The 115,343-nt window shown below is 37.7% G+C and carries 115 protein-coding genes, 6 tRNA genes, 3 rRNA genes and 4 pseudogenes (2 of these 128 cut by a window edge); 14 read left to right on the top strand and 114 right to left on the bottom strand.

Annotated elements, in window-relative coordinates:
* Nucleotides 1-3, top strand: the 3' portion of a protein-coding gene (locus HXV90_RS21875) for a YitT family protein (protein WP_036079667.1). The gene continues 837 nt to the left of window position 1, outside the view; 3 of the gene's 840 nt are visible here — the last part of the coding sequence; its start codon lies off the left edge, out of view; its stop codon occupies nt 1-3.
* A 263-nt stretch (nt 4-266) separates the two neighbouring features.
* Here HXV90_RS21875 and HXV90_RS21880 read toward each other — a convergent pair whose 3' ends face one another.
* From HXV90_RS21880 to HXV90_RS21895, 4 genes are all read right to left on the bottom strand, one after another.
* Nucleotides 267-1,175 carry a D-alanine--D-alanine ligase gene (locus HXV90_RS21880; protein WP_048393986.1) on the bottom strand — a complete coding sequence of 303 codons (909 nt, stop codon included), beginning with the start codon at nt 1,173-1,175 and terminating at the stop codon, nt 267-269.
* Nucleotides 1,176-1,187: 12 nt separating this feature from the next.
* Nucleotides 1,188-2,627: a MocR-like pyridoxine biosynthesis transcription factor PdxR gene (pdxR, locus tag HXV90_RS21885; protein WP_269898002.1), complete on the bottom strand. Its 1,440-nt coding sequence runs from the start codon at nt 2,625-2,627 to the stop codon at nt 1,188-1,190.
* 176 nt (nt 2,628-2,803) lie between these two features.
* Complete coding sequence (locus HXV90_RS21890) at nt 2,804-4,258, bottom strand: sodium/proline symporter (protein WP_054549704.1); 1,455 nt, start codon at nt 4,256-4,258, stop codon at nt 2,804-2,806.
* Between the two features lie 86 nt (nt 4,259-4,344).
* Complete coding sequence (locus tag HXV90_RS21895) at nt 4,345-5,226, bottom strand: LysR family transcriptional regulator (RefSeq protein WP_048393981.1); 882 nt, start codon at nt 5,224-5,226, stop codon at nt 4,345-4,347.
* Nucleotides 5,227-5,363: 137 nt separating this feature from the next.
* Between HXV90_RS21895 and HXV90_RS21900 the strand changes: the two genes are divergently transcribed.
* Both HXV90_RS21900 and HXV90_RS21905 read left to right on the top strand, forming a co-directional pair.
* Nucleotides 5,364-6,059: an L-2-amino-thiazoline-4-carboxylic acid hydrolase gene (locus HXV90_RS21900; protein WP_103118971.1), complete on the top strand. Its 696-nt coding sequence runs from the start codon at nt 5,364-5,366 to the stop codon at nt 6,057-6,059.
* A 4-nt stretch (nt 6,060-6,063) separates the two neighbouring features.
* Nucleotides 6,064-7,275 (top strand): Zn-dependent hydrolase, encoded by a 1,212-nt coding sequence (locus tag HXV90_RS21905; protein ID WP_048393977.1) that lies wholly within the window; start codon nt 6,064-6,066, stop codon nt 7,273-7,275.
* Between the two features lie 49 nt (nt 7,276-7,324).
* Here HXV90_RS21905 and HXV90_RS21910 read toward each other — a convergent pair whose 3' ends face one another.
* Nucleotides 7,325-7,474: a hypothetical protein gene (locus HXV90_RS21910; RefSeq protein WP_181574616.1), complete on the bottom strand. Its 150-nt coding sequence runs from the start codon at nt 7,472-7,474 to the stop codon at nt 7,325-7,327.
* A 220-nt stretch (nt 7,475-7,694) separates the two neighbouring features.
* Here HXV90_RS21910 and HXV90_RS21915 point away from each other — a divergent pair, with 220 nt between their 5' ends.
* Both HXV90_RS21915 and HXV90_RS21920 read left to right on the top strand, forming a co-directional pair.
* Nucleotides 7,695-8,477 carry an ABC transporter ATP-binding protein gene (locus HXV90_RS21915; protein ID WP_066037934.1) on the top strand — a complete coding sequence of 261 codons (783 nt, stop codon included), beginning with the start codon at nt 7,695-7,697 and terminating at the stop codon, nt 8,475-8,477.
* Nucleotides 8,474-10,096, top strand: coding sequence for a hypothetical protein (locus HXV90_RS21920; RefSeq protein ID WP_269898003.1), 1,623 nt, complete (start codon nt 8,474-8,476; stop codon nt 10,094-10,096). The genes HXV90_RS21915 and HXV90_RS21920 overlap by 4 nt, the downstream gene beginning before the upstream one ends.
* Nucleotides 10,097-10,158: 62 nt before the next feature.
* Here HXV90_RS21920 and HXV90_RS21925 read toward each other — a convergent pair whose 3' ends face one another.
* The 27 genes from HXV90_RS21925 to HXV90_RS22055 all read right to left on the bottom strand — a co-directional run bounded on the left by HXV90_RS21925 (nt 10,159) and on the right by HXV90_RS22055 (nt 39,907).
* Nucleotides 10,159-11,439: a histidine--tRNA ligase gene (locus tag HXV90_RS21925; RefSeq protein WP_269899055.1), complete on the bottom strand. Its 1,281-nt coding sequence runs from the start codon at nt 11,437-11,439 to the stop codon at nt 10,159-10,161.
* A 254-nt stretch (nt 11,440-11,693) separates the two neighbouring features.
* Nucleotides 11,694-12,125: a MarR family winged helix-turn-helix transcriptional regulator gene (locus HXV90_RS21930; RefSeq protein ID WP_112116850.1), complete on the bottom strand. Its 432-nt coding sequence runs from the start codon at nt 12,123-12,125 to the stop codon at nt 11,694-11,696.
* The gene (locus HXV90_RS21935) at nt 12,115-12,396 is read right to left on the bottom strand and encodes a transporter suffix domain-containing protein (RefSeq protein WP_103118974.1); all 282 of its coding nucleotides are present in this window, start codon (nt 12,394-12,396) and stop codon (nt 12,115-12,117) included. The genes HXV90_RS21930 and HXV90_RS21935 overlap by 11 nt, the downstream gene beginning before the upstream one ends.
* Nucleotides 12,397-12,543: 147 nt before the next feature.
* Nucleotides 12,544-14,187 carry a DUF4179 domain-containing protein gene (locus tag HXV90_RS21940; RefSeq protein WP_269898004.1) on the bottom strand — a complete coding sequence of 548 codons (1,644 nt, stop codon included), beginning with the start codon at nt 14,185-14,187 and terminating at the stop codon, nt 12,544-12,546.
* Nucleotides 14,174-14,707 (bottom strand): RNA polymerase sigma factor, encoded by a 534-nt coding sequence (locus tag HXV90_RS21945; RefSeq protein ID WP_066037930.1) that lies wholly within the window; start codon nt 14,705-14,707, stop codon nt 14,174-14,176. Before HXV90_RS21945 ends, HXV90_RS21940 begins: the two co-directional genes overlap by 14 nt.
* 251 nt (nt 14,708-14,958) lie before the next feature.
* Nucleotides 14,959-15,195 (bottom strand): small acid-soluble spore protein Tlp, encoded by a 237-nt coding sequence (locus tag HXV90_RS21950; RefSeq protein WP_066037929.1) that lies wholly within the window; start codon nt 15,193-15,195, stop codon nt 14,959-14,961.
* Between the two features lie 153 nt (nt 15,196-15,348).
* Nucleotides 15,349-16,560 (bottom strand): MFS transporter, encoded by a 1,212-nt coding sequence (locus HXV90_RS21955; RefSeq protein ID WP_103118976.1) that lies wholly within the window; start codon nt 16,558-16,560, stop codon nt 15,349-15,351.
* Nucleotides 16,561-16,702: 142 nt separating this feature from the next.
* Nucleotides 16,703-17,701: a LacI family DNA-binding transcriptional regulator gene (locus HXV90_RS21960; protein ID WP_103118977.1), complete on the bottom strand. Its 999-nt coding sequence runs from the start codon at nt 17,699-17,701 to the stop codon at nt 16,703-16,705.
* A gap of 74 nt (nt 17,702-17,775) precedes the next feature.
* Entirely contained in the window at nt 17,776-18,774 is a 999-nt protein-coding gene (gene allD / locus HXV90_RS21965; protein ID WP_269898005.1) for an ureidoglycolate dehydrogenase, read from the bottom strand.
* 15 nt (nt 18,775-18,789) lie between these two features.
* The gene (locus HXV90_RS21970) at nt 18,790-19,797 is read right to left on the bottom strand and encodes a zinc-binding alcohol dehydrogenase family protein (RefSeq protein WP_066037926.1); all 1,008 of its coding nucleotides are present in this window, start codon (nt 19,795-19,797) and stop codon (nt 18,790-18,792) included.
* Entirely contained in the window at nt 19,785-21,050 is a 1,266-nt protein-coding gene (locus tag HXV90_RS21975) for a mannitol dehydrogenase family protein (protein WP_269898006.1), read from the bottom strand. Before HXV90_RS21975 ends, HXV90_RS21970 begins: the two co-directional genes overlap by 13 nt.
* A 12-nt stretch (nt 21,051-21,062) precedes the next feature.
* Entirely contained in the window at nt 21,063-22,562 is a 1,500-nt protein-coding gene (locus HXV90_RS21980) for a UxaA family hydrolase (RefSeq protein ID WP_054549719.1), read from the bottom strand.
* A 21-nt stretch (nt 22,563-22,583) separates the two neighbouring features.
* The gene (locus HXV90_RS21985) at nt 22,584-23,849 is read right to left on the bottom strand and encodes an MFS transporter (RefSeq protein WP_048393958.1); all 1,266 of its coding nucleotides are present in this window, start codon (nt 23,847-23,849) and stop codon (nt 22,584-22,586) included.
* 36 nt (nt 23,850-23,885) lie between these two features.
* Nucleotides 23,886-24,719, bottom strand: a complete 834-nt coding sequence (locus HXV90_RS21990) for an SDR family oxidoreductase (RefSeq protein ID WP_269898007.1) — start codon at nt 24,717-24,719, stop codon at nt 23,886-23,888.
* Complete coding sequence (locus tag HXV90_RS21995; RefSeq protein ID WP_048393955.1) at nt 24,712-25,734, bottom strand: zinc-binding alcohol dehydrogenase family protein; 1,023 nt, start codon at nt 25,732-25,734, stop codon at nt 24,712-24,714. The genes HXV90_RS21990 and HXV90_RS21995 overlap by 8 nt, the downstream gene beginning before the upstream one ends.
* A gap of 9 nt (nt 25,735-25,743) precedes the next feature.
* A complete protein-coding gene (uxuA, locus tag HXV90_RS22000; RefSeq protein WP_103118982.1) occupies nt 25,744-26,808 on the bottom strand; it encodes a mannonate dehydratase in 1,065 nt (354 codons plus the stop codon).
* A 13-nt stretch (nt 26,809-26,821) separates the two neighbouring features.
* Nucleotides 26,822-27,442 (bottom strand): bifunctional 2-keto-4-hydroxyglutarate aldolase/2-keto-3-deoxy-6-phosphogluconate aldolase, encoded by a 621-nt coding sequence (locus HXV90_RS22005; protein WP_269898008.1) that lies wholly within the window; start codon nt 27,440-27,442, stop codon nt 26,822-26,824.
* 12 nt (nt 27,443-27,454) lie between these two features.
* Nucleotides 27,455-28,408: a sugar kinase gene (locus tag HXV90_RS22010; RefSeq protein WP_269898009.1), complete on the bottom strand. Its 954-nt coding sequence runs from the start codon at nt 28,406-28,408 to the stop codon at nt 27,455-27,457.
* 183 nt (nt 28,409-28,591) lie between these two features.
* Nucleotides 28,592-29,950 (bottom strand): TraB/GumN family protein, encoded by a 1,359-nt coding sequence (locus HXV90_RS22015; protein ID WP_269899056.1) that lies wholly within the window; start codon nt 29,948-29,950, stop codon nt 28,592-28,594.
* Nucleotides 29,951-30,163: 213 nt separating this feature from the next.
* On the bottom strand, nt 30,164-30,856 hold the full coding sequence (locus tag HXV90_RS22020) for a stalk domain-containing protein (protein WP_257961835.1): 693 nt from the start codon (nt 30,854-30,856) through the stop codon (nt 30,164-30,166).
* Nucleotides 30,857-31,021: 165 nt separating this feature from the next.
* The gene (locus tag HXV90_RS22025; protein ID WP_269898010.1) at nt 31,022-32,692 is read right to left on the bottom strand and encodes a helix-turn-helix domain-containing protein; all 1,671 of its coding nucleotides are present in this window, start codon (nt 32,690-32,692) and stop codon (nt 31,022-31,024) included.
* A 135-nt stretch (nt 32,693-32,827) separates the two neighbouring features.
* Nucleotides 32,828-33,823: an ABC transporter substrate-binding protein gene (locus tag HXV90_RS22030; RefSeq protein WP_269898011.1), complete on the bottom strand. Its 996-nt coding sequence runs from the start codon at nt 33,821-33,823 to the stop codon at nt 32,828-32,830.
* Between the two features lie 324 nt (nt 33,824-34,147).
* Nucleotides 34,148-34,636: a VOC family protein gene (locus HXV90_RS22035; RefSeq protein ID WP_269898012.1), complete on the bottom strand. Its 489-nt coding sequence runs from the start codon at nt 34,634-34,636 to the stop codon at nt 34,148-34,150.
* Nucleotides 34,637-34,908: 272 nt separating this feature from the next.
* Entirely contained in the window at nt 34,909-36,201 is a 1,293-nt protein-coding gene (locus HXV90_RS22040) for a CitMHS family transporter (protein WP_054549726.1), read from the bottom strand.
* A 328-nt stretch (nt 36,202-36,529) separates the two neighbouring features.
* The gene (locus HXV90_RS22045) at nt 36,530-37,489 is read right to left on the bottom strand and encodes a tripartite tricarboxylate transporter substrate binding protein (RefSeq protein WP_066037916.1); all 960 of its coding nucleotides are present in this window, start codon (nt 37,487-37,489) and stop codon (nt 36,530-36,532) included.
* Nucleotides 37,490-37,528: 39 nt separating this feature from the next.
* Entirely contained in the window at nt 37,529-38,206 is a 678-nt protein-coding gene (locus HXV90_RS22050; protein WP_054549728.1) for a response regulator, read from the bottom strand.
* Nucleotides 38,207-38,317: 111 nt separating this feature from the next.
* Nucleotides 38,318-39,907, bottom strand: a complete 1,590-nt coding sequence (locus HXV90_RS22055) for an ATP-binding protein (RefSeq protein ID WP_269899057.1) — start codon at nt 39,905-39,907, stop codon at nt 38,318-38,320.
* Nucleotides 39,908-40,538: 631 nt separating this feature from the next.
* Here HXV90_RS22055 and HXV90_RS22060 point away from each other — a divergent pair.
* The gene (locus tag HXV90_RS22060) at nt 40,539-40,793 is read left to right on the top strand and encodes a GlsB/YeaQ/YmgE family stress response membrane protein (RefSeq protein WP_048393940.1); all 255 of its coding nucleotides are present in this window, start codon (nt 40,539-40,541) and stop codon (nt 40,791-40,793) included.
* 248 nt (nt 40,794-41,041) lie between these two features.
* Here HXV90_RS22060 and HXV90_RS22065 read toward each other — a convergent pair whose 3' ends face one another.
* From HXV90_RS22065 to HXV90_RS22110, 11 genes and pseudogenes are all read right to left on the bottom strand, one after another.
* The gene (locus HXV90_RS22065; protein ID WP_269898013.1) at nt 41,042-41,806 is read right to left on the bottom strand and encodes an SDR family oxidoreductase; all 765 of its coding nucleotides are present in this window, start codon (nt 41,804-41,806) and stop codon (nt 41,042-41,044) included.
* Nucleotides 41,807-42,197: 391 nt separating this feature from the next.
* On the bottom strand, nt 42,198-43,277 hold the full coding sequence (locus HXV90_RS22070; protein WP_269898014.1) for a TnsD family Tn7-like transposition protein: 1,080 nt from the start codon (nt 43,275-43,277) through the stop codon (nt 42,198-42,200).
* A 3-nt stretch (nt 43,278-43,280) separates the two neighbouring features.
* Nucleotides 43,281-43,406 (bottom strand): annotated as a pseudogene (locus tag HXV90_RS23565) (hypothetical protein); the annotation flags it as partial.
* Nucleotides 43,403-43,684 carry a hypothetical protein gene (locus HXV90_RS22075; RefSeq protein WP_269898015.1) on the bottom strand — a complete coding sequence of 94 codons (282 nt, stop codon included), beginning with the start codon at nt 43,682-43,684 and terminating at the stop codon, nt 43,403-43,405. The pseudogene HXV90_RS23565 and the gene HXV90_RS22075, both read right to left, overlap by 4 nt.
* Before the next feature lie 9 nt (nt 43,685-43,693).
* Nucleotides 43,694-45,424 (bottom strand): TnsD family Tn7-like transposition protein, encoded by a 1,731-nt coding sequence (locus HXV90_RS22080; protein WP_269898016.1) that lies wholly within the window; start codon nt 45,422-45,424, stop codon nt 43,694-43,696.
* A gap of 2 nt (nt 45,425-45,426) precedes the next feature.
* A complete protein-coding gene (locus tag HXV90_RS22085; RefSeq protein ID WP_269898017.1) occupies nt 45,427-47,070 on the bottom strand; it encodes an ATP-binding protein in 1,644 nt (547 codons plus the stop codon).
* A gap of 3 nt (nt 47,071-47,073) precedes the next feature.
* Complete coding sequence (locus HXV90_RS22090) at nt 47,074-49,200, bottom strand: Mu transposase C-terminal domain-containing protein (protein WP_269898018.1); 2,127 nt, start codon at nt 49,198-49,200, stop codon at nt 47,074-47,076.
* Nucleotides 49,172-49,510 carry a TnsA endonuclease C-terminal domain-containing protein gene (locus tag HXV90_RS22095; RefSeq protein ID WP_269898019.1) on the bottom strand — a complete coding sequence of 113 codons (339 nt, stop codon included), beginning with the start codon at nt 49,508-49,510 and terminating at the stop codon, nt 49,172-49,174. The genes HXV90_RS22090 and HXV90_RS22095 overlap by 29 nt, the downstream gene beginning before the upstream one ends.
* 60 nt (nt 49,511-49,570) lie before the next feature.
* Nucleotides 49,571-49,642 (bottom strand): annotated as a pseudogene (locus HXV90_RS23450) (hypothetical protein); the annotation flags it as partial.
* A complete protein-coding gene (locus tag HXV90_RS22100) occupies nt 49,630-50,019 on the bottom strand; it encodes a TnsA endonuclease N-terminal domain-containing protein (RefSeq protein WP_269898020.1) in 390 nt (129 codons plus the stop codon). The gene HXV90_RS22100 and the pseudogene HXV90_RS23450, both read right to left, overlap by 13 nt.
* 794 nt (nt 50,020-50,813) lie before the next feature.
* Nucleotides 50,814-51,173 (bottom strand): winged helix-turn-helix transcriptional regulator, encoded by a 360-nt coding sequence (locus tag HXV90_RS22110; RefSeq protein WP_269898021.1) that lies wholly within the window; start codon nt 51,171-51,173, stop codon nt 50,814-50,816.
* A 147-nt stretch (nt 51,174-51,320) separates the two neighbouring features.
* Between HXV90_RS22110 and HXV90_RS22115 the strand changes: the two genes are divergently transcribed.
* Together HXV90_RS22115 and HXV90_RS22120 are read left to right on the top strand one after the other, a co-directional pair.
* Nucleotides 51,321-51,704, top strand: coding sequence for a putative quinol monooxygenase (locus tag HXV90_RS22115; RefSeq protein WP_269898022.1), 384 nt, complete (start codon nt 51,321-51,323; stop codon nt 51,702-51,704).
* Between the two features lie 53 nt (nt 51,705-51,757).
* A complete protein-coding gene (locus tag HXV90_RS22120; RefSeq protein WP_269898023.1) occupies nt 51,758-52,504 on the top strand; it encodes an SDR family NAD(P)-dependent oxidoreductase in 747 nt (248 codons plus the stop codon).
* Nucleotides 52,505-53,072: 568 nt separating this feature from the next.
* Here the strand turns inward: HXV90_RS22120 and HXV90_RS22125 are convergent.
* Both HXV90_RS22125 and HXV90_RS22130 read right to left on the bottom strand, forming a co-directional pair.
* Nucleotides 53,073-53,804 carry an SDR family oxidoreductase gene (locus HXV90_RS22125; RefSeq protein ID WP_269899058.1) on the bottom strand — a complete coding sequence of 244 codons (732 nt, stop codon included), beginning with the start codon at nt 53,802-53,804 and terminating at the stop codon, nt 53,073-53,075.
* On the bottom strand, nt 53,804-54,079 hold the full coding sequence (locus HXV90_RS22130; RefSeq protein WP_269898024.1) for an Atu4866 domain-containing protein: 276 nt from the start codon (nt 54,077-54,079) through the stop codon (nt 53,804-53,806). The genes HXV90_RS22125 and HXV90_RS22130 overlap by 1 nt, the downstream gene beginning before the upstream one ends.
* 267 nt (nt 54,080-54,346) lie before the next feature.
* On the opposite strand from HXV90_RS22130, the gene HXV90_RS22135 reads away from it, so the two are divergent.
* Nucleotides 54,347-55,228: an AraC family transcriptional regulator gene (locus HXV90_RS22135; protein WP_269898025.1), complete on the top strand. Its 882-nt coding sequence runs from the start codon at nt 54,347-54,349 to the stop codon at nt 55,226-55,228.
* Between the two features lie 938 nt (nt 55,229-56,166).
* On the opposite strand, the gene HXV90_RS22140 is transcribed toward HXV90_RS22135, so the two are convergent.
* Entirely contained in the window at nt 56,167-57,345 is a 1,179-nt protein-coding gene (locus tag HXV90_RS22140) for an MFS transporter (RefSeq protein WP_333474113.1), read from the bottom strand.
* Between the two features lie 136 nt (nt 57,346-57,481).
* Entirely contained in the window at nt 57,482-58,240 is a 759-nt protein-coding gene (locus HXV90_RS22145; protein ID WP_269898026.1) for an MBL fold metallo-hydrolase, read from the bottom strand.
* A gap of 119 nt (nt 58,241-58,359) precedes the next feature.
* Between HXV90_RS22145 and HXV90_RS22150 the strand changes: the two genes are divergently transcribed.
* A complete protein-coding gene (locus HXV90_RS22150) occupies nt 58,360-58,770 on the top strand; it encodes an Lrp/AsnC family transcriptional regulator (RefSeq protein WP_269898027.1) in 411 nt (136 codons plus the stop codon).
* Here the strand turns inward: HXV90_RS22150 and HXV90_RS23570 are convergent.
* The 15 genes from HXV90_RS23570 to HXV90_RS22225 form a co-directional block, all read right to left on the bottom strand.
* Nucleotides 58,760-58,849 (bottom strand): hypothetical protein, encoded by a 90-nt coding sequence (locus tag HXV90_RS23570; RefSeq protein WP_442916327.1) that lies wholly within the window; start codon nt 58,847-58,849, stop codon nt 58,760-58,762. The two genes, HXV90_RS22150 and HXV90_RS23570, sit on opposite strands and share 11 nt — an antisense overlap.
* 616 nt (nt 58,850-59,465) lie before the next feature.
* Nucleotides 59,466-61,268 (bottom strand): glutamine--fructose-6-phosphate transaminase (isomerizing), encoded by a 1,803-nt coding sequence (glmS, locus tag HXV90_RS22160; protein ID WP_054549731.1) that lies wholly within the window; start codon nt 61,266-61,268, stop codon nt 59,466-59,468.
* Between the two features lie 595 nt (nt 61,269-61,863).
* Entirely contained in the window at nt 61,864-62,379 is a 516-nt protein-coding gene (locus HXV90_RS22165; protein WP_054549732.1) for a type 1 glutamine amidotransferase domain-containing protein, read from the bottom strand.
* 127 nt (nt 62,380-62,506) lie between these two features.
* Nucleotides 62,507-63,859, bottom strand: a complete 1,353-nt coding sequence (glmM, locus tag HXV90_RS22170; protein ID WP_269898028.1) for a phosphoglucosamine mutase — start codon at nt 63,857-63,859, stop codon at nt 62,507-62,509.
* A 214-nt stretch (nt 63,860-64,073) separates the two neighbouring features.
* Nucleotides 64,074-65,150 (bottom strand): CdaR family protein, encoded by a 1,077-nt coding sequence (locus HXV90_RS22175; protein WP_048393928.1) that lies wholly within the window; start codon nt 65,148-65,150, stop codon nt 64,074-64,076.
* Nucleotides 65,143-65,979, bottom strand: coding sequence for a diadenylate cyclase CdaA (gene cdaA, locus HXV90_RS22180; RefSeq protein WP_009370548.1), 837 nt, complete (start codon nt 65,977-65,979; stop codon nt 65,143-65,145). The genes HXV90_RS22175 and cdaA overlap by 8 nt, the downstream gene beginning before the upstream one ends.
* Nucleotides 65,980-66,128: 149 nt before the next feature.
* A complete protein-coding gene (locus HXV90_RS22185) occupies nt 66,129-66,755 on the bottom strand; it encodes an anti-sigma factor family protein (protein ID WP_009370547.1) in 627 nt (208 codons plus the stop codon).
* A 13-nt stretch (nt 66,756-66,768) separates the two neighbouring features.
* Entirely contained in the window at nt 66,769-67,332 is a 564-nt protein-coding gene (sigW, locus tag HXV90_RS22190) for an RNA polymerase sigma factor SigW (protein ID WP_004225410.1), read from the bottom strand.
* A gap of 133 nt (nt 67,333-67,465) precedes the next feature.
* The gene (rocF, locus tag HXV90_RS22195; RefSeq protein ID WP_004225412.1) at nt 67,466-68,371 is read right to left on the bottom strand and encodes an arginase; all 906 of its coding nucleotides are present in this window, start codon (nt 68,369-68,371) and stop codon (nt 67,466-67,468) included.
* Nucleotides 68,372-68,556: 185 nt separating this feature from the next.
* Nucleotides 68,557-68,629: transfer RNA gene (locus tag HXV90_RS22200), tRNA-Lys, on the bottom strand.
* A 13-nt stretch (nt 68,630-68,642) separates the two neighbouring features.
* Nucleotides 68,643-68,717, bottom strand: a tRNA-Gln gene (locus HXV90_RS22205).
* 14 nt (nt 68,718-68,731) lie between these two features.
* Nucleotides 68,732-68,815, bottom strand: a tRNA-Tyr gene (locus HXV90_RS22210).
* Nucleotides 68,816-68,833: 18 nt separating this feature from the next.
* Nucleotides 68,834-68,909, bottom strand: a tRNA-Val gene (locus HXV90_RS22215).
* Between the two features lie 55 nt (nt 68,910-68,964).
* Nucleotides 68,965-69,039 (bottom strand) — tRNA-Glu (locus HXV90_RS22220).
* 113 nt (nt 69,040-69,152) lie between these two features.
* A tRNA-Asn gene (locus HXV90_RS22225) sits at nt 69,153-69,229 on the bottom strand.
* Nucleotides 69,230-69,498: 269 nt separating this feature from the next.
* Between HXV90_RS22225 and mbcS the strand changes: the two genes are divergently transcribed.
* Nucleotides 69,499-71,085 (top strand): acyl-CoA synthetase MbcS, encoded by a 1,587-nt coding sequence (gene mbcS, locus HXV90_RS22230; RefSeq protein ID WP_269898029.1) that lies wholly within the window; start codon nt 69,499-69,501, stop codon nt 71,083-71,085.
* 114 nt (nt 71,086-71,199) lie between these two features.
* Here mbcS and rrf read toward each other — a convergent pair.
* The 3 genes from rrf to HXV90_RS22245 all read right to left on the bottom strand — a co-directional run bounded on the left by rrf (nt 71,200) and on the right by HXV90_RS22245 (nt 76,047).
* A 5S ribosomal RNA gene (gene rrf, locus HXV90_RS22235) occupies nt 71,200-71,315 on the bottom strand.
* A gap of 70 nt (nt 71,316-71,385) precedes the next feature.
* A 23S ribosomal RNA gene (locus tag HXV90_RS22240) occupies nt 71,386-74,313 on the bottom strand.
* A gap of 182 nt (nt 74,314-74,495) precedes the next feature.
* A 16S ribosomal RNA gene (locus HXV90_RS22245) occupies nt 74,496-76,047 on the bottom strand.
* Together the 16S, 23S and 5S rRNA genes form the textbook arrangement of a ribosomal RNA operon.
* 270 nt (nt 76,048-76,317) lie before the next feature.
* On the opposite strand from HXV90_RS22245, the gene HXV90_RS22250 reads away from it, so the two are divergent.
* Nucleotides 76,318-76,974 carry a hypothetical protein gene (locus HXV90_RS22250; protein ID WP_066038303.1) on the top strand — a complete coding sequence of 219 codons (657 nt, stop codon included), beginning with the start codon at nt 76,318-76,320 and terminating at the stop codon, nt 76,972-76,974.
* 36 nt (nt 76,975-77,010) lie between these two features.
* Here HXV90_RS22250 and HXV90_RS22255 read toward each other — a convergent pair whose 3' ends face one another.
* Nucleotides 77,011-77,685 (bottom strand): KinB-signaling pathway activation protein, encoded by a 675-nt coding sequence (locus HXV90_RS22255; RefSeq protein WP_269898030.1) that lies wholly within the window; start codon nt 77,683-77,685, stop codon nt 77,011-77,013.
* 151 nt (nt 77,686-77,836) lie between these two features.
* On the opposite strand from HXV90_RS22255, the gene gerD reads away from it, so the two are divergent.
* The gene (gene gerD, locus HXV90_RS22260) at nt 77,837-78,445 is read left to right on the top strand and encodes a spore germination lipoprotein GerD (protein WP_269898031.1); all 609 of its coding nucleotides are present in this window, start codon (nt 77,837-77,839) and stop codon (nt 78,443-78,445) included.
* Nucleotides 78,446-78,500: 55 nt separating this feature from the next.
* On the opposite strand, the gene HXV90_RS22265 is transcribed toward gerD, so the two are convergent.
* From HXV90_RS22265 to HXV90_RS22275, 3 genes and pseudogenes are all read right to left on the bottom strand, one after another.
* Nucleotides 78,501-79,556, bottom strand: coding sequence for a P-loop NTPase (locus tag HXV90_RS22265; protein WP_004233758.1), 1,056 nt, complete (start codon nt 79,554-79,556; stop codon nt 78,501-78,503).
* Between the two features lie 72 nt (nt 79,557-79,628).
* Nucleotides 79,629-80,342 (bottom strand): N-acetylmuramoyl-L-alanine amidase, encoded by a 714-nt coding sequence (locus tag HXV90_RS22270; RefSeq protein ID WP_004233756.1) that lies wholly within the window; start codon nt 80,340-80,342, stop codon nt 79,629-79,631.
* Nucleotides 80,343-80,469: 127 nt separating this feature from the next.
* Nucleotides 80,470-81,297: pseudogene (locus HXV90_RS22275) on the bottom strand (DUF4822 domain-containing protein); the annotation flags it as partial.
* Between the two features lie 585 nt (nt 81,298-81,882).
* Between HXV90_RS22275 and HXV90_RS22280 the strand changes: the two are divergent.
* Nucleotides 81,883-82,488, top strand: a complete 606-nt coding sequence (locus tag HXV90_RS22280; RefSeq protein ID WP_269898033.1) for an ankyrin repeat domain-containing protein — start codon at nt 81,883-81,885, stop codon at nt 82,486-82,488.
* 258 nt (nt 82,489-82,746) lie between these two features.
* Here the strand turns inward: HXV90_RS22280 and HXV90_RS22285 are convergent, their stop codons facing one another.
* The 45 genes and pseudogenes from HXV90_RS22285 to rpsG all read right to left on the bottom strand — a co-directional run.
* The gene (locus HXV90_RS22285) at nt 82,747-85,803 is read right to left on the bottom strand and encodes a sensor histidine kinase (RefSeq protein ID WP_269898034.1); all 3,057 of its coding nucleotides are present in this window, start codon (nt 85,801-85,803) and stop codon (nt 82,747-82,749) included.
* 237 nt (nt 85,804-86,040) lie between these two features.
* Nucleotides 86,041-86,433: a 30S ribosomal protein S9 gene (gene rpsI, locus HXV90_RS22290; protein WP_004233744.1), complete on the bottom strand. Its 393-nt coding sequence runs from the start codon at nt 86,431-86,433 to the stop codon at nt 86,041-86,043.
* Between the two features lie 25 nt (nt 86,434-86,458).
* On the bottom strand, nt 86,459-86,896 hold the full coding sequence (rplM, locus tag HXV90_RS22295; RefSeq protein WP_004233742.1) for a 50S ribosomal protein L13: 438 nt from the start codon (nt 86,894-86,896) through the stop codon (nt 86,459-86,461).
* 178 nt (nt 86,897-87,074) lie between these two features.
* Complete coding sequence (truA, locus tag HXV90_RS22300; RefSeq protein ID WP_066038306.1) at nt 87,075-87,815, bottom strand: tRNA pseudouridine(38-40) synthase TruA; 741 nt, start codon at nt 87,813-87,815, stop codon at nt 87,075-87,077.
* A gap of 13 nt (nt 87,816-87,828) precedes the next feature.
* Entirely contained in the window at nt 87,829-88,626 is a 798-nt protein-coding gene (locus HXV90_RS22305) for an energy-coupling factor transporter transmembrane component T family protein (protein ID WP_004233739.1), read from the bottom strand.
* Nucleotides 88,623-89,495 (bottom strand): energy-coupling factor ABC transporter ATP-binding protein, encoded by an 873-nt coding sequence (locus HXV90_RS22310; RefSeq protein WP_269898035.1) that lies wholly within the window; start codon nt 89,493-89,495, stop codon nt 88,623-88,625. The genes HXV90_RS22305 and HXV90_RS22310 overlap by 4 nt, the downstream gene beginning before the upstream one ends.
* Nucleotides 89,471-90,316 (bottom strand): energy-coupling factor ABC transporter ATP-binding protein, encoded by an 846-nt coding sequence (locus HXV90_RS22315; protein WP_115673256.1) that lies wholly within the window; start codon nt 90,314-90,316, stop codon nt 89,471-89,473. Before HXV90_RS22315 ends, HXV90_RS22310 begins: the two co-directional genes overlap by 25 nt.
* A 426-nt stretch (nt 90,317-90,742) precedes the next feature.
* Nucleotides 90,743-91,123, bottom strand: a complete 381-nt coding sequence (rplQ, locus tag HXV90_RS22320) for a 50S ribosomal protein L17 (RefSeq protein ID WP_008181938.1) — start codon at nt 91,121-91,123, stop codon at nt 90,743-90,745.
* Between the two features lie 57 nt (nt 91,124-91,180).
* Nucleotides 91,181-92,125, bottom strand: coding sequence for a DNA-directed RNA polymerase subunit alpha (locus HXV90_RS22325; RefSeq protein ID WP_004233733.1), 945 nt, complete (start codon nt 92,123-92,125; stop codon nt 91,181-91,183).
* A 139-nt stretch (nt 92,126-92,264) separates the two neighbouring features.
* The gene (rpsK, locus tag HXV90_RS22330; protein ID WP_004233731.1) at nt 92,265-92,654 is read right to left on the bottom strand and encodes a 30S ribosomal protein S11; all 390 of its coding nucleotides are present in this window, start codon (nt 92,652-92,654) and stop codon (nt 92,265-92,267) included.
* 25 nt (nt 92,655-92,679) lie between these two features.
* Entirely contained in the window at nt 92,680-93,045 is a 366-nt protein-coding gene (rpsM, locus tag HXV90_RS22335) for a 30S ribosomal protein S13 (protein ID WP_004233729.1), read from the bottom strand.
* A 24-nt stretch (nt 93,046-93,069) separates the two neighbouring features.
* Complete coding sequence (rpmJ, locus tag HXV90_RS22340) at nt 93,070-93,183, bottom strand: 50S ribosomal protein L36 (RefSeq protein ID WP_000868344.1); 114 nt, start codon at nt 93,181-93,183, stop codon at nt 93,070-93,072.
* A gap of 37 nt (nt 93,184-93,220) precedes the next feature.
* The gene (gene infA / locus HXV90_RS22345) at nt 93,221-93,439 is read right to left on the bottom strand and encodes a translation initiation factor IF-1 (protein WP_004233690.1); all 219 of its coding nucleotides are present in this window, start codon (nt 93,437-93,439) and stop codon (nt 93,221-93,223) included.
* An 86-nt stretch (nt 93,440-93,525) separates the two neighbouring features.
* Nucleotides 93,526-93,603 (bottom strand): annotated as a pseudogene (locus HXV90_RS22350) (type I methionyl aminopeptidase); the annotation flags it as partial.
* A gap of 249 nt (nt 93,604-93,852) precedes the next feature.
* Nucleotides 93,853-94,506: an adenylate kinase gene (locus HXV90_RS22355; protein WP_004233689.1), complete on the bottom strand. Its 654-nt coding sequence runs from the start codon at nt 94,504-94,506 to the stop codon at nt 93,853-93,855.
* Between the two features lie 70 nt (nt 94,507-94,576).
* On the bottom strand, nt 94,577-95,872 hold the full coding sequence (secY, locus tag HXV90_RS22360) for a preprotein translocase subunit SecY (protein ID WP_004233672.1): 1,296 nt from the start codon (nt 95,870-95,872) through the stop codon (nt 94,577-94,579).
* The gene (rplO, locus tag HXV90_RS22365) at nt 95,872-96,312 is read right to left on the bottom strand and encodes a 50S ribosomal protein L15 (RefSeq protein WP_004233670.1); all 441 of its coding nucleotides are present in this window, start codon (nt 96,310-96,312) and stop codon (nt 95,872-95,874) included. Before rplO ends, secY begins: the two co-directional genes overlap by 1 nt.
* 34 nt (nt 96,313-96,346) lie before the next feature.
* Nucleotides 96,347-96,529 (bottom strand): 50S ribosomal protein L30, encoded by a 183-nt coding sequence (rpmD, locus tag HXV90_RS22370; RefSeq protein ID WP_004233668.1) that lies wholly within the window; start codon nt 96,527-96,529, stop codon nt 96,347-96,349.
* Between the two features lie 13 nt (nt 96,530-96,542).
* Nucleotides 96,543-97,046 (bottom strand): 30S ribosomal protein S5, encoded by a 504-nt coding sequence (gene rpsE / locus HXV90_RS22375; RefSeq protein ID WP_004233664.1) that lies wholly within the window; start codon nt 97,044-97,046, stop codon nt 96,543-96,545.
* 21 nt (nt 97,047-97,067) lie between these two features.
* Entirely contained in the window at nt 97,068-97,427 is a 360-nt protein-coding gene (gene rplR / locus HXV90_RS22380; protein WP_004233662.1) for a 50S ribosomal protein L18, read from the bottom strand.
* A 32-nt stretch (nt 97,428-97,459) separates the two neighbouring features.
* Nucleotides 97,460-97,999: a 50S ribosomal protein L6 gene (rplF, locus tag HXV90_RS22385; protein ID WP_048395570.1), complete on the bottom strand. Its 540-nt coding sequence runs from the start codon at nt 97,997-97,999 to the stop codon at nt 97,460-97,462.
* Between the two features lie 30 nt (nt 98,000-98,029).
* Entirely contained in the window at nt 98,030-98,428 is a 399-nt protein-coding gene (gene rpsH, locus HXV90_RS22390) for a 30S ribosomal protein S8 (RefSeq protein ID WP_008181717.1), read from the bottom strand.
* Nucleotides 98,429-98,457: 29 nt separating this feature from the next.
* A complete protein-coding gene (locus HXV90_RS22395; protein WP_004233656.1) occupies nt 98,458-98,643 on the bottom strand; it encodes a type Z 30S ribosomal protein S14 in 186 nt (61 codons plus the stop codon).
* Between the two features lie 21 nt (nt 98,644-98,664).
* Nucleotides 98,665-99,204 (bottom strand): 50S ribosomal protein L5, encoded by a 540-nt coding sequence (gene rplE, locus HXV90_RS22400; RefSeq protein ID WP_004233654.1) that lies wholly within the window; start codon nt 99,202-99,204, stop codon nt 98,665-98,667.
* 28 nt (nt 99,205-99,232) lie between these two features.
* Nucleotides 99,233-99,541, bottom strand: a complete 309-nt coding sequence (gene rplX / locus HXV90_RS22405) for a 50S ribosomal protein L24 (protein WP_004233652.1) — start codon at nt 99,539-99,541, stop codon at nt 99,233-99,235.
* Between the two features lie 35 nt (nt 99,542-99,576).
* On the bottom strand, nt 99,577-99,945 hold the full coding sequence (gene rplN / locus HXV90_RS22410) for a 50S ribosomal protein L14 (RefSeq protein ID WP_004233650.1): 369 nt from the start codon (nt 99,943-99,945) through the stop codon (nt 99,577-99,579).
* Nucleotides 99,946-99,988: 43 nt separating this feature from the next.
* Entirely contained in the window at nt 99,989-100,252 is a 264-nt protein-coding gene (gene rpsQ / locus HXV90_RS22415; protein ID WP_004233648.1) for a 30S ribosomal protein S17, read from the bottom strand.
* An 18-nt stretch (nt 100,253-100,270) separates the two neighbouring features.
* Nucleotides 100,271-100,471, bottom strand: a complete 201-nt coding sequence (rpmC, locus tag HXV90_RS22420; protein ID WP_004233646.1) for a 50S ribosomal protein L29 — start codon at nt 100,469-100,471, stop codon at nt 100,271-100,273.
* Complete coding sequence (rplP, locus tag HXV90_RS22425) at nt 100,461-100,895, bottom strand: 50S ribosomal protein L16 (protein WP_004233644.1); 435 nt, start codon at nt 100,893-100,895, stop codon at nt 100,461-100,463. Before rplP ends, rpmC begins: the two co-directional genes overlap by 11 nt.
* A 1-nt stretch (nt 100,896) precedes the next feature.
* Entirely contained in the window at nt 100,897-101,550 is a 654-nt protein-coding gene (rpsC, locus tag HXV90_RS22430) for a 30S ribosomal protein S3 (protein ID WP_004233642.1), read from the bottom strand.
* Between the two features lie 3 nt (nt 101,551-101,553).
* On the bottom strand, nt 101,554-101,898 hold the full coding sequence (rplV, locus tag HXV90_RS22435) for a 50S ribosomal protein L22 (protein WP_004233639.1): 345 nt from the start codon (nt 101,896-101,898) through the stop codon (nt 101,554-101,556).
* A 22-nt stretch (nt 101,899-101,920) separates the two neighbouring features.
* Nucleotides 101,921-102,199, bottom strand: coding sequence for a 30S ribosomal protein S19 (gene rpsS, locus HXV90_RS22440; RefSeq protein ID WP_004233637.1), 279 nt, complete (start codon nt 102,197-102,199; stop codon nt 101,921-101,923).
* A gap of 60 nt (nt 102,200-102,259) precedes the next feature.
* On the bottom strand, nt 102,260-103,090 hold the full coding sequence (rplB, locus tag HXV90_RS22445; RefSeq protein ID WP_009373990.1) for a 50S ribosomal protein L2: 831 nt from the start codon (nt 103,088-103,090) through the stop codon (nt 102,260-102,262).
* A 47-nt stretch (nt 103,091-103,137) separates the two neighbouring features.
* Nucleotides 103,138-103,422 (bottom strand): 50S ribosomal protein L23, encoded by a 285-nt coding sequence (rplW, locus tag HXV90_RS22450; RefSeq protein ID WP_004233628.1) that lies wholly within the window; start codon nt 103,420-103,422, stop codon nt 103,138-103,140.
* Nucleotides 103,422-104,045: a 50S ribosomal protein L4 gene (gene rplD / locus HXV90_RS22455; protein ID WP_004233626.1), complete on the bottom strand. Its 624-nt coding sequence runs from the start codon at nt 104,043-104,045 to the stop codon at nt 103,422-103,424. Before rplD ends, rplW begins: the two co-directional genes overlap by 1 nt.
* A gap of 26 nt (nt 104,046-104,071) precedes the next feature.
* The gene (rplC, locus tag HXV90_RS22460; protein WP_004233625.1) at nt 104,072-104,701 is read right to left on the bottom strand and encodes a 50S ribosomal protein L3; all 630 of its coding nucleotides are present in this window, start codon (nt 104,699-104,701) and stop codon (nt 104,072-104,074) included.
* A 45-nt stretch (nt 104,702-104,746) separates the two neighbouring features.
* Nucleotides 104,747-105,055 carry a 30S ribosomal protein S10 gene (rpsJ, locus tag HXV90_RS22465; protein ID WP_004233624.1) on the bottom strand — a complete coding sequence of 103 codons (309 nt, stop codon included), beginning with the start codon at nt 105,053-105,055 and terminating at the stop codon, nt 104,747-104,749.
* Nucleotides 105,056-105,412: 357 nt separating this feature from the next.
* Nucleotides 105,413-106,723 carry a Na+/H+ antiporter family protein gene (locus tag HXV90_RS22470; protein ID WP_269898036.1) on the bottom strand — a complete coding sequence of 437 codons (1,311 nt, stop codon included), beginning with the start codon at nt 106,721-106,723 and terminating at the stop codon, nt 105,413-105,415.
* Between the two features lie 159 nt (nt 106,724-106,882).
* Nucleotides 106,883-108,862: an FtsX-like permease family protein gene (locus tag HXV90_RS22475; RefSeq protein ID WP_066038309.1), complete on the bottom strand. Its 1,980-nt coding sequence runs from the start codon at nt 108,860-108,862 to the stop codon at nt 106,883-106,885.
* On the bottom strand, nt 108,852-109,613 hold the full coding sequence (locus tag HXV90_RS22480; protein ID WP_048395566.1) for an ABC transporter ATP-binding protein: 762 nt from the start codon (nt 109,611-109,613) through the stop codon (nt 108,852-108,854). The genes HXV90_RS22475 and HXV90_RS22480 overlap by 11 nt, the downstream gene beginning before the upstream one ends.
* A gap of 96 nt (nt 109,614-109,709) precedes the next feature.
* Nucleotides 109,710-110,726, bottom strand: coding sequence for a sensor histidine kinase (locus tag HXV90_RS22485; protein WP_112116888.1), 1,017 nt, complete (start codon nt 110,724-110,726; stop codon nt 109,710-109,712).
* A 15-nt stretch (nt 110,727-110,741) separates the two neighbouring features.
* Nucleotides 110,742-111,422, bottom strand: a complete 681-nt coding sequence (locus HXV90_RS22490; protein ID WP_082148187.1) for a response regulator transcription factor — start codon at nt 111,420-111,422, stop codon at nt 110,742-110,744.
* 158 nt (nt 111,423-111,580) lie between these two features.
* On the bottom strand, nt 111,581-112,768 hold the full coding sequence (gene tuf, locus HXV90_RS22495; RefSeq protein ID WP_004233614.1) for an elongation factor Tu: 1,188 nt from the start codon (nt 112,766-112,768) through the stop codon (nt 111,581-111,583).
* A 136-nt stretch (nt 112,769-112,904) separates the two neighbouring features.
* A complete protein-coding gene (fusA, locus tag HXV90_RS22500) occupies nt 112,905-114,983 on the bottom strand; it encodes an elongation factor G (RefSeq protein ID WP_048395562.1) in 2,079 nt (692 codons plus the stop codon).
* A 42-nt stretch (nt 114,984-115,025) separates the two neighbouring features.
* Nucleotides 115,026-115,343, bottom strand: the 3' portion of a protein-coding gene (gene rpsG / locus HXV90_RS22505) for a 30S ribosomal protein S7 (RefSeq protein ID WP_004233610.1). It continues 153 nt past the right edge of the window; the window shows 318 of its 471 coding nt (coding positions 154-471); the start codon falls outside the window, past its right edge — the gene reads right to left on this strand; its stop codon occupies nt 115,026-115,028.

A 115,343-nucleotide genomic window follows, 5' to 3' on the forward strand; every position in this document is an offset into this window, starting at 1 on the left:
TAAAACAATCAAAACACCTTTTGTAGGTAACAACAAAAGGTGTTTTATGTTGTTGAAAATGATTTCACTAGCAGAAAAAGAACTTTTGGCAAAGCGAAGGGTTGATTTCCGTTCCGCCAGCGTCACTCAAATCACCATGTGCAAAAGTGTCTTTTCCTTATCTTTCATCCTAACAGTAAAGATCGAATAACCAATTAGAAGTAGCTTGGAACGGATGTTCATTTTCTCCTTTCACAAAAATTCTATTGGTGGTTTTGTTTTTCGATTTACCTATTTCTATCAATCTGTAAAGAGCTTTGGATAATGCTGTCTAATAGTGCTGAATAGCTGATCCCCGCAGCAAGGGCACTTTTTGGTAGTAGGCTATTTTGCGTCATGCCAGGCAACGTATTAACCTCCAACACATAAGGAACGCCATCCTTCATTAACATATCTACTCTTGCGTAGACACTGCATCTTAAAGCCTTGTAACTGATCATCGCAGCCTTTGCCACTCGGTCATGAATTGCAAGTGGTAGTTCCACAGGCTCCTCCACGGTAGAAGCATCGTCATATTTTGCCTGGTAGTCAAAAAATACTGCTGTATGTTTGATTGACAGGACTGGCAATAGCTGTTCATTGAGTATTGGGCATGTAATTTCGTCACCAATCAAATACTGCTCAATAATGATTTCGTTATCCCACTTAAATACTTCTGCAACCGCAGCCAATAAGGCACTCCGATCATGGACAATTTGAACACCCACACTAGAGCCGCCAGCATTTGGTTTAACTACAAGTGGATAACCCATAAGCTCTATATCCTGCAAGGGCAACTCCTCTTCCTTTATGAGATGCACCCAATCTGGAGTTGCGACACCTTCATATCGAAGGATTTTTTTTGCCATATTTTTATCCATGCACAAACTACTTGCTAGAAGACCGCTTCCTGTATAAGGAATACCCAACGTTTCTAGTACCCCCTGAATCGTACCATCTTCCCCGAACTTACCGTGAAGTGCTAATAAAGCCACATCAATATCACCTACCTTGTCAATTACCTCTTTGTTGTTATCTAATGTGATAGCCACAACTTCGTATTTTTGCTTATCTAATTGAGTGACCATTTCCTTACCTGTCATGATGGAAACCTGCTTTTCAGAGGAAGTACCACCCATAATTACGCCAACCTTCATTTTTTCAACTCCTCATAACGTTTTCAATGTATCACCAATAATTTGAATACCTCGAACAATATCGTCATCTGCTAAACGAGAAAAACCTAAACGAAATGTATTACTACCTCTTCCATTTGTATAAAATACATCACCTGGATAAAATACAACGCCCTTGTCATAGCATTTCTCAAGCAACAATCGTGCATCTACGTCCTCTTTTAGTTCTATAAAAAGGTGAAGCCCCCCATCCCCTGTTATCCTGCTATAGGGAATGTATTGCATACAAGCTTGACGGGCAAGCTCATATTTTTTCTTGTAAACAAATCTTGCTTTCTTTAAATATTTTTCAAAGTAACCATCCTGTAAATATTGATATAATACTGCCTGATCCAGTGTTGATGTATGAATTGTTCGAGCTCTTTTCATACTTTCCAAGCTATCAATTAACTCCCTATCTGCTAAAATCCAGCCAACACGTAAGCCAGGGAAAAGAATTTTAGAAAAGCTACCAATATAGACAATGTTATTACCTATACCGCTAAAAGCGATTAGTGGTGCCAAATGCGAGCTTGAATACCTTAATTCCTCATTAAAACCATCTTCTATAATGGGTATTTGATATTTGGAAAAAAGCTGAAAAATAGCACTCCTTTTCTCGGAGGAAGTGACAATTCCTGTTGGATTATGATAGGACGGGATAAGATAGGCAAAATCAAAGTCCTTATCTGCTAATGTTTTTTCCACCTGTTCCATGTCAATCCCGTCATCTTGCATATCGATGCCATGTACGTCTAACCCATGCAAACGGAAAAGCTTCAATGCTGCATGATGTGTAGGATTTTCACATAGTACACGCCCTGATTTTTTAGCTAAAGAGGACAATAAAATATCTAGACCTTCTGTAAAACCATTTGTAATTAAAATATCTTTATTAGAAATGTCCACACCTTTCATCTCCATATAGCTAAGAAGGTGGTCAATTAAGGGCTTATAGCCCTTGGCATAGCCATAGTTTAAGACAATATCTCCTTCAATGGACATCCTTGTGATAAATGCCCTTTTGAAATTTTCAACATCAAAAAGCTTTTCTTCTGGAGCTATACTAGTAAATGAAATCATGCCTTTTTTCCAGTGTATATCTTGTCGTATTAAATCAATTTCATCAGCTAATAAAGTTGTTTCATTCAGCCTTTGTTTCCAATCTATTTCAATAGAAGAAGTTTCCAATGTAGTAACCTTTCCGATAAAATGCCCTTTTCCTTTCACTGCATAGATGATGCCATCTAGCTCTAATTCGGCATATGCGTTCAGCACCGTGTTTCTACTGACCGCTAATAACTTACTAAGTTCACGGGTAGATGGAAGCTTTTGATGTTCCAACAGATGCCCCTTGACAATCATGTCTTGAACATAATCCTTCAATTGTACATAAACTGGTCGTTCATCCATAAGCTTAAAATCACTAAACACTTCCTAACCCCCTTGCTTCATTTTTGCATAAACCCTGATAACCAAAAAGGTCCACACATTATGTAATTTCCTGTTAGAGTGGTTGCTCTTCTTTCTATCTTATTTCAATATGGTCATAAGCATAAAAAGAAAACTCCTCTTTTGAGAAATATATCAGCAAAAAAGGAGTTTTATTATTATTTTAAAATATCATCCAGACCGTTTTCCTTTTTATCAGGACATACTAAAGACACCACAACTCCAACAATTAAGCAAATAAAGAATGTCGCTGCCTTGGCTGACACTACAGCCTCCATAGGTGACAGGGACCATACAATCGCACTAATAAAACCGACAATAATTGTAGCAATAACCCCAATGCCTGAAACACGTTTCCAGAAAAAGATTAAAAGAATCACAACCGAAAATGTATTGCCAATCCCTGCCCATGCAAAGGATACTAAGCTATAAATTACAGAACCTGATTTGAGTGAAATGATAATACCCACAATCCCACTAATAACAGCCACTAGACGCGAAAGGTGAACTAATTTTTTGCTAGAAATATTCCAACGTAATGTTTTATGAATTATATCCTCACTTATCGATGTTGTGATGACTAACAATTGAGACGAAGCCGTTGACATAATAGCTGCTAAAATACCAGCCACAATAATTCCTGCAACCCAAGGTGGTAAAATTTCAAATACCATATGCGGCAATATCATTTCAGGATCTTCAATAGAACCTTGCTTATACAAAGTGGACGCGAAAATCGCAGATAAAAAGGCACCCACATAGACAATTAATGTCCAAATAATCGCCATATTACGGCCAGTAATTCGCTCTTTTTCAGTCGTAATAGCCATAAAGCGAGAGCTCAATTGAGGTTGCCCCCCAAGCCAGCCAAAGAACCAGGATAGATTTGTAAATAACATCGCCCCTAAGGCAAGTCCATTTAAGCCTCCGACCCAACTATCCGCACCATTGCCCATTTGAGCTAGCTCTGTTGAAATGCTTAAACCTTGATGTTGAATTTCCATATAAGCTGCAATTGGAACAATAACAAACGAGATCAGCATTAAAAAACTTTGGATTGTATCTGTCCAAACAACGGACATAAATCCTCCCATACATGAATAGGCAATTATTATTGCTCCAATAATAATTGTTCCCCAAGTGATGTTGAGTCCTGAGAATGAATAAATCGTTTTACCCATCCCGGAAAATTGAGCTGCTAAATAGCAAACAAAGAATAACACCATTACTGCAGAAGCTAACCAACGAATTATATCTGCGTGCTTTGGAAATTTAACAGCAATATAATCTGTTAGGCTATTCACCTTATATTTTTGTTGCTCTGTCATAAAGCGCTTTGATAAAAATAGCCATGATGCAACAACCCCTAAAAGCATGCCAGATAAAATCCAAATGCCTGACAGCCCAGCCACATAAATAAAGCCAATTGCCCCTAAAAACATATAGGCGGATTCACCCGTTGCACGTTCAGAAAAGGCTAACGCCCAGCCCGGTAGTTTATTTCCCCCTAGAAAGTAATCATTATGTGATAAATCTTTTTTACTGAAGTATATCCCTACTCCTAGCATAGCGAGTAAATAGATAAATATTTCAACATAAACAATTGTATGCATATACCCAAAGTCCTCCATCTGATTAATCTAAACAATCCCAATTGGTTTTATCAGATAATAGTTCGGGTTTTTTTAATTGTCAATAACTAATTTTGTAAAAAGGAGGCAAAGTATTTCGATATTTCTACAAACTTTAAAGCTCCTGGAGAAAGATGAATACTGTGTTTGTGTGCAATTCCAACCTGTCTAATATATGCTTGATAAAATTTTTTTCTAATCAGGTTACTTGGTGCATGTAGTAAAAGCGAATTCGGCACAACAGAAATGCCTAAATTTTCATTGACCATTGTCAAAATGACTTGGTCAACTGATAATTCATAGACTACATTGGGATGGATTTTATGTTTAGCTAAGATCCTTGATACATCTCGATCAATCGTACGTTTAGGCATAATCCAGCGTTCATCCTGCAATTGCTCTAGAGAGAGCCTCTCTTCCTTCGCCAATGGATGCTCCTGTGCCATAATGCAAACAAGCTCATCATTAAAAATCGCATCGAATACAAGATGTTTAGAATTTGGTTGCACTAAAAAACCGATATCGACAACGCCATTATGAAGCCATTCTTCGATTTGATCATAATCTCCCTCCATCAAACGTATTTGTAGGTCTGGATGATGCTGTTCGAAATACGCTAAAACCTTTGGTAATAAGACCAGAGAAACACTTGGTAGAATACCAACCGATAACGTCCCCCCAATGAGATTTTTTAAATTTGCTACAGAGGTTTCAAGCTGCTGTTGTTGCTGCAATATTTTTGAGATGTGTTCGTAAACAATTTTCCCCTCACTCGTTAAAACAATATTATTGCGGTTTCGAATAATTAGAGAAAGCCCTAATTCTGCCTCTAAATTACTAATCGTATGACTGATTGAAGACTGTGTGAGATTGAGCTTTAAGCCTGTTTCTGTAAAATTTCCTGTATCGATAAGTGTATGGAAAGCAATATATTGTGCTAATGTAGCCATGCTATTCTGCTCCTTTTATGATTTTTTTTCATAGTTGATTGTGTAAATATTCATTTGATTTAAATTACTAGCCACCTCTATAATAAAAATAAAATCCAAGTAAATCAATATGATTTGTTAATGAGGGGGCTCATAAAATGGCAGAGGAAAAATTAATGATGAAGGCTTTATCTATGGACATAATTACCGCAAAAATGTTTACAGAATTACATCTCTCCATTACAGAGCAGTATGGAGAGCATGGTCGGAGATTAGTACAAAAAGGCTTAGAGGCGTTTGGTTTAAAGGATGCTGAAGCCATGGCGAAAAAAGCAACAGCAGAAGGGGAAAATCATACTTTCTTTGAATACTTACCCCAAATCGTTGTAGGTGAAGAGAAATTTGCTGATTTAACACCGTTTGCTCGATTTTCTAAAATGTTTGCACAGATTGCCAAGCCAGTTGTAGATGAATATGGGGAAGCTGGTGAACAAGTGATTATGCGGGCAGTAGAACGTTTTGGTCATAAGCGTGGCCAAGGTATTGCTCAACGTGCTCGCACAAACGGTCTAGAAAATTCCGTGGAGCATTATTTAACTAACTATGATATGGGTCGCAGTGATTTGTTTGAAATCGATACAGTTTATAAGGAAAATGAGGTTGAACAAACGTTTACTCACTGCCCATTAGGTCAACAATGGGCAGATGATGATATGGGTAAATATGGAATTTTGTATTGTAAAGTCATCGACCCCTCTATTGCTAAAGGGTACAATAAAAGCCTAGAGGTGGTACATGATCAATTTGTTTTACGTGAAGGACAGTGCCACTTCCAATTCCAAATGAAAGAGTGATGTCATGATTAACGGAGTTAGGCTCGTACAGCATCTTCAAGACTTAAGTCAAATTGGTCGTAATGAAAAGACAGGTGGCATTAACCGCTTCTCGTTCACACCAGAAGAAAAGCAGGCAATTGAGTTAGTCACAACTTATATGGAACAAGCAGGTATGAATGTCACAATCGATGCAGTTGGAAACCTTATTGGTACATATGGTGAAGGAAATGAAACCATTATGCTAGGTTCTCACATCGATACAGTACCAGAGGGTGGCAAATATGATGGAGCATTAGGGGTGCTAGCAGCTATTGAAGTGGTACATACTATGCATGAGCAACAGTTGATACCCTCTAAAAAAATTCAAGTTGTCGCTTTTAAGGATGAGGAAGGAACGAGATTTGGCTTTGGGCTCCTTGGCAGTAGTGCAATGGCTGGTCTTTTAACAGAGGAGCAATTACAGCATACAGATGAAGCTGGCATTTCCATCGAAGAAGCCATGAAAGATTTCCATTTATCACCTTATCCTTTAACACAAGTGCATCGTAATGACATAAAAGCTTATTTAGAAATGCATATCGAGCAAGGAAAAGTGTTAGAAAATGAAGACCTACCAGTCGGTGTTGTCACAGGTATTGCAGCCCCATTATGGTTAGAGGTAACCGTAACGGGTGTCAGTGAACATGCTGGTGCAACACCTATGCCGATTCGTCAGGATGCTCTAACTGCAGCAAGTGAAATGATTTTAGCTATTGAGCAACTATTAACCAATACAACAGATTCCGTTGCAACGGTTGGTAAGCTAACGGTCTCTCCAAATGGGACAAACGTTATACCAGGTAAAGTTACGTTCTCGATTGATCTTCGTGATATTGACGAAAATAAAGTAAGTGCATTAGAGCAACAAATTATGCAACAGCTTCAACAAATTGCTGAACGAAGACATGTCTCATTGGCTTCCAAAGTATTACAGCGCATTAAGCCTGCAAAAACCGATGCCTTACTACAACAGCAACTTACTACAAGTATTGAAAAGCAAGGTATACGTCCTTATTCTCTCATAAGTGGTGCTGGGCATGATGCAATGAATATAGCTGAAATTGCCCCGATTGGGATGCTATTCGTCCGTTCAAAGGATGGTATTAGTCACAATCCCTTAGAATACAGTTCAGATGAGGATATTATTGTAGCAACTAATATTTTTTATGATACAGTTGTTGAACTTGCTAAATAGACTACTATTTAGAAGAAAGCCATTCTCTAATTTTTTTAGAATGGCTTTTTTAATTTTTTTCATAGCCTTCATTTTTAGCTTGAGTAATCACCTTTTGAATAAAAGGCTCTTTTTTCAGGGTATATGTTGGGCGAATCATATTGAAAATGATAACCCAATTTGGATTATAGTCAGACAATACCACTTCAATTTTTTTCATGTGTCATTCACCTCACTTTTTTGAAATAAGCCAACTATAAATAAAGGGTATTTACCTTAAAATAATAAATCTATTTCGTTTTTAAATTTCCCTTTATATAAGAAGATCTCTCTATTTTTGATTGAACTGGTTTCATTTTAGCATAAGGAATATTATCTCTTTTAATATGATATAGTGTAATTATGGTTAATTTTCCAAAATAATTTAAAGGGGCTATAAAATGGAAGAGATTTTAACAATTACGAATTTAACGAAGAGTTATGGAAACAAGGAAATTTTGAAAGGGATTGACCTTCACGCAGCTAGAGGTGAAATCATCGGTTATATTGGCCCCAATGGTGCGGGTAAAAGTACAACTGTAAAACTTATTCTAGGGCTAGAAGGTGATTATGGCGGTGAAATTAAGCTTTTTGGGAAAAGCATAGGGCAAGACCAAATTGATTATAAACGGCGAATTGGTTATGTCCCTGAAATCGCTGATGTTTATGATAACTTAACAGGCTATGAATATTTAACCTTTATCGGCCAGCTATATGGATTAGAGCTAGAGGAGGCGGCTGACAAATCCAAATCACTAATGGAGCTGTTTGGAGTTGGTGAAGCGTACCATTCTAGAATTTCTTCTTATTCTAAAGGTATGCGTCAAAAACTACTAATTATTGCAAGCCTAATACATAATCCAGACCTGCTATTTTTAGATGAGCCGATCAATGGCCTAGACGCAAACAGTGTAATGATTTTTAAAGAAATCTTAACGCAATTAGCTGCCAACGGAAAGACTATATTTTACTCATCTCACATTATGGATGTCGTTGAAAAAATCAGTAGCCGTATCATTCTGCTGTATGATGGAAAAATTGCAGCGGACGGAACATTTGCCCAATTACAAGCAGATAATACTGAAGGAACATTAGAAAGAATTTTTAACCAGTTAACAGGATTTCATGAACATCAGGAAATCGGAGAAAAATTTGTGTCCGTCGTTCGTGGGGGACAATTATGACAGATTTCAAAACGCTACGATTGCTTGATAAGTTCCGATGGCTTTTTATAAAAATGGGCATTGATTATGACATGATGAGAAAAATCCTCCATATAAAATTAACAATGGATGAACGGAAAGTACCTACCCTATTTAATCAAAACAAAAAGAAAGACAATCAAAAGTACGGCTACATTAAGTCTCTATGGATTTATATGTTATTCGGGCTTATACTCATCCCGCTTATGGGATTTGGTCAAAATTTTCTATTTCAGATGAGTATCGCCTTTGCAATGATCATCTTTTTGATTATGACTTCATTGATTTCTGACTTTTCTTCTGTGCTTTTAGATGTACGAGATAAAAGCATACTTTCAACTAAGCCTATTTCAGCTAAAACCATTAATGCAGCAAAATTTATGCATATTTTTATTTATTTATCCTATTTAACATTGGCCCTAACAGCCATCCCTCTAATAGTCAGCCTTTTTACTCAAGGTATTGTGTTTTTTATTTTAACAGGTCTTGAGATTCTATTAATGAATTTATTTATAGTTGCCATCACAGCCATTTTATATATTGCCATTTTACGCTTCTTCGATGGTGAAAAGCTGAAGGATATGATTAATTATGTACAAATCGCTTTATCTCTAATGCTGATGATTGGCTACCAAGTTCTTATTCGATCCTTTGAATTCGTCAATTTAGATATGGTAGTATCGTTTCATTGGTGGAACCTCTTCTTAATACCGATGTGGTTCGCTGCCCCTTATGAACTCATACTGCATGGTGACACATCTTTATTGACAGTCATTTATACCATCTTAGCAGTGATTGTACCTATTATTTCGATTTGGATCTATATTAAACTCATACCAACCTTTGAACGCAATCTCCAAAAACTGCTAAGTACAAGTAAGTCTAAAAAGGAAAAGAACAATCGACTAAAGTCGTTTTTATTAACCATTGTGTGTAGAACACACCAGGAACGAGCTTTCTATCGCTTCGCAGCTCTGATGATGAAGCAAGAGCGAGAGTTTAAGCTAAAGGTCTACCCATCTTTAGGCTTTTCATTTATTATTCCCTTTATTTTCATGTTTACTTTTAGCAGAGGGGAAGAAGTCGATTATGCTAGTAGTATGAGCTATTTAAATATCTATTTTAGTATGATGATTATACCATCCGCTGTCCTTATGCTTGGTCACTCTGCTAAATATAAGGCTGCATGGATTTATAAAACGCTACCGCTTAAAGATTATACAGATTTACAAAAAGGTAGCTTAAAGGCATTTTTAATTAAATTGTATACTCCGTTATTTTTAGTACTAAGTATAGTCTTTAGCTATATTTATGGTATTCGAATTATCCCTGATTTACTAGCTGTTTTGGTAACAAGTTGGTTATATACCATCCTTTGTTTCGTCATGATGACAAACAAATTACCTTTTACCAAACCCTATGATGAAGTTAATGATGCGCAAGGCTGGAAGATTCTTTTGTTATTGCTCCCTTTAGGTGTACTTGTAGGGCTGCACTATATAATAGCTAGTCAGATAACATACGGCTCTACTATATATTTCATTGTGCTTTTCTTCATCAATATCTTGATATGGAAACTGGTTTTTAAATCGAAAAAATAACCAAAAAACGGCTCAAATCCTATAGTAGAGTGGGATCAGCCGTTTTTTCCATGCTATGGTGTTTAAAAGATAAATGCAACGATTTCTTCCTCACCGCTTTTCATATCTTTTATTTTATACATATTTTGATTGACCTCGTTATCTCCTAATACAATAACCTTTGGCGTGTTTTCACGATTGGCTTTTTCCATCGCCTTTTTCACTTTTTTCCCACTTAGCTCAACTTCTATTTTATATTTTTCTCGCCGTAATGCAGTTGCTAGCTTTAGTGCCTCTTTTTCTGTTCCGAGAGGAATAATATAAATATCCACACTAGGAGCGTTTTGATCTATTTTTCCCGAAAGCTCTAATGCTGTATAGATGACATCTAAACCAAATGAAATTCCAACAGTAGCATAGGTTTGATTTGTCTCTAAAAGGCCACCAATTGCATTGTCATAGCGTCCCCCACTACCAATACTTGAGCGGATTGTTCCATCTGCTAAAAAAATTTCATAAATTGTTCCAGTGTAAATTTCAAGTCCCCTCGCTAAAAATGGATTGAAAATACATTGCTCGCTTATTCCAAGTGCCTTTAAATAAGAAGTTAGTTCCATTAATTCCTGTAAACCTTGTTGTAAATAGACATTCTCGGACGCGAAACCTTCAAAATACGCCATACTTATTTGAGGACGTTCATCTAAAAAATGCTTTATTTTATGAATACTATTATCTGATAACCCCAATAACTTCAATTCTGCTAGCATTGTTTTCTCGTCTATTTTTTCAATCTTATCTAATGTTAAAATAACTCGATTCATTTGTTCCTGTTCAACCTCAAATAATTGCAGTAAACCAACTAAAAGCTTGCGATTATTATATTGGAGATTAATTTTAAGTTTAAGCTGATCAAAGGCATCTATCGCCATCATCATTAGCTCCGCCTCAGCAGCCTGTGATTCTACCCCTACAATATCTACATCACATTGTGTAAATTCCCGAAAACGACCAGCCTTGATGGGGCCATCTCGAAACACTTTGCCAATCTCATATCGTTTAAATGGCATAGCAATCGCTGGATTCATCGCTACAACTTTTGCAAATGGAATTGTTAAATCATAGCGTAACGCTAAATCTCGCTCACCTAGATCTGTTAATGTATACATCTCCTCTAAAATCTCAGCACCACCAGCATATTTAGAAGCCATCAACTCTGTATAGTTAAGAATAGGTGTTTCTAACGGCTTGCAGCCATAGGCTATAAATGTATCTTCTAACGTACGTCGTATCACACGACGAGTAGCCTCTTGCTCTGGTAAATAATCTTGTGTTCCTCGAACATTCTGATAGTCCATTTTTTTCATCATAATCTCCTCCTCATTTTTTGAGCAATAAAAAAACCGTATAGCGATAAAGCTTCAAATCAGCTTTATTTATACGATTACATGAGAAATAGTCTTCCTATTCAATATTAATAAGTTAATAAGGATAGCAAGACTAGTGATGATGATGATGATGTTTTATTGTGAATGATTGGACAAGAGTAATGACCATGTTTATTCCCCCTTTTATATTAAGGGTTACTATAAGACACACCCAATAGAATGTCAAATTTTTTCTAAAATTCACACAGTATTTTTTTCATTTTTTCTAGAGTAGCTAACATTTCAGCTAACTCTTCAGTTGTTAAGTGAGCATGGTACTTTTCTGTAATCTGTTGATTAAAGGCTTCGACTTCCTGTTTATATAATAGACCCTTCTCACCTAATTCGACAGAAAAGGCACGCTTATCCTCCTCATGCTGCCTTTTCATTATATAGCCATCCTGTTCAAGCTTGGTTAATTGCTGACTCACTGCACTTTTTGTAATAGCCATTTTATCTGCTAGTTCTGAGGGTGAGCAGGATGGATGACGCATCACTAATGTTAAAAGAACATATTGCTGATTATTTAAGGCGAAATTAGTATAAGCCCTTTCCATTTTCTCAAGCATGATCCAAATATCTTCAATGGTTTGATTTATTTGCTCTGCTACCTGGTTATTCTTCATTTTTTTGAGTGTCACCTTTTTCTCGCCATTTTTTAGGATTTAGATAGCTTTTAAATTTGTTGGCTACTTCTTTTCCAACAAGTAAAGCACCAAGCCAAAATAAGATTTCAGCCAAAATAATACTTCCTGGTATTATCCCTGCCTTTACTTTTGTAGGTATCGGTGTGAAAGGTGTAATAATTGGGATTAACCATAAAGAAAGTGAAAAGATAATAATTCCTAATCCAAGCTTATAAGCAAAAGATTTTTGTGTTTTTTCGTTAGAGGTCATGTATCTTCTCCTGTACAATAATTAATTTATTTAAGTTAACTAAACTATATGATACATTTCTTTTTATGTAAAGCTTTTTAATCTTTATAACAAAAATCCCCATCTATTTGAATAGTGAGAATCAAATAGATGGGGCTGCTAATACTGTTATTTTCCAAATGTAAGTGGTATACGAAGCTCTGCATCTGGATAATTCGTAGTATATTTCCAAATATAAATATCAAGATCTTTATCTTTAAAATTCTTATACTCATCCATCTGCTTATTATTTTCATCACCAAGTATGCGAGTCATCATAGGCATTCCATAATTTCGCTCTTTATGATCTAGATAATAAGTCTGAGAGACACCACCAAATGTAGGTTCAGTGCTAAAGGATTCCACATAGAGATTGCTATCTTTCTTATAGTAAGTCCATGTAATTGAATACTCTCCAATCGTAGATGTCTTACTTTGAGGTGTATCTGATATATCAGTCAAATGAATCGGTTGCTCGTCACCGTCTTTTATATCAACACGATGTTTAGCTACCAATGCCACAGATTGATTCGCTAACGAGGTCACATCCACTCCAGTCAATTCAAAACGAAGTTCGGTTTTATAAGGCTCATTTTCTATATCCCATCTACCTCCATCCAAAAGTACGCCACCAATATCCAGCTGATAGTCCATGTAAGGAATATGTGCATATTTTTCCTTATGGGTCAGTATTAAACGTACCTGTGTTGGAGTAACTTTCATTTCATGAATTACTATTCCATTAGATGCATTTTCTAAAGGAATATTGACGACTTTTTTAAATGATCCCTTGTTTAATTGTTCTTTGGATAAATTCATCTCTATATTCCAATTATCCTTTGCAATATTTAATGTATGTTCATAAGTTAGTTGGAACTTTGTATCCTTCGCTCGTAAGCTGTCTGAAGTGAAAATTTGCTGACTAAAGTATTCACCAGTTGCACCAGGAGTTCCAAAAACAGGTGTTTCCGCTTCTTTAATAGTCTGATTTTTATCATCTAGCGCCTTAATTCGTACCCATTTGTTCTTCATTTCAGAATCTGTAAATTGAACCGCTGATTGAAGCATTACTTTCCCGTCTGATTGTTCAAAGGTTTGTAGAATTACATTGTCAATTCCATCCTTTTGAATGGTGAAATTCTGCGTATGAGAGTCATTAGGGTTGTAATTAATAGGCAGTTCTTTATCACCAATAGAATGAATATTCTTCATTAAAAATTTAATGTCTGACTTCTGATTATCTGCCACCCAATCTGTCTCAAAATACCCTTGGAAAAGACCAAGATCTTCATTCCAGCGATGTGAGTAATTCCCTTGAATAAAATCACCATTAGAATCTTGAAGTCCGATTTGATCAAAACTCACATTCATTCCATCCCAAGTGGCATCAGGTTTCAAACTATATAAAAGAAAGGTTCTGTTATCATCGATAAACGCCGTATGTACGGTCAACGTAAACCCATCCTTCGTAACAGATTTCTCAATTGTCTGCCCTAAGCCCTGATCTAATGCCGACTGAATACCAGCTCTATAAGATAGAATAGTTGACCAATCATAGTTCAGTGCTGCATAGACAGGTGTAGCCATTAGAGCAACAGCTAATCCTGCGACCAAAACAAATCTCTTCCTTTTTCGAGGTAGAAGTTCGATCGGTTCATTTACCATTTTTAGTTCATCCTGCTGGATACCATTCCACATTTGTTCAAAGTCAGGATACTTCATGTTATGGTCTGCGTTCATCTCTTTTTTCAATTTCTTTTCAATGCGTTCCAAATTGATTCTCTCCCTTCAACCATAAATTTTGATTTTTTTCTAGTTTTTTGCGCATGATTTTCAATGCCTTATGGAGTCTCGATTTCACTGTTCCCACTGGAATCTTTAGGGTTTCCGCAATTTCCACTAATGATAGCTCACCAATGTAGCGGAGGGTGACAACAGCCATTAACTTTTCTGGTAACTGTCTGAGTAGTGCCTCCCACTCCTCCTCAGCTGCCTTCTCCAGTACAATGGTGTCTACAGATTTAACTGATGCCGTAGTTTGCTCCTGTAGCAACTGTACCTGACTCACTTTTTTTAACTGAGCCTGCTTTCTTTTAAGCAAATTTAAACATTGATTCATCGCAATCCGTAAAATCCAAGCACGTGTATGCTCTACACTTCTCCAATCCTGACGAAAGACGGTGACAAATACATCATGGCAGAGATCTTCCGCATCTTGGGCATTCCGTAGCATATAATAACAGGTACGGTAAACATCTTTGTTGTATGAATCGAATAATTCACGTTCTGTCAATCCAAGGCACTCCTTTCTGATGGTTCTACGTTATAAACAAATGACTACTTGAAAAGGTTCATTTTTTTAAGAAATTCATATACGTACTTTTTTAATTTAGTGTTTATGTAAAAAGATCCAGTTAATGTACAAAAAAACAGATGGCAATAGAGGTCCGTTATGGAACATCTAATCCATCTGTTTTTGGCTATTGGGAAATGGTGAGCGAAGGCAATATCATGAATCACATTTGATTCTTCTAGAAACTAATTTTAAACTTCACCTTTTTTTCGTGCTGTCATTTCATCTTTCATTTCATCTTTTAAAGCTTCAATTGACTGTTTACGTCGCTTATTTTTTTCCTTTAGCCTGTTACTTTCTAGAGGATCTGCAAATTCCATACTAATTTCTGCTTCCTGCACTTTCTCCTCAGTATTTTTAACAATATCACGAATGCGTTCAACATTATTGGAGCGATCATCTGGTTTTCGATGTCTTGAATTAGCCATGTTAACCTCCTCAAATTATGACATAAGGTTATTTTGGAATGATTTTATCATTATATGAGTGCTAACTTTTACTAAAATAACATCCTTTAAACGCTATCTATCCAATAATTCTACCTTCATTAAAAGCAATTAAGTTTCCACCTGACAGGATTTTTATACAATCTCTTCCTTCAAACCTTCATAGGCAGATTTTGAATGCATAAATACATATAAAACTAGGGAGAGGAAAATAGCTACAATTCCAAAGACAATGCAGACCATTTGTAGGGAGAGCCATTCCGATAGCAACCCTAAGGCTAACGTAAAGACAATCTGTAGCACATTAATGACCATCGTTGAAACACTACCAAAACGGCCCATAATTGATGTCGGTACACTTATTTGATAAAAGGTGCTGTAGCCCGCATTACAAAATGACATACATACTCCTAATGCTATAAAGCTAATAATCGCCATTGCCACATTCGGTGAAGAGTAAAACAATGTATAGCAAAGTGTGGTCAAAAGCAGACCATAGACAATATATTGTCTTGTTGAAAATCTTTTAGCATAGCGAGCAGCCATTGCTCCACCAATAATAGCTCCAATTCCAGCGATACTAACGATGACACCATATAGACTATCTGAAGCTTGAAGGTTTTGTTTAATAAATGTAGCTTCCTGTGAATCTAATGCAAAGGCAATCATCAATGCACCTTGAAAATAAAGAAATACTTTGGCAAAGACTTGCTCTTTTTTTATATAGGCGTAGACAATACCATAATCCTCTTTTAGCATCCTCCAAGTAATGGGTTTTCGGTGCATGTCCTGATGATCTTCTACTGCGGGAAGCTTAAAAATGGAGAGTGCACAGATAAAGAACGTCAAAGCATTAAACCAAAACGCTATAGAAATATTGGAAATGGCAATGATAAACCCAGCCAATGCTGGCCCAATTAAAAATGAGCCTGAGCTAAACATTCCTAATATTGCATTAAAGGATTGTTTATCTTCATCTGGTATATATTTCGAAATATAATAGGTACTACTTGGCCCAAAAAAGCTACTTGCTATATTAGATAAAAATAAAACACAATAGATGAGCCAAATAGAGGACGTAAAAGGTAACAATAAAATCAATATGCCACGAATAATATCACTATAGATCATTAATTTTTGTTTATTCGATCGATCAATGATGGAGCCTGCAAAAAAGCTTGTTAAAATTCGAGCAATCGGTCCTACAATAAATATACTCGCCATAGCAGTAGGCGATTCTGTTAAATGCCAAACTAATAAATTGAGCGCAACTAGATTCACCCAATTTCCTAAATACGAGAAACCAAAGCCAAATAGAATGAGCCAATACTTCCTAGCAATGCTCATAAGTCCCCTTTCTATCACCAAAATGAATGATTGGTCTTTTTTGACATAAAAGTATTCCTTTAGATAATCATATCTATCGATGAATAGCTGTGCAACTAAAAATAGCAACCCTTAGCTAAGTTCATAGCTTTGGGTTGCCTTTTTAGTTAGTTGAATCTCGATCGATTAATATCGGTTTGAAGCGATATAGTTTGTGGTCATCAGCTAGATGTTCTTTTTTAATTTTTGCTAAGAGCAATGATGCCGCTTTCTGTGCCATTGGTAAAATGGGCTGTTGCAATGTTGTAATGGAAGGTGTTAAAAAATTGGCATATGGTACATCATCCACAGCAATTACTTGTACATCATTAGGCACATGTAAGTTTCTTTTTTTAATATAAAGCATTAATTCTTGGAAAATACGATCATTTGCCGCAATGATTCCTCTTGGTGGTTGCTCCAACGTAAATAATTGATTAAAAATCTCTGTCATCTGAGCTGGCTCACCATTTTTTATATAGCGCTCATCGATCAACAGATTCCTATTTCTGAGCGCTTGACGAAATCCTTCTAAACGTTCGACACGAGGAGTAATCGGTAAGGCTAAAGAAGTAGTGATAATGGCTATTGGTTGCTTTCGAAATGTCTCCACTGCCGTATCCATGGCAGAAAAATTATCAAGCAATACAGCAGGAATATCTACTCCCTCAATAAAACGGTCAATAAAAACGATTGGCATTGCTTGTTGATGAAGTCTTATGTAGAGATTTTTGTTTTCTCCTGTTGGAAAAACGATTAAGCCATCCACCTGTTTTTCTAGTAAAGTTTCGATATGTTTTTTCTCTTTTTTAGGGTTATCCGCTGAGTTACACACAATCATATGAAAGCCTTCTTTATCGAACTCTGCTTCCAATGCATTTATTATTTTTGTTGAAAAGTCATGGATAATATTCGCCACAATAATACCAATTGTAAAGGTAGATTTCTGTTTTAAGCTACGAGCCATTAAATTTGGACGATATTGCAATGCTTCAATAGCCTCTTCAATTTTCTTACGAGTCTCTGTACTCATATATTCATATCGCTTATTCAAATATTGCGATACTGTACTATTCGAAACATTTGCATATTGTGCAACATCGGCAATTGTTGTTTTTTTCACTAAAATCAATCTCCTACCTATAATATGAAAACTCTCCTTGGTATTATGTAGCATAGCATACTTTACTGGTTAAATTAACTAGTCAAATAGTTATATACTTGTTCAGGTAAGTCAATGCCCTTATCCATTGTTTCCAAACTACGTATCTGTTCAATTTCACCAGGCACTAGTACCTGATCAAAATTTGGTGCTGTTGGCGCATCATGTAATTCATTTATCATTTTCGAGATATTTGCTTTGAATTGATTTACATCTCCAAAAATATTTGGATCTAATACATATAAATATTGTCCTAGATTACGTTTCTGTTCGTAATCACCATACATTTTTGAAATGTGAGGACCAAAAGCTGCACTTGCTAAAATTCCAGAAAGAACATCTACTACAAGTGCCATACCATATCCTTTTGGCCCTGCAAACGGTGTTAAAGATTTTACTTGGTGTGGGTCTGTAGTTGGTGCTCCTTGTGCATCAACTCCCCATGTATTTGGAATTGTCTCCCCTTTTTCACGTGCATATAGAATTTTCCCTAGCGCTACATTGCTTGTTGCCATGTCCAAAATAATCGGTTTATCGTTGGTTGGAAAACCATAAGCAATTGGATTCGTACCAAAGTAAGGCTCTTTTCCGCCAAAAGGAACAACTGCGGAGTCCGTTTGAGAGCACATAATAGCAATTAAATTTTCACTCGTGGCTTGTTCAAGAAAATAGCCGAGTGCCCCACAATGGCTACTCTCTTGAATAATCGTTGTACATGAGCCATGTTCCTTAGCCACTTTAATGGTTTCATCCATAGCTTCCTTACAAATGACATGCCCAAAGCCATTATCCCCCTTAAAAAGAAGGTGATTTGTGCCTCTTTTTTCTACTGAAAAATGAGGGTTTTTCGTTATTCCACCTGCCTGTAAACGTGTTATATAATGCTCCACGCGCATAACACCGTGAGAACTGACACCACGTAAATCGGCATAAATCAAAACATCTGCTACTTGCGCTGCTGTTTCAGCTTCAACACCTTCAGTTGTGAATTTTTGAACTACTATTTTTTTTAATGCTGGTACAGAAATATTCATTGAAAATCCTCCCCATTATTTAAAATAGATTTGTGCTTTATTTGTGTTGTATTGTTTTGCCTCAAAGTAAGAAATAGCTTCATCGAATGCAATATGCTTCGTAACATAGCCTTTCTTTATAGCTCCTGACTGCATGTAGTTCATAACCGTCTCAAAATCTTCTAACGTAGCATTACGGCTGCTCTTCAATGTTAATTCCTTTGAATGAAATTCAGGATCATTAAATGTAATGGTTTTCTTCATTAAACCAATAAACACTAATGTGCCACTATTTTCTACGTATTGAAATGAGGATTCCATTGATTGTTGATTGCCTGTTGCATCAAAGACAACTGTAGGAAGTTCACCATTAAATTTTTCATGTAACTGCGCCATTATGTCATGGCTACCAACAATCACACCATCCGCTTCCGACCATGCCTGTCCTTCTTTTAAACGTTCTTCGTTCAAATCCATTAATACTGTTTTTGCACCGCGTAACTTAGCAAAACGTGCTGCTCCTAATCCAATTGGCCCTGCACCGATAACAAGTACTGTATCATTTTCTGTTAGTTCCGAACGACGTACTGCATGGGCACCAATAGCTAATGGTTCCACAATGGCTAATTGGTCACCTGACACAGCATTATCAGTAATTACAATACTGTCATCAACTACGATATATTCGCCCATACCACCATCCATATGTACACCCAATACTTTCAAAAATTTACAGCAGTTTGTTTGACCTCGACGACATGCAACACACTCTCCACAATGGATGTATGGAATAACTGTTGCACGATCTCCTACTTGGATGTCCTTAACTGCTTCACCGACTTCTTCCACGATAGCAGCTAGTTCGTGGCCTAACACTCGTGGATAACTAAAGAATGGTTGTTCACCTGCAAAAGCATGTGTGTCTGTTCCACATACACCAATATGCGTGATTTTTAATAAAACATCATGACTTCCTTCAATACTAGGCTTGTCTACTTCACGTTCCACCATTTGAAACGGTTCATTAATGATTAATTGTCGCATGCTATTGCCTCCAATAAACTAGTAATTGTAGATAATTGCTGAATAACCTCTGCTGCATCACACTGTAAATATTGTTCGATAAATTGTTGCATTGGCTCTGACTGACCTTGTTCAAAATAGTTATGGATTTCAGTCAGTTTTTCAATAATTTGATCAGATTCACGCACGGAAAAGCGTGTTGGATTCATTGCATATATCCCTATTGCTAAAGCTTGATAGTATATTTCTGTTTCAGCGTAAGGGGCAATACGTGTTTGCCACTTGGATAACTCATTTAATTGAATATCATATAGCTGATGCTCAATAAATGGGTTTAAAAAACGTTCAAAGACATCTTGCTGATAGTGCTCATCCACTTGGAAGCGTTGGGTAAAATCGTTTGTTACTTTTTCAATAAAGGCTCGAACACCTGCATGTGAAAATGCCTCTCTGACAGTTTTATAGTTAAAAATCTTGCCGAATGCTGAAAGCAAAATATGACTACCATTTAAAATGGCAACTTTGCGTTTTCGATACATGTCTAAATCATCAAAGACAAAAGGGAAATCATGACTTGTTGGCCAATGTTTAAATGGCTCTTTTTGGTCAATTATAAATAAGAAATACGGTTCACAAACTGTGTAAAGGGCATCCTCCCCCTGATAACCCTGTGGATAACCTGTTACAATACGGTCTACAAGTGTATTACAAAAAGTTAACGTAGCAAGCCAATCATTAAATGCTGTAGGCAACTTCCAGTCTTTAGCATGCTGTAGACAAATTGTTTTTAATGTAGAGCCATTCTGTTCTATTAATTCCAAAGGCACAATTGCCACTTGTTTTTCACCTTGAAAATGTTTGTAATATTGTTCTAGAAAGACGGTTAACTTTGCTGCATAGCTTGTTGGACAAGCCGTAGGATAAGGAATATTTTCATAATAAATCCCTGCCTCTGTTGTATTAGACACAATCATTTCTAATGTCTCAGACTGTGCGTATTGTAAAAATGTAGGCCAGTTCTCATATGGAAGAATAGTATCTTGAATAATCTTAACAGTGGTTTCTTCTTCTACGACCTCACCGTTTTTTAGCCCACGTTCCATCACAGTGAATTGCAGCTGTTGTTCTTCTAGCAGTTTAACTGTTTTTCCTCTTGCTGTTGCTGCGACAGAAACAATACTGCAAGGGACTTGTAGTTTTTCAACTGCTAGGTCAAAAAAGCCTCTGATAAAATTCCCATCACCTATTTGCATAATTTTAATAGGATGTTTCATGTCATTTATCTCCTACATCGTCACGCCATCTTTAAAAATGGCGATTTCTTTGAATCCATATTTCTCATTATTCGTTTGCACTTCACCTGAAGCTAGCGCTACTATATAATCCATAAATTCATCGACTAATACATCCATTGGCTTCCCATCCACTAACTGCCCTGCGTTAAAGTCAATCCAATTTTTTTTTCGTTCATAAAGTGGTGTGTTTGTTGAAATTTTGACTGTTGGTGTAGGTCCTCCAAAGGGTGTTCCCCTACCAGTTGAGAAAAGGACGATTTGGCAGCCTGTTGAGGCCAGTGCTGTTGTTGAAACAAGATCATTTCCTGGACCGTTTAGTAAATGTAGCCCCTTTGTTGTCATACGTTCGCCATAATCAAGCACTTCTTTTACCTCTTGAAAGCCCCCTTTTTGTATACAGCCAAGTGATTTTTCTTCCAATGTTGTTATTCCACCCGCTTTATTTCCTGGAGAGGGATTTTCATAGACAGGTTGATTATATTTCATAAAATACTGTTTAAAGTCATTTACTAAATGCACAATATCCTCAAAAACAGAGGCATCTTTTGCACGTTCCATTAAAATCTGTTCAGCACCAAACATCTCTGGAACTTCCGTTAACACCGTTGCACCTCCAGCTGAGATCAACTGGTCAGAAAATACACCAATCATCGGATTAGCGGTAATGCCAGAGAAACCATCACTACCACCACATTTCAAACCAATTTTCAGTTCTGAAATAGGTAATGTTTGTCTGTCAAATGTCGTCACATAGTCAAAGGCTTTTTCAAGCAGTTGTTGACCCTCTTCCATTTCATCTGCTGATTCTTGAACATTTAAAAAGGAAACGCGTTGTTCATCATAATGACCAATTGTTTTCTTAAAGAGCTCAATATAATTGTTCTCACATCCTAGCCCTAATACAATGACTGCCCCTGCATTAGGGTGATGAATTAAATTAGCTAAGATTTTTTGTGTATACGTTAAATCATCACCAAGTTGTGAGCAACCATATGGATGAGCGAAATGCTGTACACCATCAAAATTGTCAGCCTTCAATAATTGGTTGCCTAACTTCGCCAAGTTTTCAGCTACTTTGTTAATACATCCAACCGTATTAATAATCCAAATTTCATTTCGTACACCAGCCTGACCATCTTTTCTACGATACCCCTTGAACGTGCGCTGTGCATGACGAGACTCGGCTACGGGATGTGTTTTTGGATTAAATTCATAGCTTAATTCACCCGATAAATTGGTTTTCATGTTATGGGAATGAACCCAGCTACCTGCTAGGATTTCTTCTGTCGCATGACCAATTGAAAAACCATATTTCGTGATGTGTGCATCTTTAGAAAGAGTCTTGATGGCGATCTTATGCCCACGTAGTACTTGTTGCTGTAACGTTATTTCCTTTCCATCCAATGGAAGTAAAAAGCCTTGAGGAAGATCACTCAAGGCTATGGCAACATTGTCCATCGGATGAATTTTAATAACTGATTGATTGTTCATTTGAATCCATCCTTTCTATTTTTAAGCTAATTCTTTATGAACAATTGGTGTAACAAATTTAATAACTGCTAATGAAGCGATGACCGCTAAGCCACCTGCAAGTAGGAAAGCTGCGGAGAATGTTCCTGTTCTGTCTACTAGGAAACCTGTTAAAGTTGGCCCAATAATACCAGCTGTGTTTGCAAGGAAGTGCATAAAGCCGCCAACAGATCCAACATACTTAGATTCCACCACATCATTAATGATTGCCCAGTAAATAGCCCCTGTTAAATATAAGAAGAAAACAGAGGTAGCAACAAGCGCAACAGCACTAACTGTTGTTGTTACAATACCTGCACAGCCAATCGATACAGCTGCTAAGAATAAACATGTCACTAGAACGACTTTACGAGAGAATAAAACTCCCTTACGCATAAAGCGTTTGTAAATGAAATCTGAGACAATTCCACTCAATGCTAAACCTAGGAATCCTAAAATCCACGGAATAACCGTTACTATACTCATATCTTTTACAGCCATTCCACGAGCTTCTACTAGATAGCTTGGGAACCAAGTTAAGAAAAAGAATAGGATATAGTTATAGGCAAAGAACGAAAAAGCAGTAAATAATACTGTAGGTTGTTTTAAATAATAAGATAGACCACGACTATGATTGATATCTTCTGCTGCAATCTCTAAGTTTGCCATTGATTCTACACTGTCTTCTTTGTTTGGCTTTTCTTTCACCACTTTAAACCATACGATTGCCCAAATAAATCCAAGGATCATGATCGCAATAAATGAATATTTCCATCCATATGCTAATGCAATATAACCAACGATTGGACCTGCGATTGCACCACCAAGTGGCGTACCACTATTGGCTAGCCCTACTACAGAGGCACGTTTATCCGCAGGAAACCAGTTATTCACCATCTTATTTATGGTTGATGACAATGGCCCTTCCGCCATACCAAATACAATACGAACAATAATCAACGATGCGAACCCAACGACTAAAACCATTGCTCCACTAAATAAAGACCATACAATCATCGCTACAAATAGCGTTAACTTGGCACCAAATTTATCGGAAGCCATTCCACCTAAGAAGTTAAAAATGGCATACCCAACAGAGAAGCTACTAAAGATAATCCCTAATTGGGTTGACGTTAGATGAATATCTTCTTGAATAAATGGTGCTGCAATTGATAGTGCTGAACGATCTAAATAGTTAATGACACCCGCTAAAAATAGCATGACAATTACAACCGTTTTGCCGTCTCCAAAAATACCTTGTTGTTTCATATCATTCACCCCTAAATTTGAAATAAATCCCCTTTGTTAAACGCCTGAATAAGCCATAAATCCACCATCAACAGGAATTGTTACGCCAGTGACAAATGCTGAGTATGTATCATCAGCTAAAAATAATAAAGTTCCTAATAAATCTTGTGGTTTTCCAAAACGCTTTTGTGGTGTAGCTGTAATGATTTTTTCTGAACGTGCAGTTAATGAACCATCTTCTGTTAGCAATAAATTACGGTTTTGTTCGGTAATAAAAAATCCAGGTGCAATGGCATTAACACGTAAACCTGCTTCTGCAAAATGCACCGCCATCCATTGCGTAAAGTTATTAATCGCTGCCTTTGCCGCGCTATATGCAGGCACTTTTGTCATAGGGGCATAGGAGCTCATGGATGAAATATTAATAATCGTCCCCTTCGTTCTCAGCAATGCTTCACCAAAAATTTGGGCAGCCAAAAATGTTCCTGTAAAATTATTCGAGAATACGCTTTCAAAACCACTTGGTGTTAATTCAAAGAAATTTGGTGTAGTCGATTGTTCTTTATATACTTCATCAGCAGTAATGGCATCTGGATGATTGCCGCCCGCTCCATTAATCAGTACATCAATTTGACCATATTGCTGTAAAATTGCTTGTCTCGCTGCTATTAACGACTCTTTGTTTAAAACATCCACAGAAAAATTAATTGCTTCTCCGCCATTTTCTGTAATCGATTGGACGACTGCTTCTCCTTTTTGCGCTGTACGATTTAAAATAGCAACTCGCATACCTTGCCTAGCCAATTCCATTGCCATCTCTGAGCAAAGAACACCACTACCACCCGTTACAACAGCCACTTTATTTTGCAATGCTTCATGCACCTTACTCACCTACTTTTAAAATAACTTTACGTACTTCATTTTGGTTTTTTTCTATATATTCAAATGCTTCTTTTGCTTCATGTAATGAGAAAGTATGTGTAATTAAACCTTGATGCTGTAGCTTTCCAGCATCAACAAGCTTCACTACATTTTCAAATTGGAATGTTTGTAAACGTGAGCCTTTTATCGATAATTCCTTTTTCGTAATTGGTAGTGGGGCAAGCTCAATGGCTTCCTCTCCAAAGCTAAGGACTACTACTCTCCCAGCAACTGAAACAGCATCGATAGATTGCTTAAATGTTAGTGGAATACAAACTGCATCAATAGATACATTGACACCTACTCCATCTGTCCATTGGTTAACAGCCTCTAATAAATCTTGCTCGTTTACATTAACAACTACATCTGCACCAAGTTCTTTTGCAAATGAGAGCTTTGCTGGATCCAGATCAGAAATCATCACGCGTGCATCTATTAATTTAGCCATCTTTAAAATACAAATGCCAATCGGTCCGGCCCCTTGAATCAATAGTGTCTCACCAGCCTGTAATTCACCACGATATACTGCCTGCGCGCCAATTGTATAAGGTTCAATTAAGACTGCCTCTTCTAAAGAAGTGTGGTCTGCTACTTTATGCAATTGCTTTTCAGCTACAACAAAACGCTCACGCATGCCTCCATCTTCATGAACACCAAAAACAGAAAGTTGTTCGCAGACATTTGGTTGTCCTTTACGGCAAGCATAGCACTCACCACAATAACGAATTGGTTCGACTACAACCTTGTCACCAGCTTTTAAACCTTGTACGTCTTGACCAACCTCTAACACTCGGCCAGCAACTTCATGCCCAGGTACACGAGGCAATGTCGCTAATGGATTCGAGCCATGATAAATATGCATGTCTGAGCCACAAATACCAACATATTCTGTTTGAACAAGGACATCTGTTGACTTTGTTATTACTGGTTCTGCTACGTCAATTAAAGCCATTTCAAAAGGTTTGATTACTTGTAGTGCTTTCATACACGTCACCTATTTCTTCAGATTTTCATAAGCATCCCAAAGTCCATTTAAATACATAATGCCAAGTGCTCGATCATATAAGCCGTAGCCTGGACGACATTGTTCTCCCCAAATATGACGACCATGATCTGGACGTACATAACCTTCATAGTTTTGGTCATTTAATGTACGTACAATATTTTTAATATCGATTGAACCATCCGATGTAAAATGTGATGTTTCAAAGAAACTACCATTTTCCATAATCTTGACATTGCGGATATGAGCAAACGGAGCACGATATGCATATTTTTCAGCGATGGCTACCATATCATTTTGTGGGTCTGCTCCCATTGAACCTGAGCAGAACGTAAAGCCATTTGCCATGGAATCAGAGATTTTAATTAATTTTTCATAGCTTTCTGCTCCTGTAATAATGCGAGGTAAGCCAAAGATTGAATACGGTGGATCATCTGGATGAATCGCCATTTGAATACCTACCTCTTCCGCAACTGGTAAAATAGCTTGTAAGAAGTAAGTTAAGTTATCCCAAAGTTTAACTTCATCTACTTCTTTGTACTGCTCAAATAATTCTGAAAGTCGAGCTAATCGTTCTGGTTCCCATCCTGGAAGGGTTAAATCCGAAGATGCGCTTACTTCATTCACCAGTTCTTGTGGATCTAAGTTCATGACCTTTTCCTTATCAAAATAGAGAGCCGTTGAGCCATCTTCTAATGGATGGAATAAATCTGTACGTGTCCAATCAAATACGGGCATGAAGTTATAGCAAATAACTTTGACACCCACTTCACCAAGGTTGCGAATAGATTGTTTATAGTTTTCTATATATTGATCACGTGTTGACAATCCTAATTTAATATCTTCATGGACATTGACACTTTCCACGACATCTGTATGGAATCCGAACGATTGAATATAGTCAACTTCATCTTGAATAGCCTCTTTAGTCCATACCTCTCCTGCTGGTAGGTGATGGAGTGCCCAAACAATACCTTTTACATTTGGTATTTGCTTCACATCTTCTAATTTCACTGTATCATTGCCACGACCATACCATCTAAATGTCATATTCATACGTCATTACCTCCTAGTTTGATAGATTTTCGATATATGCTTTGGCACGTTCCACTACACCTGCATAGCCATCTTTTACAAATGCTTTATTTAAATCACTTCCAATCCCAATTGCAACTGCGCCTGCTTCTAACCATTCATTCATATTAGCCAAACCAACACCACCTGTAGGCATAATTGTGATATGTGGTAGAGGCCCTTTAATGGCTTTAATAAAGTTTGGTTCAAATTGATTTCCCGGGAATAGTTTAATAATGTCACTTCCACCTTCAAGTGCTGTCACCATTTCTGTAATGGTCATACAGCCTGGTAAATATGGAATGCTATAGCGATTGCAAAGCCTTGCAATTGCAGCGTTATAGCTTGGACTAACAACAAATTTGGCACCGTTTAAAATCGCATGGCGTGCAGTTTCAACATCCAAAACTGTGCCAGCTCCAATTATTGCATCGCTATTGCGTAATGCTTTAAAAGTTTCTTCAACAAAAGGCGTTGTATACGTTATTTCGATTGCTCGAATGCCACCTGAGATAGCACCTTTTGAAATTTCCGTTGCTTCTTCAGGTGAATCCCCACGAATAACAGCTACAATTTTTGCATCTGACAACGCTTTCAAAATTTCGATTTTTTGCATTCCTGACAACTCCTAACGCTCAATTAGTTTTTCATCACCAATAAATTGCCTTAATTCTTGCAGGGATGGAAGCCCTTCATTATCTCCTTTAATTGTTGCTACCAATGCACCTGCACCATTAGCTAAACGGAGGCGTTCTACGATATCATCACCATTTAAATAGCTATAGACATAGGCAGCATCAAATGCATCCCCTGCTCCAACTGTATCAATGGCACGAACAGAAAATGCTTCTCGATCGTACTGTTCAGTGGCTGTATAAACCGTGGCCCCTTGTTCACCTTTTTTCACAATAATTTCATCTATTTTATAACTCTCTTGAACGTCTTTCACTGTACGCCCTTCAAATAAAAGCTCAAATTCATCCTGTCCTGTTAACAGAAGATTGATAGATGGATACACTTTTTCGTATACCGCTCGGGCATCTTCTATAGTCCATAGTTTTAAACGTAAATTTGGATCAAAAGATATTGGAATATTTTTCGCCTGTGCTAAAGCAATTAATTTCAATGCAACTTCAATGTTATGTTCACATACTGCTAAATACACGCCGCTAATATGTAATAGGTCCACATCATCCAGTACTGACTCATCTATACGATCTTCTGTCAGCTCAAGTAAAGGTGATGGGTTGCGGTAGTAAAACGATTTACCTGCACCGTCTTCCCGAATCTCCTTAAAGTAGATAGACGTTGGAATATGTGGTGTTCGTAAGACATGTGATACATCAATCCCTTCACCACGCGCAAAGTTATAAATTAATTTGCCAAATTCATCGTCTCCAATACAACTAATCCATTTTGCTTCCATATCTAAACGCGTAACACCTATCGCAAAATTTAATTCTGCACCACCCACAGCTCGCTCAAAGGAAGGAACGAAACGTAGAGGACCTGTCTTAGATGGATTAAAAACGACCATTGCATCCCCAATCGTTGCAATTCGTTTATTTCTCAATATGTTCATCCCCTTCACAAGTAAAACGTTTTAGTAAAACGTTTTACTAATACTAACACGATTTTTTTTACGTTGCAACAATAATCCGATTATTTAGATTGTTAGGGTCACATGACCATTATTGTCTTACATGCATAAAAAAACCTCGTAAAAGACAGAAAATAATCTATCCTTTTACGAGGAGAATCTATTTTATTGATAAAATGGCTTTACCTTGTAGCCGTTTTTCTCTAAATGATAGCGAATATTTTTATCGATTAGGAAGTGACCTGAACCAACAACAACAAAGTACTTACCTTCTTTTTCTTCCAGTACATTCATGATTTTCTTGGCCATTTGTTCATCACGTAGACCAAATAGCATTTCATTAAATTCAGATGATGTACCTTCCATTGCTTGGAAGCTTTTTGCAAACTCTTCAACATTTCCTTGCTTCCAGCTTGTAAACCACTCTTGAAGTACTTCAGATTGATTTTCTTCCGCTGGATGAATGATACTATCCAGTACAGCGACTAATGACTGCTCCTGTGCCTCTGGTGATAATCCTTCAAACATATCAACCTGTGCTCTTGTACCTTCTAATTCAATTACTGGCTTTTGCTGCAACTGTGCATTTAATAAAAAGTAGACATCGATACCGTGCATAGCCATCTCTTGAGGTGTCATACCAAAGGAATCGTCCATAGCTAGCATCGATAATGCACTCGAAAGCATCCACGGCTTTTGAACTGTAAGCTGGTCCATTGGCAGACCATAAAGCTTTGCCACTTGTTCAAGCTTCGCATATGTTTCTGGTGCAACAGCATCTTTCAATGTTGAGCCATCTGTATACATTGCTTTCTCTGAATAGTATTCAAGTGCTTCCGTATCCAAGATATTCGCCTCTACTAGCAGTGCATCAGATTCATCAAATGCCGTTACTAATTTTTTATCGAATGGATATAAGTCTGGTGTTCCTAAATGAATAGAGCCTAATAAGTAGATAAGCGTATCCTCGTCCTCTACTACCCAGGCCACCCCTTTAGAGCCTTGCTCTGCAAGTGCATATGTACTCTGAATGAAACGAACAGCTAGCAAAACAGCCTGTTGAGTGGTTGCCTTTTTCTCTAACTGAAGTCCATTGGGAGAGCCTTGTAATATATTTTGCTCTTTCATAAATTGAACAGCATCTGTACCAACAGGTAAATCATACCGTGCTACAATATTATACAAGCGATTGACAATATCACCACGTGTATTATCGTTTTTCACACTTACTGGTTTGTATTGTTTATTTTCAGCTAAGCCTAGAGAGGCAACCTTCTTTTCTGTTAAAGCTAGTAGTTCATTTACTTTGTCCACTGGAATTTCCTGAAGAAAACCATCGAAGTACCATTCAGTTGAGTAAATCCCGTATTTTTCGCCCTCATTTAATGTTTCTATTGCCCATTCGCTTATCGACGGTACTAGGGGTGTTGTTTGCTCTTCAGCATGAATCACAGGGACAACTGTCGTCAGCATTAATGAGGCACCAAGCAACGCTGCACTCGTTCGTTTCATCATCTTTTTCATCAAATTCTTTTCTCTCCCTTTTCCTATTTTATGTATAAGTATCGTATGAAATTATACCATATACTATCCAACTATTTTATAAGTAAAAGTGTAAATATTGACAAATATGTATTGACATTTCTCTATTTTGAAATAGTTATGAAGAGGTCAAATTTAATAAGACGATGACAAATTATTATGTCATCGTCTTTTTCGTTTATTAGTAGAGAAGGTTTATTGAATAAATTTAGGATCTAATATACCTAAACCACTGCCTTCAAGTTCAAACTTCACTTTTGAAACTCCATCTAAATTAACATGAACCTTTACCTTATCTTTGATTGCTCCACTATCATAAACTAATTTCCCATCTGCGTAAATTTTCATGAAACCTATTCCGAAGGAATTAGCTGCTAATTTTTTAATTGGTGCCAAATAGGTTTCGAATCCCTTGTAATTTCCATTGGCTAAGTATTCCACTGTATGGTCTTGAACTGCGCCTCCCCCATGATAACCACCAAGCTGATAGGATCGCTCAAATTTTTCACCTGTACTAATAATGACAGAGCTTGGATTGTGGAAGAAGTGGTCTTCATCACTTCCAATAGGTTTTACATCTTTTAAAGCGATGAATTTTGGAACATCACCAATATAAACGGATTTTGTTTTCCCATCCCATGTTACTTTTTCACCTAAAGATTCAGCAATAAATCGCATTGGGACATATATCGTGCCTTGATAATTAAATCCAGATTGACCTTCTGGCGGTACTTTCTCAACCTTATCTACATAATAATTAATTGGATCCTGAAACACGCTAATCTTTTTCATGTCACTTGCTGCTTCCGTTGTTGAAAAATAGGTAAAAGTCAAACCTCCTACTATAAAAAACCCTAAGTAACTAGTTATTATAAATAGCTTTTTCATAAAATCACTCCTTAAAATAAACATAGATATATGTAATTATACCAGAAATTTCATACAGCCTTTAAAGATTTTTATATCAGGATATTTTTTAAATTTATTTGTGAGCAATTATACGATTAATGGCAAAAACTCAATCCAATTAATGGATCGAGTTTTACTTTTTAATTATCGAATAACTTTCTTCTTAAAAATAGACGGTAGAACCTCTAACAACCGTTCACGTGTAATGGGATCACAATGATTCCATATAAAATCTATGAAATGAGTCTTACCAGGAGCTAGCTCGATTAACGTGGCGATTTGTGGGCAGTGAGTAATCGTTAGTAATTCTTTGGGGGAAGCCAAAATAAAATTACGCTCTCCAGCATAGTGATTTATTTGATGCTGCTGAATTTCTATCCATGCTTGCCCTTGCTCGATTAGCTGCATTACCTGAGGAGTAGGACGAAAGCCAAGAGATTCATACAAGCTTGCAGCCAATCCAGTCTGACACATAACATAATATTTAGTATCTAACTTGAGATAAACAGTAGCCGTCTCCCCAGCAACATAAACCTCTGCTAATTGCCTACGTACCAATCTTACTTTGTTCTCATATGTAGAAATCCACTTCTCTGCCGCTTTACTCCGTTCAAATAGTTTAGCGATATATCGTAACCGCTCAAATAGACTAAACTTGCTATTCAGTATAATAGTAGGAGCAATCGCATCTAGTTTCTGCAAATCATGTTCAGGATGAAAATAGCTAAGCAATAATAACTCTGGCTGCAGCTGTGCGATTTTATCCGGATCTACCCAATGCCCAATACTATGAATGTTCCTTAATTTATTGTGATAAACCACGTTATCTTTCATGATCGAGATGGCCGCCCCTATAGGAGGTATGCCTAGAACAAGTAATTCCCCAAGTGTAAATTTGCCATCAGTCACAATACGTGTTGCATCTTTAGGAACATGAATCTTTCTACCAAATGAATCGATAACTGTTCTTTCTGGAGTATGAAGTTGAATGTTTGCATATTCACGTGGGGTGTTTCCGGTTAATTTATGAAAGCATCGACTAAAATAATATTCATCCTTAAACCCAATTTGTCGAGCTATTTTTCTCAATGGCTCAGTTGAATTACTTAGAATTTTTTTTGCCTGGTTTATACGTACATGAGTCAAATAATCCGTCGGCTTTTTACCGGTCAATATTTTAAACTTTTGACTATATTGCCATCTTACCATTCCAGCCATGTTAGCTAATTGTTCAACTGTCAAGTCCTCATCATAGTGCTGTTCTATGTACTGTACAGTTTGTTGAACCAATTTTGTCTTTTCTTCGTGCTGTAACTGGTTAGCTTGTTCATCTAACTGAACCATCATAGCTAGTATTTGCTGAAGTCTACCTTGCAACATGGCCATTTCTAATGTGGATAGAGAGGAACAAAATTGATTATTGTTCGATGCTTCATTTCCTAATACCTGCTTGACTTGAGAAAACAACAGATGATAGGGATAACCATGAAGCAGGGGTGGATGAGCAATTCGGTTCAAAGTCATTCCTTCTACTTCAAAGGTTTCAAAGGTAAAGCGAGCAAGCTGTGCCTCTTTGTTACTTGACTCTACCGTGTAGCTTTGTATAGGCAAAATGAGCGTACAGCTTCCTTGTCGTAGATCGATTGCCATTTTGTCTACATACAGTCGTATGGCAGGACTGAGTGCTATCAATAATGTGCATAAATTTGTTTCATGATTATTTATTCCCTCATTATGGCTAGTAGCTGACATTAATCGATCAACTTGAAATCGATCATAGTGTTGTAGTCTAATATATAAGGATGTCAGATTCATAAGCAACTCTCCAAACATTGAAAATGATTCTCATTATCGTCATTGTAACATATAATGACCCACTATCAACGATTGTTCGAGTATGTGCTATTTAGAATACTAGCGGTTTAAAAATTGATTGGACGGATACAATTTTTACTGTTTGCGCATCCACTCTGGTAGCTTTTGGAACAATTGCTTCAAAGCTAATAAATTATCTGTATTCCATTCATTAGGAACAACATAAACTTTTCCCTTTTTGACAGCAGGCAAAGTTCCCCATATCGGGCTTTGTAGCAGCCGATCAGCTTCTGCTTCACTTTCACTATCCTCTTGTACAATTACAAACAAATGATCACCAGCAAACTCAGGAAGCACCTCTTCGGAAACCTCTAGGAAAGATACCCCTTCTACATCAAGAATATTCTTTTGTACTGCTGGTGGGACAGCAAAGCCATTTTTCCCATAAATAATAGCACCTAGGCTACGATCACCCATAACATAAAGCGTCTTTCCTAGCTGATAGAAAACTGTTGCGGTTTCCCCTTCTGTTAATTGAAACTTGTCAAACATTTCTTTAGACTCTGTTTCAAACTTAGCAAGCAATTGAGCTACTTCTTCCTGCTTATCTAGGATATCCCCCATCTCTTTTACTCGTTCTGTATAAGGAAGAGCAGGATTAAAGGGAATCGTAGTAGCGATTTTTGACAATTCTTCATTAAGATTTGGATCCGCCTTGTAATAGCCATTAATAATCAAATCAGGTTTTAAAGTCAAAATCGTCTCTAAGTCAGCAGGATTACCAATATCAACTATCCCTTCAAGTTTGCCTTCATAGTAACTAGGAGAATCTTTAGGAAGATTATTACCAACAACGGGAATATCCATCGCCAAGAAATCACCAATTGTCTGACCAATATAAACGACTCGTTTTGGATTTGCAGGTATTTCAACCTGTTCACCTGTAATCGTTGTATATTGAACAGTTGACTCACTTTCCTCTGCTGCTTTCACATCAGATTGAGTTATTTTCTCGTTTTCCTTTTTCTGCGCATCAGATGTGTTGCCATTAGAACTACATGCCGCTAATATCATTAGCAACAGGAGGAAACTCCCCCATAGTATAATTCTCTTTCCTATATATTGCTTCATATTTGTTGCCCCTTTCAGATTTACCTTTAATTGAAAATGATTATCATTTACAGAGTTATTATAGATTTTATGAAAGGGCGAAACAATGAAAAAAACGCAATAATTTATTTGGATAAATGTCAATAATCAGGATTATGAATGCCTTTTGGTTTTTTTAGTGAAGAATTATTCATTTTAGGGTTTATTCTACTTCGACTATATGATCAATTTAGAATCTCAAGAGAGAAAATGGTGAAATGTAAGCATAAGTATTAGCTCCCTATAGAAAAAAAAGAAACCATTTCAGTGGTTTCTTTTCATATTAACAAGCTGTTGATTACTATTCTATTTGATTTCTTCAGCGAGCTCTAAAATAATTCCTTCTGGCCCACGAACGTAGCATAGTTTATAGGCGTTTTCATAACTATAAATGTCACTAATAAGTTCTGCGCCCTTCTTTGTTAATTTGTTAACGAGGGCTTCAATATCTTCAACATTGAAGGCAATATGCTGGATACCCAAAGTATTTGCTAAAGGATGCTGGATACCTATTTCATTTGATGGCGCGTTAAATTTTACTAGTTCAATATTCGTCTCACCGTCTGGCGTTCGCAGCATTACTATTTCTATATTTGCGTCACTATCTGACGTTCGCAATTTTGCAACGTCCTCTTTTATATCTTGAAGCCCTATTACCCGCTCCATCCTCTTCACCCATTCACCCTCCACTTTTCCTTCCCCTAACACCTCAAGGCCAAAGTCAAGAAAAAATGCTTTCGCTGCAGGAAGATCATTGACGATTATCCCCACATGGTCAATCTTACGGATTTTCATATTTCAAACCACCTTTCTCCTATTTGAATAATTTCTTTTTAATTGCAGAATCCTAAGTCTTAATTATTTTTATCGTATATGATGATTGTCCTTTTTACGAATAAAAACGCTTTAAAACCCCTATCTGAAACATCCTTCTAAACAATTTTTAATTTATGGCGGGTACTCGAATAAGAATAGAAAAAAAGAAGCCCATTAAAATAGGCTTCTCTTACACTTATAAATAAAGAATTTTTACTAGGTAATCTTTTTCACCCCATGAACCGTAGCTTTTAAAGGGGGAAAATCCCCAACACTACACAGACAATAATCATGACAATTGTAGAACCGAATGCCCACTTTAAGAAGATACGTTGTAGTGTTCCGAAATCCTCTCCAACCATTCCTACTAATAAATACGTAGAGGGAACAAGCGGACTTAGAAGGTGTACTGGCATGCCTAAAAGAGAAGCTCTACCGATTAGGGCTGGATCAATGCCATATACTGCTCCTGCCTTTGCAAGTAACGGCAGTACTCCATAGTAAAAGGCATCATTAGACATAAAAAATGTAAAAGGTGCGCTGAGAATGGCTGTAACAACAGCAAAATGAGAACCCATTGCATCTGGAATATAATGAATCACTGAGTTTGCCATTGCATCTACCATTGATGTACCTGAAAGAATGCCTGTAAATATCCCAGCTGCAAAAACCATAGAAACAACAGATAATGCATTGTCAGCATAATTCGCAACACGTTCCTTCTGATCTTTCAATTTTGGATAGTTTACAGTAATCGCAATCGCAAAACCAAGCATGAATAATGCAACAGGTGGTAATAACTCCATAATTAACGCTACTAAAAGAACAATTGTCAAAGTATAGTTAAAGATAATTAGTTTTGGACGTTTCAAATAGTCATCTTCGACTGTAGCAGCAGACTGAGCTGCCGCTTCATAATCATATTCTATAATACCAATCCGCTTTCTTTCCTGTCTTCCGAACGTAAATGCCATGAACAGAACAAAGATAGCCCCGCCAATCATCGCTGGAATCACTGGTGTAAAAACCTCAGACATTTCCAGATTCAAGGCTGTCATAACCCTTGCTGTTGGTCCTCCCCAAGGTAGAAGGTTCATCACACCCGAAGCTGAAACGGCAATACCAGCTAATACAATTGGTCGCATGCCAATTCTTTTATAAAGCGGTAGAAAGGCAGAAATAGTAATCATGTATGTTGTCGTACCATCACCATCTAAAGAAATAAAAAGGGCTAATACGGCTGTTCCGATAGCAATTTTTACAGGATCCCCTTTTACTAGCCTAAGAATCGTTTTAATGATTGGATCAAATACGCCAGCATCGATCAAAATACCAAAGAAAAGAATTGCAAATAAAATCATAATCCCTGTTGGAGCGACACTTTTAATCCCATCCAACATCATAGGTCCCATTTCACTTCCGAATCCACCAATAACTGCGAACGTAATTGGCACTACAATTAATGCAATCATTGCTGTAAGACGGCCCGTCATAATCAAAATCATAAATACTATTATCATTAAAAAACCTAAAATTGCTAGCATAATACTCCCCCCAAATGCTTCGTGAAGTTATTTATTAATTCGTTAAATAACTAATTTTCCGAATATTACACCTTATAATAAATTAACATCGACCAAATGTAATCGTTTACAAATTAATGTTTATTAATTTCTTTATAGCTATTTTGTACATTTTGTTCACGAAAAGCATTGTATGCCTGTCTATTTTTGATAAACAAAAAAAGAGGCTAACCTTGGACTATGTATTCTCTCCACCATCGTATAAGACGATAGAAAGGAAAACACATAGATCTCAATAGTCAACCTAATAAAGCAAATATATTACTATGCCTAATAAGAGTAAATTTACTCAGTAAATCTCCAATAATTTCTCATATTTCTTATTTTCATCATCAAGAAATCTAGATGTATCTCTACTGTTCATATAAAAATCTTCCCACATATATATCTGTAAAGTTTGTTTCCATTCTTTGGTTTTGACCATTTTTGCAAATGTCGTCTCCCAAAATTCGATTTCCTTTTTTGACATATTAGGTGGTCCCATAATACCTCGCCAGTGTTTAAAAACTACATTTATTCCCTCTTCCTTCCATGTAGGAATTTCTGGGAGCTCCTTTAAACGTTTCTCCGAGGAAATGACAAGCAATTGTACCTGATTCAAATCATAATATTTTTTAGCCTCGGATAATGCCATCGTTGCCACATCTATTTGCTTTTTTAATAATGCATCAACAACTTCATCACTATTCTCATAAACTAAAAAATCTAGTTTTTCAGGATGCACTCCTGCCTGTTTACTCGCTAATACAAAAGAAATTTGATCATCATTGCCTAATCTCGGGGAAACTCCTATTTTATACGCTTGAGGTGTTTCTTTGAGCTCTTCCATTAAACCTTTTGCACTTTTTATTTCTGAATCCTTGGAGACAATTACGACATTCCATTCTGTAGCCAAAGTGGCAATGGGTGTAAAATCTTTGTAAGTTAGCTTACTTTGCCCCAACAAATGATTGGTTATGAGTAGGCTTGAATTCATTGCTAGCACATGTTTTTTTTGTTGTTTAGTATATTTCCATCCTAGCTCTCCACCAGCACCTATTTTATTCAGTACATGAATATCCTCATCAATCAAATTGTTACTCAGTAAAATATCCTGTATGGCTCTTGCTGTTTTGTCCCAACCTCCACCAATAGAGCTTGGGGCAATGAATGTTACTGTATCTGTTATTGCTTCATGCCCCTCATCTTGTGAACAACCAAAGCAAAGCATGACAACAAGCACGAAAATAAACATTATTTTTTTTCTCATTGTTCATCCCTTGTCCTTATTTTTAAGTTAACCTTGTTGTTATTCTTTATAGTAATATTTCCTCTCAGGCCTTCCAACAACTCCATATTCATGTTTTGCCGTACAGACATCAATTGAAACAAGAAACTCTAAATACCTTCTAGCAGTTGTTCGAGATGCACCGATTTGTTCACCCATCTCCTCGATGGAAATACCACCTTTTAGTTCCTTCATTACCTCTTTCACTTTTTCTAAAGTATGACGATCAACACCTGAAGGTAAGTCTTTTTGAGATGAGGACAATTGATTGGCAACACCAAAGTATTGATCAATCAATGTTTGGTCGACCTCATCACGATGACTTAGAAGTTTTTTCTTTTTTTTATATTCTTCCACCGCTTCAACAAATTTCTCCATTGTCACAGGCTTCAACAAATAGTTACTCACACCATATCTAACTGCCGTCTCCAACATCGTTTTTTCTGTTGCAGCAGTCACTATAATAATATCGATTGTTGGATAATGATCGCGAATTTTTGCTAACAAATTTGTTCCAAGATCATCGGGCATATAGATATCCAAAAAAAGCAAGTCAACTTCATATTTCTCTAGTATGTCCATCGTTTCCTTTGCATTCAATGCCTTCTGAACAACCTTTACATCTGGTACTTTATGCAAAAACTGTTCTTGCACTTGTGCAATACGAAAATCATCTTCCGCAATGACAACCTTAATCATTTTTCCCCTCTCCTTCTTTTATCTCCCTGTGCTGACATTTAGAAACCCGACTTAAAGGGAAGTACCTCCAACATCAGTAGTACTATAGATTATTTCATTGAGTAAGCTTCATTATTTCGGTAGAAATACCGTGAAAATGGCCCCACCGTGTTTGTCATTTTTTACTTCTACTGTTCCACCTAAAGATTCTACAATTTGTTTAACATTAAATAAACCGTACCCCCTATTTTTTCCTTTAGATGAACTACGTAAATCAAATATAAAATCTAACATATCTTCAGCAATTCCCTTTCCGTTATCTGCTACTTCTATAATGATATCACTCCCAATTCCTGTAATTGAGAAAGACACCCTTCTCTCTTTTCGATCGGCTACGGCATCAAATGCATTATCAATAAGATTTCCAATGATTGTGATGATATCCGTGATTTCAATGTGACTTGGTAAGACATCTACATAACTATCAGGATCAATTTCAAAGGCAATCTTCTTTTCCGATGCATTACCCAGTTTCCCTAATAATATAGCTTGAACATTTATATCTTGAATTTGATTAAATAGGATTCGGTTTTGGTGTTGGTGATTGGCTGACTCCTTTTGTATAAATTCAAACGCATCCTGATATCTCTCTAATTGGATTAATCCTGATAATAAGTAAAGTTTATTTGAGTACTCATGCGTTTGCGCACGAAGTCCCTCAGAATATGCGCGAACCTCTGTGATCGTATCAATAAGCTTTTTAAGCTCCGTTTTATCACGAAAACTAGAAACCACACCCATAATCTTTTCATTTTCGATAATGGGAATAAAATTAAAAATAAATACTTTATCATTAATTAATATCTCTACATTATGAATGGGCTTACCTTTCTGTAATACATGATCGATATTAATTGCTGGTAAGACAAATTGAATATGTTCACCAATAGAGGATTCATCCTTGAGGTTTAACATTGAACTAGCAGAATTGTTGATTAAGGTTAAGAAACCCTTTTGATCGATTGCAATGATTCCTTCCTTTACTGATAACAGAATGGCACTTCTTTCTCTATATAGTGAGGAGATTTCATGCGGTTCCAATCCCATAGTATCTTTTCTAATACTTTTGGTTAAAAAAATACCACCAATGATTCCTAAAATTAAAACAATCAGAGAAGCAATGAGAATGGACTTAATTCGTTTATAAATATTTTGAAAGATTTCTTTTTCGGCGTATTCAACCGCTACGGTCCCAATTACACGAGTATATTCTCCATTGTCTGCTATGATAGGAACCTTTCCTATTAAAACAGAACCACTCTCTCGTTCCAATTCAAAATTATTAGAACCACCAAATATTAACCCATAATTATTTGTATGATCAAAACTCTTCTGACCAACCTGACTTGGGCTTCTGTGTGAGTAAATAACCTTCTCCCGATCTTCAATAATAATATTTTCTGCATTTACCTGATCTATTACTTGCTCAGCAATTGGACGAAAACGTAGCTCTAAATCACTTTTCCCAATGGATTCTTTAATTTCTGGCATAAGAGAGATTGTCATAGCCGTTTGCAATGCCAATTGTTTAACTTGAGTCCTTGCATCGACATATTGTAAATAAGCAAATATACTGGCGAGCAGAAAAACAATAAAAAGAATTAACGTGCTAATCAGTCCCAATATTTTTGTTTGTAATGGTATCTTTTTTTTGTTCAATATACTTAACCTTCACCCTTTTCAACTAGTATAATTCATATAACTTTCATCCTTCTTTTATTTAAATCCCTTTGTTGCCATATTTAAGAGAATATAACTTAGCTCATGGTAATTTGACTGTTATGATTGTTTCAACTAGAAAAATCATAAGAACTTACTAAATATGAGAGGAAAACCTAGTTTGAATCCAGCTTAATTTCTAGATTATACTATATTTCAAAGGAATTTTAGAATGCATAAAATTCTTCCACCAAAATCGGTGGAAGGTTTATGTAAATCAATAATAAAATCTTATACACACATCAGGAAAGTCCTGTTGTTAATCCATGCTTATACGCTAAGTCTCCATTTTGTAATTCTTGGTCAAAATAAACTTGTGATTTGATATTGGATTTCGGCGTTAGGTCCCTTAACTATACATCTTCTTCAGGATGAAAATAGAATAAACATGAATTTATTACTATCATTAAAATAAAGATGCTCCTCTTATTACAGAAATGCGCCAATGTCTGATATCTCCCTTGAAACTTCCCCTAATTTTTATTTTTTCCCTCCTTATAGTTTGAAAGAGTTCAAAAAAGGTTATAAAACACTATAACAAAATATTTAAAATACAAAATAGGAGATGGATAGTATGAGTTTCATTTGGTTTTTAATAATTGGCGGGCTTATCGGTTGGCTTGCAGGTATAATTTTGGGTAAAGATATCCCAGGTGGAATTATTGGTAATATTATTGCAGGTATTATCGGAGCATGGATTGGTGGTATGCTTCTTGGAAGTTGGGGTCCTAAAATTTCCGATTTCTATATCTTCCCTGCCCTCATTGGAGCAATTATACTAGTTTTCATTTTGAGTTTAATTCTGAAATCATTGCGTAGTGCTTCGTAAGCTAAATAGATCTCTTAATCTATTACTATACGATTAAGTGAATCAGATGTAACCAATAATAAATGGTGACTGTGCTTATAACAAAAAAGCGGCCTTCCACATCATATCTGTGGAGGACCGCTTTTACTTTGTTTTTAATTAACTTAACAATCCTCCGCTCCGTGAATTCAAGAAGAACAGAACAGCCTATACAACAATAGCGCCTGATTGAGGAGGACTATGCCATACAAAGCTTGATAATTAATGTTCTATAGATGTGATCCTCCACTTGCATCGAGCAATTGACCAGTTACCCAACGGCTGTCTGATGAAGCAAGAAAGGCGGCAATATCTGCCACATCCCCGGGCTCTCCCCATCTGTTGAAAATTGAAAGACCAGCCGCATATTTTTGTCCATCAAGGTTTTTCAAAGTCTTAGCATTCATTTCTGTATTAATAATCCCAGGCTGGATGGCGTTTACCGTAATATTCCGGCTCCCTAGTTGTTTGGCTAGAAGACGCGTAAACGTGTCGATTGCACCTTTGGACATACTGTACGTGAAGACACTTGGTGAAGCTGCACGTGTCACAAAAGATGAAATATTAATAATACGCCCCCCATCTTTTAAACGTGGTAAAGCTTGCTGAGTAACAAAAAGTGGTGCTTTAACATTTATCTTCATTACCTCGTCAAATGATACCTCTGTCGTCTCTTCTAAACTGATAATTTGACCAATTCCAGCATTGTTGACAAGAATATCGAATCCGCAACCGCCCATATATTCCCGAATAGTATCATCCAAAGTAGTAAATAAATCTTGAATACCATCTAGTGTACTAAGGTCAGCACCAATCGCCAAAGCATTTCCTCCGCTTTGTTCGATCTGGTGAACAACTGCTTCTGCCTCAGTACGTCTTTTCCCATAATGAACGACGACAAAGGCTCCCTCTTGTGCCAGACGCAATGCAATACTGCGGCCAATTCCTCGACTTGATCCTGTAACTAAAGCGATTTTGCCTGTTAACTTACCCATGCTTCCATCTCCTTGTTCAAACATAGTTAGATTACATAGAGAATTATATCAAGGGACATTATTTGAAATGTTGCTCTCCTATTCGGTTTCAAGGAGTGTTTCGTTATGGATAAAAACACCCCTTTAGAATAATAGTATCCAAAGGGGTAAAATGGTGTAATTTATTTACAAACGGTATGACTTTATTTAAAGTCACCAACACTGTCTACACTCAACTTAGTCGTGATGTATATTAGCTACAAGCACAGTTTCTTACGCAACCTAAATTTATAAAAACGCAACTTAATCATGATGTAATTTTAGAAATGAAATTATTTTAACCACAACTTAAACGTGATGTAGCATTTGTTCATTAAAGGCGTTTTTTCGATTATCTATTCTAAGTCGTTCTCTATTTACTTTTATTATATAAATATTCATTAAACAATTTATGTTTTTCTATGTATTCGTTTGTTTTCAAGAGATATTGCAGTTCTGCTTTTATATTTGTCTTATCAAGTGTCATATAAATCCATGAGCTTACTTTAGGTGTTTCCAACACTATACCTTTACTAACAAGTGATTTTAAATATAACAGTACTTGTTTATCTCTTTTAATCCAATTAATAGGGGTCCTCGAAAATACTGATAAGTCCTCTGGTTTAAACCATTTCTCTCGTTCATTTTCTTTAAGCAACTCTTCAATTTCAATTGAATTGATATGTAATTTACTTGAAGCTTCTTCTATGCTAAAACCCTTATTATAAATTAATGATAATACATTGATTTTCCATTCTTCTGTTTTATAAAATCTTGTTACAATCAAGCGCCAATCCTTTATTCTGAAAATCTTTTCATATTCAAAATAACATTGATCACATTTGAAATATATTATTAACCTTCTTTTTTGATTATCAAAATATATTTCGGCATCTTGTATATTACATTGATTGAAGCTTTTACAGAAATAATTCAAACATGGAAAAGGCCCAATTTCTCCTGTTGGAAGAGTTAAATTACATTTCATAAAATCTGATAAAGAGTTAAAAAAGAAATTAATAAAGATTATTGTCTCAATATAGGTGAAATGTATATTACATATTAAAGGGTTATCTACAATACGTTCATATATTCGTTCATTAAATCCCGAAAGTTTCATTAATTCATTCCCATAGTAATTCTCTATATCTATTCTAAGTTTTATTACATCAACATGTCCTGTAGATTTTACATATCCATTAGCAATTAAAAACAAATAGAACTTACCGTATCTAAATTTAAAATGCAAATTCAAATTTTCCATATTTAAATTCAAACTTTGTTTTGTAAATATTTGTGCATAAAACATGGTTTTATTCGAGAACTTCTCTAATACTTCAGAGCTTAAATCTCTAATTTTTAATGTTTTCAAAGAAGTCTTACTATAATTCCAGTTTTCTAAAATAACATCATGTTCTAAACAAATAAAACTTGTGGGTAATTGATGGGACAACCGCCAATATGATTCACCCAGAGTTTTTATGTCATCCCGAACACAGTTAGGACAAAACTTTAAATTAAATGAGTTCATCAATATTTGGTGTTTTACATTTAATTTTTTATCTTTTAAGCCATAAATCATATATTGTAGTAAGTATTTATATTGAATAGGAGGGAGAAAATTACAATAATAAATAAAAGAGTATGGTATTTTAAATAATACTCCTCATCACGTGTATCAAAAGGTCCTAACATTTCAATAAAACTTTGAATATTATTTGGTAGCAAAGGATTTATCTTAGGTGAACCTAGTTCAGTTAATGTAGTTTTTTCATTCTTATTTAGACTTCTTTCATGGTATCTAGCAAACAAACTAAAGAGCAACTCATCTTCTTGAATATTTGGAATGAATGAGTTCACGTAATCACCTCATAAACATTTTATTCTCCACATCTTAAGCCGTTCTCTATACTGTTCATTTGATTCAGTTACTGATTCAATTAGCTCTTTTGTTAAAGGCATTTTCTCTAGCTGCTTTTCGATTAAAGCTAATTTCTCAATCGCAATCCCTATATGTCTTTTTGTTAAACGTACGGGCTTTGTATCAATATCTATAGTTAATAAATACCCCTTAACCATCTCCTGAATTTCCAAATCCCTTTCATGCCAATTTACTCTTGATACTATTTTTGTACTTTTTATAGACGCTGGTGAATTATAATATAGCCACGCTTTATCATGTCTATATAGCCATGAATAAATGTTAGGAATCAATTTTCTTATTTGGGTTTTTGAATATGTTGGATTTTCTTTTTGAGTACGTAACCAACTGCAGCGATAGTCTAATATATTTGTCGAATTTTTAACTGCTACAACTTTATTTTTATTTTTTTTATAATACTTAATTGCTGTTCCAACGTCTACTTTCAATAATTTAGCTGCTTTTCTAAAACTTAAATGTTCGTTATCAATATATTGGAACAATTTACTTTCCCATACACTTCCAAAATTTCTAACAAACCTATATTCATACATACCTTCTTGAGAAGTATCTGGACCTAAACGGGTATATTTAAATTCACAGTTACAATTGAATATTCCAATGGGTCTCCCTGTATCGGTACATCTCTTTATACTTAGATTATCCACTACAAAATCTTTATAATGTTCTGCAGCAGGGTTTAAACATGGGAAAGGCCCTTTTCCAAATGGACTTTCAAAATAATCCGTTTCAATAGTATTAATTTCTATCTCCAAGAAATTCATTAATAATAAATGCCTTACAGGATGGAAAGATATTCGATGTTTACGTGTAATGGTTTTTAACCAACACGACTCTTGATCTAATATTGGAACTGATTGAAAATAACCCAAAATATTCATACCATAAAATTTTATAAATTCATTATATAAATCGGTTTGGCGTACATGTCCTCCCGCTGTAATTAATCCTTTTTTTCTTAGCTTGTCTTTATACAGAGACACTAAATTTAAGGACTTAACATGTATATCTTTCATCAACAGCCTTTTACTATTATTGGCTATATCAATTAAATGATTGGTCTCTGCAAAAGTTACATTATTTTGAATACATTTGGTATTAATAGAGGCGAAGCAATTATTTTTATTAGGTGTTACTAACTGTGAATTTTTATTTCTATATAGTACAGAACTAAAATGGAGAGACTCATTATGCTGTAAGCAAATAAATACACTAGGGAGTTGATGGGATATACGCCAATACGCCTCACCAAACTCTTGGATATCATTCTTAAGGCAAGAAGGGCAGTATTTAAAGTATTTAGTTTCTTTCACTTTACTTTGAATCTGCCCTAGTATCATTTGAATGTTATTCGATTTCTTTAACTTAACTGCTTCAATAATTAATTTTTTATCTGAATTAATAAGAAAGTTTGTAAAATAATAAAATGGAGTATGTTTAAATAATATAGACTCAAAATCGAGATATCCAAAAAAACGTAAATGTCCCATTACTGTTTCCAAATTAGATGGGAAATCAGGTGTTAGTTTAGATCGACTGTCATTAAATAATTTATTTAGTGTATGTCTTAAACTTAACTCAGTACTTCTATTAGAATATCTAGCGAAAAGACTATAAAGCAACTCATCTTCATATGGATATGGAAACCAACCAATCAATATTATCCCGTCCTAAAATAGTTTTTGTCAGAGAAGGGGGCTATGATTAACCCTTTATTAATTAAGGAATCATGCGCTGAATTTCTCTCTTTGCGACCATTATCGACTATTTTAAAGATAATATTCGTTGACCGTTTATTCTTTTTATTTTTCATTTTTTCATTCTCATATTGAACACGTTGGTTAATATTTGTTAATGCTAATTGAACTGCCTCTTGGGAAGAAATTTTTGGATTTTCTTTAATTACTTTTTTCGCTTCTGTCTCTGCATACTTAGCATCAATATCAAGGTTAATTAATGTTAAGATAACCTTTTGTAAAACAGAGATTTCTTTTTCTTCTCTTTTAGCTGCCATTTTTTCTTTTTGTTTAGTTATTAAATCCCTCATATTCACTGATTTTTCTCTTTGTAAAAGAAAATCATCAATGTCAAATGGTGTAATATCATCATATTGCGCTATATCGTCTAAATTTCCTTCTTTTAACGCTTGAAGCATTTTACGCGTCATACTTAAATACTTTTTGCTAATATGGCTAATCATACTAGTGGAGATTTTCTCTATTCCAGTTTCTATAGCATATGATTGTGCTAACAAAAATAACTTTACAGCTATATCTACAATACCTTGACTTTCCTCATAAAGAACGTCTTGCCACTCTTTAGTTAGCTCTACCTTTTCCTTAGTCCATTGATACTTCCACATACTACTTAAAAGTACTTCCCAATTATCATCCTTCTTCATTTGTTCCCAGATTAGCTCTCCATGACCTCCAGCTCTCCTTGCTTGGCGGAAATTCACTTGAAGTAATTGCTTTGCCTTTGTAGTACCAATAATTACAATTGGAATACCAATTTCATTAACTAAAGTGACCAAAAAATTCATCATGCTATTCGAAACTTCTGATTTTGCTGTAAGCATATGCTGAATCTCATCTATTACAAATACACCCAAACAATGCGCTCTCGCTAATTGACCAATGTGTATTATTAAATAACTAAGCGATTCTCTTTTAAGTCCTTGTTTAAAGTAATTTGTCCCCAATATACCGTCCATTTTTGTAATAAAATCTAAACATAAGGTTTTAGGTGATCCGTCATTAGGGCAGTTTAGTTTAAGCCAGGGGACTTGCATAATATTTAATGGATATTTATGAATAATTACTTTTGGATATAACGATAGAACTCTTTCAATAGCTGATGATTTACCCATACCAGAAAATCCAATAATTGATAAACTAGAAGCTGTTTTTCTGATATCAGGAGGAAGCCCTAATGGCTCTTTATTTTCCAATCTTCGATGTAACTCGATTAACGTTTCAGCATGAGTTTTATTTCTTGGGTTTCTATATACATAACCATCTCTCAATAATCTTGAGAATCGTATTTCTAGCTCTAACGTTTTCTCTAATGGTTGATAAAAACGAGTTAATCTTGTAAGTGAATGGTATCGATAATGAGCAGAAAGTTGAATTTCATTTTCATCATATTCAGGTAAATATCCTAATTGAACAAAAGCTTCTTCAATTGATCGAATAGGGGGAAGAGCTTCAATTAATGGATTATCACGATAATCTGCTATAACCTGATCATTATATACCGCACTTATGGCATATTCTCCATTATTTAATTGAATTAAATTTTCCATCTTTTATTTCCCTTTATTTTCAAATAATTTTTTTATAGAAAATCTAGTTGTTTCTTCTGTATCAGATTCAATTTTTGCTAATGTATTAGGAATTACATTTTGATTCTTATCTTCTAATTTAAATGCCACTTCTTCAAGCATTTGATTACGTTCATTACGCTTATTTTCCTTTATATTTTTTGTTCTTTCAGATTTACTTATGGTTTTATCCATTTTCTCTTCTTTCTTCTTGTCGGCCTGTCTAACAATTGATTCAATGTTTGAGTAAAAATTCAATTCATTTTCTAATTGAGTGTGTTCAAATTCTTTTTGGCCATCTTTTTCATATTCTAATAATTGATTTATTTCTTCTATTGTCTTGTCTTTATATCTCACCTGATGTTCTATAAGTGTACAGGATATATATAGATCTCCATCATTGGAATGTAAATAAATTACGTTCATATTTCTTGGGTCATAGGAAAAATTCACTTTCCAACTTCCATCTCTTCTGGCTTTTGAAAACCATTGTTCATCTATGGCTTTCCGAGTAGTATAAAACATCTTTTTATACCTAATTCCTTTTTCCGTTACAGTTGCTTGATCTCTTGGCAATAAATAAAATTTGACCTTATTTATATCGTGTTTATGAAGTTTTCCTGCTGCATTCTTAACTCCCCATTCCCATAATTTGATAGGTATTGGTTCTACATTATCCCTTATATGTTCTTCACTTCTAACATAATCATTCATATAAAAATTGCTGTTATAGTAGAGTACGAAATTTATCAATATTTTCGTGTATTCCTCAATATTAAGACTCGCCTCTAATCTATAATCCTTTGTTCCTCTCTCACCATGGTCCTTTTGAACATACCCGGGAAGAAAGGGTCTTATTTTTTCTTGAGAAGAATCAAATAATTTTTCGACTATTCCTTTCCAATCTGGGCGATAGGGTGGTGTATTACTAATTCTCGGTCCTAATCCTTCAATTAAGTGATCAACACCACTACTGGCTAATTCACCTCTATCCCCAATAAAATTGTTAGGTAAATGCATTGAAGGCCACATTTCATGCGATATATTTATCCCATACTTTTTACAGTATTCTGTCTTATCTGTACATGCATTTAAAATTGCACTCATCATGGCTTTCCAAGAAGCATTCTCTAAACTTACATAAAGTCCTGTAATCAAATGTGTGTAGACATCAACAATAAAGTAAGTTGTTGGTCTACCTACAATCCAATTAGGATTAAATCGATTAACTAAATATATATTGCTAGGTGTCGCATCAATTTGATATATATCTCCTGGGCCTTGTGTTTCAGCTGTTGAAGACCCTAGAACTTGTCTAAAATTTTGTTCAAATTTTTTTAATCCTTCCCTTGCGATTGTTACTTCATCATTTTTAAATTCTTTACTATACCAGTACTCAAATTGCCTAAAAGAAGGGATCTCCTCTTCAGATTTTAAGACTATCTTTTCATTTTTTACTTCATCGTAATATCTAAATTTTGTATAGTAATCGCGAATCAACATTTTATAAACAAATTTTAAAGAAGGCTTTTTTGTACTTAAGTAGTATTTTTTTAAGGATTTTTCAAATTGGTTTTTAATCGCAGAGGTTATAATAACTCCGGATTTTCCATTCGCTTTTGGCCTTCCTGTTTTTTTCTTATATACCAATTCAATTTTATTTAAAGAGTAATCCGGGAATAGACTGTCTTTAATCATGCCTCTTTGCCAATATTTTCTTAAATTTTTGTAGAAAGTATTTCGGGATTTCACATTATTTGTAGTCATCGCACTTTCAATTAACTTATGTCTTCGGTCCTTCATATAAATGTCGGGTTCCTGATTAACTATTTCTTTAATCATTTCCCAAGTTTTATCTCTATGATTGAGATCTTTTTGAGTTGGTATTCGTTTCAAAGATGTGCTTTTACTTATTTCCACCACATAAATAGCGTTATTTATTCGTTCTTCAATTTCTGAAATTTTCATAATAAAAGGGGTAGCTTTTGCATCATTAATATCAATTACATAGGCAATCACATAACCACTATCAATCCATAAGATTCTATAAGTAATTTTCAAATCAATATCTACAATAAGTTCATTAACTGATAGAGTTATCATAAATGCCATTAATACCTCCCTTATTTACAATTATTTCAGTTAAATTTATTTTGAATGGTTGAATCGGGTTCTCCATATTTGCTGCTAATATATATTGTTTTGCAAATAGATGTCTCAAATAATAAATTCCTGAGCCATTTTCAAGGTTATATAAGGAATCAAATTCATTACAACACGTTACTAACAGCTGCTGAGAACTTAAACGTTTAGCGTTAGCTAAATACTCAAGAAAATATAAACTAATTGTTTCTTCATCTTTTTCTTTAAGATAATAATATTCATGTATATAATCCATATTGCTTACAAATGGCTTTGACATAACTTTCTCATCTATTAGACACCATTCAATATCATTGTCTGCCCAATATTGTCTTTCTAACTCCAGTTTTTCTAAAACACGGGTTTCTTCTAACTCACTACTGGGTTTTATAGACCTCGCTAAATGGACAATTCATTATTAATGCGTGTTGTAATCAAAAAATCGGTAGTCATCACAATATTTGTTTGGGTTTTGTTTTCAAAAGGGTGTTTTATACCTTTTTCTGACGCAATTTTCATAGTTCTTTCACGCTTTAGTGGGAATTGCTCTCTAATATCAATTACCTTGTGACTCCATTCCAAATAATAAAAATAAGAAAGTTCTAAATCAGACAATAAATGATGAATTCTATTTGTCTTCCAGCCCAATGGTCGGTGGACTCGTCCTTTACTTGGTATTTCATTAGTTTTAATCCAAGGAATATAATGATTTAACTCTCCTGAACCTCTTCCTTCTTTATAAAATTTTGCTATTTTTTCTTCTGTCCAAGTATATTTATTAATCGACAAAATATCACCACCAATCGACTTCTTTCCACTATTAATAGCAAATATTCAGAAAATTTACAAGCTCTGATTATTATTGCGAATGTTCATTTAAGAATTTTGTATAGCTTTATTGTTATGAAACTTATTGATTCTGGGTAAATGGTCAATAAAGTGGGGTATGATAACATGGCTTAGGGTGGGAAAGGGAAGCAATTGTCGGCCGCAATGTAGGGAAGTATTGCTACTATAGCTTAAGAAATGAACGTATTCATGAACTACTTGAAATGTTTGATGCTGTTCTCGAAGATGTTCTCCGATACTGCATGCTGTGCAAATCATATGGATTAGAGAGAATGAGTAGGTTTGCATCTTTTATATGAATATAAGTTATGAATTAAAAAGTGTAGTTTTAAAAAAACTTGATCATTTATAATAAAGTTTGATTAAAAATCCTGTGTTGATATATAGGATTTTTTTTGTTCAACAAACGGGCCAGATTGTTGAATAACACTTTTGACGATAAGAAATGCTATTCAAGTTTATATGCCAATTTATGAACAAGCTCCGCAAGTATAAACGTTGCTACTTCAACTGTTTATGCCATATGTATAGTAAACTGTATAATTTATGGTTCAAGCGCAAAGGCACAAATGTTGATTTAACAACATTCGTGTACTTGTATCTCCACTCAAATCTTAATGAGGTACTTTGTTTCTAACAAATCATATTTGCACGAGAACCTCTTTTTCTATTACTAATTGATCCTCCTAACCTCATCCCAGTGCAACAAAAAAACACCTTACATATAAGGTGTGTTAAAAAGAAGCCTCTTCGGATAGTAGGATTTCGATTTCATCCTCTGCATAAATTTGCTCCGCATAATGGCTTCCCCATTGACAGAGCTCCTGCAAGATAGGTTTAAGAGATTCTCCAAGTTCAGTGGATGAATATTCAACCTTCGGCGGTACTTGATTATATATCTTTCTGCTTACAAGTCCACTGGCTTCAAGCTCTCTAAGTGTTTGAATCAGCATTTTCTGAGTTATATTTGGGATAATGCTCTTTAATTCACTCGTTCTCTTTGGTCCATCCTTTAAAAAGTATAATACAAGGCCTTTCCATTTTCCGCTAATAACTTCCATTGTCATTTCAAAACCACAACTAACTTTTTTCATGTCTAAACCCCCATATTATATAATTGTTACTTTTTAGTTAGTATATAACAAAAAAGTGGGTACTTCCAATAATATAGTTTATAGATGGATAATATACCTTGTAAGGTGTTTTTCAAGGCAGAGATTACAAAAGGGGGAATATTACAGATGACTAGCAATACTAATCAAGTTGTTCTAAACATTCGTTTCAAAGTTAAACCAGGTAAAAAGGAAGTCTTTCGGAACTCACTTTATTCACTTGTTGAAGTGATGTCGAAAGAACCTACCTTTATAAATGCTATTATAAGCGATGATATTGAAAAGCCGGATGATCTTGTAATTTATGAAATCTGGCAAGGCACAAAAGACAGTTGGTTACAGGAAGAATTGCCAAAGCCTTATCGAAAAAAATATGAAGAAATTCTTGGTGATCTACTTGAGGATAGAATAATAAGTTACTTAATACCAAACGGAGAATGGGGAAGTAATTTAACGAATGGGTCAAGAACAAGCTCAGAAAGCCTAAATGCCTCTATATCAACTTTTAAGTAACTTACTAAAGGTACTAGACATAAAATAAAATTAATTCTAAAGGAGTGTTAAGTATGGGTAAATTTGAAGGTAAAATAGCGCTTGTAACGGGTGGAACAAGTGGGATTGGTCTTGCTACAGCACAAAAATTTGTAAACGAAGGTGCATATGTTTATATCACGGGACGTAGACAAAACGAACTTGATAAAGCCGTTAACCAAATTGGCAAGAACGTAACCGGTGTTCAAGGTGATATTTCTAAACTTGAAGACTTAGACAAACTATATGACATTATAAAGCAGGAAAAAGGTAAGTTGGACATTCTTTTTGCTAATGCAGGCACCGGCAACTTCCTTCCATTAGGTGAAATTACTGAAGAGCAGGTTGATAGAACGTTCGACATTAACGTTAAAGGAACCATCTTTACTGTTCAAAAAGCATTATCACTATTCCCGGACAAAGTAGGTTCTATTATTGTAACGGGCTCTACTGCTGGATCAATTGGCAACCCAGCGTTTAGTGTATATGGAGCATCTAAAGCAGCATTAAGAGCACTAGTTCGCAACTGGATTCTTGACCTAAAAGGTACTGAAATCCGTGTAAATGTGGTAAGTCCAGGAGGTATTCTTACACCTGCATACGATGAGCTTTTTGGTGAGGCACTAGAAGAGGTACTGGAAAATAGCAGAAATACTGTTCCAGCTGGAAAAGTTGGGACACCTGAAGAAGTAGCAAACGCTGTATCTTTCCTTGCTTCAGACGAAAGCAGTTACTTGACGGGTGTTGAATTGTTCGTAGATGGCGGGCTAGCACAGGTATAATTTCACTGGCAGAGATTACAAATAGTCCCCGAAAAAGGTTAATGGGATTTACTTGAAGAAGTCGTATAAAAAAGTCGTTTCCTTAAAGGACAGGGAATTCGACTTTTTTTATGTTTGGATTTGCTTATCGATGTAAATTCATATTTTCCTGGGGCTACCACTAAATGACCTGAAAAAAGATTATTTTATGAATAAATGTATTAAATTAACGGGTGCTTTAGCAAAATAAAATAACTAAGGTGTCATTTTTGCAGCTTTTTCGCATTTAGCACTATTCAACAATCGGGCGCGATTGTTGAACATCAAGAGTAGAAAATGATTAAACTTTTTATAAAAATTGCACATTGTTTCACAAAGAATTAACCCGTTTTGAACAAACTTTGTTCAAAACGGGCTCTTTTAATTTAGCTTAAATTATGGGTCTGTGGGTTGTTTTTGAACAAACATTATTCTAAAGCTACATCAACTACGAGAGAAAGCCAGAAAAAATGAGGAATCTCCAAGAATGGATTCCAGAACAGAGAAGTCTAGATTTGCTAGTTGGACTCCTAATGTCCCTTTGTTTAATTTATATTGCGGGTTTAATGACCAGTTCACTTACATCGACATACTCTGGCTGTTCCAGCGCATAGACGATAGCACCGGCAATAGCCGTTGCTGGGAGAGTGGTACGCCGGTATTCCTTCATGATTTCCTTTGCCTCGTTGTCGGTAATGCTCTCGGCTAGTTCTGATTCCGTTACCCCCGGCGATACAAGGGTTACACGGATGCCTTGGCCTGCAGTTTCTTGCCTCAATCCATCCGTTATGGCACGTACAGCATATTTGGTCGCGCAGTAGACAGCTGCTGTCGGGCTCACTTCGTAGGCGCCGATGGAAGCGATATTGATGAAATGGCCGAAACCTTGTTTTTTCATGACCGGAAGACCTGCGGCAATGCCATGGAGGACACCGCGAATATTGATATCAATCATTCGGTTCCATTCCTCGATCTTCAGTGCTTCCAGCGAAGAGAGCGGCATCACCCCTGCATTGTTGATTACAGCGTCCACTCGTCCAAAATGACTTTGAGCTGCTTCAATGATCGCTTGCATCTGTTCCAGCTCCGTCACATCAAGCCGCTGGACGACTACAGAACCACCATCCGCCTGAATGTCAGATGCCAATGCCTCCAGTCTTTCGACACGCCTTGCCCCGATGACAACATGGGCGCCTAGACCTGCGAGCAGTCGGGCTGTTGTTTCACCGATTCCGCTACTTGCTCCCGTAATCACTACTACTTTTCCATTAAGTACAGACATCATTCGTTGCCCCCTTCGCTAGGTTCTTCTAAATATAGCACCATACCTGCATGGTAAAGCACTCCATCGGTAAAATCACCATCAGCAGTAAAGCCTGTATCATCGACATATTCGATATGATTGCCCTCGATAAAGTAGCTGCCTTGATAGGCGCTTTTTTTGCTGCCGCGTGCTTCGTCGTACCGTCCGTTCGGAAGCAGCTCGTGCCGAATATGACCGTCCGCGGTTACCCAGATGCCTGTATAGGGATGTAAATTAGCATGTTCTTTTTTCATTTTATAATCTCCTCCCACATGTAAACGATAGGCAGCACTAAAACTCGACAGGTTAAAAATGAAAATGAAGTGACCGGAGAGCATAACGGAAACCTGCTCCATTTCTGTACTATCCAATTGAAGTGCCTGACCATAAACACATTATGAATCTTTGTGCCGAAGGGGAGGTAGCCGGTATTTATGAAATGATTGCCTAATACTCCAACAAAATATAATATAGTGAATAAGAAATCCATATGTGTTAATGGAAAAGGTGGAGGAACTGCCATGGAGCGGATTAAGGAATTAGCAGAGTTGATTGAGAGAAATGTAACGTTGGATGGAACGTCTGAGACATCTATACCAGGCTTGCAATTTGTTCGTGCCTCCCGGATTTCTGAACCTGTTTACTCTGTTTATGAACCTTCCCTATGCATTGTGGCTCAGGGAACAAAATTGGTCATGCTCGGTGAAGAAAGCTATCAGTACGATTCGGCCAGTTATTTGACCGCGTCTGTTCATTTGCCGATTACAGGACAGGTCATGGTGGCTTCACCCGAAAAGCCTTATTTATGTGTGAATTTGCAGCTGGACATGAATCAGATTTTCGAAGTCATTCAATCATCGAATCAAGGAATTTCTAATGATTCCACAGGTCGGGGTCTGGAAATCAGCCTTATAAATGAATCGCTCCTGGAAGCGGTATTACGGCTGATTAGGCTGCTGGAGACTCCGCAGGATATATCGGTCCTTGCCGCAAGTATTAAACGTGAAATCATTTACCGGATTCTACAAAATGATGAGAACAACTCCTTGAAACACTTTGCCCTTGTAGGCAGTCAGGCCCAGCGCATCGCAAAGGTAATCGGGGTATTAAACCGTGAATTCGCTCAACCGTTAAAGGTAGATGACTTAGCGAAGGAGGCCAGAATGAGCCCCTCATCCTTCTATCACCATTTCAAGGAAATCACAGGCATGAGCCCAATCCAGTATCAGAAACAGCTTCGGCTGCAGGAAGCACGCCGAATGCTTTTAACGGAAAGCATGGAGGCGGCTGAAGCAGCGTTCCAGGTAGGCTACGAAAGCCCCTCGCATTTCAGTCGGGAATACAGTCGCAAGTTTGGCATGTCCCCAATGAAAGACATACAGCGTTTGAGGGAAATGATTTAATAAAAAGAAAATACGTTTTTCTAAGGTAAAGGAGATTCTAAGCTATTTTAATAGCCCTTTTATAACGCTATCTTACTTACTAATTCTATAAGGTTTATTCTCTAAAATCATGATTATTACAAATAATGAAATACATTAGAAGTATTAGTAATAAGGAAGGTGTCCTTGGACACCTTCCTTATTTAATGTATAGATAATTCATTAAAACATTTACTTCCGAATGATTTTTCGCTTTTTAAATATACCTTAATAGCAATCAAGTCGTTTCAAAATTGAAAGTAATTCTTGTGGCTTTGAAATAAAGTTAAACTGTTTATAAAAAAGTTTAACCGTTTATAAAAAAAGATGAACCGGAATTTCCTATCTCTATAAGGAAGGGATTTCGGTTTTTCTTGTGGATTTAGAACCTGTTAAGTGATAATAAAGTTATTCCATTAAAGGGCCATATTGTGGAATAACAAAAAAACTGGTAGATAAAGATTATGAAACTATCAAGAAATTTAAGCGTATATTAGTTATGCAACAATTTAGGAAGGTGCTGTAAAAGATGGAATTATTTCTAGTCATCATTATAATATATGGAATTTTAATTTGGACCTATTTCAACCCAGAGGAAAGTTTATTATGGGGAAAACGAGGGATGTACAAAGAAGAACCTCAATTAACTGAAAGTGCAATTCGTAATACAAAAGTGAAAGCCTTAATCAGTATTATTGTGATAACGCTAATTATTATTATTTATATAATTACGCAAATTTTGAATTAGTAAAAATCATTTTCCAACAATTGGGCCCAATTCGGTTCCTGAATAGGAAAAGTGCTTTATTCAATTATAGGGCCATATTGTTGAATAACGCTTCTATATAAAAAAGGACATCCATATTGCTACAGGATGTCCTATTCTAAAATATATATTAACTGTATTCAGACGCACGTACTCAATGTGCAGATTCTTTTTTTCCGTGTAAGAAGTAGTAAACAATAGACATTGCAAAGACGATAATTCCCAAAATTACATATAGTCCATCAAAGCCTGTCGTTGGAATGACCATTCCAAGAATAGTAGGACCAAATCCATTGCCAAGATCAAAAAAGATAAAGAAGGTTGCTGTGGCAAGTCCCATACGGTGCGGTTCAGCCATATTAACAGCTATTGTCTGACTGACTGAAGATATGTTACCAAAACCAAGACCAATTAAAGCGCCAGCCATTAACAAAGTTACACTGTTACTTGCTGAACTGAGAAGTAGCATACCGGTACCAAACAGGATAATGGCCGGATATATGATAAAGTTTGCCCCTTTTTTGTCCATCAACTTACCTGTGAATGGCCTAGAAACTAAAACAGCAACTGTATACACCATAAAGAAAAAGCTAGCTGCTTCCACCAAGTTTAACTCCATAGCATATAAATTTATATAGGAAAGAACGCCAGAGAAAGTAAATGTCATCATAAGAATGATGATGGAAATCGGAAGTGATTTTGGCTCAATTAAGCTAGAGAGTTTAAATCTAGATTTTTCTTTTTTAACTTCTGTCGATTTCAATATTGGTACATGAACAAAGAATGCTGTTATCAAACTCAGAATCCCTAACAGAAGACAGAAAGCAAATATCATGTCAAAGCTCATATGCTGACTCATGTAAAGGCCAATGAAAGGACCTAGTCCAGTACCCAGTGCTGTACTTACAGCAAAGTAGCCAATACCTTCCCCTCTACGTGATTCCGGTATTGAGTGTGCCACAATCGTACCGATTACAGTAGTCGCAATACCCACTGTAATACCATTTAGGAAACGGCTTATTAGGAGGAAAGAAATCCCTTTATCTATAAAGTATAACGCTGTAGTTAATATGAAAAAGATTAACCCTATTATTAAAATTCGTTTTTGCCCAATTTTATTCATTATAGGACTAGTAAACAAGCGACCGATTAATGCCCCAATAATGAAAATCCCGGCTACAAGACCAGCTTGGCTTGTAGATGCATTGAATTCATTTACGGCATAAAGGGCAATTGTTGCATTTAATAAAAAGAAGATTAATGTTAAGAAAAAATTGACTAATGAAAGAATGATGAAATTCTTCGTCCACAATTTAGGTTTTGTTGTATTCATTACCAGCGGCTCCTTTCTAATTGACATTCGTTGTGGAATACCCATAATGTAGATAGAATACAAGCATTTTACTTTATAAAATATCACTAAATAAATGGGCTGAAAAAGGTAAGTCCTTTTTCAGCCTCATTTTAGTCTAGAATGAGAATAATTCACCATCATTAGGAACTAATACATTAGACGAGATTCCTTTTTCATTAATATAGTTTTTCAACTCTTCCCTAGATAAAGTCCAATGATTTACAGCTTCCATATGGACAGAAAGTATTTTTGAGTTAGGGGCAGCTTTAGACACTTCATAGATATCCTCTTTCCCCATTACTAGAGAACCACCTTGTAAAAATTGGTTATCCCCACCGTTTACCACAATGATTTCTGGGTTATGCGTATCAATCACTTCCTGAACACCTTCATACCAAACAGTATCTCCAGCTACATATAACGTTTTCTCATTTGAGTGTTTGAAAACAATGCCACATACCAGACCAGCTAGTTCTACCATTGGTCCTCTACCATGTTCACCTTTTGTTTTAATTAATTGAATATCCCCAAATGTTGTATCTTCTTTTAAAACTTCTATATTTTGAAAACCAGCACCTTTAATTTCTTTTGCATCTTCTTCATTTTGTGCATATATTTTGATTTCTTTTGGTAATGCCTCTTTTGCAGCATCATCCCAATGGTCATAATGCAAATGAGTAACAATAACAGCATCTACATTAATAATATCTTCAATAGATGTTGTTAAACTAACTAAAGGATTGCTTTGATCTTGTCTTAATGAATTAGGGAAAGGAGGGTAAGTTCCTTTCTCTGCTAACATTGGATCTATTAAAAACTTCTTGCCTGCGTACTCGACAACTAGTGTTGCATTTCGAATGTGTTGTATATTCATTATCAATTAACTCCTTTTCTTTGAACTATGTATAGTCTATACTATGACCAATTAGAGAATACAGAGATTAAATAAAGTCTTTTAGCGTTTTGACTTTATTATTGAAAGGAGTGAATTAAATGTTAGATAAGACTGATATACGTATCTTAGAAGAACTGACTAAGAATAGCCGGATTACTATGAAAGAATTGGGGGAGAAAGTACATTTGACTGGGCCAGCTACTTCCGCTAGAGTGGTGAAACTAGAGGAAAATGGCATTATTGAGGGGTATACCATTAAAGTGAATCAAGTGAAATTAGGGTATGTTATACATGCCTTGATTAATATCTGGACTAATAGTTTACATCATGAACCTTATCTGTCATTCATTAAGACACAGGAACAATATGTCATAAACAACTACAAAATTAGTGGTGATAGTTGTTACCTTCTTGAATGTAAGTTTCCATCCAATGATATATTAGATGAATTTTTGAAGGGATTGAACCTATATGTAAACTACAAATTATCTATTATTATTAAAAAATGAAGAAGTTTACGTCGACCTTCGGATAATAATATTTACGCAAGTCCTTTTCGATATAAGGAGTAAGCATATTCATAAGCATATCCTGTAATCTTAGCTCTTTAGAGTCTTGAGTTGCTTCAGAAGATGAAACACCGGTTGTTTGAAAAGAAATAATAAGAACAAGGGATAGTACAAAAGTGATTAAATTTTCTTCAATACACCTCTTATACCTTTATCAAAATTAATTGTATTGTTTCCTTTTCTTATTAAAGTATGTGCTTATTCAACAATCGGGCGCGATTGTTGAGTAACATAGCTGGAAAATGATCAACCTTTTTATAAAAATCTCATACTTATATAAAAAGAGTAACTCCATTTTGATCAACCTTTTTTCAAAGTGGAGTTTTTGGAGTTGCAATTAGATAAGGGGTGAGGGATATTTTTTAATCAATTTTTATTCCAAAGCTACAAAAAGAGCATGTTTTGGAAAAAGATTAATCAAAACATGCTCTTTAGATTTTTTCTCATATATAGGTTAATATCGTTAAATTAAAATTTTATTCCATATCTAAACTAATCATTTTTTATATTTTCCAAACGTTTGACGTCACGACTAAATTGTGTATGTCACGATAGAGTTGTTTACATCGAGACTAAGTTGTGTGCATCACGTTTGAGTTGTATATGGACAAACACATTAAATCTAATTTTTGTTCTTACTCAACAGTTACCGATTTAGCTAGGTTACGTGGTTTATCTACATCACAGCGGCGGTGAAGTGCAGCATAGTAGCTAATTAATTGTAAAGGTACTACTGATACAAGCGGTGTTAGTAATTCATGAACATGCGGAATGACTAAACGGTCGCCATCTTCATCAATGCCTGCCATCGCGATAATACATGGATATGCACCACGAGCTGCTACTTCTTTGACATTACCACGGATGTTTAATCCTACTGAAGCTTGTGTGACAAGCGCAAACACAGGTGTACCTTCTTCGATTAAGGCAATTGTTCCATGCTTCAGTTCTCCACCAGCAAAGCCTTCTGCTTGGATGTACGAAATTTCTTTTAGTTTTAAGGCACCTTCAAGGCTGACATAGAAGTCCATATTACGGCCAATGAAGAATGCGTTGCGTGCGATTTTTAAGTAATCTTCTGCAATGTCTTCTAACACATCTTTTGAATCAATAATTGTTTGGATGCCATTAGCGGCAATCGCAAGCTCTTGTTTTAAATCAAATTCTAAGCCTTTGCCATTTGCTTTTGCTGTCACATAGGCCGCTAATGCAAGTACTGCTACTTGTGCCACATAAGCTTTTGTAGAAGCTACAGCAATTTCTGGACCTGCATGTAATAACAATGTATGGTCAGCTTCACGTGATAACGTAGAGCCAGGTACATTTGTGATCGTTAATGTTGGATAGCCCAACTCTTTAATTTTTACAAGTACTTGACGACTATCTGCTGTTTCTCCTGATTGTGTAATGAAGATAAATAATGGTCTTTCTGAAAGTAATGGCATGTTATAGCCAAATTCACTAGAAATATGCACTTCTACAGGGATACCGGCCATTTTTTCGAAATATTGTTTACCGATAAGACCCGCATGATAGCTTGTGCCCGCTGCAATAATATATAAACGATCTGCTGCTCGTAAGGCTTCTAAAATCTCCGCATCAATCGTTAAATCACCGTTGTCACCTTCATATGCTTGAATGATTTTACGAATAACTGTAGGCTGCTCATCCATTTCTTTTAACATATAGTGTGGATATGTGCCTTTTTCAATATCACTCATATCAAGCTCAGCAGTATATGGTGCACGCTCTACTACAGTACCATCTAATTTTGTAATTTCCACACTTGCTTTGTGTACGATAACTACCTCTTTATCGTGAAGCTCTACGTATTGATCTGTTACCTGTAGCATCGCCATTGCATCTGACGCAACAACATTGAAACCTTCACCAATTCCAACTAGAAGTGGTGATTTATTTTTTGCTACAAAGATTGTATCTGCTGCCTCTGCATCTAATAGTGCCAGTGCATAGGAGCCATGTAATAGAGATAATGTTTTACGGAAGGCGTCTGCAGTGCTTAGACCATCTTTCACAAATAACTCTACTAATTGCACAATAACCTCTGTATCTGTATCAGATTTCATTGGAATGCCTTTTAAATATGTTTTTTGCAATAAGTGATAGTTTTCAATAACCCCATTATGCACAAGTGTAAAGCGTCCTGATGCACTTTGATGTGGGTGAGCATTTAAACGATTTGGCACACCATGTGTTGCCCAACGTGTATGACCAATACCAATTTTCGCAGCAACATCTTCATCTACCGCTTCTCGTAAATCTGCAATACGCCCTTTTTCTTTGAAAACCGTTACGCCTTCCTCGTTACGTACTGCAATACCCGCTGAATCATAACCACGGTACTCTAGCTTTTCTAAGCCTTTTAATAGAATTTCCTTTGCATCTGATTCACCAATATATCCTACAATTCCACACATAATTCTCGTCCTCCGATAATGTCAATTTAACGCAATGACAAACTAGGCCTCATCCTATCGAATTTTTTTGAATGTACAGCGAAGCTTTATTTTTATAAAAAATAAAGCACTCCAATACACACAAGCTATTCAGCCAACTGAATAGAGACCTTCGATATGTGAAGCTTCATCTATTTATCTATTGCTTTTACAATACCTTCTCCATTTTCTGTACATTCAATCACTCAAATGCTTTCAAAATGGAAAATGACAATCGGGTATGTCGATTGGGAGGCATCCGCCGAATTTTCGATAAACCTCCACCTCGTCTGCTGAAGATCTTTTCGTCCGATTTCTTCAGCTCAGGCGCTATAATTGTTTTCCGATTTTGCGCTTTCTTCCCTCCTTAGGCGCTCGTTAAAGGATAAGGTCGGACCTCATCTTCAACTTCTCCATCATACTCAATCATATGCTATTCGTCAAATTTTCGTTATAAAAAACACCTAGTCCTAAAGCTTTTTGGTGACAAATATGTAGACAAAGCGATACATATGCACTTTGATAAGCATTGTCATACAAAATAGGCACAAGCATTTAAAATGCTTGTGCCTATCCTTTATTTACTGTCTAATAATTTAACAATTTCTCTATTAAATGCAGGAAGATCATCTGGCGTTCTACTTGTTACAAGCTGTTTTTGACAGACAAATACTTCTTCATCATGGAAGATTGCCCCTGCATTTTCTAAATCCACTTGGATGGATTTATAACCTGTGGCGTCACGCCCATTTAATGTCTTTGCAGTAATAAGAAGTTGTGGTCCATGACAAATGGCAAAGGTAGGCTTCATTTCATCCATAAAGGACTTTGCAAATGCTACTATACGATCATCCGCACGTAATATATCGGGAGAAAAACCACCAGGAATAAATAATGCATCGTAATCTGTTGCTTTTACTTCATCAATGCCTTTATCAATTTTCACGGACTCTCCATGCTTACCCTTAACTTCCTTGCCTGCTTCGATATCAATTGTTACTAGCTGATGCCCAGCTGCTTCCAAAGCTTCTTTAGGGCTTGTAAACTCAATGTCCTCAAACATATCTGTTATAACTGTAGCAATTTTAGCCATATCAATTAAACACTCCTTGTTATTGTGACTCCTAATTACTGTTCCCCATCTCGCTTATTTAAAACATTCCTTTCAAATAAGTAAACCCGATTTCCTGTTTACGGAAATCGGGTTTACACTCTATTTCTTATTCTGTTAGGCCCATTTCTACACGTACAACATCTGCAATACGCTCGACAAAACGCTCGCAATCCGTTTCTGTTGCTGCTTCCACCATGACACGTACTAATGGCTCTGTACCTGAAGGACGTACTAAAACACGACCATTTCCAGCCATTTCAGTTTCTACCTCTGCAATTACTGCAGCTACTTTCGCATTATCAGTCACAGCATGCTTATCTGTTACACGCACATTGACAAGACGCTGAGGGTAGATTTTCATTTCAGCTGCAAGTTCTGAAAGCTTTTTACCCGTCGCTTTCATAATGTTGACAAGCTGAATTCCTGTCAGTAAGCCATCACCTGTTGTATTAAAATCTAGAAAGACGATATGCCCTGATTGCTCGCCACCTAAATTGTATTCATTCGCACGCATTTCTTCCACAACATAACGATCACCTACAGCTGTTTGTACACTTTGCATACCATTGTCAGCCACAGCTTTATAGAAGCCCATATTGCTCATTACTGTTGAAACAATTGTTTGCTTCTTTAAACGCCCTACCGCATTTAAATGCTTACCAATGATAAACATAATTTGGTCACCGTCAACAATTTTTCCGTTTTCATCTACAGCAATTAAACGGTCTCCATCGCCATCAAAGGCTAAACCAACATCTGCACCTTTTTCAGTAACAAATTTAGCTAGTCCTTCTGGATGTGTTGAGCCTACACCATCATTGATATTTAAGCCAGTTGGAGAAGCACCCATTGTAGAAATGTCAGCTTCTAAATCAGCAAATAAATGTGTAGCTAAAGATGAAGTTGCACCATGTGCACAATCAAGCGCTACATGGATACCATCAAATTCTTCATCCACTGTTTGCTTTAAGTATTGAATATATTTTTGACCACCTTCGAAATAGTCACTTACAGATCCTAAATCTGCTCCTATAGGACGTGGTAATGTATCCTCTTGCGCATCAATTAACGCTTCAATTTCCGCTTCCTGTGCATCTGTTAGCTTAAAGCCATCAGGACCGAAAAATTTAATACCGTTATCTGCAACTGGGTTATGTGAAGCTGAAATCATGACGCCTGCATCTGCGCTCATAATTCGAGTAAGGTATGCCACACCTGGTGTTGAAATAATACCCAGACGCATTACCTCTACCCCAATTGATAAAAGACCAGCCACAAGTGCACCTTCAAGCATCTCGCCTGAAATACGTGTGTCACGACCAATTAAAACCTTTGGACGGTCAGTTGCATCTTTTGTTAAAACATAGCCGCCTATACGACCAAGTTTAAATGCAAATTCTGGTGTTAATTCACTATTCGCGACGCCACGGACGCCATCTGTTCCAAAATATTTACCCATTCTACTTATTCTCTCCTTCAATGCAAGACAGTGCCTAGTGAGTTTCTATCAAGCATTAGACACTTGTCCGCTTACTTTTGGAAAAGTCTGCTTTTGTTCATTTCATTGGTAATTATTAATATTCCACTCTGCCAGTTTGTTTGATGAAACCTGAATTACAAACCTGATTGGATTTTTGATTTAGAATCAAAATAAAATTATAGTCACATATTGTTTAAGAATCAATATCTTCCGATTCCTCAGTTGACGTATTTTTATCAGTTGTAGTACTCTCATCTGTCACATCAGGTTCTTCAGTTGGAGGTGGCGTTTCCTCTGTAGAAGCTGGTGTTTTCTGCTGTTCTTCTTGTTCAACCTTTGTAATATCTGCCTTCACTTTTATTTTCTTGTCAGATATTTTTGTCACACCATCTGGTAATTTTACATCAAATTCATAAGTTTTGGACTCAGTAATTTTTGACAGGTCAACTGTTATTGGAATGGATGTTAAACTGTCAATAATTGATTTTCTACCATACACTTTGATCATTTTTGGTGTAAATGTTAATGAGTTAATGGTAATGTCTTCGGCAGCTTGCCCTGTTTCCTTAAGGACAACTGGGATCTCTCGACTATACTCCGCTATATCTACTTGAACTTTCACAATTTCAGGTTCAATAGTCACGTCTAACTTATTTAAATCTCTATCTAATACTTTTACAGCTGCTTCCTGCGTGAATGATTGCTTCAAGCCCTGCTCTCCTGTAACAGTTGCTTTTACATAACTAATGCTTTCAATAGCACTTTTTGCACCTGTTACATAAACAGTTGGCGGGTTGGCCGTCATTTCTTTTAAGATAAAACCTTCTTCGATTAAACGTTTGTTCATTTCAGGGTCCACTCGGAACTCCTGCGTGACCTTTTCCTCAATATTCACATGAACAGTTGCAGGGTCTAATGTCACCTTTAACTTTTCTGAAATATTTTCGTATTGCAGTTTTACATCATGCTCTCCCAGCAATAAATTGCTCAAATCCGCAAATATAGAAAAATCCTTAGCTCCCTTTGCTTTTAAAACCAATGCCATGGGACCTTCTATCGTTACATCCACAGTTTCAGGTAAACCTGTCACAATAAGATTCTCATTATCGTAATAAACATCCACTGGAACATCACGAATAACATCCGTTTGTTCATTTGAGGTAGCTTTATTTAAAGGTGACAACTCAGTACGCACTGAGAAAAAAAGCAAAAAAGCTAAAAATAGCGCGATGATTCTAAGTACCCAAGGGCTATCCATCATTTTATCCATTCTTTTTCCCCCTCCAAGTCAACTTAGAGGATGCATTTGATTCTTGTACTGATCCGAACCACATTTTTCTTAATAATGTTTCAAACTCCTCTAGAGATAGATTTCGATGGAGATTACCATTTAATGTTATACTAATTGCGCCTGTTTCTTCTGACACAACAATTGTAATAGCATCTGTAACTTCACTTAAGCCAAGAGCAGCACGGTGGCGTGTCCCTAACTCTTTTGAAATAAATGGGCTTTCAGATAAAGGTAAATAACAAGCCGCTGCTGTAACTTTATCTTTTTGCATAATAACAGCCCCATCATGTAGCGGGGTATTTGGTATAAAGATATTAATCAGTAATTCTGATGATATTTCAGCATTTAGCCCTATACCTGTTTCAATATATTCATTAAGACCTGTTTCTTTTTCAATAGAAATTAACGCACCTATTCGACGTTTAGCCATATAACTTACAGACTTCTTCATAGCCTCAATAAGTCTTGTTTGTTCTTCTTCTTCTTGACTTGATGAACGTTGGAATAGCTTTCCTCGTCCAATTTGTTCTAAACCACGTCTGATTTCAGGTTGGAAAATAATAATAATCGCTAGGAAACCAAACTCAATAACTTGTTGTAGCATCCAGCCAAGTGTTTGTAACCCTAAAAGGTCTGTTGCAATTCGTGCAATAATAATGACGAATATTCCCTTAAGTAATTGGACAGCCTTCGTACCTTTAATGAGGGTTAAGACTTTATAAACAACGTACCAAACGAGCAGTACATCAATGAAGTTAATAACAATATTCACAGGTGTTAAATCCGTGAAATGTTCGATAATTTGCACGTGGCATCCCCCACTTTTCATTACGAATCCATACACATTCAAGTATATCACATTCTTATCAAATGTAACTTTTTTCAAATAAAAAGTCTACTCAGAAGAGTAGACCTTTCAGCCTCTCACGTGCACTATTTTTTAGGACGTATAGAGTGTTATTTAGTTTCTTCTTTTTCCTCAAATGTCATGGCTGTCTTAACAGAATTTTTAATTGTATACCATAACCATTCAAATACTTCGTCAATTTCTTCGATTCTCCCTGAAACTACCGCTGAAGATGCCATATATTGCCCGTTGATTACTGTGACGTTGCCATCAACTTCACCTTCAACAATCAAATCGCCATTTTTCACAACAATATCGCCTTTTACCACTTCTCCTTCAGGGACAATCACTGTTTGACCATCCACAACTAAATTAGGTTGCTTGGTCACCGAGAAATGCTGGTCATCCATGAAGCTACCCAATAATGTAGCACTCATGAATAAGCAAAATACTGCTGCTGCCACAAAGAACGGATGCCGGCGAATCCATTTTTGTATACCTACTCGACTTTTTGGTTTTGGTAAACGAGCCATAACTGCTGCTTCAAAACTCGGAGGCGCTGTAATGTGGGAAGCACTCTTCACAAAGGCGATTGTTTCACTCAATTCTTGCATCAACTGTTTACAATCATTACATGTATGCAAGTGTTGTTTCAACTCTTGCTCATGCTCACGACTAATGTCACCGTCTAAATAATCATGCATATAGTCTATAATATGCTCTGGACAAGTATTCATGACGCTCCCCCTCCTACAGATTGTTTAATTGCTTACGTAATGCCTCACGTCCGCGGTGAATCCTCGTTTTCACCGTTCCAAGCGGCATATCTAAAATCTCGCTAATCTCTTGTAACGATAACTCTTCTATATATTTCAATACTATAACCGAACGGTATTTATCCGGCAATCGTCCAATTTCATATTGAATGCGATCTTGCAGCTCCATTTGTTCTAACTGCTCCTCTGGTAGCTGGTCATCTGCTGCGATTTGCGAATACATATCAAGCCCTTCTGTACCAGCTACTTCTGCATCTAAATAATAATCCGGTTTCTTTTTTCGAATACGGTCAATGCAGAGGTTTGTCGCTATGCGATAAAGCCACGTTGAAAACTTTCTTTTCTGATCAAATGTATGCAAGTTCATATAAGCTCGCACAAAAGCCTCTTGAGCAATGTCTTCAGACTCTTGTTTGTTGCCTAACATTCGATAGCATACTTGGTACAGTTTGTGCTGATAGAGACTCACAATATCGGCAAATGCGTTTTGATCGCCTTTAAGCACTTGTTTTATTCTCTTATTTACTAACGCATCCATTGTGTTGACTTCTCCACCTTTACAACTGTCTTATACTATACGAAGCACCAATAAGAAAAGTTTCGTTTTAATTCAATTATAGCAAAAGATTTTTATGCAATGTGGCAACAGGCAATTTTTTGTCAAATTTTCTTTAAACTAGTGTTTCGCCAAATAAAGATCCCATTAATGCAACAGCCACATTTGCTGTTGTATTCTTTTCATCTAATATAGGATTTACCTCTACAAACTCTGCTGAAGTTACCATGCCTGATTCTTGTAACATTTCCATTGCTAAATGGCTTTCTCGGTACGTAATTCCGCCTGGAACTGGTGTACCCACACCTGGCGTATAAAGTGGATCTAATCCGTCTAAATCAAGTGATAAATGTAAGCCATCAACATTTCGTTCCTTTAAATAAGCAAGTGCATCTTCCATCACACGTGTCATGCCAAGTCGGTCGATTTCATGCATTGTATATACTTTAATTCCTTGTTGACGTATCAATTCACGTTCTCCTGGGTCTACTGAACGAGCTCCAATAATAATCACGTTTTCTGGCTTAATTTTTGGAGCATAGTTGCGAATTTGCACTAAACGTTCATGTCCTAGCCCAATACTAACAGCTAACGGCATCCCATGTATATTGCCTGAAGGTGTTGTTTCAGGTGTATTTAAATCTGCATGAGCGTCATACCAGATAACACCGAGATTTTTGTAATGCTCACCTAATCCAGCTAATGTTCCAATAGCAATGCTATGGTCTCCACCAAATACGAGTGGGAATTTCTTTTGTTCCACTACTTCATGCACACTATTTGCTAATGCAGTACTAACATCTACAACTTCCTCTAAATTTAGTAATTTTTCATCCACAGCTCCGTCAGCAAGCTTTTGACTAACACGAATATCCCCTTGATCCTGTACATCGTGTCCGATAGCCTCTAAACGTTCAACAATACCTGCATATCGAATAGCACTTGGTCCCATATCTACCCCACGGCGTGTTTGTCCGTAATCTGTTGGTACTCCAATAATAGAAATATTAAGTTTATTCATGTTTTTATACCCCCTAAAAGTTATAAGATTATTGTAAAGCCTACATACCACTTGGCTCAACTCGACAAAAAATTGTATATTTATTCATTTATAAATAACATAAAAAAATCTCCTACTGTTTTCAGCAAGAGATTAGTTATCTGTAGTTAATATAACACTTTTGAATAATTTTCATTCTAAAAAAGTGAGCCATGAAGGACTCGAACCTTCGACCCTCTGATTAAAAGTCAGATGCTCTACCAACTGAGCTAATGGCTCATAAAAGAAAAAATGGCTGGGGTACTAGGATTCGAACCTAGGCATGACGGAATCAAAATCCGTTGCCTTACCGCTTGGCTATACCCCAATCATTTATAAAACTGGTGGAGGGGGACGGATTCGAACCGCCGAACCCTAAGGAGCGGATTTACAGTCCGCCGCGTTTAGCCACTTCGCTACCCCTCCGAAATAACACAATAAGAATGGTGGAGGATGACGGGCTCGAACCGCCGACCCTCTGCTTGTAAGGCAGATGCTCTCCCAGCTGAGCTAATCCTCCATAGAAACAGGTGTTATATCACAGTTTATATTCTTTATAAAGCCTATGTTTTAAATGGTGACCCCTACGGGATTCGAACCCGTGTTACCGCCGTGAAAGGGCGGTGTCTTAACCACTTGACCAAGGGGCCAATATTACGTCTCAAACAAGACAAGAATTATAATAACATTTTTCATTAATAATTGCAATGCTTTTCCACAATTTTTTTTATGTATTATAGCATTTGAAAAAAGGACAAAAAAATGGCTCCGAAGGCAGGACTCGAACCTGCGACAACCTGATTAACAGTCAGGTGCTACTACCAACTGAGCTACTTCGGAACAATGCTATTCACTTTGGTTTTAGACAACCTCTTAAGTACATTTATTATTATAGCAAGCATTATAAATAATGCAACACATTTTGTGAAAATTTTTATATTTTTTGTCGAAGTATGCTCCTATATTCGTTTGAAAGCATAATAGTTCTCTATTAATTCTAATATTTCTATTTAACGTACTAAATATTCTTGCTGTATATTATTGTAATTGTTAAAATAAAAATAGTTTTATGAATTTTCTATCAAATTTTCTGGGGGAGGATGTTCAAGATGGTATCAAATGATTTAATTGCACCTGAATTTTATAACATCACAGAGGAATTAGAAAAATTTTCGCAAGATAGTGATCGCCAAGCAATACGTTGGTTAAATACACAACAAGAGAGACGTACAGTTTCTTATGTGGAGCTTAACCAAAAAATGAATCAATACGCAAACGCTTTTACGGAGAAGGGGCTTCAAAAAGGTGATCGTGTATTAGTTATTATTCCTCGACTTCCAGAAGCCTATTTCGTTTTTCTAGGCTGCTTAAAGGCTGGTATCGTACCCATTTCATGTTCAGAGATGCTACGTGCAAGCGATTTAGAATATCGGATGGAACATTCTTCTGCTAGTGCAGTTATTGCTTATGAGGCTTTTACTAGTGAAGTTGATCAAATTGCTTCTTCTGTAGACGCATTGAAAAATAAACTAGTGATCGGTTCTGCGAAAGGAGATTGGACTTCTTTAGATGAATTAGCAAGCAGCCAGCCAGCTACATTTACAGCCGTAGCTACTACACGTGATGACATGGCATTCCTTTCTTATACATCTGGTACAACTGGTAAACCTAAAGGCGTTGTTCATTCACATGGCTGGGGATATGCACATATTAGAACTGCAGCTTCAAAATGGCTTTGTGTACGTGAAGGAGACCTCGTGTGGGCAACAGCTGCTCCTGGTTGGCAAAAGTGGATATGGAGTCCTTTTTTATCCACAATCATGCTCGGTGCTACTGCATTTGTCTATCATGGTGGATTCGATGCAAAAACCTATCTTCAATTAATGCAGGATGAAAAAGTTAATGTTCTATGTTGTACACCGACTGAATACCGGATTATGGCGAAAATCGATAATTTACAAGACTACAATCTATCATCTCTACGTAGTGCCGTTTCTGCTGGTGAACCTTTAAATCGTCCAGTTATCGAAACATTTATGAATCATTTTGGACTAAAAGTACGTGACGGCTATGGACAAACAGAAAACACATTATTAATTGGTACACTCGAAAACACAGAATTACGTCCTGGATCTATGGGTGTTCCAACTCCAGGTAATATTGTACGTATTATCGACAATGAAGGGAATGAAGCGCCAGTTGGCGAAGTTGGTGATATTGCTGTTCACAAATCTTCACCAGCTTTATTTAAAGAATATTATAAAGAACCAGAGCGCACACAAGCTGCATTTCGTGGGGATTGGTATATTACAGGTGATCAAGCAAAATGTGATGAAGACGGTTACTTCTGGTTTGAAGGTCGTGGAGATGACATTATTATTTCATCTGGTTATACGATCGGACCATTTGAAGTTGAAGATGCATTAAACAAACATGAAGCTGTACAAGAATGTGCAGTTGTAGCTGCGCCAGATGAAATTAGGGGGCATATTGTAAAGGCATTTGTTATCTTACGAGAAGGCTTCAAAGAATGTAATGAAGAGGAGTTAACAAAGGAGCTACAGGAGCATGTAAAAGCGTTAACAGCCCCTTATAAATACCCTCGTAGTATCGTCTTTCTTGATGAGTTACCAAAAACGACATCAGGGAAAATTCGCCGTATCGAACTACGAGCTACTACAGTTCATACGCATTAAGTTAAGTATCAAAACAAGAAGGCACCCATTGAGGATGCCTTCTTTTATGTATTTATAAATAAATAATCGGCTCAAAAAAAGCCACTACTGAGTGTATCAGTAGCGACTTTTTGCGCCTAGCGACGTCCTACTCTCACAGGGGGAAGCCCCCAACTACCATCGGCGCTAAAGAGCTTAACTTCCGTGTTCGGTATGGGAACGGGTGTGACCTCTTTGCCATCATCACTAGACTTTTTATTTAATTGAAAGATTTATTCTTTCAAAACTGGATAAACGGTGCATTGAATGTTTCAAACTTTTTTGGTTAAGTCCTCGATCGATTAGTATTCGTCAGCTCCATGTGTCACCACACTTCCACCTCGAACCTATCTACCTCATCGTCTTTGAGGGATCTTACTTACTTGCGTAATGGGAAATCTCATCTTGAGGGGGGCTTCATGCTTAGATGCTTTCAGCACTTATCCCGTCCACACATAGCTACCCAGCGATGCCTTTGGCAAGACAACTGGTACACCAGCGGTGTGTCCATCCCGGTCCTCTCGTACTAAGGACAGCTCCTCTCAAATTTCCTACGCCCACGACGGATAGGGACCGAACTGTCTCACGACGTTCTGAACCCAGCTCGCGTACCGCTTTAATGGGCGAACAGCCCAACCCTTGGGACCGACTACAGCCCCAGGATGCGATGAGCCGACATCGAGGTGCCAAACCTCCCCGTCGATGTGGACTCTTGGGGGAGATAAGCCTGTTATCCCCGGGGTAGCTTTTATCCGTTGAGCGATGGCCCTTCCATGCGGAACCACCGGATCACTAAGCCCGTCTTTCGACCCTGCTCGACTTGTAGGTCTCGCAGTCAAGCTCCCTTGTGCCTTTACACTCTACGAATGATTTCCAACCATTCTGAGGGAACCTTTGGGCGCCTCCGTTACCTTTTAGGAGGCGACCGCCCCAGTCAAACTGTCCGCCTGACACTGTCTCCTGCCCCGCTAAGGGGCATGGGTTAGAATTTCAATACAACCAGGGTAGTATCCCACCGACGCCTCCTTCGAAGCTGGCGCTCCGAGATCTCTGGCTCCTACCTATCCTGTACAAGTTGTACCAAAATTCAATATCAGGCTACAGTAAAGCTCCACGGGGTCTTTCCGTCCTGTCGCGGGTAACCTGCATCTTCACAGGTACTATAATTTCACCGAGTCTCTCGTTGAGACAGTGCCCAGATCGTTACGCCTTTCGTGCGGGTCGGAACTTACCCGACAAGGAATTTCGCTACCTTAGGACCGTTATAGTTACGGCCGCCGTTTACTGGGGCTTCAATTCGCAGCTTCGCTTGCGCTAACCACTCCTCTTAACCTTCCAGCACCGGGCAGGCGTCAGCCCCTATACGTCACCTTACGGTTTTGCAGAGACCTGTGTTTTTGCTAAACAGTCGCCTGGGCCTATTCACTGCGGCTCTCATGCGCTTGCACGCTCAAGAGCACCCCTTCTCCCGAAGTTACGGGGTCATTTTGCCGAGTTCCTTAACGAGAGTTCTCTCGCACACCTTAGGATTCTCTCCTCGACTACCTGTGTCGGTTTGCGGTACGGGCACCTCTCACCTCGATAGAGGCTTTTCTTGGCAGTGTGAAATCAGGAACTTCGTCCATACGGACTCGCCATCACAGCTCAACGTTACAGTGTGCGGATTTGCCTACACACACGCCTTACTGCTTGGACGCGCACAACCAACGGCGCGCTTACCCTATCCTACTGCGTCCCCCCATTTCTCAAACGGTGAGGAGGTGGTACAGGAATATCAACCTGTTGTCCATCGCCTACGCCTATCGGCCTCGGCTTAGGTCCCGACTAACCCTGAGCGGACGAGCCTTCCTCAGGAAACCTTAGTCATACGGTGGACGGGATTCTCACCCGTCTTTCGCTACTCATACCGGCATTCTCACTTCTAAGCGCTCCACCAGTCCTTCCGATCTGACTTCAACGCACTTAGAACGCTCTCCTACCACTGACATCGTAGATGTCAATCCACAGCTTCGGTGAATCGTTTAGCCCCGATACATTTTCGGCGCAGCGTCACTCGACCAGTGAGCTATTACGCACTCTTTAAATGATGGCTGCTTCTAAGCCAACATCCTGGTTGTCTGTGCAACGCCACATCCTTTTCCACTTAACGATTACTTTGGGACCTTAGCTGGTGGTCTGGGCTGTTTCCCTTTTGACTACGGATCTTATCACTCGCAGTCTGACTCCCGTGTATAAATATCTGGCATTCGGAGTTTGTCTGAATTCGGTAAACCGGGATGGCCCCCTAGTCCAAACAGTGCTCTACCTCCAGTATTCTCATCACGAGGCTAGCCCTAAAGCTATTTCGGAGAGAACCAGCTATCTCCAAGTTCGATTGGAATTTCTCCGCTACCCACACCTCATCCCCGCACTTTTCAACGTGCGTGGGTTCGGGCCTCCAGTAAGTGTTACCTCACCTTCACCCTGGACATGGGTAGATCACCTGGTTTCGGGTCTACGACCACGTACTATTTCGCCCTATTCAGACTCGCTTTCGCTGCGGCTCCGCCTTCTAAAGCTTAACCTTGCACGTAATCGTAACTCGCCGGTTCATTCTACAAAAGGCACGCTATCACCCATTAACGGGCTCTAACTACTTGTAGGCACACGGTTTCAGGATCTCTTTCACTCCCCTTCCGGGGTGCTTTTCACCTTTCCCTCACGGTACTGGTTCACTATCGGTCACTAGGTAGTATTTAGCCTTGGGAGATGGTCCTCCCGGATTCCGACGGAATTTCACGTGTTCCGCCGTACTCAGGATCCACTCAGGAGAGAACGAACTTTCGACTACAGGGCTTTTACCTGCTCTGGCGGACCTTTCCAAGTCGCTTCATCTAACTCGCTCTTTTGTAACTCCGTATAGAGTGTCCTACAACCCCAAGAGGCAAGCCTCTTGGTTTGGGCTCTTCCCGTTTCGCTCGCCGCTACTCAGGGAATCGATTTTTCTTTCTCTTCCTCCAGGTACTTAGATGTTTCAGTTCCCTGGGTCTGCCTTCAAGACGCTATGTATTCACGTCAAGATACTACGCGATTAAACGTAGTGGGTTCCCCCATTCGGAAATCTCCGGATCAAAGCTCACTTACAGCTCCCCGAAGCATATCGGTGTTAGTGCCGTCCTTCTTCGGCTCCTAGTGCCAAGGCATTCGCCGTGCGCCCTTAATAACTTAACCAAGTTATTAAGCCTATAAAAAAACTTAAAAAATAAATGTGTTTGTTACAATTTCAATGTCGTTTTATCCAGTTTTCAAAGAACAAGTTTTGAAGTGTTTCATTCAGATAGAATGAACCTTCAAAACTGAACGCAAAACGTAATCTTACAAACCCAAGGTTTGTATTCCGAAATAATCCTTAGAAAGGAGGTGATCCAGCCGCACCTTCCGATACGGCTACCTTGTTACGACTTCACCCCAATCATCTATCCCACCTTCGGCGGCTGGCTCCAAAAGGTTACCTCACCGACTTCGGGTGTTACAAACTCTCGTGGTGTGACGGGCGGTGTGTACAAGGCCCGGGAACGTATTCACCGCGGCATGCTGATCCGCGATTACTAGCGATTCCGGCTTCATGTAGGCGAGTTGCAGCCTACAATCCGAACTGAGAACGACTTTATCGGATTAGCTCCCTCTCGCGAGTTGGCAACCGTTTGTATCGTCCATTGTAGCACGTGTGTAGCCCAGGTCATAAGGGGCATGATGATTTGACGTCATCCCCACCTTCCTCCGGTTTGTCACCGGCAGTCACCTTAGAGTGCCCAACTAAATGATGGCAACTAAGATCAAGGGTTGCGCTCGTTGCGGGACTTAACCCAACATCTCACGACACGAGCTGACGACAACCATGCACCACCTGTCACCGTTGCCCCCGAAGGGGAAACTATATCTCTACAGTGGTCAACGGGATGTCAAGACCTGGTAAGGTTCTTCGCGTTGCTTCGAATTAAACCACATGCTCCACCGCTTGTGCGGGCCCCCGTCAATTCCTTTGAGTTTCAGTCTTGCGACCGTACTCCCCAGGCGGAGTGCTTAATGCGTTAGCTGCAGCACTAAGGGGCGGAAACCCCCTAACACTTAGCACTCATCGTTTACGGCGTGGACTACCAGGGTATCTAATCCTGTTTGCTCCCCACGCTTTCGCGCCTCAGCGTCAGTTACAGACCAGAAAGTCGCCTTCGCCACTGGTGTTCCTCCAAATCTCTACGCATTTCACCGCTACACTTGGAATTCCACTTTCCTCTTCTGCACTCAAGTCCCCCAGTTTCCAATGACCCTCCACGGTTGAGCCGTGGGCTTTCACATCAGACTTAAAGGACCGCCTGCGCGCGCTTTACGCCCAATAATTCCGGACAACGCTTGCCACCTACGTATTACCGCGGCTGCTGGCACGTAGTTAGCCGTGGCTTTCTAATAAGGTACCGTCAAGGTACAGCCAGTTACTACTGTACTTGTTCTTCCCTTACAACAGAGTTTTACGATCCGAAAACCTTCTTCACTCACGCGGCGTTGCTCCATCAGGCTTTCGCCCATTGTGGAAGATTCCCTACTGCTGCCTCCCGTAGGAGTCTGGGCCGTGTCTCAGTCCCAGTGTGGCCGATCACCCTCTCAGGTCGGCTACGCATCGTCGCCTTGGTGAGCCGTTACCTCACCAACTAGCTAATGCGCCGCGGGCCCATCCTATAGCGACAGCCGAAACCGTCTTTCAGTCTTTCACCATGAAGCAAAAGAGATTATTCGGTATTAGCCCCGGTTTCCCGGAGTTATCCCAAACTATAGGGTAGGTTGCCCACGTGTTACTCACCCGTCCGCCGCTAACGTCAAAGGAGCAAGCTCCTTTTCTGTTCGCTCGACTTGCATGTATTAGGCACGCCGCCAGCGTTCGTCCTGAGCCAGGATCAAACTCTCCATAAAAGAAATTTGATTAGCTCAAATTGTTTTGCTGGCATCATGTTTGATGTCCAAAATTTTTATTTTGTTCACTAACCGAAGCTAGCTACTTAAAACCTTATTGATTACGTTTTGCTTGTTCAGTTTTCAAGGTTCATGTTTCTTTATTTCGTTGTCACCTCTTGGCGACTTATACATAATAACATCGATTATTCATGAAAGTCAACACTAAATCATAAGTTTTTTTAAAGAGATTCATTTTTTATTTTAAATTTTAGAAACGAGGTTATCATTATGGTCCGTAAAACGTTGATTTCGCTGCTTTTAATTGTAATGCTCTTTGCCTTTTTAAAGCCTATAAATTCAACGATGATTTCTGTATTTAATATTGCGAATGCACCAGTAGTGGTCACAAAAGGACATTATGGCACATCTCTTATTGTAGAGATCTCTTTCTCTGATGACTCTCTATTAGAATGGCTCCAAACGGTGAAAGAGCCTTATCCACTTCTACTTTTAGATGCTGGTTGGATAAAACGGTCACCCGATCATTTAAAAATTATCCAACAACGAAAATTGCCTACAGGATTACTTGGGCCGGATGATTCAGTAGAAGAACCCGTTGACATTGCACTCATCCAAAAGGATATTGATACTTACGAAAAATATTTAAAAGAAAAACCTTTATGGTTTGCTACCCGAAATCATCAATATTCACAGGATTTACAGAAAGCCTTATTCCAACAACAAATGAATTTACTATCTCCTTCGCTTATTTGGCAAGGTGAGAAAACTCCGAAATTACAAAAAGGTGATTTTGTCTTTTTCCCGCTCCATCAAAATAATCAAATATCCTTTAAAGAGCTTAACACTCTCATACAACAGCATAAGTTTATGTCGATTGAAGAAAATATATTTGGTTATAAGGTTCAAACTAAAAAAGCGCCATAAAAAAATTGCCTCCAATACAGCGAGGCAATTTTTTCCTTATGCGTTTTTAGCCTGTTCACGACGAGCTTGGCGTCGTGCTTCTAATTTTTGACGATCTTCATCAGATTTTGCATTATATTTAGGTAATACTAATAATTGATACGCATTAACCGCCAATAATGGGAATAATAAAAGCGCAACATACTCATTAATATTTTCATCGCGACCCATCAAGGCAATTGTCCATTCCAACGTTGTAATGACAATCATAAAGAATAGTGCCGAAATCATTACATGTTTTTTCCCTGTTAATTTTACTTTTTGAACAGCTGTTGCTATTGCCCCAAAAATGAGGACAATTAATAGTCCTACATAGAACAACCAGCTTTGCCCCTCCTTCACACCAGGAATAAAGCGGAAGAAAATTATATCGAAAATCGTTATGGCAATTAATAATAGCTGTACCCAATTCCATAATGTCAGTGTTCTAAAAATATTAACACCTACCTGATGAAGTGTTAAATAAGCAAAAAAGCCAGCTTGCGCTATAACACTCATTGTAAACCCTAAGAAAACCATCCATAAAAGTCCAGCGAAAAACTCACCCCATTGACCGTTTGCTATGTATGGTTGGAAGAATTCCCAGCGAATAAATAAACTAAAAACTCCGTTGACTGCACCACCAACGAGCATTGCAAAGAAGAAAAACTTTGCCCAATTTCGTATCGTCACAACTAAAAGTCCCCCAATTTCTCAATATATCTGTCCTTATTTTATCAATGCCTTGTTAAAAAAGCTATTTCTCATCCTAACCAATACATAAAGTCCTGAGAAATGTGAACAATAATTGAAAGAGTCTATCTAGAGAAAGGACTGATTGTCGATGCGAAAATTAACCTTATTACTGATTCTAATGCTTTTTCTTTCTGCCTGTTCACAAGATAAAACCTCTACCATGTCCTATGATGAAATAAAAAAAATCATGATTGACTCTTTACAAACAGAGGATGGTAAAAAGGCATTGCGACAGCTTTTAGAAGAGCCGAGTTTCCGTGAGCTCTTGATTTTAGAGCATGATGAAGTGAAAAAAGCTACCGAGGAAACTTTACTTTCCAAGGAAGCAGAAGACTTTTGGAAAAAAACCTTTGAAGATCCAAAGTTTAAAGAAACTGTTGCGAAAAGTATGCAAAAACAGCAACAGGATATTATGAAGAACTTAATAAAAGATCCAACTTTCCAAAAGGATATGGAGGCATTTTTCGGGCAACCCGATATGCAAAAGCAATTGGAGACTATCCTTAAATCATCCAATATGCGCAAGCAAATGGAGGAAGTTGTAAAGGAAACGATCGAAAGCCCTTTAATGCAATCTAAATGGCAGGAACTTATTAAGAAAAGTGGCGAAACAGGTTCATCAGGAAGTGGCGATAAGAAAGAAGCGAGTGGCGATAGTGGTGGCGGATCGGATAAGGGACAAAAAAGTACCGAGTAACCTTGGTAATGTAAAAACGGATTTCCCCATAAAACTGGTGGAAATCCGTTTTTTATTATTTATTTAATTTATCGATGATTTTCGTCGCGATGTCTAAATAAATTTGTCCTGTTGTATGTTTTTCAGCGTATACAGAAGGAGCAAAATCTTCATCTGTCCAATCTGGTTGCCCAAGCGGGATTTGTCCAAGCAACTCTGTACGTAGTTCGTCAGCTAGCTTTGGTCCTCCTCCTTGCCCAAAGACAAATTCTCGGTCACCTGATTTAGATTCAAACCAAGCCATGTTTTCGATAACTCCTAAAATTTCATGGTCTGTTTGAAGCGCCATTGCCCCTGCACGAGCTGCAACAAATGCTGCTGTTGGGTGTGGAGTTGTTACAACAATTTCTTTTGATGATGGCAACATTTGATGGATATCTAATGCAACGTCACCTGTGCCAGGAGGTAAATCTAATAATAGATAATCTAATTCACCCCACTCAACATCACGGAAGAATTGATCTAATACTTTACCAAGCATTGGTCCGCGCCATACGATCGGTGCGTTATTTTCTACAAAGAAGCCCATTGAAATCATTTTTACCCCAAAGCGATCTACTGGGAAAATACGATTATCGACTACCTTAGGCATATCCGTTACACCCATCATATCAGGTACACTAAATCCATAAATATCTGCGTCAATTAAGCCGACTTTCTTTCCTAGACGAGCTAAAGCAACAGCTAAGTTTACTGATACTGTCGATTTACCAACTCCACCTTTACCAGAAGCAATTGAAATTACTTGGACTGTGCTTAATGGAGATAAAATATCTTGTGCTTCCGACTCTGTTGCTGTGCCACGGAAGCTTTGCAATTTTTCTGTTGATAGTTCTTCAAAACGAATACCAACAGTGTTTACACCTGCTTCTTTCAACACCTCAACAACTTTCATTTGTAGTTGTAATTGTTCCGGTGTATTCAGTTTAGCAATGGCAATTTTTACACTGACATGATTTTTTTCTTCTTTTATTGCTACGTTCGTAATACCATCTGTTTCTGCAAGCGATTTATGTAAAAATGGATCTTGTAGTTGTCCCAGTATTTCTCGTACTTGTTGTTCAGTAATCACGACGAACACTCCCCTTATATTGTCTCAATATTAGTATATCATAATGATTTGATTTACGTTGTAGATGTTGCTCTACTCAATTTTGGCTAATAAATAGTCTTCTATACCTTCAACTATGGCATCTGCCATTTTTTCTTGGTAGTTTTTGTCCACTAATAATGCTCGTTCCTCATCATTACTAATAAAACCAGTCTCCACTAAAGCTGCAGGTACTTCCGCTTTCTTCAATAAATAGATTTGCTTAATAGACAATGCTTCACGGTCTGTATTTTTTAAATTAGTGCGAATGGATTGTTGAATACTCTTGGCAAGAATCTCTCCATCAGCATGTCCTTCCTTATGGTAAAATACCTGTGCGCCACGCCATTTTGTTTCAGGAATGGCATTTGCATGAATAGTTATAAATACATCAGGCTTTTCCTTTTCCACGATATCCTTTCTTAGGAAGATATCTTGCTTTTTCCGTTCTCTCATTGTTCCATATTTTTCTGATGGCGCATGCTCATCGATTACATCACCATTTTTTGTTCGTGTCATTATAACCGTTGCGCCTTTTTTCTTTAATTGCTTCTCTACATGCTGAGCAATTGCAAGTGTAATATCCTTTTCAATCACTTCGCCCTTTGAAGCTCCTCCGTCCTCACCACCATGCCCTGCATCAATGACAATTTTTATGCCACCAAGTGGGTCCGGTAAGAAGAAGTTACGGTCCGAAGCATTTGTTTCATATGCCACGACCACTATACTCATAAGCATAATTACTCCTAGTGCAAGCCAGCGCTTCACCCATATACACCACCCTTTTACATTTAGTGTACGAAATTAGTGGATGAACTATGCCAGAAAGTAAAAAAAACTCCCAAGTCACAAACTTGAGAGTTTTAATTTATTCTATATTAAGGGAGGAAGAATTTTATTGGTTTGTAAAAGTAGGTTTGAATTCACCTGTATATGGCTCATGCTCTACAAATACAGTTATATCATTGCCATCTTTGTCTTTACCTGTTCGTTTATACGTGAACTTCTTATCGTTGATTTCTGTAATTTCAAGAGCTACACCATACTTATTATCACCGACAGAAACATGCGCTCTTATTTTATTATCATGAATGACATTAAAGTAACCATAGTCTCCACGACTTTCACCTGTTTCTGGATTAAAGAACTCATATTTATTTGTATTTGCATCATACTTTGCAATGCTAATGAAATTTGAATTGAATTCTGTTACATCATTACCCGCTTCATCTAACACAACTGTTCCATGCCATAGTGTATCAGCGAGAATTTTATCTCCGTCAACGTCTGTAACAATTTGACCTGTAGAAGCATCTAACGTTTTATCGGAATCAGTAAATGCCAGTTCTTTTTCTTTATATGGAATATGTTCCACGAATATTTCTACATCATTGCCCGCAGCATCTTTACCCATTCTCTTATAAGTAAAGATACTATCGTTTAGCTCAGTGATCTCGACAACTGCTTGGTAGTTTTTTGATTCGGAAATTAATATTCTTTGTTTCCCATCATTTGTGATAAAGAATGTCCCTTTATCCTCACGGCTTTTACCTGTAGCCGCGTCAAAGAATTCATAATGACCTGTCTGGGCATCATATTTTGCTAAGCCAATGAAGTTTGCGTTCTCCGCCGTTAAATCATTGTGATCTTGATCATAAACCTTTGTACCTTGCCAATTTGTACCACTTAGAACATTAGCCATTTCTTGTCCCTTTGTTAATTGCTCTTTGGCAGTATTTTCTGTTACAGTACTTTCTGTTTTAACTTCATCACTACTTGTCTTATTGCCTTTTGCAGGCTCCTTATCTTGACATGCTGCCAGTAATGCAATAGCAGCAACAGATACTATTAATATTTTTTTCATACCTACTTACCTCCATCGGTTAGTTTATATTTTGAGTTACATCAAACCCATAATGACAATTTTTAAAAATGAAAGGTTTGTTGTACCTTCTAAAAGCTATATTAAAGTGGAATGTTAAACTCCCCCTAAATAATTTCTTAAAAAAACATAAACTTATACGAAAATATTTTTAATATATATTAAATCTGTACACTAATAGTGAGGTTTATGTAAAAAGCTATTTATTTTTTTCTACATATACTTAATTTATGGGTGATCGACATTTCTCACAAACGAGTACTTCAACATTATTTATTATAGGAAAAAGCTAAGCCTAGCATATCTTTTTAATATTACTCGTATAATTCGCAACATGTTACCATATTTTTATAAACGGAAAAGTAGGCTACAGTGATATACAATTAGTCATTTGGCTGTTTTAACCAAAGAAAAGTGGGTGGAAAAATGAATAATCAATTAATACTTTCAGCAGCGAACGGTGATACTGATAAAGTATTAGCACTTCTACAAAAAGGCATCAATATTAATACAACGGATCAGAATGGAAGAACCCCTGTCTTAGCTGCCACTTATAATAACCAGGTGGATACTGTGAAGGTGCTCATTCAACATGGTGCTGATATTAATATTAGAGATAATAACCTTGAGAACGTACTTTTACATGCAGGGGCATCAGGCTATTTAGAAATCGTTAAACTTGCCATATCTGCAGGGGCAGATACAAAGCTAACTAATCGCTTTGGTGGAATTGCCATCATCCCTGCATCCGAACGTGGACATGTTGAGGTGGTCCGAGAGCTACTTAATCACTCGGACATTCATGTCAATCACATTAATAATTTGCATTGGACAGCTCTATTGGAGGCAGTCATATTAGGCAATGGCGGGGAGAAACATCAAGAAATTGTGCAATTATTGGTGGATCATGGTGCTGATATAACTATTGGAGATCAAGATGGTGTCACACCATTGCAGCATGCAAAAAAACTAGGCTTTTATGAGATTGAGCAAATTTTAAAAGAAGCTGTACCCGAACGAAATAACAGTTAACACTATAGGAGATTTTTTCATATACTTTTCTAGATGGCCTCACTTCGGAATTAGCTTACCTGTTGCATCAATTTCACCTGCAATTTCAAAAGAAATAACGTTAAGCAATCTTTGGGTTACTTCACAGATTGCTTTTTATGATGGAATGACAAAAAGACTCTTTCCTCGAAAGTAGAAAGAGTCTTAGGATAGATGTTTTGTCTGCCTCTGACTCCGTAAAGACCAAATCATCTTTAAACGGTACGCCATTTGTAAAGGTTACGAATTCTCTTCTGGTAATAGAATAATAACAGTAGTTCCTTTTCCTTCTTCACTATATATACGAAAACTGGCATTTCTCATAAGCTTAAATTTTTTCAAAGGATTCGTAAATCCAATACGTGAGTTTTCTTCATTTACTAATCGTTGCAACTTTTCTTCTGAGATACCGACCCCATTATCATAAATTTTAATACGTATAAATTGACCTTCTCGTTGCACACTCACCTCAATAGTACCACCTTCTTTTTTCTTCGAAATCCCGTGAAAAACTGCATTTTCAACTATAGGCTGAATTGATAATGCTGGAATCAAAGATTGAATGGACTCATCAATATCATACGCAACTGTAAGACGATCACCAAAGCGCATTTTTTCAATATAGAGATATGCTTTTACAAGATCTATTTCATCTTCTATTGAAACCATGCTGTTACGATAATGGACATTTAGCTTGGCACGGAAATAGGTGGCTAAACTGTATAACGCCTCTCGTGTATTCTCTATATTTGTATAGCTTAAGCCGATGATAGTGTTAAGTGTATTGTAGACAAAATGAGGAGTTACTTGCGCATATAAATAATTCATTTCATCTTCAATCGCATCAATGGAAGATTGTCGAACCGCTAGTAATGATTGAATACGCACTAGTAATTCATCCATCGCAATCGGTTTTTGCAGATAATCATTTGCCCCAACTTGTAAAGATAACACTAAATCCGAATGCTGCATAATTGCTGTTAAAACAATAATCGGTAATTCCAACATATCGTATTGCTTTCGTACTTGTTTGCATAATTCATAGCCTGACATACCATTCATCATTAAATCGACTAACATACAATCTACTTTATGTTTCTTTATATAATCTATCGCATCAAACCCATTATCTACTCCAATAACGGTATAGCCTTTTTGAATTAATGCGTCCACTAGTACTTTTATATTCACATGATCATCATCAACAATGAGTATGGCTTTGTCATTACCTTTATGCAGTAATGGTAAATCTAGCTGTAGTATAGTATTATCTGCTCGATTGCCTATCTGTTGTTGTGTTTCAATATCTAGTTTTTCGAGTGTGGCAAGTGGCACCGTAAAAGTAAAAATTGTTCCAACACCTAATGTACTTGTTACATGAATTTCCCCATTTAACTGTTCTACTATATTTTTTGAGATACTTAATCCTAATCCAAGTCCCCCACTTTTTTTACCTTTCTTTACTTGATAAAAGGAATTAAAAATTCGATCTAAGTCTTGTGATGATATACCAATTCCAGTATCGCTTACTTGTATTTCCATATAATCATTACGTACACTAGCTAAGACTGTAATTTGTCCATTTTTTGTATGTTGCAGAGCATTATAGAGTAAATTATAAAGCACTTGTTTCAATCGTAATTCATCTGTATACATATGGGGTAAATTAGAATCTACTGCACTCATTAACCTTATGGATGTATCACTCGACATTAAACTACGAATTTCCTCAATTACTTCATCAATTACGCTTATCGGAACAACACGAGGGATAACACGAACTTCTCCGGTCATATGATTCGAAGAAATCAATAAATCCTCTACTAAATAACCTAAACGTTGCGCGACATTATGTATTAAAATGACATTTTCTTGTTGCTCACGCTTTAAAGGTCCTTGTATACCTTCCATTAATGATTTGGATATATTTAAAATACCATTTAAAGGCGTACGTAATTCATGAGACGTTTTCAATAAAAACTCATCCTTCATTTGATTATGCATCAAAAGCTCTTCCGATAACGCTTGAACTTCCTTAAAAGAAGTATTTGCTCGGAAGCTAAGCAGAGATGCAAAACTATAGAGTGTAAAAATAAACAATAATTGTTCACTATACACCATAGGTATATCAAAAATGTAATACATTACCATTAAAAAAGTATAACAAGTAAGAGATACTAAAAGAATTAGAATATAACGTGAGCCATCTACACCTTTCATAAGCACACGTAATAGCACAAACACATTATAAAGCCCAACTGGAATAAAAATTACTGCAAAGATTATTTGGGAAAGAACTAGATTTTCTATTGGTATAATCATACTATTTTTTGTCATCGGGTTGTAAATCCCATAGATAAAAAAAAGTGAACCTAACAAAATACTAATAATATAAATCGCTTTTTTCCTCATAAACTCCGGATACAAATAATAGAGAAATAATGCTAAACAAACATCAACCAGTGGTAAAATCCCTAATTGTAAACGTACTTGTTCATTTATAGTTAAATGTGTAAAAATAAGGAAAAATACTTTTTCATTTGTAAACGACATGTACAGTCCGAATAATATAGTGAATAACCCCAAAAACAATTCTTCTTTACGCTTCCGATTTTGACTATACGATATAATATAAATTGCACCGAATACAATATAACCAATACATACAAACGATTCTGCTAAAATTTTCATGCTAAAATCTCTTTGAATAGCTTCCTTTGTTCCAAACTCAATAGGAAAAGTAATACCAGCTTTTGGATAATTATAATTCCCCACATGAATTACTATATCAAGCATTAGATTCTCACTTGGTGCAAACACCGTATATTTATCATCATTTTCGAACTTAAAGTCCTTTAAGGTTTCACTCGGATTCCCCTTACTACCTACATCTTTTCCATTTATGAAAACACGGTTAGATTGACGAATTGAACGAATGTATAATCCATATTCCCCTTCAACTGGTACATTTATCTTAACATGATACGTTCCTACAGTAAGCCCTTCCTCATTTGGTTCTACAAAGCTATTCCAAGTAGCTGGTACCTCAATTGGTATTTTCTCGCTCTCGTACGCGTCGAATGAATCGCTTGATGCTATTAAGATATTTGGATAGAAAGACCATTCTCCATCTAGTTTTAAAATAGTCTTTTCTTGTAGTTCTTTTTCTTCAATCGTAACGATCCCATTCTGCGCAATCGGCTGACTACTACTAACAAAATACTCTCCATTGCCAATAAAGTATACGATAATAAATAGCATGATAATGGCCAAAGTAATGCTAATATTTTTTTTCACTATCACCCCTCCCCTACTTGAACACAATTATATATAACATCAAACTATCAGTTAGTTAGAATGAAATCCATTATGCAATATGACTTTCACCTGTATTTCATTAGTCCTCTTAGGCATCCTATCATAGGGCTGTTAAACAAATTCTGAACAAATCATATTGTTTTTGTTATCGACGTAAAAAAAGCTCCTCTCAAGTAAACCTGAGAAGAGCTTGAAATCGTTGATATAACAACGATATTAACGTTTTGAGAACTGAGGTGCACGACGAGCGCCGCGTAGACCTGGTTTTTTACGTTCTTTCATGCGTGAATCACGAGTAAGTAATCCAGCTGATTTTAATGCAGCACGGAAATCTGGGTCTACTTGAAGTAGAGCACGAGCGATACCGTGACGAACAGCACCAGCTTGACCAGTGTATCCACCACCGTTAACGTTTACGTGGATATCATAGCTTCCTGTAGTTTCAGTAGCTACTAATGGTTGTTTAATTACTTCGCGTAATGCAGCGAATGGTACGTATTCTTCGATTTCACGTTTGTTGATAACAATTTTACCTGTACCTGGTACTAAACGTACGCGAGCTACAGAGCTTTTACGGCGACCAGTGCCGATGTATTGAACTTGTGCCAAAGTAATATCCTCCTCTTAATTTATATTATCCGCGAAGCTCGTATGCTTCTGGTTTTTGTGCAGCATGTGGATGCTCTGTTCCAGTGTAAACATTAAGTTTAGTGAACATTTTGCGACCTAAAGAGTTTTTAGGAAGCATTCCTTTAACTGCTAATTCGATCATTCTTGTTGGGTACTTATCTAGCATTTCACCAGCAGTACGTGTTTTTAAACCACCCGCAAATTGAGTGTGGTGACGGTATAATTTACCCTCTAATTTGTTACCAGTTAAATGGATTTTGTCAGCGTTGATGATGATTACGTGATCACCTGTGTCAACGTTTGGTGTGAATGTTGGTTTATGTTTACCACGTAAGATTGCAGCTACTTCAGAAGCTAAACGTCCAAGAGTTTGGCCTTCTGCATCAACTACTAACCATTTACGGTCTACTTCGTGACCTTTAGCCATGAATGTTGTACGCATGTATATATCCTCCTAATCGATTCGATTACCGTTATTTTTCATTAGACTACACTATAAGTTTCGGGGCTTATTTGTGGTGGTAATGAAAATACCATCTGTTATCATATAATGAATGACTTTTAAAGTCAAGCAATTTCATTAAACACCTGGTGAAGTTGTTCAGAATTGTAGAACGCCACTAATAGAACACTTTTTCTAAGTATAGCCCTTGTGGTGGAGCGGTTTTTCCCGCCTTATCACGATTACCTGAAGCAACTACATGGGACACATTGTCAATCTTACGTCGACCTATCCCAACCTCCCAAAGAGTACCTGCAATAATACGTACCATATTATATAAGAAGCCATTCCCTTCAATCACCATATGTAGCTCTTCACCATGCCATTCAAATTGTAACAATGTTACTGTGCGTACTTTATCTTTTACGCTTGTATTCGCCGCGCAAAAACAAGAAAAGTCATGTGTACCAATAATAGCCTTAGCTGCCTCTTGCATCGCCTCTACGTTAGGTTTGACCCCATTTGTCTCCACAGTATAATATCTGCGGAATGGACTTTGGATAGGCTCACAAGACCAAATATAGCGATATCTTTTTCCAGCCACATCGTAACGCGCATGAAAGTCATGTGCCACTTCCTCAACCGATAATACACGAATATCTCTTGGCAGTTGCACATTCAAAGCCTTACTATATTTTTCTGCTGGAATGGCAAGTGGTGTGTCGAAATGCAATGTTTGCCCTGTCGCATGTACTTTAGCATCTGTACGACCACTTGCGGTTACCTTTACCTGTTCTCCCTTATGCATAATAGCTAGAACACGCTCAAGCTCAGCCTGCACTGTGCGTTCACCTGGCTGCACCTGATAGCCCGAAAAAAGTGTGCCATCATAGCTTATAATTACTTTTAATCGTCGCATATAGCCTACTCCTTTAACTTCTATAGAAGAATAGCAATACGCCTATTGCTACTAATAACACAATCGCAAATGTGTCCCCCATATCCCATTTTAACCTACGGTACCTAGTGCGTCCTTCACCACCACGATAGCCTCTTACTTCCATCGCTGTTGCTAAATCCTCAGCCCGTTTAAATGCACTGACAAAGAGAGGCACAAGCAATGGTACTACTGCCTTTATACGGTCCTTAATTGGCCCAGATGATAAATCAGAGCCTCTTGCCATTTGTGCCTTCATAATTTTATCCGTCTCATCCATTAAGGTTGGAATAAAGCGTAATGAGATGGACATCATTAAAGCCAATTCATGTACGGGTACTTTTATTGCTTTTAAGGGATTCAGTAGAACCTCGATACCATCTGTAATGGAAATCGGTGATGTAGTTAACGTTAAGATTGACGTCATAAATACTAATACTAGAAAACGAATTGAGATAAATATTCCCCGCCTAATCCCTTCGTCATAAATCGTAATGAATTTTGATTCAAACACAGGGACGCCTTCCTTCGTCATGAAAATATGGAGAAGGAATGTGAAGGCCATCAAAAAGAGTACTGGTTTGAGTCCATTTATTAAAAAGTATAGACGAATGCGCGATACTAATACAATCAGTAGCGTGAATGCGAGTAACATAGCATATGTCACGGTATTATTGGCTAAAAACACAATAATAATAAAGGCGAACACAAAGATCAGCTTTGACCGTGGATCAAGTTTGTGTACAGGTGAATCACCAGGTAAGAAGCGACCAAAGATCATTTTTTCCATCATGACTCTGCACGCTCCTCTCTAAGGGCTTGAGCAATTTCAGCAGCAAGCTCTTCCTCTGTTAAGCAAACCTTAGACAAGGAATGCCCCATCATGTGCTCAATCTTTTGCTGAAAGCGGACAATACGTGGTGGCTCTAAACGGAATTCCTTTAATGTTGCAACATCTTTAAAAATAACTCGTGGTGATCCACTTAAGACATTCTTCCCTTCATGCATAATCACAATATTATCTGCATATCGAGCTGCATCCTCCATACTATGGGTTACTAGAATGGTTGTGAGATGACGTTCTTGATGGAGCTGATAAAACATATCCATAATTTCCTTTTGACCACGTGGATCAAGACCTGCTGTTGGTTCATCTAAGACAATAACCTCAGGGTCCATCGCCAAAACGCCTGCAATCGCTACTCGACGCATTTGACCACCTGATAAATCAAACGGTGATTTATCCAAAACGTTATCTGGCAAACCGACTAAGCTGACAAGTTCTCTTGCACGAGCTTCAGCCTCCTCCTCTGATATACCAAAGTTCATTGGGCCAAACATAATGTCCTTCAACACGGTTTCTTCAAATAGTTGATGCTCTGGAAATTGAAAGACAATGCCGACCTTTTGTCTTACAGCTTTTAAATCCTTTGCTTTTTTCCCAGCTACAATAAGACGATCCCCTATATGTACTTCTCCTGAAGTAGGTCTTAGAAGTGCGTTAAAATGCTGCAAAATCGTTGATTTCCCAGAACCGGTATGGCCAATTATCGCTTGATAAGTATGAGATGGAATGTCAAAATCCACATCGAATAATGCCCGTTTTTCAAAGGGCGTTCCTTGTGCATAGGCATAGCTTACTTGTTGAAGTTTGATGTCCATAAATCATTCACCAACTCTTCTTCTGTCATATGTTGCCCCATTAATGGAACACCTTCCTTTTGCAATAGCTTTGATAACTTCAAGGCAAATGGCAAATCTAGTCCAAATTCAACTAGCTTGTCCCCAAGTGCAAAGATTTCAGCAGGTGTACCTTCTGCAAATTTCTTACCATCATTCATAAAAAGAACACGATCCGCTAACATTGCCTCTTCTAAATCATGGGTAATAGATAAAACTGTTAATCCTGTTTCTGCACGTAATGTTTGAACCGTTTGTAACACCTCTGCACGCCCCTGAGGATCTAACATGGATGTAGCCTCATCTAAAATTAAAAGCTTCGGCTTTAATGCAAGTGCCCCAGCAATGGCTACACGCTGTTTTTGTCCACCAGATAAATGATGTGGCTCATGGTCTAAAAACTGACTCATTTTTACCTGTTCGAGTGCCGCATGTACACGTTTTACCATTTCTTCAAAGGGGATACCGTTGTTTTCCAAGGCAAATGCTACATCATCCTGTACCGTTGCTCCAACGAATTGATTGTCAGGGTTTTGAAAGACCATTCCCATTAAGGAGCGAGATTCCCAAAGATTTTCTTCATTCAAGGGTTCTCGCAAAATTCGTACATCTCCCTGTTGAGGAAACAATAAACCATTCATCAGCTTGGCAATAGTGGACTTACCAGAACCATTATGTCCTACTATAGCAATCCACTCACCTTCTTCCACAGCAAAGCTAACATTTTCAACAGCATTACGACTATTTGGATTTTCTGGTGTATATGAAAAAGTTACATTATTTAAAGATAAAATTTCAGGCATATCTAGAACTCCTCTCCCTACGCTCAGCTCTACTAATTAACTTACACTTTTTTATGTATGAATTCTACTACAATCCGTATGTCGATAAAAGAAAAATACTACAATAACAACTCAAATTGATATTGGTTTAATAAATAACAAAATAACACCCATATATTAAAAAAAGCACCACAAATTGGCGCCATCTAATCTAATAAAAAAGCGCGCACCTCATTCGATAGAAATGCGCTAGTCGTTACATTTACAAGAAATATGGGTGCTCAAGCCCTTATTTCTCCTGAATGAGGTGCGGAGAGCTAAACGAGACGCCACACTAATAAGTGTCCGCTCATCATAACGCTCAGCTTAATTATTTGTCGTATAAATCATTTATAAAGAAAGAGGGTGGTGATTCCCACCCTCTTCACCACAAGTTTTCTCTTATGATTAAACTAGTTCAATCACAACAACAGGTGCACCGTCGCCACGACGAGGACCTACTTTAAGAATACGAGTGTAACCACCTTGACGCTCAGCATAACGTGGTGCAACATCATCAAATAACTTTTGAAGTGCAAATGATGTTGATTCGTTACCTTCTGCATCAGTCGTTGTTACTAGTTCACGACGGATAAATGCAGCAGCTTGACGGCGTGCATGTAAATCTCCGCGTTTACCTAAAGTAATCATTTTTTCAACAGCTTTACGTACTTCTTTAGCGCGAGCCTCAGTAGTTTCGATACGCTCGTTGATGATTAAATCAGTAGCTAAGTCACGTAACATCGCTTTACGTTGAGAACTTGTACGACCAAGTTTTCTGTAACCCATGGATGTTTCCCTCCTTTATAGAAAAAAATCTGATCTTGTTAGTTGTGTTTAAATCGCTTAGTCTTCTTTGCGTAATCCTAAACCAAGCTCTTCTAACTTCGCTTTTACTTCTTCTAATGACTTGCGTCCAAGGTTACGAACTTTCATCATGTCGTCTTCTGATTTATTCGCAAGTTCTAGTACTGTATTAATACCAGCGCGTTTTAAACAGTTATAAGAACGAACAGAAAGATCAAGCTCTTCGATAGTCATCTCTAAAACTTTTTCTTTTTGATCTTCTTCTTTTTCGACCATGATTTCAGCAGTTTGTGCCTCATCTGTCATGCCAACGAAGATGTTAAGATGCTCGGTTAAAATTTTTGCTCCGAGCGAAATCGCCTCTTTCGGACCGATGCTGCCATCTGTCCACACATCAAGAGAAAGTTTGTCGTAGTCAGAAGACTGACCAACACGAGTATTTTCCACTTGGAAATTGACGCGTGATACTGGAGTGTAAATAGAGTCGATCGGGATCACGCCGATAGGAAGATCCTCACGTTTGTTTTGATCAGCAGGAGTGTAACCACGGCCGCGTTGTGCATACATACGCATACGTAAATGACCGTTTTTAGCGATTGTTGCAATATATAGATCTGGGTTTAAAATTTCTACGTCACTGTCATGTGTAATGTCAGCAGCCGTAACTGTACCATCGCCTTTAACATCAATCTCAATAACTTTTTCTTCGTCAGAGTAGATTTTAAGAGCTAGTTTTTTCACGTTCAAAATGATTGAAGCTACATCTTCTACTACGCCTTCTACAGTTGAGAATTCGTGAAGAACACCATCAATTTGAATTGAAGTGACAGCAGCTCCTGGTAATGAAGACAGAAGGATACGACGTAAAGAATTACCCAAAGTGTTTCCATATCCGCGTTCAAGCGGTTCTACAACAAACTTTCCATATTTGGAATCTTCGCTGATCTCCACCGTTTCAATCTTTGGTTTTTCAATTTCGATCATTTTATTTACCCTCCTTCAAAACATCGAATGTATAGGTTCTTTCCATCATAGATTCGATCGTCAATGACGTATCGTTTATTATCTGCACAAGACAGTCTGTACAAAAAATGATGTTCTCATACAATATGAGACGCACCCATTACACGCGACGACGTTTTGGCGGACGGCAACCATTATGAGGAACTGGAGTAACGTCTTTAATAGCAGTTACTTCTAAACCAGCAGCTTGAAGTGCACGAATAGCAGCTTCACGACCAGCACCAGGACCTTTAACAGTTACTTCCAACGTTTTCAGACCATGTTCAAGGGATGTTTTAGCAGCAGTTTCTGCAGCCATTTGAGCAGCGAATGGTGTAGATTTACGTGAACCACGGAAACCAAGAGCACCAGCACTTGACCAAGATACAGCGTTACCTTGCATATCTGTAATCGTTACGATTGTATTGTTAAATGTAGAACGAATGTGTGCGATACCAGATTCGATATTCTTTTTCACACGACGTTTACGAGTTTGTTGTTTACGAGCCATGTTAAGAAGGAACCTCCTTTACCAATTATTTTTTCTTGTTCGCAACTGTTTTACGAGGACCTTTACGCGTACGCGCATTGTTCTTCGTATTTTGACCACGAACAGGTAAGCCACGACGGTGACGGATACCACGGAATGAACCGATTTCCATCAGACGTTTAATATTTAATGAAGTTTCGCGACGTAAGTCACCTTCAAGTTTGTATGAATCTAATTGTTCACGGATTTTGTTTAACTCATCTTCAGTTAAGTCGCGTACGCGTGTATCTTCTGAAATACCTGCATCAGCTAGTACTTTCTGAGCTGTAGTTTTACCAATACCGAAAATGTACGTTAATGAAATTACCACGCGTTTGTCGCGAGGAATATCAACACCAGCAATACGTGCCATGTACGTTGTGCACCTCCTTTAGAATTAACCTTGTTTTTGTTTATGTTTAGGATTTTCACAGATTACCATTACTTTACCGCGTCGGCGAATTACTTTACATTTTTCGCAGATCGGTTTCACAGATGGTCTCACTTTCATCTAACCTAACCTCCTTAGTAGTCCGGAGCGCAAAAGATTATTTAAAACGGTATGTGATACGACCGCGAGTTAAATCATAAGGAGATAACTCAATAGTAACCTTATCTCCAGGTAGAATACGGATAAAGTGCATACGAATCTTACCAGATACGTGTGCTAGAATCACATGTCCATTTTCTAATTCTACCTTAAACATCGCGTTTGGCAAAGTCTCAACAACTGTCCCTTCGACTTCAATTACATCATCTTTCGCCATCTACTCTGTCTCCTCTCTATATGCAAATTAAAGTTCTCATCGTTACATCAAACGGATATCTGCTGCAACTTTAGAAGCAACCTCGTTTCAACATATGTTTGGATTGTATGAGAGATGTTTGAAAGACGCTCGTCTGGTTTCGCTTCACACAATCCACGGAATATACAGAACCAGTAAGGGCACTGAATCTCCCATGTTTACACGAATACCGGAATGTCTTGGATGAGATATTCATACCCGTTACACAGATGCTTCCACGAAACCCATTATACTCCTCCAAAAGGTATGTTGCACTTTTAAGAAGAAATATATACCGGGCACAATATGCTTTTGCAACTCTCAAAAAAATTATGTTTCGTTGTTGCTCCCGCATGCCTCCCGCGGAAGCAGTACTCTGCGCCCGGAGCCGGGTATCAGCTGCGGCTGCTCTGTAATAGAGCATCAAGATCAGCAAACACTTTGTTAATATCTTGCTGTCCATCTATATTAGTTAACACGCCTTTAGCTTGATAGAAATCAAGTAGAGGTTGTGCTTGTTTCATATTTACTTCCAGACGGTTCGCAACCGTTTCAGGATTATCATCTGCACGTGTATAAAGCTCGCCACCATCTTTATCACATTTCCCTTCCTCAGCAGGAGGATTGAAAATTAAATGATAGGATGTACCACAAGTTTTACAAATACGTCTACCTGAAAGACGAGCAATTAACTCATCCTTTTCAACTTGAATGTTTAATGTATGCTCAATAGCTTTACCTAGGTCAGCAAGAATGCTATCTAAGGCTTCAGCTTGAGGAACAGTACGTGGGAAACCATCTAATAAGAATCCTTTTTCACAATCAGGTTTAGCCAGTCGCTCACGAACAATACCAATCGTTACTTCATCAGGTACAAGTGCACCTTGATCCATAAACGACTTAGCTTGTAAGCCTAGTTCAGTACCTTCTTTAATTGCAGCACGGAACATATCGCCTGTAGAAATATGAGGAATTGCGTACTTCTCAACAATTTTATCTGCCTGCGTACCTTTACCAGCACCTGGCAGACCCATTAAAACGATATTCATTAGGAAATATTCCTCCCACAAAAGGTTTGCTGATTAAAGGAAACGATGGAACGTTCCCTAAAAACCAACATTATTTCATAAAGCCTTTGTAGTGACGTTTAACAAGTTGAGATTCTAGCTGCTTCATCGTTTCGAGCGCTACGCCGACTACGATAATAATACTAGTACCACCGATCTGCACTGAGGCAGGTAGATTCATAAAGTTTATGAATATAACCGGCATTACTGAAATAACAGTTAAGAAAATCGCGCCGACAAATGTCAGACGATATAACACGCTTGTTAAATACGTTTGAGTGTTTTCACCAGGACGAATACCTGGAATATAAGCACCTTGCTTTTTCAAGTTATCTGCCACATTTTCTGGATTCACTTGTACGAATGCATAGAAATATGTGAATGCGATGATTAATGCCACATAAATAATCATTCCAACAGGTTTTGTATGATCAAACGTGTTATTAATGAAAGTAGTAACATTATTTTCACCGAAGAACGGAACTAACGTACGAGGTGTCATCAGAAACGCTGAAGCAAAGATTACAGGAATAACCCCTGCAGCATTTACTTTTAACGGTAAATGGGTTTGTTGACCACCAGTTTGTTGATTTCGCCCAGTAACTCGTTTTGCATATTGAATTGGAATTTTACGTAGTGCTTGTTGCACATAGATAACTCCAATAACAACCGCAAGCAAGATTAAGACAAGTAGACCAAGGATAATTAGGTTGATAAATAGCTTATCACCCGCACCCTCGATTTGTTGTGCATAGATTTGGTTGATACCTGTAGGTAATGCCGCAACGATACCTGCGAAGATTACAACAGAAATACCATTACCAACGCCATGCGCAGTAATTTGATCAGCAAGCCATACTAGGAATGCTGTACCCGCTGTTAATACAATAGAGATTATAACATATGTTAAAACCCCTTCTTCCTTAATCAATGACCCGCCATACATTCTATTAAAACCAAATGACATCGCGAATGATTGAATAAAAGCAAGAATAATAGTAAAGTAGCGTGTAAATTGCGCAAGTTTACGTCTTCCGACTTCACCTTGCTTTGCCCACTCAGCAAACTTCGGTACTACGTCCATTTGCAATAACTGAACAATAATTGAGGCTGTGATGTAAGGCATAATCCCCATTGCAAAGATGGAGAAGTTCTTTAAAGCACCACCGCCAAAAGTATTCAGGAAACCAACGAGGTTAAACTCATCAGTTGCCTTTAATACATTAGCGTCAACGTTAGGTACTGGAATGAAAGTTCCAATACGAAAAACGATTAACATTAAAAGTGTGAAAATGATTTTATTTCTTATATCTCGAACACGCATAAAGTTAGAGATTGTCTGAAACATTAAATCACCTCAGTAGTTCCGCCGGCATTCTCGATTGCTTCTTTCGCTGAAGCTGAGAATTTATGAGCTTTGACAGTAAGCTTTTTATTAAGAGTTCCGTTGCCTAGAACTTTAATTCCAGCTTTTTCATTGCTCACTAGACCAGTTTCAAGTAATAATGCAGCAGTTACCTCTGCACCGTCTTCGAAACGGTTTAAAGCATCAAGGTTAACGATCGCGTATTCTTTACGGTTAATGTTCGTAAAGCCACGTTTTGGTAAACGACGGAATAATGGGTTCTGACCGCCTTCAAAGCCTGGGCGTACACCGCCACCAGAACGAGCGTTTTGACCTTTATGACCTTTACCTGCTGTTTTACCGTTACCAGAACCGATACCACGACCAACGCGGTTGCGTTGCTTACGAGAACCTTCTGCTGGTTTTAACTCATGCAGTTTCATAGTGGGTGGCACCTCCTTGTTCAATAATTGGAAATTAAATTTCTTTTACAGTAACTAAGTGAGCTACTTTATCAAGCATACCGCGAGTAGCTGCGTTATCAGCTTTCTCTACAGTTTGGTGTAATTTACGTAAACCTAAAGCTTCAACAGTTTTGCGTTGTGCAGGTTTAGTACCAATCACAGATTTAGTAAGGGTGATTTCTAATTTGTTAGCCATTATCTTTCCCCCCTTATCCTAATAGTTCTTCCACTGATTTACCACGTAATTTAGCTACGTCCTCTACGCGTTTTAATTCAGTTAAACCTTGAATTGTTGCACGCACCATGTTAATTGGTGTGTTAGATCCAAGTGATTTTGAAAGAATATCAGTAATACCAGCAAGTTCTAGTACAGCACGTACTGGACCACCAGCGATAACCCCTGTACCAGGAGCAGCAGGTTTGATTAGGATTTCTCCTGCACCAAAGCGACCTTGCACTAAGTGTGGAGTTGTTCCACCTACGCGTGGCACTTCGATTAAGTTTTTCTTCGCATCTTCAACAGCTTTGCGGATAGCATCTGGCACCTCTTGAGCTTTACCAGTACCGAAACCTACATGACCGTTTCTATCGCCAACTACAACTAATGCTGTGAAGCGGAAGCGACGTCCACCTTTAACAACTTTAGCAACGCGGTTAATAGTAACTACGCGTTCTTCAAGTTCTCCAAGTTTGTTTGCGTCAATACGACTCATGAAATGTGTCCCTCCTTCTTATTAAAATTCTAAACCGTTCTCACGTGCAGCTTCAGCTAAAGCTTTCACACGTCCATGATATAAGTAACCACCACGGTCAAATACTACAGCAGTAATATTTTTTTCCGCAGCGCGTTTTGCGATTGTTTCACCGACTTTAGTTGCTGCGTCAACATTGCTACCAGCACCTTCGAAACCATTTTCTTGAGAAGATGCGCTAACAATTGTTACGCCTGCTACGTCATCGATAAGTTGCGCGTAAATGTTCTTGTTAGAACGGAATACGTTTAAGCGTGGACGCTGAGCAGTACCCGAAATTTTAGAACGAACGCGAGCATGACGTTTTTTACGAACCTGATTTTTATCTTGTTTCGTAATCACAAGGGTCACTCCTTTCTAATGCTTAAGCTGCATTATTTACCTGTTTTACCTTCTTTACGACGAACATATTCGCCTTCATAACGAATACCTTTACCTTTATAAGGCTCTGGTGGACGAACGTCACGGATGTTAGATGCAAGAGCACCAACGCGTTCTTTGCTGATACCTTTAACGATAATCTTTGTGTTTGAAGGAACTTCAATTTGTAGACCATCTTCAGGTGTGAACTCTACTGGATGAGAGTAACCTACGTTAAGTACAAGTTTATTACCTTGTAATTGCGCACGGTAACCAACACCGATAAGTTCTAAAGCTTTTTCGAAACCTGCAGAAACACCAGTAACCATGTTCGCAAGAAGCGCACGAGTAGTACCGTGGTTTGTGCGGTGTTCTTTTGAATCAGAAGGACGTACTACAGTGATTACGTTACCCTCTTGCTCAATTTTCATATCTTGGTGGAAAGAACGAACAAGTTCGCCTTTAGGACCTTTAACAGTAACAGTGTTGTCAGCTGCAACAGTAACAGTTACGTTAGCTGGTACCTCGATAATTTTTTTACCTACACGAGACATTTAGTTGCACCTCCATTCATTTATTGCTAATTACCAAACGTATGCTAGAACTTCGCCGCCAACTTGTTTAGCGCGAGCTTCTTTATCTGTTAATAAACCTTGTGAAGTTGACACTAAAGCGATACCAAGACCGTTCAATACTTTAGGTACTTCATTTGTTTTAGCATATACACGTAAACCAGGTTTAGAAATACGTTTTAAGCCAGTGATAACGCGCTCGTTATCTTTTCCATATTTTAAGAAAATACGGATGATACCTTGTTTGTTGTCTTCCACGTATTCTACGTCACGTACGAAACCTTCACGCTTTAAAATTTCAGCGATTTCTTTTTTCACGTTGGAAGCTGGTACTTCTAACTTCTCGTGACGAACCATGTTCGCATTACGAATGCGAGTAAGCATATCTGCAATCGGATCAGTCATTGTCATTACATTTACCTCCTTCCCAAATTAGGGGATTACCAGCTGGCTTTTTTCACGCCAGGAATTTGTCCCTTATATGCAAGTTCTCGGAAACAAATACGGCAAAGTTTGAATTTGCGATATACTGAATGTGGACGACCACAGCGTTCACAACGTGTATACTCTTGCACTTTAAACTTTTGCTTACGTTGTTGTTTAACGATCATAGATTTTTTAGCCACGTTTTCGCCCTCCTTGTTTGATTACTTTTGGAACGGCATACCGAATTGTGTCAATAACTCGCGAGCTTCTTCGTCAGAGTTCGCTGTCGTTACGATCACGATGTCCATACCGCGTACTTTTGAAACTTTATCGTAATCGATTTCTGGGAAAATTAATTGTTCTTTAACACCTAGTGTGTAGTTACCGCGACCATCGAATGCTTTTTTAGAAACACCACGGAAGTCACGTACACGAGGTAGTGAGATAGAAATTAATTTGTCCAAGAATTCATACATACGCTCACCGCGTAATGTAACTTTAGCACCGATAGGCATACCTTCACGAAGACGGAAACCTGCGATCGATTTTTTAGCTTTAGTTACTACTGGTTTTTGACCAGTGATAATTGTTAATTCTTCAACAGCTGCATCTAACGCTTTAGAGTTTTGAACTGCATCACCAACACCCATGTTGATAACGATTTTCTCAACTTTCGGTAGTTGCATAACTGATTTATATCCAAATTTGCTCATAAGAGCTGGAGAAACTTCATTTAAATATTTTTCTTTTAGGCGGCTCATGTGTGTACCTCCCTTCTATTTATACTAATTAGTCGATTACTGCACCTGATTTTTTTGCTACACGAACTTTTTTACCGTTTTCGATTTTATAACCTACACGAGTCGGCTCGCCAGATTTAGGATCGATTAGCATTACGTTCGAAACGTGAATTGCAGCCTCTTGGCTAACAATACCACCTTGTGGATTCAATTGGTTAGGTTTAACGTGTTTTTTCACGATGTTCACACCTTCAACAAGAACGCGATCTTGTTTTGGGAAAGCAGCAAGGATTACGCCTTCTTTGCCTTTATCCTTACCAGTGATTACCTTAACCTTGTCACCTTTTTTTACATGCATGCTGTCGCACCTCCTTGATTGGCACTGTCATGAAATTAAAGAACTTCTGGAGCTAGAGAAACGATTTTCATGAAGTTGCTGTCACGTAGTTCACGTGCAACAGGTCCGAAAATACGAGTTCCGCGTGGTGATTTATCATCACGAATAATTACACAAGCATTTTCATCAAATTTGATGTACGTGCCGTCTTTACGACGAACGCCTGATTTAGTACGAACGATAACAGCTTTAACAACGTCACCCTTCTTGACAACGCCACCTGGTGTTGCTTTCTTAACTGTACAAACAACGATATCACCGATGTTAGCAGTTTTACGGCCAGAGCCACCAAGCACTTTAATTGTAAGAACTTCACGTGCACCTGAGTTGTCAGCAACTTTCATACGACTTTCTTGTTGGATCACTTAGGTTACCTCCCTTCGGAAATTGGTTGTTCCGAAATAGTTATTAAATAATAACCGCTTTTTCTACAACTTCTACTAGACGGAAACGTTTAGTAGCTGATAGCGGGCGAGTTTCCATGATACGTACGATATCACCGATTTTCGCTGTGTTTAACTCATCATGAGCTTTAAACTTTTTAGAGTATTTTACACGCTTACCATAAAGCTTGTGCTTTTTGTAAGTTTCAACTAAAACAGTAACAGTTTTGTCCATTTTATCTGAAACAACGCGGCCCGTGTAAACTTTGCGTTGATTGCGCTCAGTCATACTTGAAAACCTCCTTTATCAGTTATTTGCACTGATTTCTCTTTCACGAATAACAGTTTTCATACGCGCGATTGCTTTACGCACTTCACGAATACGAGCTGTGTTTTCTAATTGACCAGTCGCCAATTGGAAGCGAAGGTTGAAAAGCTCTTCTTTCAGTGATTTCACTTTTAATTCTATTTCAGAAGTAGCAAGGTCACGGATTTCATTAGCTTTCATTAGATTCACCACCAGTTTCTTGACGTTTTACGATCTTACATTTAACAGGAAGTTTGTGTGATGCTAAACGAAGTGCTTCACGTGCAACTTCTTCAGATACGCCAGCAATTTCGAACATTACTTTTCCTGGTTTAACTACTGCTACCCAACCTTCAGGAGAACCTTTACCAGAACCCATGCGGACTTCTAGAGGTTTTTTAGTGTAAGGTTTATGTGGGAAGATTTTAATCCAAACTTTACCGCCACGTTTCATGTAACGAGTCATCGCGATACGAGCAGATTCGATTTGACGGTTAGTAATCCAGCTAGCAGTTTGAGCTTGTAAGCCCCATTCGCCGAAAGTTACTTCTTTACCGCCTTTCGCTTCGCCACGCATGTTGCCGCGGTGTTCACGACGGTATTTAACGCGTTTAGGCAATAACATATTATTTGCCTCCTTCCACAGATTTCTTCGTAGGAAGAACTTCACCACGGTAGATCCATACTTTAACGCCTAATTTACCGTAAGTAGTATCAGCTTCTGCGTGTGCATAATCGATGTCAGCACGTAGAGTATGAAGTGGAACAGTTCCTTCACTATAGTGTTCAGCACGCGCGATATCAGCGCCACCTAAACGACCAGATACTTGTGTTTTAATTCCTTTTGCACCAGCGCGGATTGTGCGTTGGATCGCTTGCTTTTGCGCACGACGGAATGATACACGATTTTCTAATTGACGAGCGATGTTTTCAGCTACTAGACGAGCGTCAAGATCTGCACGTTTGATTTCAATGATGTTGATGTGTACACGTTTACCAGTTAAATCGCTAAGGTATTTACGAAGATTTTCAACTTCAGTACCACCTTTACCGATTACCATACCTGGTTTCGCAGTGTGAATTGTAATGTTTACACGGTTTGCAGCACGTTCGATTTCTACTTTAGAAACTGAAGCGTCTTTAAGAGCCGTTTCAATATATTTACGCACTTTGATGTCTTCGTGAAGTAGAGTTGCATAGTCTTTTTCAGCGTACCATTTTGACTCCCAGTCACGAATAATACCAACGCGTAGTCCTATTGGATGTACTTTTTGACCCACGGATTAACCCTCCTTCTTCTCAGATACCACTAGAGTAATGTGGCTTGTGCGTTTGTTAATTGCGCTTGCACGTCCTTGTGCACGTGGACGGAAACGTTTTAAAGTTGGACCTTCGTCAACGAATACTTCAGAAACTACTAAAGAGTTGATGTCAAGATCGTAGTTGTGTTCAGCGTTAGCAACTGCAGATTTTAATACTTTCTCAACGACTGGAGACGCCGCTTTTGGAGTATGACGTAAAATTGCAACTGCTTCACCAACTTGCTTACCTCGGATTAAGTCTACAACTAGACGTACTTTGCGAGGAGCAATGCGTACTGTACGAGCGATAGCTTTAGCTTGTGTCATTAGGATTTACCTCCTCTCAAAATTAGCGTCTTGTTTTCTTGTCGTCTGCACCGTGACCTTTATAAGTACGTGTCGGTGCGAACTCACCAAGTTTATGGCCTACCATATCTTCTGTTACGTATACAGGAACATGTTTACGTCCATCATATACAGCAATCGTTAAACCGATGAAGTTCGGGAAGATTGTAGAACGGCGTGACCAAGTTTTGATAACTTGTTTTTTCTCAGAAGCCTCTTGCGCTTCCACTTTTTTCATTAAGTGGTCATCGACAAAAGGTCCTTTTTTCAAGCTGCGACCCATGTAGGAACCTCCCTCCGTGATTCCACCACGGCTCTCACATAGAACCGTAGTTTAACCACTTTATTTTTTACGACTACGGATGATAAATTTATCCGATTTGTTTTTCTTCTTGCGAGTTTTGTAACCAAGTGCTGGTTTACCCCAAGGAGTCATTGGTGATTTACGTCCGATTGGAGAACGTCCTTCACCACCACCGTGTGGGTGATCGTTAGGGTTCATTACAGAACCACGAACTTCTGGGCGTTTACCTAACCAACGGCTACGACCTGCTTTACCGATGTGTACAAGTTCGTGTTGTTCGTTACCAACTTGACCGATTGTAGCGCGGCAAGTAGCTAAAACTAAACGTACTTCACCAGATTGTAAACGAACGATAACGTACTTATCTTCACGACCAAGTACTTGCGCAGAAGTACCAGCTGAACGTACTAATTGTCCGCCTTTACCAGGTTTTAACTCGATGTTATGGATTGTAGTACCCATTGGAATGTTTGCTAATGGTAAAGTGTTACCTACTTTAATATCAGCATCTGGACCAGAAACGATTGTTTGACCAACCTCTAGACCTTTTGGTGCTAAGATGTAAGCTTTTGCTCCATCAGCGTAGTTGATTAATGCGATATTCGCAGAACGGTTTGGATCATATTCAATAGTAGCAACTTTTGCCGGAATGCCATCTTTAACACGTTTGAAATCGATAACACGGTATTGCTTCTTATGACCACCACCATGATGACGAACAGTGATTTTACCTTGGTTGTTACGACCAGCTTTGCGTTTAGTTGGTTCAAGCAATGATTTCTCAGGCTTGTTAGTTGTAATTTCCGCAAAGTCTAATGACGTCATGTTACGACGACCATTAGAGGTAGGTTTATACTTTTTAATCGCCATTGTGTTTTCCCTCCTTCTTGAGTGTTCAAATCATAAATCCGTTAGGATTACATTTCGAATAATTCAATTTCTTTGCTATCAGCAGTTAGTTTAACGATCGCTTTACGACGTTTATTAGTGTAACCACCGTAACGGCCTACGCGTTTGAATTTACCTTTGTAGTTAAGAACGTTTACTTTCTCAACTTTTACGCCAAAGATTTCTTCTACAGCGTCTTTTACTTGAGTTTTGTTAGCGCGAGTGTCTACTTCGAAAGTATACTTTTTCTCTGCCATAAGTTCTGAAGAACGCTCAGTAATGACCGGACGTTTTAAAATATCACGTGCTTCCATTATCCAAGCACCTCCTCAACTTTTTCTACTGCAGACTTAGTGAATACAACTTTATCATGACCTAATAGATCAAGAACGTTGATTCCGTTTGCAGTTAAAACTGTTACACCCGGGATGTTACGAGCAGATAATGCTACGTTTTCATCTAGGTCAGCAGTTACGAATAAAGATTTTTTCTCTAAAGAAAGATCTTTAAGGATTTTTGTGAATTCTTTTGTTTTTGGTGCTGCTAGAGTTAGAGCATCAAGAACTAAGAAGTTTTGTTCTACTACTTTAGCTGATAAAGCAGATTTAAGAGCTAAACGACGAACTTTTTTAGGTAATTTATAAGAATAGCTACGTGGAGTAGGACCGAATACGATACCACCGCCGCGCCATTGTGGAGAACGGATAGAACCTTGACGAGCACGACCAGTTCCTTTTTGACGCCATGGTTTACGACCACCACCAGCAACTTCAGAACGGTTTTTAACCTTGTGATTACCTTGACGAAGAGAAGCGCGTTGAGCAACTACTGCGTCGAATAATACTGCTTCATTTGGCTCGATTCCGAAGATCGCATCGTTTAATTCGATTTCACCAACTGAAGCACCTGTTTGACTAAGTACAGATACTTTTGTCATTCCTGTTTCCTCCTTTCCTTAAGTGATTACTTAGCTTTAATTGCAGTTTTTACTGTAACTAGAGCTTTTTTAGAACCAGGAACATTACCTTTAACAAGTAGTAAGTTACGATCTGTGTCAACTTTCACGATTTCTAAGTTTTGGATTGTAACTACATTGCCACCCATTTGACCAGGTAATTTCTTTTGTTTGAATACGCGGTTCGGAGCAACTGGACCCATTGAACCAGGACGACGGTGGTAACGAGAACCGTGGGCCATAGGACCACGAGATTGTCCGTGGCGTTTGATAACACCTTGGAAACCTTTACCTTTAGTAACTCCTGTTACATCGATTACATCGCCTTCTGCGAAAATTTCTACTTTGACTTCTTGACCAACTTCGTATTCTTCCACGTTCACGTTGCGGAATTCACGAATGAAGCGCTTAGGAGCAGTGTTCGCTTTTGCTACGTGACCTTGTTCTGGTTTGTTAGAAAGCTTAACGCGCTTGTCTTCGAAACCAACTTGAATTGCTTCGTAGCCGTCTGTTTCAACAGTTTTCTTTTGAAGAACTACGTTTGGAGTAGCTTCGATAACTGTTACCGGGATTAAATCGCCGTTTTCAGCGAAAACTTGTGTCATACCAATTTTTCTACCTAAGATTCCTTTAGCCATTTGTCGCACCTCCTGTAAGTTTTAAAAGTTATATTGTTTTTACCATTAAAGTTTGATTTCGATATCAACGCCAGATGGTAAATCAAGTTTCATTAACGCGTCAACAGTTTGTGGTGTTGGGTTAACGATATCGATCAGACGTTTATGCGTACGCATTTCGAATTGTTCACGAGAATCTTTGTACTTGTGAACCGCACGAAGAATTGTGTACACAGACTTCTCAGTTGGAAGTGGAATCGGACCTGATACACTTGCACCTGAACGTTTTGCAGTTTCCACAATTTTCTCAGCAGATTGATCTAAAATACGGTGATCATACGCTTTTAAACGAATACGAATCTTTTGTTTTGCCATTATTTTCCCTCCTTCTCGCCTATTTTCTAGACATTCTCCACGAAAATTTTCCCACACACCGCCATGGCAAAGCGGCCGGGTGTGTCGGCAACCTCTCGCTTCATCGCAGTCAAAGACCAACATTCAACATTATATACAATAAAAAAAGAATAAGCAAGTCTTTTCGCTAAATTCTTTTAAATGTTGCAGATATTCTTAGTACTACTATTTCTTCGCTTTATTAAGCCGTTTATTAGTATATAAAATTTCTATACATATTGCAACACTTAAGGTTATCATATCAACATTTTCGCACATTTCAAATAACTCAAAAAAGAAAAAAGTAATTTCTATATAATTATAGAAACTACCTCCTTATTATAGAAAGAACACACAGGCAATCCAACCAAACAGGATTAGTGGTATGTTAATGAAAATAAACGTAGGAACACAGGTATCCCAAATATGATGATGCTGGCCATCAACATTAAGGCCTGCTGTTGGCCCTAATGTAGAATCGGATGCTGGAGAACCTGCGTCTCCTAAAGCACCAGCTGTACCGATTAAGCATAATATCGCTAAAGGACTCATATCTAAACCTTGTGCTAGCGGAACAAATAGTGTCGCGATTATAGGCACTGTAGCGAAGGACGAACCAATTCCCATCGTCACAACTAATCCTATGACTAACATGATGAAGACAGCAAGACTTCTATTTCCTTCTAATACAGTGAGTGAATTTGTAATTAAGCTGTCCACATCACCTGTTGCATTGATTACCGCCGCAAAACCATTTGCCGCAATCATAACAAAGCCAATAAAGGCCATCATCTTCATTCCTTCAGAAAGAATCTCATCTGCTTCTCTCCATTTAAGAGCACCTGTAAAATACATAATCATAATACCTGCAAACGAGCCTACAATCATTGAGTCTGTTAACACTTGAGCGCATAGTGATATTACTAGTGCCAGAGCTGTAGAAAACATAATGAATTTGCTGACGTTTACATTTAAAGATTCCGTCTCCACTTCACTATGCTTATAATGTCTTGGTTTGCGGTATACAGCGAAGGCAATTATCAATCCGATTAGCATTCCTAATACGGGAATCCCCATTGCTGCAGGGACATCACGTGAAGAAACAGCCATTCCTGCCTCTGACACTTGTGTAGCAACGATATCTTGAAAGATTGCTCCAAAACCAGCAGGTACAAAACTATACGTACCAATTAAGCCTACTGCAATCAACGTTGCAATTATACGTCGATCGACTTCTAGCATATTTAAAATCTTTAAAATAGGAGGTATTAATAATGGAATGAAGGCAATATGAATAGGAATAACATTTTGAGATAAAATAGACATCACAAAAATAAGGAAGAAAATTAATACCTTCACAAGTCCTTTTCTATTACTTTCACCCTTTAATATTTTTAACATCCCGGCTATCATTAATTCGGGTATTCCTGTTTTGGCAATGGCGATTGCAAAACCACCAAGTAAGCCATAACTTAATGCAATGGTTGCTCCTGCTCCTAATCCTTCTGTAAATGATTGGACTGTTGACTCAATGCCCATCCCACTAGTTAGACCACCTACAAATGCTCCTAGAACTAACGAGAGAACTACATTGATGCGAAGCAAGCTTAATATTAACATAACGGCAACAGCCGCAATTACTGCATTCATTGTTACACTCTACTTTCATACACTAAATTACTAACATGTTAAACTTTATTATTCTGATAATTGAAAGTCAAGGTTTTTTGTAACTTCTATATTTTTTGCACTAAAAAAACAGTGTAATGATAACCACCACACTGTTTCCGAGTTTCCTCTTATTTAATATTACAACGACTGACGTACAACCTTTTTATAGTAGCCTACCGATAGAATAGCAAAAATCGTATATAAAGCTATATAACAGCACATTGCAATCCACAAGGGAGCTGTTAACTCTGTCCCAAATAAAAACCATCCTGACTTAACAGCAAAGTAGCTATGCAATAACCCAATAACTAGTGGAACACCGAAATTAAAGGCCTGTTTCATATAAATACCCTTCATGATATCTTTTTCAGCAAAACCAATCTTTCGTAGGATTGTATAGGAATCACGTTCTTCCTCCGCCTCAGACATTTGTTTAAAGTATAGAATACTACCTGTGGTCATTAAAAACGCTAACCCTAAAAATGCTGTTGTAAAGATGGTAAGACCCAATGATTCAATATTGTCTTTACGTTTTCCTTCATAGGATGATTGTGTATATTGCTTTGTCTTCCCTTTATCATCTACAGCAGTAATAATACCTGCATTTGATTGAATATATAATTTTTCTGCTGTTGCAATATCTTCGTTAGATTTTAAAGTAATTGTTGTTTGATGATGCCAAGGATAAAGAGCTGCCTGTGTAGTTAAACTTTTAAACATATCATCTGTCACAACAAAGATAGGTCCACCACCCCCAGCCGTTACAATACCACTTATCACGCTTTTATCGTGGATATCAACGACATGAAAAGTTTCTTCAAGTTCTCCTGCAGATACTACTAAATCATGATCTTTCTCTAACGGGAACATTTCAGCCATATAACCACCATAGTTTGTCAAGATAACCTCATTCCCTGAAAGCTTAGCCTCAGGAACACTCTGCTGGTAATCTGAAAGCGGAATGGTATAAATTGTGCCTTCCATTGTATATAAAGGGTTATCCTGCTGTTTTTTAGACATCAATTGACCTACAGCAGCGGTTACTCCCTGAAGACGATAGTCAATTTTATCATAAGCAATATTATTTTCCTCTAACTTCTCTAAAAATTCCTCCCCTTGCTCTTCAAGCAATATGAAATCACCAGGTACTTGGCTATATGCAGATGCTTCCGAGGAGTAGTAGGCGATATAGGAAAGAGTCGTCACGCCTAGAGAAACGCCTGTTAACACGGTGATTAGCGTTAATGACTTTGCATTGCTCTTCATGCGATGCATGATGGGCGTTAATGCTAATACATCCTTTATGGATAAATGCCCTTTTTTCTTTAGGCGAATAGTATTCATAATAAATGCTACAGAGAAACGAAAAACAAGGAATGTTCCACCAATTGTAGTAGCTAAAATAATTATCATATTGATAAATAAATTACCAGCAGATTCGATATCGAACAACTTTGTCGATGCATAGTAGCCATAAACAATCAGTATAAGACCCAAAAAGCCAATAACCATCTGGAACGCACTAAAGCGTCTCACACGCTCATCTGCTTGTTTTGCTGCACTAAATAATGATAACAATGACACATGATGAATCATCCAAGCCATCTGTATAAGAACGATGATCAATAAGATAGTAAATACAATCATCGACTGCAGTAAAGCTTGTGTACTAAAAGTCATGGTTACGAGAGCTTCTTTTTCAAGCACACGAAGCAAAATCATTGCAAACACACGAGAGCTAAAGAAGCCTGCCAACATACCTATAATAACGGCTCCAACAAATAAGAGAATGTTTTCAACCGCTAATAAACGCACGATTAGCCCCTTAGTCATGCCGATCAGTTGATACAAACCTATTTCCTTACTACGACGCTTCATAAATAAATGGTTTGCATACAGAACGAAGAATAAAACGATAAAATAAAGAATATAAGTTGCTGCCTTAAATCCGGCCGTAGCTGTTCCACTCATTTGAACAGCAGCCCACACCTCCGTATTATTTTGCAAGGTGACAAACGAAAAGTATAAGGTAACACTAAAAATAAGTGCAAAGAAATATAGATAGTAGTGCTTCATATTTTTCTTCATACTTCGAAGTACTAACTTACTAAGACTCATACCCGTCACCGCCTAGCACACTTTGTGTATGCATGATTTCTTTGAAAAAGGCCTGCCTTGTTTTATCGCCCTTATAAAGTTCACTATAGATAAGGCCATCCTTTAGAAATAACACACGTGTACAGAAACTTGCGGCTACAGCATCGTGTGTAACCATCATAATTGTCGCTTCTTTTGTTTCATTTATATTTTGTAGATTTTGAAGCAGGGCTGTAGCTGATTTAGAATCTAGTGCACCAGTGGGCTCGTCTGCAAATACCAATGACGGATTGGTAATAAGTGCACGTGCAGCTGAGGTACGCTGTTTTTGTCCACCTGATATTTCGTTGGGGTATTTATTTAAAATTTCCGTGATTCCCAACAAAGAAGTGAGTTCCTTCACTCGACTTTCGGCAACAGCTTTTGGTAACTTACTGATGGCTAACGGTAGAAGAATATTTTCTTTTACTGTCAAGGTATCTAATAAATTATAGTCTTGAAATATAAATCCCAGCTGCTCTCTTCGGAAGTTTGCTAAAGCCTTTTCTTTCATACCACGTAAACTATGACCGTTTATCTCAATAACACCTTCTGTCGCAAAGTCAATTGAGCATAAGACATTTAAAAGCGTTGTTTTACCAGAGCCAGAAGGTCCCATAATACCTACAAATTCTCCTCTATTCACTTCTACATCAATACCCTTTAATACTTCCTGAGCCGTTGATTTTTTTCCATACACTTTCTTTATTTTACGTCCTATTAAAACTGTCACTTCATAACGCCCCTTTCTATAGTTCAAGTGTACCCTGTCAAACCTAATCATTCGTGCGTTTTACATGACAATATAAAAAGGTAGGTGACATTTTCGTCATCTACCTGTTAGTTTCGCATATTCATTTTGTAAGGGGAAACGTAGTGTAAATAGCGAGCCTTCACCAACTTTAGATTGAACATTAATACGAATACCAATTTTATGGGCTACATTAGATGCTAAATAGAGACCCATACCTGTAGATTGAGAGGATTCCCTTCCCGCTGTTCCTGTATAAGATTTTTGAAAAATCCGAGGTAAATCGTCTAAAGGTATACCCCTACCTATATCTTTAATATGTAGTAATGTTGCACCTGTAGAATCATGTTCTGTAAAGATTGTTATCTCAGAATTTACTGGGCTATACTTGATGGCATTCGAAAGAATTTGTCGAATAATAAAAGCAAGCCACTTGCCATCTGTCATAACCATCTCTGTCAGTTCACCAATTTCAAAGCCAATGCCTTTTTCAAGACACCAAGCTTGCATAGCTCGGATTTCTTTATAAATAATGGGCTTCAGTTCAATCTCAGTTAAATAATTATCTTTTTCAATAGCGTATAATCTTGTTTGATGCAGTTGTTGATCAACCAAAAGATGTAATCTTAGCCATTCATTCTCTAATTTTCGACGTAGCTGTAAATCCTCAATATGTTCAAACATTAAATTAATGGCAGTTAAAGGTGCTTTTACTTCATGGACCCAAGCTAATAGTTCATCAGAATGTTCCTGTATCTGCACTTTGGCTTGATTTAACTCTAAATTCTTTTCAAAAAAGGCATCCTCCATTTTTCGAAAGTATACTTCTTGAAAAGGAGATAAAGCTAAACTATTTCTATGTGCATCATCAAGGTGGCTATCCATATTTCCCAGGAAATCTTTTAATTTCCCAACTTCGATGACATAGCGACACCAAAAAAAGAGTATAAAACATACAAGTAAACTAACGTTTACATACCAAATAGAAACCCCATTTAAACCAACATCTAAAGAAAACAGCACATTTAGAATTATCAGAGTAAAAATAAAAAATCCTATCCAAGCAAAGCGTTCTCTAACAAATAATAATAACAACTTCCCTCACATCCCTCAGCTTACTGCCATATAACCAAGTCCCTTTTTTGTTAGTATTACCTCATGTAAACCAATATCCTCTAGCTTTGCACGTAACCGATTAACGTTTACAGACAAAGTATTATCGTTTACGAAACGTTCGTCATCCCATAGTTTTCTCATTAGCTCGTCTCTTGAAACGATATGATTAGCCTGCTCCACTAATATTCTTAAAATAAAAAGTTCATTTTTTGTTAAAGAAGCAATGGCACCATTATACATAATTTCACTTCTCGCATAATCAATTATGGCATCGTTAAAACGTGTAACATCCATTTTTTCTTCAACGTAATCATAGGTTCTACGTAAAATAGCCTGTGCTTTTGCGAGTAAAACTTCCATATGAAAAGGCTTTTGAATAAAATCATCAGCCCCCATTTGCATAGCCATCACCATATCCATCGGGTGATCTCGGGAAGAAAGAAAAAGGATTGGCACTTTGGATAAATGACGAATTTCACGACACCAATGAAAGCCGTCATAGGCAGGCAATTGAATATCAATTAGTACGAGATGGGGCTTCTCCTCTATAAAGTCATCCATCACCTTCTGAAAATTTTTAGGTCCCACCACGTTTAGTGACCACTGCTCAAAACGTTCTTGAATCATGCTAAAAATAGAAGGATCATCTTCAATCAGCAAAATTTTCATGTCCATACTCAGTTCCCCTTTCCCTTTAATTATTTACGCTAGAGGACATGCTTGTGGTTATGTACACATACACTAATTAAAACTCTAATTTTTCTTTATTTTAACACAAAAAACCAATCTGTAGGCGTCCCTACAGATTGGTTTGGAATTAGCAAGAGCTAAAATTATTTTTGGATAGAAGCAACTACGCCAGCGCCTACAGTACGGCCACCCTCACGGATAGAGAATTTAGTACCTTCTTCAAGAGCGATTGGAGCGATAAGTTCAACTGTCATTTCGATGTTATCACCAGGCATTACCATTTCAACGCCTTCTGGTAAGTTACAGATACCTGTTACGTCAGTTGTACGGAAGTAGAACTGAGGACGGTAGTTAGAGAAGAATGGAGTATGACGGCCACCCTCTTCTTTTGATAAAACGTAAACTTCAGCTTTGAAGTTAGTGTGTGGAGTAATTGAACCTGGTTTAGCTAATACTTGACCACGTTGGATTTCTTCACGAGCAACACCACGTAGTAAAGCACCGATGTTGTCACCAGCTTCAGCATAGTCTAATAATTTACGGAACATTTCTACACCAGTTACAGTAGTAGATTTAGCTTCTTCAGCGATACCGATGATTTCAACTACGTCACCAACTTTAACTTGACCACGTTCAACACGGCCAGTTGCAACTGTACCACGACCAGTAATAGAGAATACGTCCTCTACTGGCATCATGAATGGTTTGTCAGTTTGACGTTCTGGAGTTGGGATGTAAGAATCTACAGCGTCCATTAATTCAACGATTTTTTCTTCCCATTCTGGTTCACCTTCAAGAGCTTTAAGAGCAGAACCTTTGATTACAGGAATATCGTCACCTGGGAAGTCATATTCAGATAGTAGGTCACGGATTTCCATTTCTACTAATTCTAATAATTCTTCGTCGTCAACCATATCACATTTGTTCATGAATACTACTAAGTATGGAACACCTACTTGACGAGATAAAAGGATGTGTTCACGAGTTTGTGGCATTGGGCCGTCAGCAGCAGATACTACTAAGATACCGCCGTCCATTTGAGCAGCACCAGTGATCATGTTTTTAACATAGTCAGCGTGTCCTGGGCAGTCAACGTGTGCATAGTGACGAGTTTCAGTTTCGTATTCTACGTGAGAAGTATTGATTGTGATACCACGTTCTTTTTCTTCTGGAGCGTTATCGATATCAGCGTAAGATTTAGCTGTACCACCCATTTTTTTAGAAAGAACTGTAGCGATTGCAGCAGTTAAAGTAGTTTTACCATGGTCAACGTGTCCGATTGTACCAATGTTAGCATGCGTTTTAGAACGGTCAAATTTTTCTTTAGCCATTAGAGATTGCCTCCTCAAAATTGTATGTTTTAGATTTAAAATTTATAGAATGAATGCTGATAGAGAACGGGCCCATCCCCTATCCTGCAATCATAGCTTACAAATTAGTTATACTTTATGCAAGATGAAATTTCAATTATTCACCTTTATTTTTTTTGATGATATCTTCAGAGATTGATTTTGGTACTTCTTCATAATGATCGAATACCATTGAGAATACACCACGACCTTGCGTTGCAGAACGTAAAGTTGTTGCATATCCAAACATTTCTGAAAGTGGAACCATCGCACGAACAACTTGAGCGTTACCGCGAGCTTCCATACCTTCTACGCGACCACGGCGAGAAGTGATGTTACCCATGATATCACCAAGATATTCTTCAGGAATTACAACTTCAACTTTCATCATAGGCTCTAAAAGAACTGGACTACATTTTGATGCAGCAGCTTTAAGTGCCATAGATGCAGCGATTTTAAATGCCATTTCGTTTGAGTCAACATCATGGTATGAACCATCGAATAATTTCGCTTTGATGTCGATTAATGGGTAACCAGCGATTACACCGCGGTCAAGCGAGTCACGAAGACCTGCTTCTACAGCTGGAATATATTCACGTGGTACTACACCACCAACGATAGCATTTTCGAATTCAAAGCCTTTACCCTCTTCATTTGGAGAGAACTCGATCCATACGTCACCGTATTGACCACGACCACCTGATTGACGAGTGAATTTACCTTGAACTTGAGCAGAGCCACGGAATGTTTCACGGTAAGATACCATTGGAGCACCTACGTTAGCTTCTACTTTAAATTCACGGCGCATACGATCAACTAAGATATCAAGGTGAAGCTCACCCATACCTGAGATAATTGTTTGACCAGTTTCTTGGTCTGTATGTGCACGGAATGTTGGATCTTCTTCTTGTAGTTTTTGTAAAGCTTGACCCATTTTATCTTGGTCAGCTTTTGATTTTGGTTCTACAGAAAGAGAGATAACTGGTTCTGGGAACTCCATAGACTCAAGGATAACAAGGTTTTTCTCTTCACAAAGAGTGTCACCAGTTGTTGTATCTTTAAGACCTACAGCAGCTGCGATATCACCAGCAAATACTTTTGAAATCTCTTCACGGCTGTTAGCGTGCATTTGTAGGATACGACCTACACGTTCACGTTTACCTTTTGAAGAGTTTTGTACGTATGAACCTGATTCAAGAACACCAGAGTACACACGGAAGAACGTTAATTTACCTACGAATGGGTCAGTCATAACTTTAAATGCTAAAGCTGAGAATGGCGCTTCGTCTGATGATGGACGTTCAGTTTCATCACCATCTGGAGTTGTACCTTTAATAGCTGGTACATCAACTGGTGATGGTAAGTAATCGATAACTGCGTCAAGCATTTTACGAACACCTTTGTGTTTGAATGCTGTACCACAGATTACTGGGTAGAATTCTACAGCGATTGTCGCTTTACGGATAGCCGCTTTAAGCTCTTCTTTTGTAATTTCTTCACCAGCAAAGTATTTTTCCATGATTTCTTCGTTAACTTCAGCGATTGCTTCGATTAACTTCTCACGGTATTCTTCAGCTTGCGCTTGGAATTCTTCAGGAATTGGTTGACCTTCACGTAATGCTGTACCTTCTTCGTTATCGTAGTAAGTTACATCCATTTCAACTAGGTCAATAATTGCTTTGAACTCATCTTCCGCACCAATTGGTAATTGGATTGGATGAGCATTTGCTTGTAAACGCTCGTGTAAAGTACCTACAGAATATAGGAAGTCTGCACCCATTTTATCCATTTTGTTAATGAATACGATACGTGGTACACCGTAAGTTGTAGCTTGACGCCATACAGTTTCTGTTTGAGGTTCAACACCAGATTGAGCATCAAGTACAGTTACTGCGCCGTCAAGTACACGTAAAGAACGTTCTACTTCTACAGTGAAGTCTACGTGTCCAGGAGTATCGATGATGTTTACGCGGTTGCCTTTCCATTGAGCTGTTGTCGCAGCAGAAGTGATTGTGATACCACGTTCTTGCTCTTGCTCCATCCAGTCCATTTGAGAAGCGCCTTCATGAGTTTCACCGATTTTGTGAATCTTACCTGTGTAATAAAGGATACGCTCAGTTGTTGTTGTTTTACCAGCATCAATGTGAGCCATGATCCCAATATTACGAGTATTCTCTAGTGAGAATTCGCGTTTCATTAGGTATTTCTCCTTCCATATTGGGCTTATGCTATGTTTAGATTACCAACGGTAGTGAGCGAATGCTTTGTTCGCTTCTGCCATTTTGTGCATATCTTCACGTTTCTTAACTGATGCACCAGTGTTGTTAGAAGCATCAAGGATTTCGTTAGCTAAACGCTCTTCCATAGTTTTTTCACCACGAAGACGAGAATAGTTAACTAGGTAACGAAGACCTAAAGTTGTACGACGTTCTGGGCGTACTTCAACTGGTACTTGGTAGTTAGAACCACCAACACGGCGAGCACGTACTTCAAGAACTGGCATTACGTTATTTAGAGCAGCTTCGAATACTTCGATTGGATCTTGACCAGAACGTTC

The organism is Lysinibacillus sp. JK80 (assembly GCF_027557635.1).
Taxonomy (GTDB): Bacteria; Bacillota; Bacilli; order Bacillales_A; family Planococcaceae; genus Lysinibacillus; species Lysinibacillus capsici.

What these genes read in the sequence shown, in the direction of transcription:
- HXV90_RS21880 (WP_048393986.1), bottom strand. Translation starts at nt 1,175, where the DNA reads ATGAAGGTTGGCGTAATTATGGGTGGTACTTCCTCTGAAAAGCAGGTT.
- HXV90_RS21890 (WP_054549704.1), bottom strand. Translation starts at nt 4,258, where the DNA reads ATGCATACAATTGTTTATGTTGAAATATTTATCTATTTACTCGCTATG.
- HXV90_RS21895 (WP_048393981.1), bottom strand. Translation starts at nt 5,226, where the DNA reads ATGGCTACATTAGCACAATATATTGCTTTCCATACACTTATCGATACA.
- HXV90_RS21900 (WP_103118971.1), top strand. Translation starts at nt 5,364, where the DNA reads ATGGCAGAGGAAAAATTAATGATGAAGGCTTTATCTATGGACATAATT.
- HXV90_RS21905 (WP_048393977.1), top strand. Translation starts at nt 6,064, where the DNA reads ATGATTAACGGAGTTAGGCTCGTACAGCATCTTCAAGACTTAAGTCAA.
- HXV90_RS21910 (WP_181574616.1), bottom strand. Translation starts at nt 7,474, where the DNA reads ATGAAAAAAATTGAAGTGGTATTGTCTGACTATAATCCAAATTGGGTT.
- HXV90_RS21915 (WP_066037934.1), top strand. Translation starts at nt 7,695, where the DNA reads ATGGAAGAGATTTTAACAATTACGAATTTAACGAAGAGTTATGGAAAC.
- HXV90_RS21920 (WP_269898003.1), top strand. Translation starts at nt 8,474, where the DNA reads ATGACAGATTTCAAAACGCTACGATTGCTTGATAAGTTCCGATGGCTT.
- HXV90_RS21925 (WP_269899055.1), bottom strand. Translation starts at nt 11,439, where the DNA reads ATGAAAAAAATGGACTATCAGAATGTTCGAGGAACACAAGATTATTTA.
- HXV90_RS21930 (WP_112116850.1), bottom strand. Translation starts at nt 12,125, where the DNA reads ATGAAGAATAACCAGGTAGCAGAGCAAATAAATCAAACCATTGAAGAT.
- HXV90_RS21935 (WP_103118974.1), bottom strand. Translation starts at nt 12,396, where the DNA reads ATGACCTCTAACGAAAAAACACAAAAATCTTTTGCTTATAAGCTTGGA.
- HXV90_RS21950 (WP_066037929.1), bottom strand. Translation starts at nt 15,195, where the DNA reads ATGGCTAATTCAAGACATCGAAAACCAGATGATCGCTCCAATAATGTT.
- HXV90_RS21955 (WP_103118976.1), bottom strand. Translation starts at nt 16,560, where the DNA reads ATGAGCATTGCTAGGAAGTATTGGCTCATTCTATTTGGCTTTGGTTTC.
- allD (WP_269898005.1), bottom strand. Translation starts at nt 18,774, where the DNA reads ATGAATATTTCTGTACCAGCATTAAAAAAAATAGTAGTTCAAAAATTC.
- HXV90_RS21970 (WP_066037926.1), bottom strand. Translation starts at nt 19,797, where the DNA reads ATGCGACAATTAATCATTAATGAACCGTTTCAAATGGTGGAACGTGAA.
- HXV90_RS21975 (WP_269898006.1), bottom strand. Translation starts at nt 21,050, where the DNA reads ATGAAACATCCTATTAAAATTATGCAAATAGGTGATGGGAATTTTATC.
- HXV90_RS21980 (WP_054549719.1), bottom strand. Translation starts at nt 22,562, where the DNA reads ATGAACAATCAATCAGTTATTAAAATTCATCCGATGGACAATGTTGCC.
- HXV90_RS21985 (WP_048393958.1), bottom strand. Translation starts at nt 23,849, where the DNA reads ATGAAACAACAAGGTATTTTTGGAGACGGCAAAACGGTTGTAATTGTC.
- HXV90_RS21995 (WP_048393955.1), bottom strand. Translation starts at nt 25,734, where the DNA reads ATGAAAGCACTACAAGTAATCAAACCTTTTGAAATGGCTTTAATTGAC.
- uxuA (WP_103118982.1), bottom strand. Translation starts at nt 26,808, where the DNA reads ATGAATATGACATTTAGATGGTATGGTCGTGGCAATGATACAGTGAAA.
- HXV90_RS22005 (WP_269898008.1), bottom strand. Translation starts at nt 27,442, where the DNA reads ATGCAAAAAATCGAAATTTTGAAAGCGTTGTCAGATGCAAAAATTGTA.
- HXV90_RS22010 (WP_269898009.1), bottom strand. Translation starts at nt 28,408, where the DNA reads ATGAACATATTGAGAAATAAACGAATTGCAACGATTGGGGATGCAATG.
- HXV90_RS22015 (WP_269899056.1), bottom strand. Translation starts at nt 29,950, where the DNA reads ATGAAAAAGATGATGAAACGAACGAGTGCAGCGTTGCTTGGTGCCTCA.
- HXV90_RS22020 (WP_257961835.1), bottom strand. Translation starts at nt 30,856, where the DNA reads ATGAAAAAGCTATTTATAATAACTAGTTACTTAGGGTTTTTTATAGTA.
- HXV90_RS22025 (WP_269898010.1), bottom strand. Translation starts at nt 32,692, where the DNA reads ATGAATCTGACATCCTTATATATTAGACTACAACACTATGATCGATTT.
- HXV90_RS22030 (WP_269898011.1), bottom strand. Translation starts at nt 33,823, where the DNA reads ATGAAGCAATATATAGGAAAGAGAATTATACTATGGGGGAGTTTCCTC.
- HXV90_RS22035 (WP_269898012.1), bottom strand. Translation starts at nt 34,636, where the DNA reads ATGAAAATCCGTAAGATTGACCATGTGGGGATAATCGTCAATGATCTT.
- HXV90_RS22040 (WP_054549726.1), bottom strand. Translation starts at nt 36,201, where the DNA reads ATGCTAGCAATTTTAGGTTTTTTAATGATAATAGTATTTATGATTTTG.
- HXV90_RS22045 (WP_066037916.1), bottom strand. Translation starts at nt 37,489, where the DNA reads ATGAGAAAAAAAATAATGTTTATTTTCGTGCTTGTTGTCATGCTTTGC.
- HXV90_RS22050 (WP_054549728.1), bottom strand. Translation starts at nt 38,206, where the DNA reads ATGATTAAGGTTGTCATTGCGGAAGATGATTTTCGTATTGCACAAGTG.
- HXV90_RS22060 (WP_048393940.1), top strand. Translation starts at nt 40,539, where the DNA reads ATGAGTTTCATTTGGTTTTTAATAATTGGCGGGCTTATCGGTTGGCTT.
- HXV90_RS22065 (WP_269898013.1), bottom strand. Translation starts at nt 41,806, where the DNA reads ATGGGTAAGTTAACAGGCAAAATCGCTTTAGTTACAGGATCAAGTCGA.
- HXV90_RS22085 (WP_269898017.1), bottom strand. Translation starts at nt 47,070, where the DNA reads ATGGAAAATTTAATTCAATTAAATAATGGAGAATATGCCATAAGTGCG.
- HXV90_RS22090 (WP_269898018.1), bottom strand. Translation starts at nt 49,200, where the DNA reads ATGGCATTTATGATAACTCTATCAGTTAATGAACTTATTGTAGATATT.
- HXV90_RS22095 (WP_269898019.1), bottom strand. Translation starts at nt 49,510, where the DNA reads ATGTCAAAGCCATTTGTAAGCAATATGGATTATATACATGAATATTAT.
- HXV90_RS22110 (WP_269898021.1), bottom strand. Translation starts at nt 51,173, where the DNA reads ATGAAAAAAGTTAGTTGTGGTTTTGAAATGACAATGGAAGTTATTAGC.
- HXV90_RS22115 (WP_269898022.1), top strand. Translation starts at nt 51,321, where the DNA reads ATGACTAGCAATACTAATCAAGTTGTTCTAAACATTCGTTTCAAAGTT.
- HXV90_RS22120 (WP_269898023.1), top strand. Translation starts at nt 51,758, where the DNA reads ATGGGTAAATTTGAAGGTAAAATAGCGCTTGTAACGGGTGGAACAAGT.
- HXV90_RS22125 (WP_269899058.1), bottom strand. Translation starts at nt 53,804, where the DNA reads ATGTCTGTACTTAATGGAAAAGTAGTAGTGATTACGGGAGCAAGTAGC.
- HXV90_RS22130 (WP_269898024.1), bottom strand. Translation starts at nt 54,079, where the DNA reads ATGAAAAAAGAACATGCTAATTTACATCCCTATACAGGCATCTGGGTA.
- HXV90_RS22135 (WP_269898025.1), top strand. Translation starts at nt 54,347, where the DNA reads ATGGAGCGGATTAAGGAATTAGCAGAGTTGATTGAGAGAAATGTAACG.
- HXV90_RS22140 (WP_333474113.1), bottom strand. Translation starts at nt 57,345, where the DNA reads ATGAATACAACAAAACCTAAATTGTGGACGAAGAATTTCATCATTCTT.
- HXV90_RS22145 (WP_269898026.1), bottom strand. Translation starts at nt 58,240, where the DNA reads ATGAATATACAACACATTCGAAATGCAACACTAGTTGTCGAGTACGCA.
- HXV90_RS22150 (WP_269898027.1), top strand. Translation starts at nt 58,360, where the DNA reads ATGTTAGATAAGACTGATATACGTATCTTAGAAGAACTGACTAAGAAT.
- HXV90_RS23570 (WP_442916327.1), bottom strand. Translation starts at nt 58,849, where the DNA reads ATGCTTATGAATATGCTTACTCCTTATATCGAAAAGGACTTGCGTAAA.
- glmS (WP_054549731.1), bottom strand. Translation starts at nt 61,268, where the DNA reads ATGTGTGGAATTGTAGGATATATTGGTGAATCAGATGCAAAGGAAATT.
- HXV90_RS22165 (WP_054549732.1), bottom strand. Translation starts at nt 62,379, where the DNA reads ATGGCTAAAATTGCTACAGTTATAACAGATATGTTTGAGGACATTGAG.
- glmM (WP_269898028.1), bottom strand. Translation starts at nt 63,859, where the DNA reads ATGGGTAAATATTTTGGAACAGATGGCGTCCGTGGCGTCGCGAATAGT.
- HXV90_RS22175 (WP_048393928.1), bottom strand. Translation starts at nt 65,150, where the DNA reads ATGGATAAAATGATGGATAGCCCTTGGGTACTTAGAATCATCGCGCTA.
- HXV90_RS22185 (WP_009370547.1), bottom strand. Translation starts at nt 66,755, where the DNA reads ATGAATACTTGTCCAGAGCATATTATAGACTATATGCATGATTATTTA.
- sigW (WP_004225410.1), bottom strand. Translation starts at nt 67,332, where the DNA reads ATGGATGCGTTAGTAAATAAGAGAATAAAACAAGTGCTTAAAGGCGAT.
- rocF (WP_004225412.1), bottom strand. Translation starts at nt 68,371, where the DNA reads ATGAATAAACTTAATATTTCTATTATTGGAGTACCAACAGATTACGGA.
- mbcS (WP_269898029.1), top strand. Translation starts at nt 69,499, where the DNA reads ATGGTATCAAATGATTTAATTGCACCTGAATTTTATAACATCACAGAG.
- HXV90_RS22250 (WP_066038303.1), top strand. Translation starts at nt 76,318, where the DNA reads ATGGTCCGTAAAACGTTGATTTCGCTGCTTTTAATTGTAATGCTCTTT.
- gerD (WP_269898031.1), top strand. Translation starts at nt 77,837, where the DNA reads ATGCGAAAATTAACCTTATTACTGATTCTAATGCTTTTTCTTTCTGCC.
- HXV90_RS22280 (WP_269898033.1), top strand. Translation starts at nt 81,883, where the DNA reads ATGAATAATCAATTAATACTTTCAGCAGCGAACGGTGATACTGATAAA.
- rplM (WP_004233742.1), bottom strand. Translation starts at nt 86,896, where the DNA reads ATGCGTACAACATTCATGGCTAAAGGTCACGAAGTAGACCGTAAATGG.
- truA (WP_066038306.1), bottom strand. Translation starts at nt 87,815, where the DNA reads ATGCGACGATTAAAAGTAATTATAAGCTATGATGGCACACTTTTTTCG.
- HXV90_RS22305 (WP_004233739.1), bottom strand. Translation starts at nt 88,626, where the DNA reads ATGATGGAAAAAATGATCTTTGGTCGCTTCTTACCTGGTGATTCACCT.
- HXV90_RS22310 (WP_269898035.1), bottom strand. Translation starts at nt 89,495, where the DNA reads ATGGACATCAAACTTCAACAAGTAAGCTATGCCTATGCACAAGGAACG.
- HXV90_RS22315 (WP_115673256.1), bottom strand. Translation starts at nt 90,316, where the DNA reads ATGCCTGAAATTTTATCTTTAAATAATGTAACTTTTTCATATACACCA.
- rplQ (WP_008181938.1), bottom strand. Translation starts at nt 91,123, where the DNA reads ATGGGTTACAGAAAACTTGGTCGTACAAGTTCTCAACGTAAAGCGATG.
- HXV90_RS22325 (WP_004233733.1), bottom strand. Translation starts at nt 92,125, where the DNA reads ATGATCGAAATTGAAAAACCAAAGATTGAAACGGTGGAGATCAGCGAA.
- rpsK (WP_004233731.1), bottom strand. Translation starts at nt 92,654, where the DNA reads ATGGCTCGTAAACAACAAACTCGTAAACGTCGTGTGAAAAAGAATATC.
- rpsM (WP_004233729.1), bottom strand. Translation starts at nt 93,045, where the DNA reads ATGGCACGTATTGCTGGTGTTGATATTCCTCGCGACAAACGCGTGGTA.
- rpmJ (WP_000868344.1), bottom strand. Translation starts at nt 93,183, where the DNA reads ATGAAAGTGAGACCATCTGTGAAACCGATCTGCGAAAAATGTAAAGTA.
- infA (WP_004233690.1), bottom strand. Translation starts at nt 93,439, where the DNA reads ATGGCGAAAGATGATGTAATTGAAGTCGAAGGGACAGTTGTTGAGACT.
- HXV90_RS22355 (WP_004233689.1), bottom strand. Translation starts at nt 94,506, where the DNA reads ATGAATATCGTTTTAATGGGTCTGCCAGGTGCTGGTAAAGGTACGCAG.
- secY (WP_004233672.1), bottom strand. Translation starts at nt 95,872, where the DNA reads ATGTTTCAGACAATCTCTAACTTTATGCGTGTTCGAGATATAAGAAAT.
- rplO (WP_004233670.1), bottom strand. Translation starts at nt 96,312, where the DNA reads ATGAAACTGCATGAGTTAAAACCAGCAGAAGGTTCTCGTAAGCAACGC.
- rpmD (WP_004233668.1), bottom strand. Translation starts at nt 96,529, where the DNA reads ATGGCTAACAAATTAGAAATCACCCTTACTAAATCTGTGATTGGTACT.
- rpsE (WP_004233664.1), bottom strand. Translation starts at nt 97,046, where the DNA reads ATGAGTCGTATTGACGCAAACAAACTTGGAGAACTTGAAGAACGCGTA.
- rplF (WP_048395570.1), bottom strand. Translation starts at nt 97,999, where the DNA reads ATGTCTCGTGTAGGTAAAAAAATTATCGAGGTACCAGCTAACGTAACT.
- rpsH (WP_008181717.1), bottom strand. Translation starts at nt 98,428, where the DNA reads ATGACAATGACTGATCCGATTGCAGATATGCTTACTCGCATTCGTAAT.
- rplE (WP_004233654.1), bottom strand. Translation starts at nt 99,204, where the DNA reads ATGAGCCGCCTAAAAGAAAAATATTTAAATGAAGTTTCTCCAGCTCTT.
- rplX (WP_004233652.1), bottom strand. Translation starts at nt 99,541, where the DNA reads ATGCATGTAAAAAAAGGTGACAAGGTTAAGGTAATCACTGGTAAGGAT.
- rpsQ (WP_004233648.1), bottom strand. Translation starts at nt 100,252, where the DNA reads ATGACTGAGCGCAATCAACGCAAAGTTTACACGGGCCGCGTTGTTTCA.
- rpmC (WP_004233646.1), bottom strand. Translation starts at nt 100,471, where the DNA reads ATGAAAGCTAATGAAATCCGTGACCTTGCTACTTCTGAAATAGAATTA.
- rplP (WP_004233644.1), bottom strand. Translation starts at nt 100,895, where the DNA reads ATGTTATTGCCTAAACGCGTTAAATACCGTCGTGAACACCGCGGCAAC.
- rplV (WP_004233639.1), bottom strand. Translation starts at nt 101,898, where the DNA reads ATGACACAAGCTAAAGCTATCGCTCGTACAGTACGCATTGCTCCTCGC.
- rpsS (WP_004233637.1), bottom strand. Translation starts at nt 102,199, where the DNA reads ATGGGTCGCAGCTTGAAAAAAGGACCTTTTGTCGATGACCACTTAATG.
- rplB (WP_009373990.1), bottom strand. Translation starts at nt 103,090, where the DNA reads ATGGCGATTAAAAAGTATAAACCTACCTCTAATGGTCGTCGTAACATG.
- rplW (WP_004233628.1), bottom strand. Translation starts at nt 103,422, where the DNA reads ATGGAAGCACGTGATATTTTAAAACGTCCGGTCATTACTGAGCGTTCT.
- rplD (WP_004233626.1), bottom strand. Translation starts at nt 104,045, where the DNA reads ATGACAAAAGTATCTGTACTTAGTCAAACAGGTGCTTCAGTTGGTGAA.
- rplC (WP_004233625.1), bottom strand. Translation starts at nt 104,701, where the DNA reads ATGGCTAAAGGAATCTTAGGTAGAAAAATTGGTATGACACAAGTTTTC.
- rpsJ (WP_004233624.1), bottom strand. Translation starts at nt 105,055, where the DNA reads ATGGCAAAACAAAAGATTCGTATTCGTTTAAAAGCGTATGATCACCGT.
- HXV90_RS22470 (WP_269898036.1), bottom strand. Translation starts at nt 106,723, where the DNA reads ATGAATGCAGTAATTGCGGCTGTTGCCGTTATGTTAATATTAAGCTTG.
- HXV90_RS22475 (WP_066038309.1), bottom strand. Translation starts at nt 108,862, where the DNA reads ATGAGTCTTAGTAAGTTAGTACTTCGAAGTATGAAGAAAAATATGAAG.
- HXV90_RS22490 (WP_082148187.1), bottom strand. Translation starts at nt 111,422, where the DNA reads ATGGACATGAAAATTTTGCTGATTGAAGATGATCCTTCTATTTTTAGC.
- tuf (WP_004233614.1), bottom strand. Translation starts at nt 112,768, where the DNA reads ATGGCTAAAGAAAAATTTGACCGTTCTAAAACGCATGCTAACATTGGT.
- fusA (WP_048395562.1), bottom strand. Translation starts at nt 114,983, where the DNA reads ATGAAACGCGAATTCTCACTAGAGAATACTCGTAATATTGGGATCATG.